Origin of the sequence: Paenibacillus sediminis (assembly GCF_017873765.1) — a bacterium.
GTDB classification, from domain to species: domain Bacteria; phylum Bacillota; class Bacilli; order Paenibacillales; family Paenibacillaceae; genus Paenibacillus_AG; species Paenibacillus_AG sediminis.
This window is the reverse complement of sequence record NZ_JAGGKP010000009.1, coordinates 1-83,053: the sequence shown is the minus strand read 5'-3', so window position 1 is coordinate 83,053 and position 83,053 is coordinate 1. Positions and strand designations below refer to the sequence as shown.

The window sequence follows — 83,053 nt, the reverse complement described above, 5'->3', positions numbered from 1 at the left end:
CGTGTAGAACTCCAAGCGATGTTCGCCAACAACAACTAACACAATTTTCTACAGGATAAGGATATTTTCATTTACACAAAATTATTGACGCTTCCGTATGGAAATTAAAGCTGCAATTAAAGTTCAAGTACAAAATAACGTGTCATATATATCCAGTAACAATTCAATATACACCCAATATGACATAAGCCGAGGTTAAATCAATAGTACTCTCTAGGAGGAGCATTAAATGAGAAATGCTTACTATAGCATTTTATGGGGACTTTTGCTTGTCGTTTTAGATTTTCGCTTCGGTACGTTCGATGTACTGCCCGATGTGCTTGGTTATGTCCTTATTATTATCGGATTATCCACACTCAAAACAATTGATCGTCACTTTACCATCTCATGGTGGGCAGCGGCGGCTATGATTGTGATCTCCATTGTAACTTTCTTTCAGCCTGTTTCTTCTTTGGAGATGTCCACCGCTGTACAGAGTATTTCTGTTGTCCAAATCGGCTGGGCTTTTCTATTAATCATTCTTGATATCGTGATGATTTATGGAATTTGTAAAGGGATTATCGGGCATGCCACTTTGTACAACAACCAAGATCTTGTACAATTTGCAAAGCGTAGTTTGAATACTTACGTAACTTTATCCGTAATTTCACTGATCGCCTTACCTTTCTATTTGGATCTTCCCCAGGGACTGACAATGATCATTTTCATTACTCTTTGGCTTATGTTATTTATCGCTATGATATTCATAATCAGGCTTCTGTATAGATCAGGCCGAGAGCTCGAATAAGCCCCTAGAAAATAAAAATCAATTTTGTTAAAATCAGACTCGTAGTGACATAATATGTATGGTTTGATGATGTCAGTCGCTATGGGTGGGTGAGGGATTTTTAAGAAAGATGGCTATCTATTGTATAGACTACTAGACAGGCTCTTTGGACTTGGTGTGAATCGCTCCACAGTACGGAAGGAACTGCTGGCAGGTGCGATTTCATATTTTACGATCGTTTACATTGTTGCGATCAACTCCACTATTCTCGCAGACGCAGGAATTCCCGTGGAAGCAGGAATTATAGCGACAATCCTTGCATCATTCGCTGGCTGTCTGATAATGGGCTTCGGCGCAAATGTTCCGATTCTGCTCGTTCCGGGTATGGGCATTAATGCATTGTTTGCTTACACGCTTGTTCATTCCATGGGATTAACATGGCAGGAAGCGTTAGCGGCTGTTGCCGTGTCAGGTGTATTATTTGCAATCGTTGCCTTTACTTCATTGTCCGACATGCTTATTCGTGCCATTCCGAATTCGTTAAAAGAAGCGATCACGGTAGGTATTGGTTTATTTCTAACCTTTATCGGACTGCAAAAGGGCGGCATCGTCGTAGCAAGTGAGCGAACGTTTGTAACACTTGGCGACATTGGAAGCCCAGAAGTATTGCTTACGCTTGCAACGCTGCTTATCACGTTATTGTTATTCATTCGGAATGTGCCCGGGGGCTTCCTCATTAGTGTGCTCTTAGGAACTTTGCTTGCAGGCATATTTGGTCAGTTGCATGCTGATAACGCAGGAGTATCGCACTTTTCGATCGCAAGCTATACTCACGTGTTCGGTCACTTGTCATTCGGAAATATGACGTCTGTCACGTTTTGGATAGCTGGCTTCTCGATGGCATTGGTTATGGTGTTTGAGAGTATTGGTCTCATTCACGGACATCTTCAGATGGCAAATCAGCCTGCGAAGTTCAGCCGTGCGATGCGGGCAAGCTCAATCTCCGTGATCACCTCGGGATTGTTCGGTACAAGCCCAACGGTTCCTGCCGTTGAATCAGCAGCAGGGATTACAGCTGGCGGCAAGACAGGGCTGACCGTCGTAACGACGGGGATTTTGTTTCTTGCATCTCTGATGTTTATCCCTTGGATTAAGTTGATTCCAGGCAGTGCGATTGCGCCTATTCTGATTATCATCGGTGGACTTATGATTCAAAGCGTGAAGAACATTGACCTGCAAGATTTCTCGGAAGGCTTTCCAGCTTTTCTCGTTATTGCGCTGATCCCGCTAACGTACAGCATTGTCGATGGTATGGCGTTTGGGTTTATCGTCTATCCGTTTATGAAAATCGTGCTCGGCAGGGCGAAAGAAGTATCTATTCCGCTCTACTGTATAGCAGCATTATTTTTAATGAACTTTATTTTGCATGCACTAGGTTAATAATATTGACTTCAAAGTCATGAATTGGTAAATTAGGTTTATCCGATCAGAAGGAGAGATTTTGATGTTGGTGAGCGTTCTTAACTAATCCAATTTCATACGGACTGTAAAAGAAATCAGGTTTTTTAAACTTGTTTTCAAATGAGGGTTCAAACTCTTATTTTGTTATACCCTTTTACGGTCATGAAATTAGTTAAGAACACGCGACATATGAAAATCTGAGCCAATCGTTGGTTGGTGATTTTTCTTACGTGACGTATATCCGTGCTCTTTGGAGCACGGTTTTTTGCGTTTATTTGAGATATCATCACCTCGGGATTTTAGGGCAAAGGAATGTCATTTGTGCATTCTTTTGCCCTTTTTATATTTGACTAAGGAGGGCTAAACGACAATGAATTTATTTAATGTACACATGCTTGAGTATGACAAAATGAAAGAACAGCTGCTAACTTACGCAGTCTCTTATGCGGGGAAAGAAAAGATTAATGAGCTCCTGCCATCTGATCAGCTTAACGTCATTGAACGAGCGCTAGCGGAAACAGCGGAAGCGAAGGCATTGCTCGAACGCGGTTCCAGTGTGCCGCTTCCTTCGCTAGAAGGCATTGACTTCGTCATATCGTTACTAGGAACGGGGTATATGTTCACGGAGCAGCATTTGATGTTCATCCACACGTTTCTGAACAGCTGCGATCAATTGCGAAAATATATGGCGAGCAAAGCGGATATCGCCCCGAGCATTAGCTCATATGCTGCTTCATTACAGGACGTAAGTAAGCTCAAAAGTGAAATTGAACGCTGCATTCGGTTTGGAAGCATCGACGATGCGGCGAGCAAATCATTAGAGAAGGTGCGCAAGAAAATTTCGGTCACGAAGGAGCGTTTGAATAAAAAAATCGACGCGATCATGTCGAAGCATCGCTCCATTTTACAAGAAAATATCGTGAGCATGCGGGGCGGTCGTTATGTAATACCGCTGAAGAGGGAGTACTACAAACAGCTCAAAGGCACTGTATTGGACCAATCTACTAGCGGACAGACCGTGTATGTGGAGCCGCAGGAGATCTCTTCGCTTCAAGCTGAGTTTGAGCTCTTGCATGCAGAAGAGGCTCGCGAGGAAGCGCTCGTATTAAGTTATTTGACTGGTCTCGTGGAGACGGACGCTACTGCACTAAGACTTAACATTGAAGTGACGGCGACGTATGATTTTATTTTTGCTAAAGCGAAATATGCGCAGGTTATCGGAGGACAGCTAGTCCAGCTGAATCATCGAGGGATTATTAACATGATTCAGGCGAAGCATCCCATGTTGCTGAAAACGATGATTCCAATCAACTTGCATGCAGGTGGTCCGTACAGATCACTTATCATTACCGGCCCGAACACTGGGGGCAAGACGGTTGTTCTCAAAACATTAGGCTTATTAACGCTAATGGTGCAGTCAGGCTTGCTTGTACCTGTAGAAGCGGGAAGCACGTTTGCCGTCTTCTCACAGGTGATGAGTGTGATTGGTGATGGACAGAGTATTGAACAATCACTCAGTACGTTCTCTGCGCAAATTCAGAGCATTAAGCACATGCTCGGTTCGGCACATGCATCCACACTCCTTCTCATTGATGAGCTAGCGGCAGGAACGGATCCAGGAGAGGGTATTGCGCTTTCGATCGCGGTACTGGAAGAGTTGAACCGCAAGGGAGCTAGTGTGATGGTGACGACGCACTTCAATGAACTGAAGACGTTCGCCAGTCGTACTCTAGGCTTTGAAAATGCGCGAATGGAGTTTGATCCGCATACACTGCAGCCGCTGTATCAGCTGACCATCGGAGAGGCAGGAAAAAGCTACGCCTTAGAAATTGCTAAGAAGCTCGGCATTACTTCCAGTGTGATTGAACGATCACAGCAAATTTTGAATGAGCAGAAGAAGGGAGATGTTATCGATTGGGATAAGGGAGCTTTAACTAAGGTGGACGAATTAATCTCAAATACGAATGCAACCTCGTCACAGAAGGATAACAATACGGGGCAAACTTCACTGGTGAATGTAGGAGATACAAAGACCAATTCGAAGTCATCTGACAGTGCGCAATTAGAGGAAGACCAAGCTCAAAAGCCGCGCAGTCTGCAAGTTGGAGATAGTGTGTATGTCACCTCACTCGGAAGAACAGGTATCGTATACGAAACAGCAGATAAGATGGGCATGGTAGGCGTTATGGTGCAAAAGCAGAAGTTTAAAGTGAATCAGAAACGACTAAAGTTGTTTATTGAGAAAAGTGAGCTGTATCCCGAAGACTATGACTTCGACATCATCTTTGAGACGAAAGAAGATCGCAAGAAGAAGAAACTAATGCAGCGTAAGCACGTCGAAGGGCTGACCATTGTGCGTAAATCAGAGGAGTAACGTGAATCAAAATAACCCTCACTATCGCTTTACTTAAGCGATAATGAGGGTTATTTGCATCAGCTTATTTCCAGTACTTATTAATAAATTCATCTCGGCCGGACTTTTCACGGTCCTCTTTGTAATGTGCCGCACTCTTTTTGTAGTAATCTTGGTGGTAATCTTCTGCAGGATAGAATGTTGAGGCAGGTAAAATCTTGGTCACGATCGGCTTGTCGAATCGTCCGCTGTTTGCTACCGCTTCTTTCGAAGCTTCTGCGAGTTTGCGCTGCTCTTCGGTATGCACAAAAATCGCTGTCCGATAGGAATCACCGCGGTCATGGAATTGTCCGCCGTCATCGGTTGGATCGATTTGCGCCCAAAAGATTTCAAGCAGCTTCTCATATGGAAACAGTTCAGGGTTGTACAAAATTTCGACAGCCTCATAATGCCCCGTCGTTTGAGTTTTAACTTGCTCATAAGTAGGGTTCTCGACATGGCCTCCAGTGTAACCGGACACTACTTTAATAATGCCGGGATACTGATCAAATGGCTTGACCATACACCAGAAGCATCCGCCTGCAAAGGTCGCTTTTTCGACGCGTAGATCGCTATGATTAACGTTTAAATTTTGTTCGCTCATCTGCTCAATCCTTCTTTCTTCTGCCGTTATGGTACGAATGGAATAATATCGCTAGAAGTAAGTGTACCTCGAACTTTGTCAGATTGGAAGATGTTTAATAAGTTCGTTATGATATGAATTAGGAAAAAGATGGGTAGGGCGGGGATAACGTTGTTAGATCATCAGCTTTATGTTAAGCGTGCTGAGCTTCTGCATGAACGCATTACTTCCTATAAGGATTATCCGTTTCATATACCAGCCGTTCGATATTTAGAGCAGCTTTCTTTTACCCGGCCTGTTACGTTTATCGTGGGTGAGAACGGCTCGGGTAAATCAACGCTGCTAGAAGCGATTGCAATAGCATGGGGGTTTAATGCGGAAGGAGGCACGCTCAATTACTCTTTTGAGACGCAGGCTTCGCATTCAAATTTGCATGAATACATACGACTTGCTCGTGGTGTGAAGCGTCCGAAGGATGGATTTTTCTTCAGGGCTGAAAGTTATTACAATGTGGCGTCTTATGTCGATCGTCTTGATGAGGAACCGGCAGGGGGGCGAAGGGTGATCGAATCATACGGCGGCAAATCACTGCATGCCCAGTCTCACGGAGAGTCCTTTTTCTCCACATTTTTAAACCGTTTTGGCGGGAAAGGTCTATATGTGATGGACGAACCTGAGGCTGCATTGTCACCCGTTCGGCAGTTATCGATGTTGAAGCGGATGCATGAACTCGTCCAGCGTGACTCTCAGTTTATTATTGCTACGCATTCCCCAATTCTCATGGCATATCCGAATGCGGAAATTTGGCAATTCTATTCAGATCGTGCTCCTGAGCTGGTGGAGTGGGAAGATACGGAACACTATATCGTTACTCGTAAAATGATGACGGAGCGCGAGCGGATGCTGCAGTATTTGTTCGACGATGAGTATGAGCCTTCAGATTCGATGTGAAGTTAGAAGTAATATATAAATGTCCTTGACTCTCACATTACGTGAGGGAGTATGCTAACGGATAGACGGGAGGTGACAGAGATGGCTTATACGGTAAAAGATGTTTCTAAGCTGTCAGGCGTTAGCGTGCGGACGCTTCATTACTATGATGAAATTGGGCTGCTTCCCCCGGCTTTTACGGGAGAGAATGGGTATCGCCACTATGAGGAGGAGCAGCTGCTCAGATTGCAGCAAATTATGTTTTATCGGGAACTAGATATGCCATTAGGAGAAATTGCGCAGCTTCTAAGAGGTGGCCCAGATGATATTATTAAGTCTCTGCACGCTCATAAACAGCAACTGCTGGAAAAGGCAGGACGTATTCAGACTCTCGTTCATACGATCGATCATACCGTTCATTATTTGAAGGGAGAGGTAAGCATGAAGAATGAGGAATTGTTTGAGGGGTTTGATCCTGTAAAGCAAGAGCAATATGAGCAGGAAATTGTGGAACGATACGGAGAAGGATCGAAAGCACTTATAGAGGAAAGTAAGCGTCGTACGAGAAATTGGAGTAAAGAGGACTACGTGAAAACGCAGCAACTTGTTGACAACATTCATCGGGAATTAACATCTGCTATTGAAGCTGGAGCATTGCCGGATAGTCCTAACGTACAAGCGATTATTAAGAAGCACTATGAGTGGGTCAATCAGTTCTATACCCCGACCAAAGAGGTTTACAGCGGACTTGGTGACCTGTATGTAGATCATCCTGATTTCCGTAAACTGTATGATGGTTACCATCCACAGCTCGCACAGTTTTTGCGGGATGGAATGAATATTTTTGCAGACGAGCAATTGTAAAAGTGAAAATGAAACAGAACGCCCTTTTCCCGTAAAACGGAAGGGCGTTCTGTCCTTATAAAGGAATTATTGTAAGCTGTGCGCTTGATATCCGCCGCTTATACCTTGACCACTAGACATACCAGTACTCATACCACCGCTCATGCCCTGACCACTGCTCATGCCCTGACCACCGGACATGCCGCCAGACATACCTGGATTCATATGAGACTGCTGTCCATACATTGACCCGGTGCCGTAGCTAGGTTGGAACGAAGAGCTGTATTGCATCGAGCTTTCGATCTGTCTACATATTTGAGAGACTTGCTGATATTGCTGCATAGCCGTCTGATGTCCTTGCACAGCATTCTGGATCATCTGAGCTGTATGCCGTTCGCGCTGAGCTATTTCCTCTAGCCGGGCAGCATTTTGCTGCTCCTGCTGCAACATCTGTTGATACATTGTTGTTGCTTGACGAGTCTGCTGCATAAGCTGCTGCATAATTTGTTCACATTGGTGAAGCTGCTGGGTAATATTGCTGTTATACATAGTATAGTCCTCCTTCAGTTTGTAACCTTGGGAAAATCCCTTGATTATTGTGCACAAGGACTACAACATTATTCATTTTTAGGAAGTCATTATAGCTGCTTCATTAGAATATCCACAAATTGCTCAAGGAAACGTTGTTCCTCATCGTCAAAACGACCTTTAAGCGGACTGTCAATATCGAGCACACCATACAGATTACCATCCTTAATCATTGGGACGACGATTTCACTGTTCGTTGCAGCATCACAAGCAATATGTCCTGGAAAAGCGTGCACGTCGTCAACGCGAACCGTCTCTCTTCTGGAAGCTGCAGCACCGCAGACCCCTTTATCGAGCGGAATACGGATACATGCCGGAAGACCTTGGAACGGTCCTAGTACAAGCTCTTTCCCATCGAATAAATAAAATCCTGCCCAGTTCGTATCAGGCAAGGTAAATTTAAGCAGCGCAGAAGCATTAGCTAAGTTAGCAACAGCACTTGGCTCGTCTGCGATTAACGATTTTAATTGTTCTAGAGCAGATGTAAATTGCTCTGTCTTATCTCCTTGAATAGAAGTCGTTTGAAACATTCGAATTCACCATCCTGCAGTTCGTTTTAATAATCAAATTTAGTACCAAAATGAGCTTAAAGTCAAGTAAATTGTTCAGGATTTAAACCTCAGGTGTAAGCATGTCGGGACTTAAATCGTAACTACGCTCCTCTTGAACACTCACCTGACTTGTTGGTTCATGTGATAGTGCTTCTTCGACAAAAGACCGCACTTCCTTAGCATATAGAACAGGATCTATGATGTAGGAGTTCGCGTGAACAGCACCGGGAATGATGACTAGCTTCTTGAAACCAGGCTTGGCCTCATATAATTGCTCACTCATCTCGGTAGGCACATAACGATCCTCGCCTCCATGAATGAACAGAATAGGCAGATGACTGTTCATTACCGTTTTTATTGGACTAACATCCTCTAGCCTGAATCCTGCTTTTCGGTAAATTTTCCGGTTAATGAAGTGGAGAAAAGGAGCAGCTGGAATTTTATGAAGAACTTTCATTTGGTATGTAATAAGCCCGTGCAAATCAGAATATGGGCAGTCAGCAATGACAAATTTCACGTTCGGATGCGCAATGCTTAAATATTCGAGCACTGTGCCTCCTCCTAGTGACTGACCGTGCAGCCCAATTACAATATCCGTACCTTTCTCCTGCAGCAGCCATCGTACCCAGGATTGTACGTCACGCTTTTCATAATATCCGTATGTAGTGTACATTCCTTCACTTTTTCCATGACGGCGCTGATCGACGAGCAGCAGGTTAAATCCCATGTTCTCGAACATATCAATAAATTGAGTCGATACGAGCAATGAACCCGTATATCCATGAACAATGATGACCCATTTGTTATCGTAAGGGTAATTTTCGATGACGATTCCGTTTAATTTGATGCCGTCCTCGCTTTGAATTTGTACTCTTTGCTTCGCAAGCGTATCGAATTTTTGTTTAGAGTAGAGGTTATTTTTCTCTAGCACGTCATATATCGTTTCGTCCTTTTGCAGCCGCATTTGGGTGATCTGGCGAACAGCATAATGGCTCATGCCCTGAATGGCAATAAGTATAAGCAGGAAAGTGGATCCAACTACGGTGTATAACATCAGTTTCCTCCTAAGCTGTATATTGTTAATTTGTATATTATCACCGAAAAACGACGATTAACATCCAAATTTATGTAAAAATTTTGTAATTTTTTAATAGCGAGAGCTGCGGAAGGGCAGCATACGTTTCGTGGTTGTTAATCAAAGTCGTTAAACAGACTTTCTTTTCCGGGATGATTCCTTTAGACTATCCATATCATACGAAATAGGGAAGGAACATTCTAAAGTGAGTTCTTCTAATCATTCGAAGCCTGTATTGAGGCGAAAATATATTATGGCAGGACTGCTGCTATCGACGTTCTTAGCGGCCATCGAAGGTACGGTTATTGGACCGGCAAATCCGGCAATCGTCAGTGAATTCGGTAGTGTCCAGCTGATGAGCTGGGTATTTACCGCATATTTGCTCACGATGGCGGCATCTACGCCAATCTTCGGCAAAATTTCAGATTTATACGGGCGAAAGCCGGTTTTTTTAATAGGTTCTATTTTATTTTTACTTGGGTCTGTCTTATGCGGGTTTGCGCAAAGCATGGAGCAGCTGATCCTTTTCCGCGCGCTGCAAGGGATTGGAGCCGGTGGGCTTATTCCTGTAACGTATACCATTATCGGTGATATCTACAAAATCGAAGAGCGTGCTAAAGTTCAAGGGCTGCTCAGCTCTGTCTGGGGCATTTCTTCATTACTCGGTCCGCTTATCGGAGGCTACTTTGTCGACTCGTTGTCTTGGCGGTGGATTTTTGGGTTCAACGTTCCTTTTGGGCTGCTGTCGATTGTCGTTATCATTAAATATTTACATGAAAATATAGAGCGAAGACGCGTTAAAATAGACTTTGCCGGAGCATTTACTTTAGTGATTGGAGTTATGGCTTTGCTGATAGGCCTTGCACTCGGGGGACAACATGCGTCTTGGAACTCGCCAATCGTTATTTCTATGTTTGCAGCTGCGGTTATTTTCATAGCATTATTCCTATTCATCGAACAGAGGGCGGAGGAACCGATGGTGCCTCTTAGACTGTTTCGAGTTTGGGACATCGCCGTTTCAGGCGCAGCGGCTTTATTCGTTAGTTCGCTACTCATTGGCCTCAGCTCGTACTTACCGCTCTGGGTGCAAGGTGTATTAGGAGAGAATGCAACGATGTCCGGACTTGTTATGGCCCCCATGTCCATTGGCTGGATGATTGGATCGATGTGGGGCGGGAGCCGAATCGTTACAGCAGGTTCTAGATACACAGCTGCAATTGGACTGTCAGCGATACTGCTAGGTACAATTGTCATGGCTATTGCTTCACACAGCACCCCGCAAATCGTTCTATTCGTTCTTACCTTTATTTACGGTATCGGTTTTGGCTTCTCGATCACCGTATTTACGATCATTGCGCAGTCGTCTGTAGGCTATCATTTAAGAGGAGCATCTACGGCCTTAAATACGTTCCTGCGATCACTTGGGCAGACGATAGGCGCGGCGGTGTTTGGTACATGGCTGAATGTGAGAATAAATCAATTGACTGCAAGCGAAAGCGCAGGCACAAGACGGCTCACAATGGACGATATTAATCATCTATTATCTGCGGAAAGCAACAAGGGACTTTCAGCAGACACTGTTAAAGCTCTCAGACAAGTACTTGAAGGCAGTCTGAACTCCCTGTTTATTCTCATGGTAGGCATCGCGCTCGCTGGACTTATAAGCGTATGGTTTCTTAGAAATCAAGCGCCGTCTCCTGTTGATGGAGCCGAGGGCATAACACAGCAGACAGAAAGAGCATAAAATAATTGAATGAAATAAGACCGAAATTAGAGCTTTCATCTAATTTCGGTCTTTGTGTTATCATGAACGTTTTATTTTCCTTCTTTAACAAACTGTTCTATCCGATTTCTAATCGCATCCCGAACAGCGCGGAATTGATTCATAATTTCTTCTTCTGTTCCTGTTGCTTTCGCTGGGTCGTCGAAACCCCAGTGCCATTTCGTTACGTTTGGGTTGGAGATAACTGGGCAGTGTTCATCTGCATGACCGCATAGCGTGATTACATAATCAGCACGATTTAAAATTTCTGGATCAATGACATCGGAGCTGTGTTTGCTAATATCGATGCCTGCTTCATTCATGACCTGCACCGCGCGAGGGTTTAAGCCATGGGCCTCAAGGCCAGCACTTTTCACTTCATATTTGTCGCCGCCTAGTTCTCTTAAAAAACCTTCAGCGATTTGACTTCTGCAAGAGTTTCCTGTGCACAAAAAATAAACAAGTGGTTTTCTTTCCATCTTTAATCTCTCCATTCGAAATTTGATTATGAAATGATGTTAAGCCATAGGTAGAGCCCGACAAGTGTAATTATTAAGGTTGGAACAGTTAATAGTATTCCAGTTTTAAAGTAGCTGCCCCAAGTGATTTTGACATCCTTTCGGGATAACACATGCAGCCAAAGTAAAGTCGCAAGGGAGCCAATGGGTGTTATTTTCGGACCTAAATCACTGCCGATTACATTTGAGTATATTAGTGCCTCACGAATCACACCTTCGGTATGCGTCCCCTTGATAGCTAGAGCATCAATCATAACTGTAGGCATGTTATTCATTATTGATGATAGAATTGCAGCAAGAAATCCCATGCCTACTGTAGTTACAAATAACCCTTGATCAGCGACCTTTTGAATTAATTCTCCCAGTGCGTCTGTAAGACCTACATTGCGAAGCCCGTACACAACTACGTACATCCCAATGGAAAATACAACAACAGCCCAAGGAGCTTCTTTAATGATCTTTTTCGTTTGAATAACATTACTTCTGCGAGCTGCGATAATGAACAGGATCGCGGCTGCTCCTGCGATGACGGATACAGGTACATGAATATATTGACTTCCTAAATATGCGACCAGTAAAACGGCTAAAATTACCCAGGATAATTTAAATAATCTTATATCCTTTATCGCTTCAACAGGTTTTTTAAGTTGGGCAAAATCGTAATGGCTAGGTATACTTTTTCGGAAGAATAAATAAAGGACGAGCAAACTTGCACCTAAAGAAAACAGGGTAGGTACAATCATTCGGCTTGCGTAATGGACAAATCCAATACCAAAGTAGTCCGCCGAAACAATATTAACTAAGTTACTGACAATGAGCGGTAGAGAAGTCGTATCCGCAATAAAACCACTAGCCATAATAAAAGGCAGAATCATTTTGTCATCAAATTTAAGTGCGCGTACCATAGCCAGTACAATGGGTGTCAAAATTAGAGCTGCACCATCGTTTGCGAAAAAAGTTGCAACAGCGGCACCGAGTAATATGATATAAACAAACATCAACTTGCCATTTCCTTTTGCTAAACGAGCCATATGAAGAGCCGCCCATTCAAAAAATCCAATTTCATCAAGAATTAAGGAAATGAGGATAACGGCTACAAACGCTAGCGTAGCGTTCCAAACCATGCCCGTAACGGTTTCAACGTCTTGAAAAGACACAACACCAAAGATGAGGGCTAGAATGGCACCGCCCATTGCTGACCAACCAATATTAAGCCCTTTCGGTTGCCAGATAACAAAAGTGATTGTAACGAGAAAAATGATAACAGCAATTAAAGTCATACTTCCTCCTGTATTTAGCAGCAACTTCCTTTTAGCGCGCTGATCTTTTCTTTCATGGATGGTAGATGCTCATAAATACATTCCATGTAAGGCTTATTTGTTGTATTAAGTGAATAGTATACCCATTGACCCCTTCGGCTCTCGTTAACAACCCCAGCAGCTTTTAATTTACGCAGATGCTGGCTGGCATTTGGTTGGGACATACCAGTAATCTCTGTAATGTCACAAACACACAGTTCCTGTTCCTTTAATAACGCAATGATGGTTAACCTCGTCTTGTCGGCCAGCAATTTAAGACTTTCAGCCATATCATAAATGTGATCATCCAATATGTAGTTCCCCCCCTCTTAAAACACGATATAAATATATAATTAATCAATTATATAATCAAGATCTAATATGCGAAAATAAATATAGCTTCTGCACTATTGCAGAAGCTAATCATCTAATACTATAAGGCCCACGACTGATCATTCATTGTTAACAGCTGCAGCATACATCTACATGAGTTTGTTTATGGAAGAATCGGGTTGTAATTTTATTTAAGAAGCCATCCTTGCACTTCTTTAAATGATTGAATTGCCAAGCATTCTTAGCGTAATTTTCAATTTCTTTTTGCTTCTGGAACATAAGTTTCTCTATACCATATACGTTCATGTCCATAGTCTAATCACTCCTCGGTTTTATTTTTGTTTTTGAGAATCACAGCAAGATGCCGGTTTGTCTTTTACTTCTTCAATTTTTACATCGCAGCAAGACGATTGTTTTTTGCTAAACAAGTGCCCAACCCATTTCATATGTTTCACCTCCTCACAGAATATAAAATAGCAGTCCTGATAATGTTGCCATGCTAAAGACGGAGACGATGAAAGCAGTGACTAGACGTTTTTGAAAAATCGAATTGAGCAGTGTTATTTCTGGCAAGCTCGCTCCGGCAGAACTGATCATCAGTGCCATAACTGGTGCAATAGCCATCCCTTTTGCAATTAAAATTTGTGATAGGGGAATCATCGTAGAAAGTCTGATGTATAAAGGAATTCCTATGATCGCAGCGACAGGAACTAACCACCATCGATCTCCCCCAAAATAAGTTGAAATCCACTCGGTTGGTACTAATCCATGTATTACCGAACCAATAGCAGCTCCTATAAGCAAATAAGGATAAACAGTTTTCATTAAAACTAAGGTTTCAATAGCCGCATTCTTAATGCTGAATTTCGCGTGACTCTCTTGATAGCCCGTCATCACCACGTTTTTTACAGCCGATTCAAGTCCCAACTTTTCTAAAAGAAACCCAATGATCAAAGAGAATATCGAGGTTATTATCGTATATGTCAAAGCAACTTTCATTCCAAGTGTTGCTGCCATGAGCGTAATGATCGTCGGGTCAAGAACCGGTGACGAAAACAGAAAGACCATAACGACGCCAAATCGAATTTTTTTATGAAGTAAATTCACAACTATAGGAATGGTCGAGCAGGAGCAAAACGGTGTAATAAATGCCAGTACCACAGCGGCAAGGGCTCCTAAGAATGCGTTTTTTCCGGATAAGACCTTTTGCATCTTTTCATAAGGAATAAAGCCTTGAATTAATGAGATTAAAAAGGATATCACGATAAACAAGAGTGTTAATTCGATTGCAATAGAGAGAAAGCTTTTAAATATGTCCATATCAAAAACTCCTTTTATTTGCATTTTGCAAATATATAATATAAAGAAAAAACGATGATCCTAGCGGGGTACAGCACATTTTAGACTTTGTCATACTTGTTTTAATAGCTTGATCGGATTGAATAATCATATCTTGTTCAAAATAGCTCCTTTTTTATTTACCATTTTTTATCATCTCTTGATTTAGTTATACAGTAATTATTTGCATTTTGCAAGTTAATATTAACGGGAAGATAACAAAGAAAACAAAGAAAACAAAGAAAACAAAGAAAACAAAGAAAACAAAGAACCCCCTAAAACATTAAAGTTTCAGGGGGGGTACAGCATAAGTTTCAGAGGCTATACCACTCTCTTCCCCAAGATGACCAAGTCACGCTCAATCCCGTCTAACTCTGCTACATTAGGAAAGTGAGCCCATTTCTCAAATCCGAATTTTTCAAACAAACGGAGACTCGGTTCGTTATGACCGAAAATAAATCCCAGCAATGTTTTGACATGCAGATCGGGGCAAGTCTCGATTGCTTTGTTCAATAAATAATGACCAAGACCTGCGCCGCGATAATCCGAATGGATGTAGATGCTTAGTTCAGCGGTTGCATTATAGGCAGGTCTTCCATAGAACGATTGAAAGCTGAGCCATCCACAAATATTACCCTCATGTTCTGCCACCCATAGCGGGCGAAAGTCAGGTGAATGGTCGTTAAACCAAGGTACTCGGCTCTGAACAGTGACTGGCTCGGTATCGGCCGTAACCATTCGACCTGGAATAGTGGAGTTGTATATGTCCACAATGGCAGGAAGATCATCTAAGGTCGCATCTCTCACGTTGATATCGTACTTCATCTGTTTCACTCACTCCTTATGCTTCATGATTATCTATTTCTATTAACCTCTTAATAAGCCGAAAAATCAACAAATTTCATATGAATCATAAACAAAAAATCATGCTTGAGCCGAGCATTGGATCCGTCGCAGGACGGATGAGGGAGGCACTTCCATTTGAATACAATAGTTTCAGATGATGAATGGAGAGTGAATGAAATGAATAAATCACGATCGGATAATAGTGGAGGTTCACTTCGTCAGAACCGTCCTTACATTTTATTAATGGGAGCTCAGCTCGTATCCAATTTAGGAGATTGGCTTTACTTGCTAGCACTGTTAACACTGTTAGGTTTGAAGTGGAATGCAACCCCGTGGGAAATAACGGCGGCTACACTTTGTGCAGCGGTACCTGTTCTTGTGGGTGGTCCGCTGGCAGGGATGATTGCCGATAAATTTGATCGCAAGAAGCTCATGATTTTGTCCGATATCGTTCGGGTGTTTATTGTACTTGGTTTTGTGTTCGTAGGGGAAATGTGGCAAGTGTATATGTTACTCATTGCAAAAGGGTTGTTTGATGTCCTGTTCGGACCTGCCAAGAACGGCAAACTGAAAGAAATTGTTCCTCATGACCAGATAGATAGGGCGGTATCAATCAGTTCGATGATTGAACAAAGTATGAAAATAGCCGGCCCTGCGATTGGCGGCATTTTAGTCGCTGCATTTGGAGTTACTATATGTTTTTACATTAATGGGGCTACATTTCTTAGTTCAGCTTTATTGCTGTTAGGACTTGCTGGACGGAGACTAGATGACTCCAGAAAGGATCGGTCCTTGGAAGAAGGATCATCTGTTGATGCTAAGCCGTCGTTTTGGAGTGAGCTCGCTGCAGGGATTCAAACGATGAAAAGTATACCGATTATCGCCTTCGGATCATTGCTATTGTCCGTCGTTATACTCGTTCTGCAAATTGCTGATTCTCAGACCATTGTGCTTTTCCGCGAAATTCCGAATGTACCTGACGGACTGCTTGGCTGGTGTATCGCGTCAAGCGGATTTGGTACACTGCTAGCGGCCATTATTCATTTGCGTATTAAATGGTCCGCTTTAGTTAAAATGGCTTCAGGTTCTGGGGTTATGGGCATTGTTCTTGCTATATCAGCGCTTTTTGCTTCTTACGGACCTTTTGGTGTAGTTGGAGATGTCATTATTATTACAGCTTTCTTCATTGTAGGCTTAGGGGCAGGCATGACCTTTATTCCGTTCCAAGTTGTTCTTCAGCAGAGGACACCCGAGCACCTCATTGGGCGAGTATTTGGCACGGTGGGCAGCTTAACGACGAGTGCATCGATTATCGGACCTGTGCTGGGCGGTTTTCTGGTGACGGTCTACGGTCCTGTTCCGGCCTTCTTATTATCAGGACTTCTCTTATTCATCCTCGGATGTATCGTTATTGTTCTTAAAAACACGATCGAGCAGAAGGATATTTCTGAGGCTCATCGAAATAGAGAGACGTATGAAATGACAACGATCTCTTAAGGAGAGAAATATGCTAGAGAGAAGGTTTTCTAAGAAAATGGACACGGCGGCTGAAGTTACTGTACTAGATGTGAAAATTAAAGAAGCGGGTTACGAGGCTGGACATTCTCGAATACGTGACGTGAGCCTTACTGTAAAGGCAGGTCAGCTTGTTGGACTCATCGGACCTAACGGTGCCGGTAAAAGTACGACGATCAAGACGATATTGAACTTGCTTACGCATGCTATCGCCACCGTGCAGTTTAGCGGGCCAAATCAGAAGTATGCTTACATACCAGAGCGCCCCGTGTTTTACGAAACGTTAACATTATGGGAACATTTAGAGCTGGCAGCTGCCTCTAGCGGAATGACCGGAGAACATTTTAAGACGAAAGCGGAGTTACTCTTAGCTAAGTTTCGAATGACGGAGGTTCGTGATGATTTGCCTGTCAGCTTCTCTAAAGGAATGCAGCAAAAGATGATGTTAATGATCGGATTCTTAATTGAGCCCGATATTTATATCGTTGATGAGCCCTTTATTGGTCTCGACCCTAGAGCCACGAAAGACTTTCTTACGCTGCTGGATGATGAGCGCAAGAGAGGAGCTGGAGTACTCATGTCCACCCATGTACTGGACACGGCTGAGAAAATTTGTGATACGTTCGTTCTGCTCTCCGAGGGCAAGGTTGTAGCTGAAGGGAATTTAGACCAAATTCGTCAGGCAAGCGGGCTGGAAGATGCCTCACTCTTCGATTGCTTCGATGCATTAACCTAGGGTGAGAGGAGGGGAGCTTGTGAATTCTATACATGCACATCATCTATTTTGGCGCCGGGTTAGAGATTATTTGCTCCAAGAATATAGCATTATTAAATCGTTAGTAGATTGGACGGTCTGGCTGTACATTCTCATTCCAGGGCTTTTGTTTGCTGGCAATTTGTATGATGGTCTGTGGACGAAAGTCTTGCCGCTTTGGTTAGACAAAATCCCACTCGTTTCTGCAGCTGTTTTACTCCAGCTCGTTATTTTTACTGGGGGAGTTATTCTGTTCGTTGAAGAGGCGGATGTTCTCTTTCTTAGACAGAAGCCGGATTGGATGAAAGGAATCATGGTCAGGGGGTTGCTTGTTTCAGCGGCATTTAAGGCGGTAATTACAGGTATCATCTTTGCTGTACTATCCCCAATACTATTCCGTCATTATGAACTAACGATGCTCGAAATGATGAGTCTATATGTTTTTGCGACTGCAGCTTACATTTTCCAGGCGATCATTTATCATTTCATTCGGATTCGTTTGACTGGGATTATAAGATGGCTTGTCCAGGTGCCAGTCGCGCTATTGATGAGCAGCGCATTTTTGATGGCATGGGCAACTTGGAGTAATAAACCTGATAGACTCTTCATATTAAGCTCAGGACTGGCTATTGTTATTACGTTATTCATACATAGGAGAATACATTTACGAGGCACGTTTTACAATGACGTCAGAGAGGATCAGGTTCAGCGAACCAAGCTAACCGCTTTAATTTTGCTGAACAGCGTAGATAAACCGAAGCGAATCCATAGAAAACCATGGATCTTTCGTAAATCCAATCAGCTGATACGTTCACAGAAGCCTGCTCATCGTTTGGCGGCTTCGGCTATTAAAGCATTCTATCGAAATTGGGGTCAAAGCAAGGCTTATTTTCAATTGACAGCGCTAAGTATCGCGGCAGTTCTCTTGCCACCTCCCCCAGCAAATCTAATTGTTTATTTAGCACTTCTATTCCTGCATTATTATTGGATGTCTAGCTTTTGGAAGGCTTACATTACGAGTGAATTTATCACGATTCTTCCTTTCCAAGATGAGGTGGTTATCGACGGATCTAAATTTGCCGTTCAAGGACTAATGCTGATCCCTAGTATCTGCTTAGGATTCGCAGCTGGTCTTGCTGTCTTCTCCGCTTGGTGGGGGCCTATCATTATGATTCCTGTTAGTTTATTTCTAACGATGTCTATATCACGTTTTGGTGTATTGTTTTGGAAACGAAGGGCATATTAGCATGTGAATGTATAGACGATCCATAACAGGAGGATAAGAGAGCTAATGCAAGAAACAGCCATTACTTTTCAATTTCCAGATCCGTATAGCGCAAACCAGGCTTTAGATACGCTTCAAGAGCTAGGATATCGACCCGTACACGCCAGCTATGGTAATGCGCTGCACGTTCATATGGACCATCAAGACATAACTTCGATGCTGGAAATTGCCCAGGCGCACGGCGGGGTCATTATGAATGCGCAAAGTTTATCACAAGACAACTTACTGTACGGAGAAATGGGCGTAGATGACATTCCGATCCCTGCTCATGTCGTCAACGAGGATTTTTCGGAATTGTACAGCAGTGATAAGGCTGAGCAGTCTCGCGGTTCCAACACAGATCATGATGAGAATAATCATTTTGGTGAATCCTATGGCGGATTTTCAGGCGACGTTAACGCATAAATGAAAGGCGTACATCCAAATTGGATCGTACGCCTTTCATCTATCACCCTTCTACTTGCTCTTGTACTCTTTCTGCCGCATGCTTCCCTGCCGTATACCCGGTCGAGAAAGCCGCAGTAATATTATATCCGCCAGTATAACCGTGAATATCGAGAATCTCACCGCAGAAGAATAAACCTGATTTGAGCTTAGATTCCATCGTTTTCGGTGAAATTTCTTTCAGGTTGACGCCTCCTCCAGTCACAAAGGCCTCCTCAAGAGAACGGGTCCCGTTTACTTTAAATGTAAAGTTTTTCAGTTCTTCTATGAACCGCATCCACGGTTCTTTAGGCAAATGGTCGAACGTCACGTCTTCGCGCAGTTGCGCTCTAGACAGAAGCAGAGGCAGCATCCGCTCGGGAATAATGCCTTTCAGCACATTTTTCAGCGCCTTCTTAGGTTCTTGTTTTAATTTGTTATAGAGCTCATCTTGTAATGAAGCCGCCGAATAACCAGGGAACAAATCGATGCTCATCGTTACTTCTCGAACATCGAATTTTTTCTGAACTTGTCGAATGAACTGGCTGCAGCGAAGGGCGATCGGTCCGGAAATGCCAAAATGGGTAAATATCATATCTCCGTAATGTTTAATTACCGTTTTTCCTTTTGGATTCAGGACAGACAGCTCGACATTTCGTAAAGACAGCCCTTGCAGCTCCTTGCTCTGTATCCATTTCTCTTGGGACGTGATGGGTACTTCTGTTGGGTAAAGCTCTGTAATCGTATGACCGGCTGCTTCGGCCCAAGGATATCCGTCACCAGTCGATCCGGTATGAGGGACAGATTTACCGCCCGTTGCTATAATAACGTTCTTCGCATCGATCGTTTTCCCTGACTCAAGTCTTACGCCAGTTACAGAATGTTCATTGTACAACACTTCCCGGACAGGTTGATTGACGAGAATGTCTACACCAAGAGATTGTACTTTACCAACGAGTGCATCGACGACCGTCTTTGCTTTATCGGATACCGGGAACATTCGTCCATTATCCTCTTCTTTTAACGCAATGCCTAATTTCTCGAAAAAAGCGATAATGTCGCGGTTGTTAAAATGCTGAAAAGCGCTGTATAAAAATCGGCCGTTACCCGGAATATGTGCAATCAGCTCCTCTGTTTCCTTCACATTCGTTACGTTGCACCGGCCACCGCCAGATATGCCCAGTTTACGGCCCAGCTTATTTCCTTTATCTATCAAGAGGACAGACGCCTTTCTTTCTGCCGCAGCGATACAGGCCATAAGTCCCGAAGGTCCTCCTCCGATGACGATGACATCATATGTTTTCATGGAAAACTCCTTTATATCATTCATATTTGCAAGCCATATTGTTGTATATCAAATCTTATTGTTATTGTAAACGACTTTGCTGAAGTTTAAAAACAACCTTTATCTATATTTATTTCAATGTCAAAAGTAGTTTGCTGGGTATATTGTAATTAATTACCTTATGTGTTTTAATCGAAATACATATCGAACAACGATTCGAACAGCTCAGTTAGGGGGGGACCTGCGATTATTCATTCCGCTGTTAAAGAAATATTACTGCAAGTACTCATAACAGCATCTTCTGTAGTATGTTTCTCTATAGTTATGGAAAGGTGGAATCGGTTAAGTCAGGGATCTAGTCATCATCTCAAGCAGAGCTTTCGAATGGTACTGTCCATTTGTTGCGGATTAAGCATACTGCTTTGTTTTTTGTTTTCCAGCAGTCTATTAGATTTTGTAACGATCAACCTAGGGTTGCTGCCGCTTTTTGTGGGCATATTGTACAGCAAGTACAGAAATGGCGTTTTGCTTGTCGTTTTCTATATTGTGCTCTATCTGTTATTTACGGACGACGTGAATCTTCCCAGCTTTTTGCTGGATACAGGGGTTCTCGTATATCCGCTTCTCTTTCTTTCTGTTACACACTTTAATAGAAAATGTCTCCTTATCAAATTACAAAAGATTTCAATTTATGTATTTATCGGCGCCTCTCTCTTGCTAGTTTCTCCCATTGTCGAGAGCAGGGCAGGCTGGACTATTTTCACGAGAGCAGACTCCGTGTTTTATTTAGTTGCTTATGTCGTGACAGGCTGCTTTATGATCTATCTTATTGAGATGACGCTTGAGAGAATTGAACTGCGCGAGCAGATTAGACGCATATCAGATAGTTATATTGTCGAAGTGGAGAAAATGCGCCAAATTACAGATCGAATTCCTTTTTGCATCACATCTATTGATCGCTTCGGACGAATTCAATCGGTAAATTTTCCGCTGCTGCAGTTTATTAGGGACAAGGGGAAGCTACAGGCGCTAGTTAAAGAGCAGTTGATAGGGCAAGAGTTGATTCGTGTATTGCAGATGGTGTTAACATCGATTCCGACAGGAATTGAAAAAGCGCTGGAAGGTACAGATACTGCCAATGAACTGGTATATGACGGTTCGCATACATATCTTATCAGTTCATATCCTTTGAAAAGTTACTCCGATGAAGTTACTGGAGCTGTTGTAATTGGCCAGGATATTACAGAGCTCGAACTATTGCGTTCTGAGCTTGGACATGCAGAAAGGCTTAGTTTAGTCGGACAAATGGCGGCTAGCATCACCCATGAAATTCGAAACCCTATGGCTGTAGTACGAGGGTTCATGCAGCTTATGCGTGAGAAGAGTCCAAGTTCCTTAGATCATTATTATAAAATCGTACTAGAAGAGCTTGACCGAGCCAACGGTATTATTAGTGACTTTTTGTCGCTTGCCCAAAATCGAATCGTGGAGAAGGAAGAATGTCATCTGCATGATATTATTCATGATTTAAGTCCGCTTCTATGGGCTGATGCGAATTTAAGAGGTCAAAGCATCGAACTCAAGCTTTCTGAGCATGTCCCAGACATGCAGCTCAATTCTAAAGAAATAAAGCAGCTTCTGCTCAATTTGTCGCGCAATGCGATGGAGGCGATGGAAGACAGAGGCGTGTTAACGATCGAGACGATCGCAGCTGCAGACAATGTGGAGCTTAGAGTCAGCGACACAGGTCCTGGAATTCCAAAGCCTGTGCAAGACAAGCTGTTCGAACCTTTCTACACGACAAAAGCGAAAGGGACAGGTCTTGGCTTGGCACTCTGTATTAGTATTGCGGAACGACATAACGGCACGATTGTGGTGGATTCGGAAGAGGGAAGAGGCACAACTTTTGCAGTCGTATTTAAGAACGCTCCTCATGGATAATTTGCCCTGTACGGAGTCATAATAGGTTAGATTGATTCCCGAAAGGAGGTGCCCTCCATGGATAATCGCTCCAAGGAGCAAGAACAGCAAGAACAGCAAAATAAAAATCGTCAAAACCAAACACAAGGGCAAAATAAAAAACTTACAGGACCTAACCGTCCTTCTACCTAATATCCGTGTGTCAGTTCCTTATTCGTTGCTTTCATTTCACATCACTTGAATGTATAATAAGAGGTAGATTAGTTACCTTTTGTAACATTCTAACGTTTGTAATAAGGAGTGAAAGTAAATGTCCATGTCTTTTGAACAATATATGAGAGATATGGTTCAACCGATGAGGGATGAACTGACAAATATCGGATTTAAGGAGCTTCGTACTCCTGAAGAAGTGGAAGCGAATCTTCCTAATGTGAAAGGAACAGCTCTAGTTGTTGTCAACTCCGTTTGCGGATGTGCGGCTGGCCTGGCAAGACCTGGTGTTGCCAAAGCTCTGCAGCATGATATCGTACCGGATCATCTATTTACGGTGTTTGCCGGACAAGATAAAGAAGCAACTGCGAAAGCACGTGAATATTTCGCTCCTTATCCGCCATCTTCACCTTCCATCGCTTTGATGAAAGACGGAGAACTCGTTCATTTCATTGAACGTCATCAAGTGGAGAACCGTTCAGCAGAAGAAATTGCTGCAGATTTAACTAGCGCTTTTGACCGTCTGTGCCGGTAAGAGGATATGACAGCATCGCCCCGCAGCTTCGGTAACCCGAGTAGTGGGGCTTTTTACTTGATTGATTCATACTATTAAGGCAGGTGTTTAGCAATGAGTTTACAAGAAGAGATCATTGCCCGTTTGGGTGTAAAACCGACAATTAATCCTGAGGAAGAAGTACGCAAACGTGTTGATTTTTTGAAAGAGTACATACGCAAATCAGGAACCAAAGGTCTGCTTATCGCCATTAGCGGCGGAATTGACAGTGCCGTGACAACAGGTCTCTGCAAGAAGGCAACAGATGAGTTAACGGAAGAAACAGGCGAAGAGTACATGACACTTGGTGTATTTCAGCCTTACGGGACGCAAGTCGATATCGAGGACAGCTATGCAGTAGCACGGGCGTTTCAGCTTAAATATACAGTAGAGACGAACATCGAAGATGCGGTGAACGAAGTGGTGCTTGAAGTTGAACAAGGCTTTAAGGACCTTGGAACGCCTCGCCATATAAGCTATCAAGGCAAAGGGAATGTGAAGGCGAGAATCCGCATGGTGACGCAGTATGCATTAGCTTTTGAACTAAAACTGCTTGTTGTCGGGACTGACCATGCTTCTGAAGCCATTACTGGGTTCTATACGAAGTGGGGTGACGGAGCTGTAGACATTACGCCGCTCAGTACGCTGAATAAGCGTCAAGTTCGTCAAATTGCCGCATACCTTGGTGTACCGCAAAGTGTGCTTGATAAAGCGCCGACGGCTGGTCTTTGGGAAGGGCAAACGGATGAGGGTGAGCTCGGTATTACTTATGACGAGAACAGTGACTATTTAGAAGGCAAAGAAATTCGTCCAGAAGCGAAGGAACGTCTGGAAAGCTATTATATGAGGTCCGAACATAAACGCAGCAGCATTCCAGGTATTTAATAGAATACTTAACAGCAAAGCCATCTTAGCAGGTTACGCTAAGATGGCTTTTTTGTGCTTTTGACTATTCCTTAACCTTGATCACAGGGATATAAATATCCATTTGCTGAGTATCGGGTCCAAGTGAACGGTGATCATACCATTCTAATTCAGGCGAGTGTGCATGTTCGTATCCTGAATGCGGGAACCATTCGGAGAAGATCGCATCCCATGTCTGATGAATGGAGGAGCTGAACTGCTCAGGGGCTGCCTTGGGCGTAGTGAAGACCGCATAAGTAGCAGCCGGCACTTCAATTTTCACAAGATCAGAGGATGTTTGGACGTGTTCATCTGCTTCGTAGCCAATAACATATTTGAACTTACCGTCATTCGTAAATTCGGTGCAAACGCCGAGCTCAACATGTTCATTTCTTTTGCCTGGGATGGTGCCAGCTAAATTATTCTTTAAATAATGTTGCCAAAATGCCGGAATATCTTCTCGATTTTTCCCATTCTCTACGGTTGATTCTACTGCATACCCGGTTACTTTCAATGGACCCAATTCGACGATTCTAGCTTCCATAATAATACCTCCAAAATTTTGATTTTGATATAGCATTAGTGCGTGAAGAGATGCTTTAGGAAACAGCTCTGGACATTGACCGCGCTTGCGGCATTCGGTAGGCATCATGCCGAATGTTTTTCGGAATGCGCGTGTAAATGTCTCATGTGATTGATACCCGTAATCAAAGGCGATATCAATCACTCTTTTATAAGAAGAGATCAAATCCTCAGCAGCACGGGAGAGGCGGCGCTTGCGCATGTAGCTCATGACAGGCTCGCCAACGAACTGCTGGAACATGCGGTGATAGTGATACTCTGAGTAAGAAGCAATTTTCGCTAAATCGGTTAACGATATGGATTCACTAAGATGATCCTCAATGTAATCGAGGGTTAGCTGAATACGCGCAATACTATTCATTCATTACCTCCAGACCGGTCTGTAGTTATTATTATATCGACTTCGATTCGGAAAATTTTGACGTTTCTTGCTCTCTTGCTATACATTTCATGCACTTATGAATGGCAATGTCCGTCATAGATTGTTACAATATGAACAGTATGTCTGAAAGAGGAGTAGGTGTACGGGATGATCTATGGTATCGGCCATGATGTGCTTGAGATTAAGCGAGTGGAACTATTAATGAACGGTCCGTACGGAGATAAATTTATGGAGCGTATATTAACAGGGGCAGAGCAGGAATTGGCTAAGCAAAGAGGCTCAAAAGTAGTGGAATTTCTAGCCGGCCGTTTCTCTGCCAAAGAAGCAGTAGCGAAAGCCTTTGGCTCTGGAATCGGTAAAATCATTGGCTTTAAAGATATTGAAATTTTACCTGATGATTCTGGAAAGCCGATTGTTAAGTTGTCAGAACACGCCTGGGAACGTCTTCGCTTGCCTGATGAACCTCAATATATTATTCATTTAAGCATTTCTCATCAGACGGAGCTTGCTTCCACATTTGTTGTTGTTGAGAAAAATGAAAGGAGAATCCATGCAAAAGAGTGAACAAAAACGATATTTTAGCAGTCATTTATTAGAATGGTACGAACAAAATAAACGGGATTTACCTTGGCGACGCCACCGAAATCCTTATTATATATGGGTGTCTGAAATTATGCTTCAACAAACACGTGTAGACACCGTCATCCCCTACTTTAACCGATTTATCGAACGTTTTCCAACCGTTGAATCTTTGGCTGACGCTCCTGAAGAGGATGTGCTCAAAAGTTGGGAAGGTCTCGGATATTATTCTCGGGCAAGAAATTTGCAGCATGCGGCAAAGCAAGTGAAAGAGCTGCACGGCGGTCAAATTCCGAATGATCGAGAGGCCGTATTTGCTTTAAAAGGAGTTGGGCCGTATACAGCGGGTGCGATTCTGAGCATTGCGTTTAATCGTTCTGAGCCGGCAGTGGATGGAAACGTGATGAGGGTGTTATCGCGATATTTTCTCATTGAAGAAGATATTATGAAAGGAAGCACACGCGCCCATATGGAAGACCTCGTAAGAGAGCTTATTCCTGAGGGCCGCGCTTCAGACTTTAATCAAGCTCTTATGGAGCTCGGAGCGCTCGTCTGCACGCCCAAGTCGCCTCATTGTCTTACTTGTCCAGTCATGGAGCATTGTGAAGGGCGGCTTGAAGGGAAAGAGGAGTCACTTCCGATGAAGACAAAGGCGAAGAAACCCAGACCCGAATATCGTCTCGCGGCTCTTATAGAGGGAGAAGGGGTGAATAAAGGTCGCGTCCTCATTCGTCAGCGGCCAAGCAGCGGCTTGCTTGCGCGGATGTGGGAATTGCCGCATGTGCTCGCATCTGCTTCGTCTCCAGATCAAGGAGCTGCGCTGCCGGAAGGTCCGGCCATGGACCGCTTAGCTGGGGCGCTCTCTGAGGAAGAAGGGTTATACGTAAGACCGATTATGCATTTCATGGATGCAGAGCATACGTTTAGTCATATTCATTGGAATATGCGAGTATTCAAGTCTAAGCTGCAAGACGCAGCAGCGGCCTTTGTCGCGGAGCAACGTACATCATATGATTCCAATCGAGAGGAAGATGAACGAGAATATCGCTGGATTCGTCAGGAAGATATGGAGGGGTACGCCTTTCCTAATGTATTTATTAAAATTTTGAACTCATACTTTGATTCCCATTAAAACAAGCTGACGCCTGATTCAACAGGCGCCAGCTTGTTTACTAAGCGGGAAAGTTGTATACTAGATAGCTTATTTCGCTGCTTCGTAACGTTTGCCCACTTCAGCCCAGTTTACTACATTCCAGAATGCAGCTATGTAGTCAGGACGTTTGTTTTGATATTTCAAGTAGTATGCATGCTCCCATACATCTAGACCAAGGATAGGAGTTTTGCCTTCCATGATTGGGCTGTCTTGGTTAGGAGTGCTTGTAATTGCAAGTTTGCCGTTATCTACAACGAGCCAAGCCCAGCCGCTTCCAAAACGAGTTGCAGCTGCTTTTGCGAAATCTTCTTTGAATTTATCGAATCCGCCAAGTTCATTGTCAATTGCTTGGGCCAAAGCGCCAGTAGGAGCACCGCCGCCATTAGGTCCGATAACTTCCCAGAACAAGCTGTGGTTATGATGTCCACCGCCGTTATTGCGAACAGCTGTACGAATGCTTTCTGGAACTGCATCAAGGTTGCCGATTAGTTCTTCCAAGCTTTTACCTTGCAGTTCAGGAGCGCTTTCTAGAGCTGCATTCAAGTTCGTTACATAAGTATTATGGTGACGATCATGGTGAATAATCATGGTTTGCTCGTCAATGTGAGGTTCAAGTGCATTTGCAGCGTAAGGTAGTGGTGGTAATTGAAATGCCATAGTTAAATTCCTCCTGATATTCATAATATCGAATCCATCCCGTCTAAAAACCTAGAAAATGGACCCGCTAAAAATATTAAACCTTAATTCTAGAAGTAAATCAACATTTATGTATAAAAAGTTCGCAAACCAGTTGTGAATCGTAAACGGGGTGTAACGGCTGATGAACATACATATAATTAACATTTTTGCTAAATATTATTCAACAAAAAATCACAATATATGTAAAATATCATTTTAATATAATGTAAACGCTTCAAATCAAGCGCTTTCATAAGAAAACAGGTGAATTCTCGAGATAAGTGTGGTTTAATTAACTATAAACAGTGTTATATTAACTTTTATTCTCGTAATAAGATTATGTTCTATGTAAATGAAAAGGGAGATTGAATTATGCATGTTCGTTCCTTTCAGTTAAGTGATGTCACTCAAGTGACAGAACTTTTACAAGTGGCTTTGTCGGAAGAATGTTATGAAAACACAATGAGACCATTCGCCAGACAACTTTCTTGGGATTCAGATCTCATTATCATCGCAGAGGATGAAGATGAGATTGTAGGCGTTCTGATCGGTACGATTGATCACAATTTTGGTTGTATTTATCGAATTGCTGTTCATCCTGATTATAGAAGGAAAGGTATCGGCAAGACGTTGGTCACTGCATTGGAACACAAATTCCAGAAACGCAATGTAAGCCAAATCTACATTGTAGGTGATGAACATAATCAGATGGCTATGCCGCTCTATGAAGCGATGGGATACGGGACCAACCGAATCTTAGCTGCTTTTCAAAAATTGAGCATCGTATCTATTTAATGTAACGAATCTCTATTAGATAGAAAGCGTATAGTCTTTATACAATATTTCTTATCGTTAGCATATCTTCTCAAACCATTGCAAATGGTGTGGAGATATGCTTTTCTATTATTATGTCATATTTAGAAAAGCGTAAAAATGGAGGAGCGAACGGTGAAACAAATTATGATATATACCGACGGTGCCTGCTCTGGGAACCCAGGACCTGGTGGATGGGGTGCAGTTCTTCTATTTGGAGAGCATCGGAAGGAACTGTCAGGTGGTGAACCGATGACGACGAACAATCGTATGGAAATTATGGCAGTTATTGGGGCGCTCAAACAACTAAAAGAGCCGTGCTCCGTGCAAGTATACAGCGATTCCGCTTATGTGGTGAACTGCTTCAAGCAAGGATGGATCTATAACTGGCTTAAGAACGGATGGCGTAACAGTAAAAATCAACCCGTAGAAAATCAGGAGCTGTGGCAAGAGTTGTGGCAGCTGATGCAAAAGCATAAAGTCGAGTATATCAAAGTAAAAGGTCATAGCGATAACGAACTTAACAACCATTGTGACTTTTTAGCAAGAGAAGCGATTAAACGGATAACGTCTTAACATATAAATCTACTGCAAGATTGGGGGTGAAGCAGATGGCGCAGTCATTTACAGCAAATGCAGATCAAGTGTCTGTGTGGGAGAAATTAAAACAAGACATTCAAGAAGCGGCGCCATCTTTAGGAATTGATCAGATTGGCTTTGCTTCGGCAGATCCGTTTACTTCATTAAAAGCAATCCTGCTCGAGCATCGGGCCAAAGGATATGAATCCGGATTTGAGGAGCCGGATATTGAGAAGCGGGTTCGTCCAGAGCTAACTTTGGCTGAACCTGCTTCTATTATTGCCATCGCCATTGCATATCCTTCGAAGATGAAGAACCCGCCGAAGTCAGAACCCGGTAATTACCGAGGGATTCTTGCGCGTTCCGCTTGGGGCAAAGATTATCATCATGTCCTTCGCGAAGCGATGGAACGTCTCGAGAATTTTATTCGTGAACGCGTACCTGATGCTCGGATTGAAAGCATGGTGGATACGGGGGCATTGTCAGACCGTGCGGTAGCCGAGAGGGCAGGTATTGGATTTGCAGGTAAAAATGGAATGATTATTTCACCAGAATGGGGTTCGTGGATTTATCTCGGCGAAATGATTACGAATATTCCTTTTCCGCCAGACTCTCCGGTAACAGAGAGTTGCGGCGATTGTACAATCTGCGTTAATGCTTGTCCGACAGGAGCGCTGATCGGAACGGGTGAGCTGAACGCACAGCGCTGCGTATCTTTTCTTACTCAGACCAAGGGACTTCTGGATGAGGAGTTTATGAAGGTCATTGGAAACAGATTGTACGGATGTGATACATGTCAAGTCGTCTGCCCGAAAAATAAAGGGAAGAACTGGACTCATCATGAGGAGCTTCAGCCGGATCCGGAAGTTGCGAAACCACTGCTGCTTCCTATACTGGATCTTAGCAATAAGGAGTTCAAGGAACGGTTCGGGGACAGCGCAGCAGCTTGGCGAGGAAAGAAACCAATCCAACGAAATGCAATAATTGCACTCGGGAACTTCAAAGATCAGGCTTCCGTGCCGAAATTAAAAGAAGTACTACTAAAAGATCCACGCCCTGAAATTCGAGGTACTGCAGCATGGGCTCTAAGCAGAATTGGAGGACCAGAAGCAGCAGAGGCAATTGAAATGGCGATCCAGCGTGAACAAGACAGTGAAGTGCTGGAGCGGCTGGAAAGAGCGAGAAATATACTGCGGGGTGACAGCCTAAAATGACCATTTGGTACGAAGAAATGGAAACTCCAATAGGCCTTTTAACAGTGTGCGCAACTAGTGTTGGCCTATGTCATATTGAGTTCGGCTCTTATGCGGACAATCTCCCTGTTCTTGAATTGTGGGCAAAGCGCTGGTTCAGAGAGGTGCATTTTATAAGATCTGCTGAACGACTAGAGAAAGTCATGGGCCAGCTTAATCAGTATTTTGCGGGCGAGCTTCTACACTTTGATATCCCTTTAGATATGCAAGGTACACCATTTCAGCTCAAAGTATGGGAGGCGCTAAGAACGATCCCTTACGGAGAAATTCGTTCTTATAAACAGCTTGCTGAAACGATTGGTAAGCCTAAGGCGGTGCGGGCAGTTGGAGGAGCCAACAATCGTAATCCGCTTCCGATCATCATTCCTTGTCACCGAGTAATCGGTGTTAATGGACAATTAGTAGGTTATGCTGGCGGGCTACAAGTCAAAGAAAAGTTGTTAGAGATAGAAGGCGTGAGATAAAAAGTAGAATTTAGGGTCTTGATGCGGAGGATGCACCAATGAGGTATGTAAACATTGAAAATGTAGAACCAGGGCAATATCTCGGTAAAACGGTTTATTCAAGCAACGGTACAGTTCTTTTATCATCAGGCGTTCAGCTGACCGTTTTTATGATCAACCAATTGAAGCGTATTGGCGTAACTATGCTGTACATTAAAGATCCTGATTTTGGAGACATAGAGATTGAAGAAGTTCTGAGTGATGCGACCAAGAAAACGGTTATTCGCGAGATGAGCGAGACACTTAAGGCGGTACGCTCAGGGAAAGAATGGAGTACGAAGAAGATCAGCGTTAGTGTTGATCAACTGCTTGAAGATGTACTTAGTAACAAAGAGCTGCTTATTCAGCTGACGGATATCCGTACAGGAGATAATGCTCAGTATGTTCATGCAATGAATGTATGCCTAATCGCTTCCATGATCGGAACGAATATGGGACTGAATTACTCCCAGCTGAAAGATCTTGCGATCGGTGCATTGCTGCATGATATCGGTAAGGTCAACCATTCAGAAGAGGAATCCGTTATTGCCGGTATCATTGCTGGTGTCAAAACGCATCATACTTGGCGCGGCTTTGAAATTCTCAAAGCGAAACGTGAATTTAATTTATTAATTGCTCACGTCGCTCTTCAGCATCATGAGCAAATTGACGGAAAGGGTATTCCCCGTGGATTATCTGAAGATGAAATCCATTTGTACGCCAAAATCGTCGCGGTAGCGAACACCTATGACAATTTGATTGGCTCTCTAGAGAACCCGGTGTTACCGCACGAGGCTTGCGAGAAAATAATGGCCATGTCTGAAATTGAACTGGACCATGATGTATTGTATCAATTCACAAGAATTATTTCCTTATATCCGAATGGTACTTCCGTGAGGCTTTCTACCAAAGAAATAGGGGTTGTCGTTCGTCAGCACCGCGGATTGCCAGGCCGCCCAGTCGTTCATATTGCCAGGGGTTCAGGTGATGACCTTGAAATTAAGGAAGTTGATCTAGCGAAAGAGACAACCGTCTTTATCGAGGCTGTGCTGGGTTAAAATACAATTTGCTGGCAGATTGATGAAATGCTATTATAATTCGTATGTATATTGATAAATAGAAAAACAATTGAATTATTGAGGTGGCAGAAGAATGAGTGTCGTAATTCCAATTATTACACTAATTGTAGGCTTAGTCGGGGGATTCTTTATCGGTGCTTTCTATCTGCGCAAGCAGCTTGAGAAGATGCAAAATGACCCGCAAATGCTGCAAAAAATGGCTAAACAAATGGGCTACAATTTGAACAGCAAACAAATGCAACGTGCTCAACAAATGATGAAAAATCAAAAAATGCCGGTTCCGGGCCAAAATCGTAAAAAGAAATGATGTAGTTAGGTAGGAGGAAGTGCTGTGGCGGGGGTCAATGACAATATTAATAAGACTGTCCAAAATAACCGTGCGAAAATTGAAGAACATATTCGGCAAATCTTAAGCTTGATCGGTGAAGATGTGGGGCGCGATGCGCTGAAGGATACGCCTGCTCGCGTCACGGATATGTTCGAAGAAATCTTTGCTGGCTATGAAGTCGATCCCCGTGAAGCGCTTGGCGAACCATTAGATGAAATACATAATGATTTGGTGATCGTTAAAGACATTGTCTATTACAGTCAGTGTGAACATCATATGGCTCCTTTCTTTGGCAAAGTGCATATCGGCTATATTCCGAGCGGTAAAATTGCTGGACTTGGCAAATTCGTTCGGTTAGTGGAAGCGGTAACTCGGCGTCTTCAAGTACAAGAACGTGTCACTTCACAAATTGCAGATGCTATTGAAGAGGTACTGCATCCAGAAGGCATTATGGTCGTTGTTGAAGGTGAACATCTATGTATGTGCGCCCGCGGAGTTAAGAAGCCGGGGAGCAAAGCAGTAACGTCTGCCGTACGCGGTTCATTCCGTACTGATGCTGCCCAAAGAGCTGAGTTTCTATCGTTAATATAAAATTAAAGCGTGAATAAGGGCCTTATTCCAACCGTTGGAGTAGGGCCCTTTTTTGCATTTTTGCATTATTAATAGGGGGTCCATTTTAATGTTTTAGCTTGCTGGTATCTAGATGCTGCATTCGGCCAGTAAACGACGTTCCACCAATCTTCAATATATTTTTTGCGGTTGTTCTGATGCTTTAAGTAGTATGCGTGTTCCCAGACGTCGAGCGGAAGGAGAGGGATGACATCCCACTGCGATAAATTCTGATGTTTCTCAGCCTGAAGAATTTCTAAATGTTGGCTGCGCGGACTCCATACGAGTATAGCCCAGCCGCCTCCTTCTACTTTTTCTGCTGCTTCGCTGAACTGCCTCTTGAATGCTTCGAAGCTTCCAAAGTCTTTAGTAATTTGTTCACTCAGCTCCCCAGTAGGTTTACCGCCGCCCTTCGGATTCATAATATCCCAAAAAATAGTGTGCAGATAATGTCCAGCTCCGTTGAATGCGAGCTCACGCGACCAATGCTTCACGAGATCGAAATTGCCTGTTTTACGTGCCTCTGCCAGCTTTTTCTCAGCATTGTTCAGCCCGTCGACATAGCTTTGGTGATGCTTATCATGATGAATCCGCATCGTTTGCTCATCAATGTACGGCTCGAGCGCGTTATATGGATAATTTAACGGCGGCAGCTGATGCTGACCGATTGGAACAGGACTGTTATGCACTTCGGGGTCTATATTCGCCTTTTCTTTTGGCAGTTTCAAATCCGATCTTGCCTCTAACGAAGGATTTGATGGCGCTCCTGAAATATTTTGAGCGATGGCGCCTGGTTGATTTAACCGTTCGAGCACATTTAGAAAATAATCGGATTCTCGTATGATATGAAGGATGACGGTCTTTGATAGTTCATTTTGTTTAATTGCTGCACTTTGGTCCATAAGTACATGCAAGTGCCGAATAAATTCTTGAGATTGGCGAAAAGAGGTTTGGAGAAGCTGCTCGATCTGTCTAAGCAGCGGATCTCCTGCCGAGTGAGGTGATTGCATAGCGGAATTCAGTAAATTTTGAGAGACCTGCTCGGTCTGAGTAAACACAATATGCCAACTGTCGAGCAGCTTAACATAATTCTGTTCAAGATTCGGTGCCATCGCCTTAATGACTTCTGTATGTTCTTTCTCTTGCTCTTTCCAGAATCTTATTTCCTCTAAAATACGCAGCGGTAATAGAGACCCGTAAATATACAACATAAAAAGATTAACCTCCCCCCTACAAACTGTTCATCTATATTATTTTATTCGGAGGAAGGGTTGGCCTATGAGTACAGAGCAAAAAAGCAGAATCCCTTAGATGGAATTCTGCTTTTGGCTTTCAAATAGTCTTACTTGGCTCAGAAATGTAGAGACGCGGCGCAAATATTGTTTAGGATGCTGACGGAAAATAAGCTCGTGCTTTCCGCCATTAACAATCCATTCACTAGAGAGAGGATTCGTCTGGTTCGCAGCAATTTTCTCTGCAATGTTATAAGGTGCCTTGTTATCATCCGTACCGTGAATGAATAGAATAGGGAAGTCGTAATGTTCATTTTTTACTTTATTGTAAGGAATCTGTTCGAGACTTGTTCCGTTCAGTACAGGGAATAACGTTTCTAGTATTTCGAGTGAAGGGTGACGCGGCAAATCGATTTGCTGCTTAATATTATGATAGAGAGTATCTGGTTCTAGTAGAAAAGTGCTGTCAAGAATCATAGCGTCAATATCCTTGCTAATGAGTCCAGCTTGCAGGGCTGTGCCAGCGCCCATGGAGAAGCCCCATACGACTATTTCTTTCGCTCCGCGCTGCTTTGCCACCTGGATCGCGCCGAGGAGCTGCTGAGCTTCAGTCTTGCCTCCTGTAGCTACGCCTTTACTGTCGTGGGATGCAAAACCATAGTCGAACATAATGACGTTGAAATTCAGCTTATGAGCAAAGTGGGCCAAATCATACATTGGCACCCATGTCTCCTCGCGATTAGCTCCGTACCCATGACTGAATACAATCGTTTTATCAGAATGTGCAGCGGGTATATACCAACCTTGCAGCATGCGGCTTCCATCGAGAGATGGGAAAGTAATATTGTCGTATTCCATCCCTTTGGCAAGCTTAGGATTGGAATATACGGGTGCAACGGTTGGGTTGGACAATACCCACGCAATATATGCATGAAGTGCAACAAAACAAAATATAACGAAGAAAATAAGAGAGAAAAGCAGTGCGATCATCACATGCTTCCACTTGATTATACCAGTAGATCGTGTAGAGGGAGTCTGCGTAACATCAGAAGGCAATGATGGCAGTGACGGCAGTGACGGTAATGTGACCTGGTTCTGGGTTATCATATCTTCTGCCTCCTATTCTCGCAGTCAAAAAATGTCGTAAAAATACATATCTTTCTTATAATCGTATGCACGCCTAGTACTTTAGTCAATGATTCTAGGACATTTGTAATGCGATTGTAATAGGATTGTAATGTAGAATATGGCATGCTTTACTCGCATAACATATTTCGTTATAATTTATGTAACTAAGTTTCATGTGATGAAACATGAAAGGAGCGATTGTTCATGGAAGACCGTAAATTAACGGTTCGTGCGGTGGAGCGAGCGCTTGATATTTTAATGTGTTTTACGAAAAATACAGATTTGAGCTTAACAGAAATTGCGGCACAAATTGATTTACATAAAAGTACAGTTCATCGATTGCTGAACACTTTAGAAGAACGAGGGTTCGTTATTCGTAATCATGCAACCGAGAAATATCGTCTTGGCATAAAAATATGGGAGCTTTCAAATCATTTGTCGCAAGACGACGATCCCGCTGTTCTCCTTCTTCCTGAAATGGAACGTCTTCGTGATCAGCTAGGAGAGACGGTAAGTCTCTATCTTCGAGATGGCAACGAAAGAATTCGCATTCAAGCTGTGCAAAGCAACCAGCCTATTCGCCGGGTTGCGCCAGTCGGAGCACGTCTTCCATTAACGGTAGGGGCATCGAGTAAAGTGCTCGTAGCCTTTGCGGAACCGGCAGATCAACAAGCGATACTTGACAGCCTGGAATGGTCTTCTGTCATTACGAGAGAAGAGTATATGAAACAGTTAGAACAAATTCGTGAAAACGGGTACGCAACGAGCTATGAGGAACGCGAACCAGGAGCGGCAGCGGTAGCTGCACCGATCTTTGACCGCACAGGTAAAGTAGCGGCTGCCTTATCGGTGTCGGGGCCTGTGAGCAGGTTGTCAGTAGATACGCTGCACCAATTCGCGCCAGTTCTGATTGAATCGGCGAAAGCGATGGGAATTATGATGAAATAGGTCAACAAGAACAAAAAAAGCCCTAGGGCATTAGGTTCATGAGAGAGAACCTATGTCCTAGGGCTTTTCATTAATAAATTAGTTGCTAGCGATCATTTGACGAAGTACCGTTTGCAGAATACCGCCGTTATGATAGTAATCTACATCTACCATACTGTCCAAACGAACGGTAACAGGGAATTCGAACGTTGTACCGTCTTCGCGAGTTACTTTAACGGAGAGAGTCTGACCTGGTTTAATATTGTTGCTTAGGCCGACAATGTCAATCGTTTCACGTCCAGTAAGGTTAAGTGATTTCCAATTTTGACCTGCTTGGAATTGAAGTGGAAGTACACCCATACCTACAAGGTTGCTGCGGTGAATCCGTTCAAAGCTTTCTGCAATGACAGCTTTGACGCCGAGGAGATACGTTCCTTTGGCTGCCCAGTCGCGGGAGCTTCCTGTACCGTACTCTTTACCTGCAATGACTACCAAATTACGACCTTGATCTTGATATTTCATAGAAGCGTCGTAAATGGACATCACTTCACCTGTTGGCAGATATGTGGTTACGCCGCCTTCTGTTCCTGGCGCTACTTGGTTGCGGATCCGGATGTTCGCAAATGTACCGCGCATCATCACTTCGTGATTACCGCGGCGGGAGCCGTAAGAGTTGAAATCTTTACGCTCAACGCCGTGCTCTTTCAAGTACAATCCAGCAGGGCTCGTTGGCGAAATGCTGCCAGCTGGCGAGATATGGTCAGTTGTAACAGAATCGCCGAGCAGTGCAAGGACATTCGCTTTACGAATATCTTCAATATCGTCTAGTCCATCACCAAGGTTGGCGAAGAACGGAGGATTTTGAATATATGTTGATTTCGGATCCCATTCATACAATTCGCCTTCTGGCACGTCAATCGCATTCCAGCGTGGATTCGCCGTGAACACATTTTCATATTTGCTGCGGAACATTTCTGGAGTGATGGACTTAGCAATCGCTTCTTTAATCTCCGCAGAAGTAGGCCAGATGTCTTTCAAGTAGACAGGCTCATTGTTCTGATCGTAACCGATTGGATCTTTTTGCAAGTCGATATTCACGGTTCCAGCCAGTGCGTAAGCGACAACTAACGGCGGAGAAGCCAGGTAGTTTGCTTTCACTTGAGCATGGACACGTCCTTCGAAGTTACGGTTACCAGACAGAACAGCTGCAACGGTCAAATCATTGTCAGTGATCGCTTTGCTCACTTCGTCTGGAAGAGGACCGGAGTTACCGATACAAGTCGCACATCCATAGCCAGCAACGTGGAATCCGAGCGCTTCAAGCGGCTCGATCAGACCAGCTTTTTGCAAATATTCCGTAACGACGAGCGATCCTGGTGTTAAGCTGCTCTTCACATAGCCTGGTTTAGTTAGACCGCGTTCTACAGCTTTCTTAGCAAGTAAGCCTGCGCCAACCATAACGCTTGGGTTAGACGTATTCGTACAACTTGTAATTGCGGCAATCACGACTGCACCTGCGCTAAGTTCACTTACTGAACCATCAGGATGTGTAACAGGCACTTTTTGCTCGATCTTCTCTTCAGTCAGACCGTATCCGCCTTTATCGATAGGGGTACGAATAATTTTGTTGAAGTTATCTTTTACTTGAGTAAGCTCAATACGGTCTTGCGGACGTTTAGGACCAGCTAAGCTTGGTACTACAGAAGCAAGATCGAGCTCGATAATATCTGTAAACTGAGGGTCTGCGGTCTCATTCGTACGGAACATACCTTGTGCTTTGTAGTATTCTTCTACAAGCTTGATTTGCTCTTCTGGACGACCTGTACTGCGCAGATAGTTCAGTGTCTCGTTATCGACAGGGAAGAAGCCGATTGTTGCGCCGTATTCTGGAGCCATGTTAGCTACCGTTGCACGGTCAGCAAGGCTGATGTTAGCAAGACCTGGACCGAAGAACTCAACGAATTTACCGACAACGCCTTTTTTACGAAGGATTTCTGTGACAGTAAGCGCAAGGTCCGTTGCAGTTGCGCCTTCACCGAGACTTCCTGTCAGCTTGAAGCCGATGACTTCAGGAGTGACAAAGTAGAGAGGTTGACCGAGCATGCCTGCTTCTGCTTCGATACCGCCTACGCCCCAACCGACAACGCCAAGGCCGTTGATCATCGTTGTATGAGAGTCCGTACCAACGAGGGAGTCAGGATAAACAAAAGTTTCGCCGTTTACAGATTTCGTAGCAGCGACGGAAGCCAAATATTCCAAGTTCACTTGGTGAACGATACCCGTTGCGGGAGGGACTGCACGGAAGTTGTTAAAAGCCGTTTGTGCCCAGCGAAGGAAGCGGTACCGCTCTTCATTGCGTTCAAATTCAACTTTCATATTATATTCAAGAGCATCTTTGGAACCGAAAGCATCGACCATAACAGAGTGGTCAATAACAAGGTCAACTGGAACAAGCGGATTAATTTGTTTTGGATCGCCGCCTGCTTTTTTCACCGTATCCCGCATTGCTGCGAGGTCGACAACAACAGGAACGCCTGTGAAGTCTTGAAGCACAATACGCGCTGGGATGAACGGAATTTCTTTGTCCTCTCTTTGCACGTTCCATGTTGCCAGTTGTTTGACATGTTCTTCCGTAATCGCTCTGCCATCAAATTGGCGAACAGCAGCTTCGAGTAGCACTCTAATAGAGAAAGGCAGTTTGGAGATTTGACCCAAACCTTGCTCTTCAAGCGCTTGCAAACTGTAATAGCGATAATTTTTGCCCCCAACTTGAAGGCTGCGGGCGATAGAAAAATGATCTTTTCCTGACATGACATATACCTCCCTTGATTGTACCCTTCCAATACCTCTTCATTTCACTGTTCAGCAACCACCAATTTCACTAGATGAAACTCAATTTCATAATTACTTATCGATTTCAGTATACCTTCAATCTAGCAGGGAGTAAAGATGTTTTTGCGGAAAAGGGCGGTAAATAATTTGTGACGGTTGGCTATAAATCAATGTCTACAAGTCATATATTGATTATAAATTGGACTGAATGTGTGCTTGTGCGAATGAATCATTTTAGAACTGAAATAAGAGGAGGACTAGCATGGAGCGAGATTGGAAAAATACGTTGTTCCTATATGTCAATCAATATAATCAGAGTGAAATTGATTTTCAGAAGCAGACCGAGATGAACATCGTCACTGATTTAAACTATTTGATGCAAAAGAGTGAACGGACACGCAGGCTTAACGTATGGTATAAAGAGCGGGGAGCGGTGCCGCTAAGGAGCGAGACACGTGCAAGAGTGCTCCGTTCGTTAGAGCAAAGGGATGGAGAAGTGATCGCAGATTTGCAGCTGCACAGTCATATTTTCTATGAGAAGGGCGGAATGACGCATCATGAGGAACAGATTAGGAAAGAACGGTTAACCCTAATTCGAGATGGAAATACATGGATTGTGGCGAAGGTCGAGCATATTGTTCCTGAGAAAAATCCAATTTATGATCAGGCTCCTAAGGAGTCTAATAGCGCCTATCTATCTCAGAAAGCAGAATCGTTACCTTTCTTGAACCAAGATATCCTTCGCTATCATACGAATAGAAATCCTAAGCAATATAGACGAGAAGAGGCGGTATCTTACGCAAATAGGTGGTGGAATTCTTCTAATCCCGAATTTATTGCTTTTGAAGTCGATTGCACGAGCTATATTTCCCAATGCCTCTTTGCAGGCGGCGCTCCAATAAACTATACTGGTAGAAGAGATTCGGGCTGGTGGTATAAGGGCTATATCGGTAAACAGGAAGCCTGGAGCTATAGCTGGGCTGTATCGAACAGCTTGCTTCACTATCTTACATCGAGTAAATGGGGCTTACGCGCAGATGAAGCAGAGCGAGCAGAGCAGCTCAGTCCTGGTGACGTCATCATTTACGATTGGGATGGGAACGGAGTGTACCAACACAGCACGGTGGTAACGGCTTTAGATGCCGGCGGGATGCCGCTTGTTAATGCGCATACGGTTAGCAGCCGCAGCCGCTATTGGGATTATCGTGATTCATATGCATGGACGGAATCGACGAAATACCGTTTCTTGCGTATTGTCGATCAGTTTTGATGTCCCGACAAATAGAAGAAAGAGAGAGGTTATTCATGGGTAAGGACAAAATGACCGTTGGACTCGTTTACGGCGGTAAATCAGGAGAACACGAAGTATCGCTGCAGACGGCGTTTGCGGTAATGAATGCTTTTGACTTCAATAAATATGAACTGTTGCCTTTCTATATAACGAAGCAAGGCCATTGGAAAGTCGGCCAGAAGCTGTCGGCGCCATTTACTTCTCAAGAGCAGCTTCTCCTGCAAGAGAACTCTGGTGATACAGCGGAAGCGATGAGCATTCTTTTTAGCAGACTTACATCAGAAGACAGTGACCTGGACGTCGTATTTCCGCTTCTGCACGGAACTTATGGAGAAGACGGCACGATCCAAGGCTTGTTCGAAATGGCGAATATCCCTTACGTAGGTGCAGGCGTGCTTGCTTCCTCAGCGGGAATGGATAAAGTAATCATGAAGAAATTGTTCGCAGAAGCAGGATTGCTGCAGTGTAAATATCAGTACTTTAACGTCAGCCAGTGGGAGCGCGAGTCTGATGAGCTTATCCACCAAATTGAACAAAATTTAGGTTATCCTTGCTTTGTGAAGCCAGCTAACCTAGGCTCCAGTGTAGGGATTTCCAAAGCAGGTAATCGTCAAGAGCTTGAACAAGCGATTGGGTTCGCGTTCCGCTTTGATTTGAAAGTAATCGTAGAAGAAAATGTCGATGCTCGCGAAGTGGAAGTAGGGGTGCTCGGCAATGAATTGCCGATGGCTTCCGTACCTGGTGAAATCGTAACTTCCAGCGAATATTACGATTATCAAGCTAAATATATTGATGGTAAATCTCAAATGATCATTCCGGCTATGATCGATCCGGACCTGGCAGATCGCCTTCGTGAATACGCAGTTCAAGCGTTCAAAGCGATTGAAGGTAGCGGACTGTGCCGGGCTGACTTTTTCGTTAGACGTGATGATGGGAAAATTCTTATTAATGAAGTGAATACGATGCCTGGTTTCACTCCGTACAGTATGTATCCGCTGCTGTGGCGAGAGACAGGCGTATCGTATGCAGAGCTTCTCGATCGTCTCATTGGCCTTGCTCTAGATCGTTTTGAAAAGCGTCAAAAGTTAGAATATGCGAACACAGATGTGTAAATGTGCTCGAATGTGCAGATGATGAGGAGAGAGAGATCTCTCCTTTTTTCATGAGTAAAAATGGATGAAGCCTCGAACCTATGTAGGAGGAACATCTGATGATTGTCCGTTTTGGTTATGTAGCGATGTCGATGGAAGTAAAGAACGCTTCACCATCGAAAACGATGACTTTGACTCATTTCAACAAACTGAATGATCGAGAAGCGGGAATAAGACGTTTGGAACGTATTGCTGCAGAGAACTTGCATAATACGCTTCGCCTGCTGAAATACAACCGTGCGAATGATATTCATGTGTACCGTTTTTCTTCGAAATTAATTCCGCTTGCAACCCATGAACAGCTGCGTGATTGGAATCCTTTTCCCGCACTGGCCGAAGATTTTGCAGCGGTAGGTGAATATGTGAGGAATCATGGGATGCGTGTATCTTTTCATCCGGATCATTTCACCGTATTAAGTACACCGAGAGAGGACGTACTGCAGTCTTCTATAAGGGATTTGGAACATCATGTGAAAATGCTGGATGCCATGGGGCTGGATGCGAGAGCGAAGAATAACATACATATTGGCGGCGCTTATGGGGATAAGCGGTCGGCTGCAGAACGATTTCAGCATAATTTCTATTCGCTAAATGACCGTATTAAAGAACGGATGACTTTAGAAAACGATGATAAAACATTCAATGCGCTTGAAACATTAACCGTTTGTGAAAATTTAGGTCTGCCTATGGTGCTGGACATTCATCATCAATGGGTGAACAATGAGGGCGAAGAAGCGTGGGAGCTATGGCCGCGCATACTGAAAACGTGGCAGTCCCCCTTCGCACAAGCGGATGCACCTGCATCAGACCCCTTACCCCCTAAAATTCACGTGTCTAGCCCAAAGAATGATAAGGATGTGCGCAGTCACGCTGATGGGGTTGATGTAGAGCCTGTGCTTTCCTTCTTTAGAGCCATTGCGCCGAGCACACTGCGTCTAGATGTGATGATTGAAGCCAAGATGAAAGATGTTGCCCTTTTTGGACTGATGAACGATTTAGCTAAATATGCAAATGAAGGGGTAACTGTAATTGATCAAGCAACGGTCGAAATAAAATAAACCTTGCTGCCCTTGAAATCACAAGTGAAATAAGGTACGTTGGACACAAGTAGTTTTCCCAAATAAAAGGAGGATTTTTTAAATGGGTGATTTATTAGCTGGTAAAAATTATGTAGTCATGGGTGTAGCGAACGAACGCAGCATCGCATGGGCAATTGCTCAAAGCTTGGCGGCTCAAGGAGCTAGACTTGCTTTTACGTATGAAAATGAACGGGTTGAAGGACGAGTACGCAAATTAGCGGATACGATTCCCGGCTCTCTCGTACTTCCTTGTAATGTAACGATCGATGAAGATATTGAAGCACTAGCAAGTAAGCTTCGCGAAGAGTTTGGTGTTCTGCACGGACTCGCTCACTGTATTGCTTATGCTAAGGGAGAAGACTTGTCTGGATTATTCGTAGATACTTCTCGTGATGGCTTTGCACTAGCGGGTGATATTAGCGCTTATTCCCTTGTTGCTGTTGCACAGCGTCTATATCCGTTAATGACGGAAGGCGGCAGCATTGTTACGATGACATATATGGGCTCGGAAAAAGTGATGCGCAATTACAACGTGATGGGGGTAGCGAAGGCAGCGCTCGAAGCTTCTGTTCGTTATTTAGCAGCGGATCTTGGTCCTCATAATATTCGCGTGAATGCCATTTCGGCAGGACCAATCCGAACACTTGCGGCAAAAGGAATTAGTGACTTCAACTCCATCCTTAAAGTCGTGGAAGAGAAAGCGCCGCTGCGCCGCGGAACAGATACAGCTGAAGTCGGCGATACAGCTATGTTCTTAATGAGTCATTTGTCCAGAGGTATTACTGGGGAGGTTATTTACGTAGACGGCGGGTATCATATCGTGGGCGCGTAACCCGCGTAAAATGGAATGATGATTACATCAATACTTGTACTTATTGCTATTGGTCTTGTGGCTTCAACGTTTGGAGCCATTGTCGGACTTGGCGGCGGTATTATTATCGTTCCGTCACTGGTCTATTTAGGACCTTTATTGCTGGATGCAAATATTTCTACATCACGTGCAGTCGGAACTTCCCTCACCGTGCTCATTTTTACAGCTCTTTCGTCGACACTATCGTTTATGAAGAAGAAGCGGGTCGATTTTAAGACTGGATGGCTGCTGTTTATAACAAGCGGACCTGCTTCCATGATTGGAGCGGCACTTACTTCGCATATGAAGAGCAGCTCATTTGAAATCATATTCGGTATATTTATGTTTCTTATGGCACTATTGATGATCCTGCGAGATAAGCTTAAGCCGGCAAAAATCAATTGGAAAATTAAGCGTACATTTACGGATGAGCAAGGGCAGCAAATGACATATGGATACAATTTATTGCCTGCGCTGTTGATCGGATTTTTTGTCGGCCTAGTTTCCGGGTTGTTCGGTATTGGAGGCGGGTCGTTATTTGTGCCGCTGATGGTACTATTATTTAGATTTCCGCCTCACGTAGCAACGGCAACATCGATGTTCGTTATTTTCCTTTCATCCATACTTGGCAGTTCAATCCATGGGTTTGAAGGTGACGTCGACGGGTACCTTGTCCTTGTGCTTGCTCCGTCGGCATGGATTGGCGGCAAGCTTGGAGCGATGATCGCTTCTCGGATGAGCGGTAAAGGTCTTCTCTGGCTCCTTCGCATTACGTTGGTCCTGTTCTCTATTAACATGATTATTAGCGGAGTAAGAAGTATGTAACTCTTTGATGAACTTAGAAGATTGAAATAGAAAGTTGAGTGAGTGTCTTGAATCCAGAGAATAAAGTGCCTTATGTTGTGAGCGGTAAAAGTTTCACAGCAGTAGCCATTAATTGCGCAGCCAAAGCGGGTGAATGGATTAAGAGTAAATTGGGAATGTATAAGGAACTGAATACCAAGTATTCACCACATGATCTAGTAACAGAAGTGGATAAAGGAGCGGAGCAAATGATCCGCAAATTAATCCATACCCACTTTCCTGATCATGCCTTTTTAGGAGAGGAAGGGGTAGAGCCGGGTCCTGCGGCTTCAGCTGAGGCGGTAGAAAGCGTCAAGGATGCAGAGTACGTATGGATTGTTGATCCTATTGATGGTACGACCAACTTCGTACATGGATTCCCTTTTTACTCTGTATCGATTGCTCTAGCTCATCACGGTGAAGTTATTGTCGGTGTCATATACGACCCGTCACGCGATGAGCTGTTCGTAGCCGAGAAGGGGAAAGGGGCCTATGTACACGGTAAACGTATGTCTGTTTCACATGAAACTTCGCTTGCAGACAGTTTAGTCGGAACAGGGCTGCCAGCTGATCGTGATTTTGCGCTACCGCTCAATCTAATGAGTATTCAGGCTGTTGCACCGCATGTCCGCAATATTCGTACGGCAGGGTCCGCAGCACTTCATATGGCTTATGTCGCAGCCGGCAGGCTGAGCGGATTCTGGGAAATTGGACTTAATGCATGGGATCTAGCAGCAGGCTCTCTGCTCATTACTGAATCAGGCGGAACGCTTACAGATATTCATGGAAATCCGTATCATTTAGCAGTTCGTCATCCTGTTGCGAGCAATGGCCGAATCCACAATGAACTGCTTGCAACGTTGAAAGCATCAGGTGCGGCCCAAAGTGTATAAGAAGTAGTTATGCGTTTGGAAAGGAGCTTGTAGCCATGAGTGATCCTCGTGAAGTAGAACGTCAATTAAATGAAATGTTGACTGAAGGAGATATAAAGCTAGAAGATCGTCATGCGCAGGAACGTGAGCGAATGTCACCTAAGTATGAAATTCGTATTCAAACGACGATGGATCCCATCGTAGAAGAAACTCGATTATATCGCAGTATAGCCAAAGAACTGGATGGACGATACGACGAATATTTGAAGAAGACGAAATTTAATCCGGATAAGACGGAAAGCGATAAGTGATCGTTAATAATATGCAAAAAAGAGCAGCCTCCTTTGACATGGAGCTGCTCTTTTTTGCTGGGCCAATAAATATAATATTATGATAATATAGGTCTAATTGTGTATTCATGGGAGGAATTAGATGGGGAACATTCAGGCGAAGAGAAGTTTTATAACACTAGCCCTACTACTGATGCTACTAACGGTGTTTACGCCAGCGAACAGAGCATTTGCAGCTGGAGAGAGTTTGCCAAGCATCTATCACATTGTAGCGCTCGGAGACTCGTTAACAGCAGGTTATGAACCGACGATGAAGGATCAGAAGAATCCAGTCCCGTACGGTTATGTAGAGCGGCTGTATGAACAAGGATTGTTTCACGGCCGAACAACGTTCGTTAACTATGGAATTCTCGGTCTAAAGACAGAAGGGCTCAAAAACTACATTCATGCCGTGAAAGAAGGCACCTCGATTACATCTGACGGCATACAGCCTGGGCTTCCTGATCCGCGTATTGCTCAGTTCGCTGGGGGAACAGCTCAGACGAAGGTGGATTTAGAGTCCGCGAGTGTCATTACGATCACGATTGGCGGCAATGATCTGAGCGAGATTGTGGAGGAAGCTGCTAATTTAACAGATGAACAGCTGCAGGCGCGTGTGGACGAATTGCTGATAGCATACACAAATAATGTGCAGTCAATTATTAACGACATCAAGGAGCTGAACGGAGAGGCGAATATCGTCATTGCCGATCAATATCAACCGGTTCCAGCCATCGCGAATAAAGCGCTCTATCCGAAGCTGATGAAGGTGAGCGATCGGTTTACTGAGACCGTTGACAAGGTTGCACTTGAAGCAGTGGCCAAAGGGATCCATGTTAAAGTTGCTCATATTGCCAAAGAGTTTGCTGGCAACGAAATTATGTATACGTACATTTTGCAGAAGGATATTCATCCAAGACAATCTGGTTATGAAGCAATGGCCAAAGTATTCGCGGGGGTCATTTGGGGAGAATATCGCCAGGTTGCTGTTCAAGGACCCAATAATACGATATCGGTAGTCGTCAAAGGCAAGGAATTAAATACCCCTTATAAGCCAGTTCTTCGTCAAAATACAACATATGTAGCTATAAAAGATATTGTTGATGCAATGGGAGCAACATCGAAGTGGGATAACCACACTTTAACAGCAACAATCACCTATGGAGATCGCGTCGTGTCCATTCCAATTGGTAAATCTTCGATTACAGTGAACGGACAGTCCGTACCTGTAGATGTGCCAGCATTCCTTAATATGGTAGGTAAGGAATCCAAAACATATGTACCTGTTGCACTGCTTGCGAAAGGGCTCGGATTTGATGTGCAATTCAGTAATCAATTAAAGACGGCATTTGTAAATCCATAAGTTGTGATCAGCTAAAAAAACCACTCCAATTGCCGAACAGGCGTAAATCGGAGTGGTTTTTGAATGTATATAGATTATTTATTTGCAGACATTCTTCGGAACGATTCTTCAGCAGCCGCAATCGTCTGCTCTACATCTTGCTCTGTATGCGCAGTCGTTATGAACCATGCTTCATATTTAGAAGGAGCTAGGTTAATGCCTTGGCTAAGCATGTGGCGGAAGAAGGCTGCAAATGCTTCACTATCTGTATCCTGCGCTTCATCGTAGTTTGTTACGGGATGATCGCAGAAGTGGGCCGAGAACGAGCCGCGAATACGATTAATCGTAAGCGGAATGCCATGGCGGTCAGCCGATGCTTGAATGCCTTCAGTGAGCAGAGCCGCCAGTCTATCCATCTCTTCGTATACACCAGGTTGCTGCAATACTTCTAAGCAAGCGATACCTGCAGAGATCGAAGCAGGGTTGCCTGCCATTGTCCCTGCTTGATAAGCGGGACCGAGCGGAGCGACTTGCTCCATAATATGTTTGCGTCCGCCGTAAGCGCCGATTGGCAGACCGCCGCCAATAATTTTACCGAGTGCCGTTAAATCAGGTTGAATTGCTTCATGGTTTGCTAGACCGCTGAAGGTCTGCGCAGACCCATAATGGAAGCGGAACGCAGTGATGACTTCGTCATAAATGACAAGCGCGCCGTAATCGTGAGCGAGCTTGCATAGGCCTTCGAGGAATCCTTCCTTAGGCATAACCATCCCGAAGTTACCGACGATGGGTTCTACCATAACCGCTGCAACGTCGTCGCCCCATTTCTCAAGAGCGGCTTTCAGTGTCTCGAGGTTGTTGAACGGTACTGTAATGACCTCATGTGCAATGCTCATCGGAATACCTGCACTGTCTGGAATACCAAGGGTAGAAGGGCCTGATCCTGCAGCAACAAGCACGAGATCAGAGTGGCCATGGTAGCAGCCGGCAAATTTAATAATTTTGTTGCGCTTTGTATAAGCGCGCGCTACACGAATCGTGGTCATAACCGCTTCTGTTCCGGAATTGACGAAGCGTACTTTATCCATGGAAGGAATGGCTTCTTTGAGCATACGTGCCAGCTGAATTTCAAGCTCTGTTGGTGTACCGTAGAGCGTACCGTTCTCAGCTGCTTTCGTAATAGCCTTCGTAATGTGTGGATGCGCATGTCCTGTAATAATGGGTCCGTAAGCTGCTAAATAGTCAATGTATTTATTGTCATCGACATCCCAGAAATAAGCGCCTTGTGCTCTCTTCATAAAGACGGGCGCCCCGCCGCCTACCGCCTTAAATGAGCGGGAGGGGCTGTTGACGCCGCCGACAATGTGCTGCAGTGCTTCTGTATATAATCGTTCCGAATTCGTGTGATTCATTCGTAAAACTTCCTTTCGTCATTGTAGTTCAGTGAGTAGCTGTCGCATACGGATTTCCGAACTTGCCCCATCAGTAACCAGTCTTGCCGTCACTTGATACAGGCACGGGCTCAGATTTATCAAAGATGTCCTGAACATACCGCTTGAGATCATTCGGATCGTTGACCGTTAGAACTGAAGCGCCTCCGATCTTTCTTTCAACGAGCAATTTCATCGGTGGAACCTGTTCACTGCCGCTCATTGTGCTGCCGTATGCAACATTGGCAAGCTTCCACATATCATTGACTGAAATATTTGTATCAATAAAAGGACTAACTTTCTGTAAAATTTGCGGAAGATTCATAATGCTTGTCGTTGATTTCATTTTATCGGCAACTGCCTTCAGAAATTCACGTTGTCTCTCCGTTCGAGAGAAATCTGACATTGCATCATGACGGAAACGGACGTATTGCAGCGCCGTTTTGCCATCCAGGTGCTGCATACCTTTTTTCAAATCAATATCATACTCATGGTTATCGGCTTTACTTACATAGTGCATATCTTTTTCAACATTAAAATCAATGCCGCCTATAGCATCAACGAGCGCTTCGAAACCTTGGAAATCGGTGTAGACATAATATTGTATTTTCAAACCAAGCAGATCGCCAGCGGCCTGCATCGCCGTGTTCGGACCATGTGTGATCGCTGTATTAATGCGGTCTTTACCGTATCCTGGAATGTCTACGTAAGTATCACGAAGGATGGAGAAAAGATACATTTTCTTTTTGACAGGATCAAGAGAAGCGACCATCATAGAGTCTGATCTAGGAATTTCGCCTTTCTTCAGTCCCCGACGATCTACCCCCATAATTAATATATTAACACGTTCAGATCCTTCCCATTTCGGCGGCTCTGACGCATTGGTATCTACCGTTTTTAGTTGATAGAAAGGGGAGTCTTCGCCCTTCTTTTGAATCCCTTCAATACCTTGATATAAAGAAGCAAAGTAATAGGCTGCATAGGCAATAACTGCAACTAGAATCGCAGCAAATCCCCACCATATCGTGAGTTTAGCTTTCTTCGACATTGTGTTCTTCCTTTCGCTATTATAAGAATGAGTGCTCCGAAGTTATGTTCATGTTGATGTCAATTACATTTGTCCATTATAATTTCTTTTTGTCGTACAATCAATTTTCAAGAAGGGAACAGCTATGTTAGCAATCGATGTGCAAGACTTACGCAAGACCTTTAAAGTCCAGAAAAACAGAGGAGGACTTAAGGGCGCTTTCCTTGATTTATTGTCGCGTGAATATACCGAAGTCGCGGCAGTGAAAGATATTTCGTTTCAGATTCCCCGAGGGGAAATTTGCGGATATATAGGAGAAAATGGCGCCGGTAAATCGACAACGATTAAGATGCTCACCGGCATTCTCGTCCCTACATCAGGTCATCTGAAGGTAAATGGCTATGTGCCATACAAGGAACGTGAACAATTTGTGAAAGGAATCGGTGTTGTCTTCGGTCAACGAAGCCAGCTGTGGTGGGATATTGGTGTTATTGAATCCTTTCATTTGCTGCGTAAAGTATATCAGGTTCCTGAACATGACTTTAAAGCAAGACTTGATGAATTGGTGGAAAGACTGGGGCTGCAAGATTTGCTGAGTCGCCCCGTTCGTAAGCTCAGCTTGGGTCAGCGAATGCGCTGTGAGTTAGTTGCCGCTTTGCTGCACAACCCGTCAATTTTATTTTTGGACGAGCCGACGATTGGTCTTGATATTGTGGTGAAGACGGAAATTCGCCAATTTCTTAAATCTTTAAACGAGCAATTTGGGACGACGATACTGTTAACGACGCATGATCTTCAAGATATCGAAGCACTATGCTCTCGGGTCATTATGCTTGACGACGGTAACATCATCTATGACGGCAGTCTTGATGAGCTTAAGAACCGGTGGAGCAGAGGCCGCGAAGTGCATTTTCAATTTGGTTCAAATCATTCGCTGACACGGCTAATGGAGCTGACACAAGGACTGCCGGTTGAATGGACGCCAGAAAATGATTTAGCTGCAAAAGTATGGATTCCTCTTGAAATTAACGTATCTGATGTGCTTGGGCGTATCGTCGGGTCTACGGATATTACAGATATTAAAATTGTAGAGACGAATACAGATGATATCGTTCGGCAAATATATCAATCGGGCTCGGCGAATGAACGTATAGAGCAGGAGAAAGCGAGTGAACGTCTCCTCCATGTTTAGCGCATATCTAGACTTTATTCGTATTCGGTTCCTTACGATGCTCGCTTACAGAGTTAATTACTATTCTGGTATTGCTATATATACGCTCAATATCGGCGTTTATTATTTTACTTGGCAAGCTATTTATGGCGGACAGGGGCAGCTGGGTGGTTTTACAGTCGCTCAGATGACTACTTATGTCGCAGTTTCTTGGATGGCGAGAGCTTTTTATTTTAACAATTTGGATCGGGAAATTGCCGCAGATGTTCGGGATGGGAGCATCGCGATTCAGTTTATTCGTCCTTATAACTATGTTGTTGTGAAGATGATGCAAGGACTGGGTGAAGGTCTGTTTCGCTTTATGCTCTTTATGATCCCAGGAATGGTTATTGCACTTCTCTTATTTCCAATTAAGCTTCCGACAAGCGGCACGTCTTGGGCTGTATTTCTAGTGATGCTGTTTCTCAGCTTTCTTATTAATTCCCAGCTCAATATTATTACAGGCTTGATGGCTTTCTTTGTCGAGAACATTGATGGGATGATTCGGATGAAGCGGGCGGTTGTCGATCTATTTTCCGGACTCATCATTCCGATTAGCTTCCTTCCGCTCTGGCTGCAAAGCACAATGAAAGTACTGCCCTTTCAAGCGATTACGTACTTGCCCAGCTCAGTGTTTACAGGCCGAATTCAAGGAACAACGACATGGAACGTACTCGGTATTCAGCTATTGTGGTTAGTCATTCTGCTCATTCCGATTGTGCTGCTCTACCGCAAGGCTCGCACTCGGTTGTTCGTGCAAGGAGGTTAAGGGGTATGTACTATATTGAATTAGTTTGGGAATATATGAAGAACTATATGAAATCACGCCTTACTTACCGCGCGGATTTCTGGGTAGAAGTAATATCGGACTTAATGTTTCAGTTTACGAATCTGATTTTTATATTTGTCGTATTCAGACATACGAATAGTCTCGGTGGATGGAGCGAGTCTGAAATTGTGTTTGTCTATGGATATTTTATGATTCCGTACGGACTGTTCAGCTGCTTTGTTAATTTGTGGGGCTTTAGTGAACGATATATTACAAAAGGCGAGATGGACCGGATTATGACTCGTCCGGCACACAGTCTGTTTCAAATCTTGTTGGAAAATCTAGACCCGCCGGCGCTTATGGGATCACTTATCGGGACCATTATTATGATCGTTAGCGGGGTCCAGTTAGGGATTCATATCGAGTGGTGGCATATTCCAGCGCTACTCATCATGGTTGTCAGCTCAGTGCTTATTTATACAGGTATTTATACTGCGCTGACATCGATATCCTTCTATTCAGACGCGCCGACAGGCATTTTACCGCTGATGTACAATTTGCAAGCTTATGGTCGTTATCCGGTAACGATTTATAACCGGTTCATTCAAATATTGCTCACGTGGATTATGCCATTTGCTTTCGTAGGCGTATATCCGGCTTCGCTCTTCTTGCAGCGTGAGGATATGACCCGGATGGCGCTTGTGACGCCGCTAATGGGTATCGCGATCTTTGCTGTCGGCTTAACATGCTGGAACATGGGTGTGAGAAAATACCGCGGAGCGGGGTCTTAAAATCGTTCGCACAAGACAACGTTTATCAAGGAGCTGATATTGATGGAACACGTTCAAATCGGACAACCTGTCCCTGATTTTACATTGCCTTCTTCGGGTGGCGGAGAAGTGTCGCTTAGCCAGTTTAAAGGCCGCAAAGTAGTTCTTTACTTTTATCCGAAAGACAGTACGCCAAGCTGCACGAATGAAGCATGTGATTTTCGAGATAGATATGATTTGTTTACCAAGCGTGGTGCAGTCGTTCTCGGCATTAGTCCGGACAGTCTGAAATCGCATGAGAAATTTATTCAAAAGCACGGCTTGCCGTTTCCACTTCTTTCAGATGAGGATCACAAGGTGGCCGAACTGTTTGGGGTATGGCAACTGAAAAAGATGTACGGGCGTGAGTATTATGGCATTGTTCGGTCTACATTTCTGATCGATGAGGAAGGTAAGCTTCTCAAGGAATGGCGCGGTGTTCGGGTGAAAGGGCATACCGAAGAAGTGCTCTCTGCATTATAAGAAATCATTAGAAGACGAGGTATATTGCAATGGTTTATTCCATTGTAGTATGCCTCTTTTTGTGTTGTTAGAGGAAGGGAATGATTTGAATCGAATACCATAAGTAGGAAATGTCTGACCTATAGGGAGGCTGTAATGAAATTATTGATTCTTGGAGGGAAAAGATTTCTAGGGCGTTATTTGGTTGAAGCTGCTCAAGAACTCGGGCATGAGGTTACCCTTTTCAATCGTGGAAGAGAAAACCCTAGTCTGTTCCCAAATATTGAGAATTTAATTGGTGACCGAAACGGTAATTTAGAGGCGCTTAAAGGAAGGGAGTGGGATGCAGTCATTGATACGTGCGGCTTTGTGCCGCGGGCAGTCAGAGAAACGACAGAGATTCTGTCTGGCGCGTCCCAGCATTATACGTTCATTTCGAGCGTTTCTGTATATGCGGATTTATCAAAAATAGGAATTGATGAGAATCATCCGGTTATCCCGATGTCTAAGGAAAAGGCGGAAGAAATAACAAAAGGAACAGCTGGTCCGATCTATAATGAATATTATGGTCCTTTAAAATATTTGTGCGAGCAGGCCGCTGAAGAAGTAATGCCAAATAAGACATTATCCATTCGCGCAGGTCTAATAGTGGGTCCGAACGATTATTCTGATCGTTTTTCTTATTGGGTGCAAAGGGTGGCAAAAGGGGGGGAAGTACTTACTCCTGGCAATCCAAATAAACAAATTCAATTCATTGATGTTAGAGATCTATCAGAGTGGTTAATTCGAATGATAGAGAATAAGAAAACAGGGGTATTCAATGCAACTGGACCGGACAATGAATTAACTATGGGTGATTTGCTAGAGACATGTAAATCAGCTCTTCAAAGTGATGCTAGGTTGACCTGGGTGAGTGAAGATTTTCTTACTGGTCATGAGGTCGCATTTTGGTCAGAGATGCCTTTGTGGATTCCAGATCATTTGAATGAACCTGGATTTCTATCGGTAAATATTCAAAAAGCGATCGATAACGGTTTAACATTCCGCCCACTTTCTCACACCATTCGTGATACTCTAGATTGGGAGCTTAGCCGACCTTTGGATATCGAACGTAAGGCAGGAATGCAGCCAAGTAAAGAGATGAATTTGTTACAACGTTGGCATAAAAGCATCTCATAATTCCGGATGCCATAGAATAACCTTACCGGTTTCTGTAAATAATTCTAATCATAAATTGATTAGAAAAAGGTGGAGACCGAAATGTTCGATTGGATCAAACGGATCAACTTGATTTGGGCATTTGCGATTTTGTTAATTGTTCATGGAATATTTTATTACTCCATGGGCACTCCGAATTGGCTCTTAGTAGCACTTTCCGCGGCGCTTGTTGAAACTGGTATTCTCGCTGCGCTGAAGGCATTTCTGCCTGGAACCCAGAAGTCCAAAAGATAAAGATAAAAAACTGACCAACTGATCGTTGGTCAGTTTTTTATATATCGACTAAGGAAATCAAAAGAAAAGACTGAGATCCCATGGAGAACTTCATAATGATGATCATCAAGCATGTTCAATTGATCCGGATTTAAGGCGTCAACATTATAATTTTGATAAAAACTTACTAAGTTTAAAGCGTGTCAAAGTTATAGAATCAGGGATTGTATTACACCAGAATGGATCTAAATGATTTTCCCGCTCATATTCTTCATAAAATGGGTGAAGAAGTATTCCGCGAACTCGGTTCTACTTTCCACTTCCTTTACTGGATACAGAACTGTGTAAAAACCAATATAGAACCTAATAACAGCCCCCAAGTAATATGCAAAGACAAGTGTGAGGACCAGTTCGAAACAGTTCTGTAGCAAGCAGTGTTGCTTGAAGCAGGGAAATCCTTCTTAATGTCGAATAAAATGGTATTAAGGAGGGGGACATATTGCAAGGTTGGACACTTACAAAGGATATTTTTCAAATACTCAGCAATATTGCGAGTATTGTGTTGATTGGTGGCTTGTTTCAGGGAATATATCAGGTAAAACTTTTAAAAAAAGACTTGAATGACAGAAATAGGCGATCCGCCGCTGAGAAGAGTATGGAGTATCTAGCTTACTTCGAGAAAGAAATAATAACATCCACCTCTGAATATGAGCAAAAATTGAAAGAAGAGATTAAGGATCCTGCTGATGACAACCATCTATTTAATGAGGATTTCAAAATTAATCCAGATCATCTTTCAAAAGAAATGATTGCTGATAGTATTGTGAAACAAAGACTTGGGATTGTCACTATACTAAATCAGTTGGAGTTCTATAGCGCTGTTATTGAGAGTAGAATTACAGATGAAGATTTGCTCTACACTCCCTCTGCAATGGTTTTCTGTGACTTCGTTAAATCCAATCATCTTTGGATATCAATACTAAGAGCTCAAGGAATTCCTTATAAAAATCTCGTTTCACTGTACAAAAAGTGGTCTAAAAGGTTAGAAGTTGAGAAATTACAGTTGCAAATGTTGGAAACAGCGCATAAGATTAAACAACAGGGTAAAGATTACGGAAGTTTACCACCGATTGGTTTATAAGGAGTTGGGGAATAATGAAAGAAGAACTAATGAAAAAATCCTATGAGGAATTGAAAAAGATGCTTCAAAAGGACGTACAAGAAGCAAAAATTGAGTTCCCAGTACTCGAGTTTTTCAAGCTGAAGGAAGTTGAACTTCGTACTTAAATATATCGTAAATACTATTGAAGAAGCACCCAACTCGGGTGTTTTTTCTTATGCCTATTTATGGAGCGATAGCAGCACATATAAGACACGTTATCTGAATGTAGCAGAATAATCATAGAATGTCAGGAGGCGTATCGATTAAGGAAATCAAAAGAAAAATCTGAGATCCTATGAAGTACTTCATGATGTTGTGTCCTTGTTTTCTTGTTCTATTTACTCTTTGTTCATCCCTCTGTTTTTGACTAAAGTTCCTTTACCTCCACCAACTGATTGTTGCTGTTTTGTGTTGGAGTTTTCGATTGCAGAATTTGTTCCTCCCGTGTTGACGTATTGATCTGATTATTTATGACGAATACAATTTCCTCGTCATGGCTCATAATACTATGCCGCTCGTGTGGCTCAGACTGCTCGCCTTTCATACCAATGTTTTTGGCTTTACCTTCAGCTCTTACACTTTGCTGCTGCTCAGTATTCGACGAATTGAGGGCAGCATTGTTACTAGCTGCGCTATTTCGGCCAGCTTCGCTTTATTTTCCAAAAAAAGAAGTGACAATCAGAAATTATTAGATTAATATCTAATTAGATAATTATCTAATAATAAAACAAGGTTAGGTATTGAACATGTTAATGGCAATGTCACTTTTGCGAAAAGAAAAACAATATGCACGTCTGTTCTTGTCAGGCACCGTGAACGGCATTGGAGATCGGTTCAGCCAGGTCGCCTTATTGTCGCTTGTCATATCATTGACGGGATCAGGTATGGCAGTAGGCATCACGATGGCGATTCGTGTGATACCTTTTCTGGTATTCGGACCTGCAGGCGGTATGCTGGCAAGCCGGATATCCCGTAAGAAACTGATGGTCGTTACAGACATCGTTCGTTCGGTCGTTGCGATCTCCTTGTTAGCCGTTCATTCGAAAGGGGATTTATGGATTCTTTACAGTGTGACATTTATTTTAGCGGCTTTAGAAGCGCTGTATGCCCCAGCTCGCAAGTCTTCTATACCACTGCTGGTAAGTACAGAGAGGCTGTTAACCGTTAACAGCTTAGAACAAGTAATGAATGGACTCATTCTCATTATTGGAGCCTTTGCGGGCGGAATTGTATCGTATTGGTTTGGCTCACAGTATGCTTTTGTAGTAAATAGCGTATCCTTTCTTATTGCCGGACTTACGATCTCGACGATTAAGTATCCGAAGCAGGAAATTGAGAGAGTAGAGGAGTGGGCAGAGTCTGATAGTCCGATCTATAGAGACCGTTCTTCCTTCATTTATTTGTTGAGACATTCCGCTGTGTTAAAGTGGATTATTGTGTTTGAAATATGTGTGTCTATTGTAAATGGGATCGATAATGTATTGATAAGTGTCTATGCTGTTCAGGAGTATGGAATGGGGGATTTAGGGATAGGATTCTTTTACGCATCACTTGGAGCAGGTCTAATGCTAAGCTTTACTTTGGTACGCTTTGTCAACACAAAGCTTATGCTTTGGGGAGTATGTGCTTTAATTGCAGAGGGTGTTCTTTTAATGTGCGTTAGTCAAAGTAATCATTTTATTTGGGCATGTATTCTGTATTTGGCTCTATCATTGATGTCAGGCCTTGGGAATGCCAGCCTGGATACACTGATTATGAATGAGACCCCGCAGCGGTATCATGGGATGCTGTTTGGTATGATGGCAACTATTGGAAATACGCTCATCGGCTGCTCGATGTTCGGGGCAGGGGTGGCTCTTGAGTACGTGGAGCCGAGGTCGCTCGGCTGGATTGGCGGTGCTGCTTTTATTATAATCGGCCTTAGCATGATGCTCGCGGGGAGACGTTTTCACTCTAATGAGCAGGCTGCGATGTAACTTTTTTACTTCGTCTCTTTCGATTTGATTTTATCTTCAGCTTTCGAATTCACTATCAATTTCCAAAGCTGATTTCGCATCCGGTATATGACGAAGATCGAGGCAAGTATAATAATACCAATCACGATCATCAGCGCATATTGCTCGGCGTATTTAAATGCGGACTCCCACTGTGGTCCGAACCATCTGCCGATACCAATGAACAGCGTGACCCACAGGATGGCTCCGCTATAGGCATAAATGGTGAACTTACGAAGCGGAAGAGAGATAACACCTGCAAAATAACCGGTAAAATGGCGTACGCCAGGAATGAAATATCCGATGAAGATGAAACCGAACCCGTATTTCTGGAACCACTTCTGCGTACGCTCCAATTTGGACGGATTTAATAGAAACCATTTGCCGTATTTCTGAATAAACGGAATGCCGAGTTTTTTACCAATAAAATAAGTAATCGTCATCCCGGTTACCGTGCCGAAAAATGCAAATATAATAAGCAGCTCCCAATTTAACAATCCTTCGTAGGATAAAAATCCCGCGTAAGCCATCGTCGTTTCTCCAGGAAACGGCAAAGCGATAAATTCAAGCAGCAGCCCTGCAAAAAGTACACTGTACCCGTATTGTTCAAATAGATATTGGATGATTTTAAATAAGTCCATCATAGTCACACTCCATAAATCCCTTATAACATAAGGATGCCCACGAAAGCAAAAAAGCAGATTTAATCAAAGTCTATTTTTTCATCTACCACCATATAATCTATCAGAACGATGAACTCATAGAAATGTGGAGGTAACAAAGATGAATAAGGGCGTTAGTAAACCTTTTTTTCGCAGAAGTTTAAAATGGATTTGGACAGTGGCAGTTATACTGTTCTATTTATTCAGCTATCATTCATCGGCTTTATCGACTTATTCCGCACTTGATATCGACCAGACTATTAATCATTCGTCAAGCAGTAAAATAGATGCAGCATCTTATGCTAGTAAGCCCGTTCATTTTCAAACGTTAAGCTCTGCCGCGCAAGATCAAAAACAACCAACCCCCAAACAGCCCAAAACCGTTTATTTAACCTTTGATGATGGTCCTAGTAAAAATACCCCGGAAGTTCTTAATATTTTGAAAGAAGAGAAAGTGCCTGCGACCTTTTTTGTGCTAGGAGAACAATCCAAGCAATCGCCAGAACTGATTAGCAGAATCGTGAATGAAGGACATGCGATTGGCAATCACACTTATAACCATGAGTACAGCCAGCTCTATCAAAATTTTGTTTCGTTCTGGAATCAAATTAAACAGACTGAAGAAGTCATCAATGATATTGTCGGCATTCGTCCGCAGCTTATTAGAGCGCCTGGAGGGACGTACGGTCATTTTGATCAAACTTATTTTGATTTGTTAGAAAAGGGTGGATATCATGTGGTCGACTGGAATGTCGACAGTGGTGACTCTACACGTAAGAATGTCCCTGCAAAAGAGATCATCAGCAATGTCGAAAAGGCGAAGCTGAATGATCGAATGATTGTATTGATGCATGATGGGGCTGGTCACAACGAAACGGTGAAAGCATTGCCGCAAATTATTTCGTTTTACCGTGATCATGGATATACATTCAAGACACTTACTCCAGAAGATGAACCGCTGCATTTCTCTGTTCACGTCGAATCAAAATGGAGTCATCGTATAGCACCAGGTACAGCGTGGATCGAGAGTCACGTGGACGTTAACGCTGAATTGTTCCATCCTGGAACGGTGCTGGCACTTGAAGTCGGACGTATGCAGACCGAACTTAAGTCAGGCGAGTATCGCATTGAAAATAACAAATATATGGTTCCGCTTAGGACGCTTATGGAGAAGCTGGGGGCCGAGGTGTATTGGCAGGGTCAAGAGAGGCAGGTGACTATTTCACAAGAGCCATATCTGCTGGTAGTCGATTTGAAGAAGAGCCTGCTACAAATTGTGAGACCTGAATCCAAAGCATCTTCTATCCAAATTTCAATCTCCATTCGGAATGATAAAGTTTGGGTGCCGCTGCGAGAAGTGCTTCAATCAACAGGTCACCCCATCCAAGAGGTTACAATGGACAACGACAAGCGCGGAATCAAAACATTGTAAAGTGATCACGTCTATTTCACGGGCAAAATGGCAAAACTAGCTGGTAGATTATAACAAATCGGACCAATCTATCAAATATTTGTTCATTACCAGTGAAATGGAGGTTATATCCTTGTCATTCTCATCACCTATCTTGCCTCATGATCAAGCGGCGATTTTACTAGACCGGCTTATAGACCGAGTTGAAAGTGTCATTATCGGAAAACGACAAGAAATTAAGATGACCATTATTGCGATGTTATGCGGCGGTCATGTGCTGCTTGAGGATGTTCCTGGAGTAGGGAAGACGATGCTTGTTAGAACAGTTGCGGCATGCCTTGGCTGTTCATTCGGTCGTATTCAATTTACGCCAGACCTCATGCCATCAGATATTACTGGCACTTCTGTGTACCATCCGCGTACCGCTGAATTTGAGTTTCGCCCAGGACCTATTCTATCGAATATTGTACTTGCCGATGAAATTAACCGAGCAACACCAAGAACACAATCTGCTTTGCTGGAAGCTATGGAAGAGCGAAAGGTGACCGTCGATGGAACGACGCACCAGGTCCCTCTGCCTTTCCTGCTGCTCGCAACGCAAAATCCGCTCCAATTCGAAGGCACCTATCGTTTGCCCGAGGCGCAGCTCGATCGCTTTCTGATGCGTCTTCGTATCGGATACCCAAGTCCAGCTCAAGAAGTTGAACTGCTTAACCGAATGCAGGTTCATAGTCCTCTGGACAAAATTAAACCTGTGCTGCTGGCAGAAGAATTATTAGCTATTCAGCGTCAAGTAAGAACGGTTTTTGTAGATGATTCTATTAAAAAGTACTTGGTAGAAGTCGCAGATGCTTCAAGGCGTCATCCTAAATGCGCACTCGGTATTAGTCCGCGCGGAACGTTAGCATGGATGAACGCGGCTCAAGCTGAAGCGTATTTACAAGGCAGAATGTATGTTATTCCTGACGACGCCAAGGCAGTTGCCACAGCAGTGCTGTCGCACCGAATTGCTCTAGTTCCGGAAGCGAAAATAGGCGGTCTATCGGGCGAAGATATCGTTAGCGAGTTGACAGCCAAAATTGCTGTCCCTATGCACCGAACTGCAGCGAGGACATCGTTATGATGCGGTTAATTGCGTCTTGGTTAACGATTGCTTTTATTTGGAGTATGCTGCTTCTGCTCTATATGTGGAGGGGCGGTCAGTCTCTTTGGTTTCTGTTAGCAGTTGTCGGTTTTATTGCAGTTCAAGGTATGTTTATTCAGTTTATGGGACTGCGAAGAGCGTATATTGAAAGATCGTTTACTCCTGCTCGTCCAACAGCAGGCGAAGAAGTAGTTGTTCATGTTCGGGTATCGATTCAGTCGACTATTCCGCTGGTCTGGCTAACGGTAAGCGACGCAATCAGCGGATCTGGGACGAGACATATTAAATTTCTAATGCCAGGAACGAAGCGGAGCTTCAGCTACACATACCGAATCATTGGACTTAGCCGAGGAATATATCATTTCCGTGACGCGGTCATCACTAGCGGCGATTTATTTGGATGGTTTAAGCGAAGTATAGCAGTGGCTTCAGAAGATAAGCTTATTGTTACACCTGCACTAGCCAATGTGCATGAGCGGGACAATTTGGGGGCAGCTAACGAAGGAGAATGGAGTCCGCAGCAGCAAGTGATCGTTACACATTTTCGCGGACCGGAAGTTCGAAATTATATCCCAGGTGACCCGTGGAAAAGTATCCACTGGAAAAGTTATGCCAAATATGGACGGCTGCACACCTTGTTACCGGATCAAGAAGAAGCTTCAGCTTGGGCTGTAGTGCTCGACACCGGTTCGTTTGATGAACAGCGTATAGTGCAGAACAAAACCTCGAAGGATAGAACGGGTAAACTGATGCGCAATGTTAATGAGCGATTTGAATACAGCTTGTCATATACGGCAGGTCTGCTTCAGCATGGGATAAATACGGGGTTACATCCGTATTTTTTATGTGCGGGCTATGAACATTGCAGAGAGGTTAATGATTTCACTGAGCTTTATAAGACGATGATGCTGCTCGCAGAAACTGAGCCAAATCCGCAATTTCATGCTGCTCATCTGATGCGTAAATCTCTGCCTGAGCATTTCCAATCAATGCAATTAACGATCGTTACCGGTAGAATTGACGATAAGCTCGTAGAAGAAGTTTCAAGCTCTATATCAAAAGGAACTGTCGTGGAACTCATTCTAATCCATGCCGGAACGGCTCAGAAGCTAGCCGCAACGCAAGATGAATTATATATATGGCTTGAACGCATAGGGGTAAAAATATTAAACGTACTCGTTCCTGTGAACAGACCGAATATAAGCAAGGGATGGTCTGGAAAGGAGAGTGCCAAGCATGTCATTGCGTAAATCAGACAAAAGCCCAGTTCACCGGGACTCTCATGTTTATTACGGTGAGCCCGGAGGTATAATATACCGATTATTGTTGTCCCTTCTTTTACTTGGACTTTTTGGCGAATGGTTGCACCCCTTACAGTCTGTGAATGCAGCAAATGAGCTGAATCAGTTAGGCGTCAATCTATTAACGGTGTTCTATACTGTAACGATTTTGCTGCTCGTTATTGGAATAAACCGTATCCCAATGGGAATCTTGGTTCCTCTGCAAGCCCTTCTTATTACAAGCACGATGATTTATCTATTTGCGGATTCTTCTTGGATGGATTGGCTGAAGTCCTTTGGAAGCATCGTTCAGACGGATATAAGAGCAATCGTTGAATCGAAGGGGATCGCTTCCATCAGTTTGGAAAGCCGGACATTGCTTCTTTTAATCGGATGGTGTCTGCTCGTTACTTCGGTGCAAGCTTTAGCTTTATTCCGCCAAAGTATACTGCTGTTTGCTTTGGCAACGATCGTTTATTTAATATGTTTAGAAACTTGGGCAGACATTCGAATCTACGAAGGATTAGTGCGTACGGTTGTCATTAGTTTGCTTCTTCAGGCACTGTTATTTTTGCCAAGATTAGAGTTGATGAGCAGCAGTAAACAAAGATCCGAAATAAAGGCGCGAGCTGTATGGGTGTCATCAAGCTTCATGCTTGCAGCCTTCTGTGGTGTCTTTTCTCTAATGCTAACTAAAGAATCGCATGCTATGGAGATCCGTCCTATTTCTTTGGAAAATACGATAAATCGCCTTCAGGCTTGGACTGACGCCTCGCCGGATGACCGCACTGCTATGAGCGCTTCAGTTTCCGGGTATGGGGATCAGGATCATGAATTGGGTGCGTCGCTGCAATTAAGGGACGAGCCTTATTTTGTCGGGATATCTCCTAAAGCAGTCTACTGGCGAGGTGAAAGTAAGAGTTACTACAACGGCAGAGGATGGAGTGAACCGAGTCCGGTTTATGAGGCAGTAGATATCCGGAGCGGAGCAGAAGGTATGCAAAGTTTGATGTCACAAGAGAAAGATGCAGTGATGGCAAATGGAGGCTCGGTCATTACTCAAAAGGTTTCGTTTGTAAGCCCGATTTCAGATGAGCTTATATTGTTTAACGGGGGGATACCAACCCGAATAGATGAGATCAATACACAGGATGATCACCAAATGGATTCCTCGGCCGAATCTAGTGTTGTGATGGTAGATCCGATTGCCAATACGACGAAATATGCTGCTCCCAACAGGCAGCTGACTATAGGGTATACACTCGAAGCGGCCATTCAGAACACTTCACCGGATCTGCTCAGAAATGGCTTAGGTTCTGATTCGAAAGAGATCATTGATCGTTATCTTCAACTTCCAAAGGGACTTCCGCAGCGGGTCATCGATTTAGCAGCGCAAATTACGAAGAACAGTACAAATCGTTATGATGCCGCCAAGGCGATTGAAGATTATTTGAAAAGCAATTACAAGTATAGGCTCAGCAGCCGGGTTCCGCCAGAAGGTCAGGATTTTGTAGATCATTTTCTTTTTGTACAGAAGGCAGGTTACTGCAATCATTTCTCGACAGCGATGGCAGTTATGCTGCGCAGCCAGGGCATTCCAGCGCGCTGGGTTAAAGGATTCACACCCGGTGAGCAGGATGCAAATGATCAGAGCCGGTTTACCGTTCGTTATGCGAATGCGCATGCTTGGGTAGAAGTATATTTTCCAAATGTTGGGTGGATTCCTTTTGAACCTACGCCAGGCTTTGAGGCACATTTATCTTCGAGTACAGCCTCATTGAAGATAGACCAGACCAATGTACAGCAGCCTGAGAAATTCGGCATCAATGATGTAGTGGACAGGGTAACGGCAGAGATTGCACGCGGGTATAACTTTGCAATCAAAAATATTCACATTTCTCCAATCGCGGCTTGTGGGTGGGGAGTAAGTTTTATATTACTCGTAATGGTTCTGAGATCGATGATTAAGGAACGGCATCGTATAGCGCTATGGCTACTCTTTCAAAGTTCGCGTTCATTTTTTTCAGATCGATCACAGTTGCTTGCTGCTTCGCATCTCGTGTGGAAAATGGTCTATAGCAAATATGGAGTGAAACCGCCGCAGCTTACTTTGAGAGAATACATTTCCACATTGAAAATGACAGATTCGCTCATTCGAGATGAACTGTTCGAATTTGTGTCGTTATGGGAAATGATCAGCTATAGTGAGCCCTCCCCTGACCGAGCGGTCACGAGCAGTTTCCTGCAGACATGCCGCAAAATGGCACAAAAACTGGCATAATTCAGCGATACAGCTTTTCTTGACGGTATGTTTTCACCTTGCGTATAATAAACTTCATGAATTGAGGGGGGCGCGTTAATGAAGAAGCCAAATGAGTTGATTGTTGTTCTCGATTTTGGAGGACAATATAACCAATTGATTGCAAGACGTATTCGAGATTTAGGTGTATTTAGTGAACTTATTCCTTTCAACACACCGGTGGAACGTATTCGTGAGCTTAATCCGAAAGGGATTGTATTCTCAGGCGGACCATCCAGCGTGTATGAAGAAGGTGCACCACATATTGATCCTGCGATTTACGATTTAGGACTTCCTATCTTCGGTATTTGCTATGGTATGCAGCTCATGGCTCACCAACTTAACGGTAAAGTTGAGCGTGCGTCCAAACGTGAATATGGGAAAGCGGATGTAGACTTTGCAGCGCATTCGGTATTAACGAAAGGGCTCGATCGCAAGCAAACGGTATGGATGAGTCATGGAGACCACGTTGTCCAGCTTCCAGATGGCTTTGAAGTAGATGCGAGCACGGAGAGTGCGCCAATTGCGGCGATGAGTAATAAAGCCCGCGGATTCTATGCCGTTCAATTCCATCCAGAAGTGCGTCATTCCGTATATGGAAATGACATGATTCGCAACTTCCTGTTTGAAGTGTGCGGGTGCGAGGGTAACTGGACAATGGAGACCTTCATCGAAGATGCGGTAGCGGATATTCGCGCTAAAGTCGGTGACAGCAAAGTGCTGTGTGCGCTTAGCGGCGGTGTAGATTCGTCTGTTGTAGCGATGCTCATTCATAAAGCAATTGGCGATCAGCTCACATGCATGTTCATTGACCATGGACTGCTGCGTAAAGGTGAAGCTGAGAGCGTAATGGATACGTTTGTCGGCAAATTCGATATGAAAGTTGTCAAAATCGATGCGCGCGAACGTTTCTTGTCTAAGCTTGCCGGCGTTTCTGATCCAGAGCAAAAACGTAAAATTATCGGCAACGAGTTCATTTACGTATTTGAAGAAGAAGCCGCTAAGTTTGATGATTTCGAATTTTTGGCTCAAGGTACGCTTTATACGGATATCGTTGAGAGTGGAACATCCACAGCGCAAACGATTAAATCGCACCACAACGTTGGCGGCTTGCCAGAAAACATGAAATTCAAGCTGATCGAACCGCTTAACACTTTGTTTAAAGACGAAGTGCGCAAAGTCGGTGAAGAATGCGGATTACCGAAAGAAATTGTATGGCGCCAGCCATTTCCAGGTCCTGGACTAGCTATTCGTGTACTGGGTGAAGTGACAGAAGAGAAACTGAAAATTGTGCGTGATTCCGACTTTATTTTGCGTGAAGAAATTGCGAAAGCAGGTCTGGACCGTGAAATTTGGCAATACTTCACAGCTTTGCCGAATATGAAGAGCGTTGGGGTAATGGGAGATGCACGCACGTATTCGTATACGGTCGGTATCCGTGCGGTAACGTCGATCGACGGCATGACTGCAGACTGGGCGCGTATCCCATGGGATGTGCTTGAGAAAATATCGGTACGCATCGTCAACGAAGTTGAGAATGTCAACCGAGTGGTGTACGATATTACGTCCAAACCGCCTGCAACGATTGAATGGGAATAAGTTGGGACAATTCAGTGTCGTCAATTGCTTGGAAGCCTTGATACATAAGGGTTCCGGAAGTTGAAGGCATTGCGATTCCAAGTACACCTGCAACAATAGAGTGCAAAAAATTACTCTCTTTTACTTGCGTTGTTTTAGCAAATAGAAGGGAGTATTTTTTATGACTAAAATCAATGAGTTAATTGAGGATTTCAAGCTAAACCAAGAAATATTGGGTAGGGAAAAGAAGTATGTTGATCTTTGTTTGTTTCGATTGTATAGATGGGAAAGGTTCACCGTTAAAGAGTTGGGTGTTACTGAGGCTGAGGAAGTGACACAGTTACACATCAAAAAATATATACAGGAGCGTCAGCGTGTCGGAAGAGAAGTAAATAGAACGATTAATAACAATATAGCCACGTTAAAAGTGTTTTTCCAATACTTGGTGAGTGAAGAGTTTATTGATGAGCAGAATAACCCAATGCGAAGGATTAAGAATCTGAAAGAAGAAAAGACGGTCATTGTCACGTTTAATGATGACGAGGTGTCACGTATCATCAATGACCTAAAAGAAGAAACATACTCCAATGTTAGGGACAAACTTATTCTAATCATGCTCTTTGACACGGGTATTAGGGTTTCTGAGCTTTGTAGTATCAAAAACGATGATATTGCTAGGCGACACATTCTCATTCATGGGAAAGGCTCTAAACAGCGTCTAGTGTATATTAGCAATATCATGCGAAAGTACATGGGAAGGTACGAAGCATTAAAACAGGAGCGATTCAAAAAAAGATTGCAGGATGAAATCGAGAACTACTATTTCCTTGACCAATCTGCTGTAAAATTATCCCGTTCCCGAATTAATAAGATTTTGAAAGAGCATTGCCTAAATGCGGGAGTGAGAAAAGAAGTAAGATGTTCGCCTCATGATTGTCGTCACTACTTTGCACAAAAACAATTGAGAAATGGAATTGATATTTACAGCTTGAGCAGGCTAATGGGGCATTTTGATACACAAATTACATCGAAATATTTAAGGGGATTAGAGCAGGAGGATATTTTACAGATTGGTCGTTTGCATAGCCCTTTAAACGGATTGAAAATAAAGCAAGGCTCAATGGAGGAGCGAAAATGACAAAGCTTCGCATTGATCTTGATGATACCACTACCAACTCCTTATAAAGATCGCTCAGCGCCCTTATAAGCTTGTTTTGGAACGTTCCAAAGAAAAAATATCTTGCCAGATCGTAGAGAAGCCATACGGGCCAAAATGGGTGTCTAAGAGCAGAGGGGGATTAATTGCTGAAATCCTCCGAACAGGAGGGCGTAAAGTGATCGAGAAATTTCAGAAATACGAACATCTTGTTTGCAAAGAAGATGATGATCTGATTTACAGTAGAAACATATCAAGTAGCATATTCAACGTTTACTGATGCTGGTTCATAGGCGCGGCGCGTCTAATCTTCACAACGCATAAAGCCAGAAGTGTAAGTATTAATCTTCTGGCTTTTTGTATATCCTCAATAAATGACTCATCCAAAATTACCACCTCGAAAATCATCATCGTTATTGCCTATGATCTTGTCGATCAGTTCCTTTAACTCTGGTTTGTAGAATGTAAGTGCCATAGCCAGATTCACTACTGAAATAACAATGGAAAGTGCTGATTGCCGTATTCCAACAATCATTTCCAAGAGAGTTTCCAGAATGCAAGCGAGACTTCCGCAAAGCATTATCATCCTCAATCGCTTAATATCCATATTGGTAAACCTCCATTTAGAGATTACTAATTTGGAAACAGTTCATTCAATAGCTTTTCGATCTTTCTGATTGCATCCATATCATCCATGTTGTAAAATTCCTCTGAGCAGTTGCTATTACTGCATCTTCCTCCACGTATCTTTAAGGATTTAATTCGCCTGTTGTTCGATTCCAGTTCACGTTCTATTTCAACGTTTTCTACATCTTCACAACCGCATATTGGACACTCTATTAGATTAATTTCACCTTCTGCATAATCTGGTTTAAGCAATCTCTTTTGGAGTAACTCTCTTTGTCTCTCCAACTCCTTTTTACCAAAAGCCATTTCAAATAGTTCCTCGAAGCATTTTTCCTCAATATGTTCTTTGTACTCCTCATTGTACTCATTGTTTTTATCTTCAAACAAGAAGTCGAAAGCAGTATCTTTTTTTTCAACGATTATATCAGCAATGGCTTCCCTTACGACAAATGACAACTCAAAGTCAACATTTTCATTTGTAATTGATCTAAGCGTTTTTTTCAGCATATCAGAGTACCGAAGCTGCAACCATGCCGCACTTAATTCCGAATCAGCACCAAAGGTTATTCGATTATCTTCACTTATATCTTCAATGCTTAGTTTTTCATCAAACCACCAATTAAAATGTTCCTTTGGTATTTGGCTTCGAATAGCTTCAAGAAGTTTTGTTTGCAATTTGCTAAGATATTCTGAATCGTCAAAGTCCTTAACCATAACCATTTGCCCCCAATAATTCATTTCAATGCTCGTCCAAATTGCTCCTTAAACCATTCGTGCAAGTCTTTCTTTACAGAATTGCGAGTATCGTTTAAGGCTAACTTTGTAACTGATGATACCTTTTTATGAGTGCCATAGGTATTACCGCCTTTTCCATTACTTGTTTTGTTGTTAGATGACTGTTCAAGAGATTATACCCTAACACTAACTAAAAGTAAATATATACATAAAAGTAAGTAAATGCCAAAGAAAGTACTCTCTACATAATACTTTTCAGCTGACTAAATTCTAAATGAAACTTGAATTTTATTGAGTAGTTGATAAGGGGGAGTAATCAAATATCTAAAATCCGTCCTTTATCCCCCTCATATAATAATTAGTAACGTACATATAGAACTAATTACATATATGTCGCGGATAACTTCAACGGGTAGTAATAATTCTCAAAGCAGTATGTCCGTTGCTGATGAACTTAGAAAGCTTGTTCAACTTAAAGACGAGGGAATAATCAGTAGAGATGAGTTTGAAACACAGAAAAAGAAGTTGATAGTATAATAATAACCCAGAAGGGATATCTTCTGGGTTATTATTATTATAATTTATTCGTCATTATCATCATCATACATTGCGTCAATAGTTGATTTCTGATATTCCTCCCTTAGTAATGTTCTAACATTGTGTTTATTCTTCGTACTACATCAATATCGTGGGACTAAGAAGTTGCTCATGACATTGACTGCATTGTCCTCCACGTAATACTATCGCTCGTGTGTGCAACTCTTTCGATTTTTTAGCTTATAGAGTTGTCAATCCAACATTCTTAACTCCAAAAATCAGTGTTTCCTCTTTGGTCTCGTTGCACATAAGAGATAACACGATAGGGAATTTCTTTTTGTATTTTTCTATAATTTTTGCATATCCAATTCCTTTTGTATCTGTTAAGCCGGAGAATCCAGCTTTATCTGGCTTTCCTTTAAACCAGACGCTCATGAAAATACAATCTTCTCTTTCAACGATATCAACTTCAATATTTCCTTTTAAAACTAAGATAGCGGTAGATTTTTTGCTTTGATTTGATAATCCGAGAAATTCTACTGCTTCCGTAATTTCCTTAGCAACTGACAAGTATTCAGTTTTGTTCACAAATAATTTACCCACAACAGGATAAGTTGATGTTTGTCCAATAAATAAATCATTTTCACTAACAGGGAAATAATCACCCATATCGAAATCATTCCTCTCTAAGTTAATAATATTGTTCACATCGTTTTATGTTAGTATTTTTAATTACATCCAAATCACCCCCCTAAGTGTGTATCGTACTTAAAAAAGTACTGGACTGATTTTTGCATATAAAAAAACAGAGTGGCTAGTAAGCCACTCTGTTAAGGTAAATTATATGATAATGTCGTAGTTCTTTGACAGGATTATTGCACATGCTTATCGCACCCCTTATATGTAAAAAGCTAAGCTGAATAACTTATAAGAACATAGCACGATTGGAAGTATATGTAAAGTACCTCTAATTTCGTTAGGTACTTTCTTTGGCGTTGATATCTGTTTCTAAGATAGTTATTATTAAGACCTTTGCGGGTAAGTAATAACTTGATATTATTGTGAAATACTATCAATTTTTTAGAAATGGGGGAAGTTTAATTTTTGAGGCTGAGGATGACATAATTGTAGCAGAAGACGAATTTGAAAACGATGAATATGCGGAGGTTTATGGTAGTCTCTATACAGATAAAATTAATGAATTAAAGCAAGTAATCAATTCACAGAATACTATAGAGAATGAGTATAAAGTATTTGCTCTTGAAGCTGGATTAGGGAAAAGTAGAGAGGTATTAAGAATAATCGATGAGAGCTTAGATGATTGGAATAATAAGCAATCGTATTTGGTAGTTAAGAGGTTTAAAACAGATATTGAGCGAAGTGAGAAGTATCTTCAAAGGCATAACTGCTCATTACAAATTAATGCATTAGGGATTACAAACGAAAATTGGAGTAAAGAGTGGCAATTCAAATTAGATAAGCTGAAAAATATTCGTGTATTGATAATCAGCCATCAACGCTACATTAACCTCTGTTTGGACGATGAAGTTAGACAAGCATTTATGGAGAACAGAAATGTGCTTATAATTGACGAAAAAGTGAATTTCCCTATCTACACATTTTCAAAAAATACATACGACGAAGTTCGTTCTCTACTCCATACAAGCATTCAGCCAGAATACGATAAAGTTTGCCAAAAGCTTCTCAAAGAACTTCAAAAACAGGAAGTCGAGAAGAACATGAACAAAGTAGTGCGTTGTGAACCAAAGATTCATCCTGCAACACTTAAAAATTTCCAGAGAGACATGGAATTAAACATTGAAAATGAGAAAGATATGAAGATCAGAAACACATTACTGCATTTTATGGCGGGGCTTGACCAGTGGTACAGTACCAAATGTGTTTATAATGGTGGAAATATCTCCACATATAATCGGAAACACAAGCTGTGGGGACTAAAAAATAATATCATTCTTGATGCAAGTGCAGGAATCGATGGAATTTATAATCTTGACAAATTCAAACTCATTGGTCAGGAGAGAATTGTTGACCACAGCAACTCAATTTTCACAATTATAAACTTCAATTCAAGTAAAAGTCACTTACGACAAAATCAAAGTAAATTCTATCCTGAAATTTGTGAGAAGATTAAAGCTAATCATAAGTCTGATGACAAGACGCTAATCATCTGCCACAAGGATAATCACAAATCTATACTGGATTCATTATATAAATCGGAAATATATAAAATAGGGGTTGGTGACGAATACAATGGCGAAAATTTCGCAATCAATTGGTTTGGCAACTTAATTGGAAAAAATGAATATTCTAATTTCACCCAATGTTGGATTATTGGAACACCCAACATTCCATACGATCAGTATCTAGTCCAATACATGATGTACAGACAGAGTGATTTGGGGAGGAAGTCAATTGATATTGAACGTGGTAGATTCAAAAACAATGACTTTAAGGCTGTACAGATAGGCTATATTGCTTCTGAAATTTATCAAAGTATCAAGCGCATCCAACGAAATAAGATGCCACAGGGTAGGTTCTATATCGTTAATGGAGATAAACAAATTGTGTCAATGGTGTTAAGCCAAATCAAGGGTACTGACATTGTTAAAACCATTGAGATGGGCTTTCAACAGGAGAAAAAGGGGGGGGAAGAGAAGAGATAATATTGACAGATTTATTGATCATGTATCTAGATTGTCAAAGGGAGTGCATCAAAAAAAGGATGTATTTCAAGCAATAGGCATAACAACGAACTACAATAGAATCTTGACGGATGCAAGGGTAAAAGCATTACTTCCTACGGATACAGGTCTAGGCATCATAAATGTAAATAACAAGTCCATTGAGAAGCTGACTGACCCTATCGACCTGCCTGACGAATAATGAGAGGTTCATGTGTTTGATTTAGGAAATAAGCAATCAAAGTAATCAGTTCTATTTATTATATAGATGTAATGATGACTTGGTTGGAAAACCTATATATATCAAGGGATTTAAAAAACGATTTTCGAAAAAGTTATAGCATAGTTTTGAGCAAAATGGGCTTATCCTGCAAGACTTGATGATTAGGTGATGACTTACAAGATTATTGATGCAACACGAAATCACGGAGCGAAGCGAAGTATAGATTTACTATTAAGATGTAATCATATTGTTTCGCTTCGCTCAACAATAGTGGGGGTGCTGGACCAACTCCTTATTATTTCGCTTCGCTCCATAACAAGGACCTAACCGCACCACCCCCACACCCCCTCACGGTCTGGATTATAATCGCTGATGATAATAGAATAGATGCACGAAACGGGTTAACTTAAAGCTAATGAAAATAATGTTTTTAGTAATAGATATCAGTCTCGTATCGTCGAATTTCTTCATCGGAATTGTGGATGGGTGTGTTGGGTCGAATATTCATGGGTATCGCTTTTTCTAAACTGTAAACTACTTCCCCACAACAAGTATGCAAATCTCTATTCACAAAATAACCCAATAATGATATGGTTACTTTGTTCGGAAAGAATCCGACACAAAAAGCCCCTGAGGAAGCACCTCGGGGGCTTTTATTTATCAAATAGTTTTTCTTGGTTTCCATTTCTGCCCATCGTCATTTTCCTGATAATCAACATGTTATTCCGCAGTGTCACTTAGATACTCAAACGGCCATCTACCTACATGAGTGATTCTTCCATTAAGTACACAAGAGATAGAGGACGATCTTGCTTGAAGCTGAGCATTTGTTCTCTGTCGTATCGCCGTTAAATTGTGCTGTGTTTCTGCATGTAAGTGTTCGGGCGAACTAATTTGTCTCAGTATCAATTCAGACTATTAACCACCCTCGGTACGGCGCATCTCTATCGTACATCGTTCTCGGCTTAAATGTAGTGAAACGCAAGCATGTCATTCCACTTCCTTTTTGTAAGGCGATATTAAACTTTGTTGTTGATATTGCTTGTTAATATAACGGTCAGATTTAAATTTAGAGTAAATAATAAAAGCCACAGAATTTTCTGTGGCAAAATTGCTTTCAGGTACTATTAATAATAGGCTTCGATTTTTTCTTTTAGTACATCTCTGTCCCAAAGTACCACATTATTCGATAATGCCAATTCAGTCGCCGATGAATTAAAATAGCGATTGGTAACAACAATGGCTTTATCTAATCTATAATGGCTGATACCCGCAACAACTTCTTGGATTGCTTTATTATTAACTGCATTTGATAAGCACTTTGCTTGGATTCCATATTTTCTTCCATTTTTTTCGACTATCACATCTACTCCTTGATCGCCTGACCCTTTTGTGACTGTTGCGGAGTAACCCATTCTGACAAATAACTTTGCTACAAAACGTTCGAACTCATGACCATCCATCATATCTACGTCTTCAATTGATAATTTTGAAACATCCTCATTTAGAGTCAATAATTTTTTCTCGAAGCTATCTAATTCCTTCGACTCCTTCGCTTTATCTAAAATATCAGAGAGAACTTCTATACATTCAATAAAATTATCATTGTTGATAAACTTTTGATGATACATCAAGAAGTAAGTAAAAGGAGATGCGTTCATCACAATATCTGGGTTTATTGAGTCAATTGATATATATTCAAATATTAATTCATCGAGAGAAGAACTTTCAACGTCATTGAAGTATTCTCCATATTGTTCCTTCCAGTTCAATGCAAAGTACCTAATCACTCTTTCACGCAATATAGAATAAGTAAGGTAATATGCAATTTCCCGATTATCGATTTCAAACTTTCTTGCAATTAACTTAACAAGCAACGAAAAATCATTGTCAAAATAATCAGAAACTTCTTTTTCATTCCCTAATTTAGAGTTCGCAAACACTTCTCGCAATATAGAGGAAGAACTGAAGTATAACTTACCAATATCACTTATTTGTTCAAGTTTATATTCTATCCCAACTTGAATAATAAACTCAAAAAAAACTACATTTGAGACTTGTGAGATAAATTTATCTATTATCCTAAAGAGTTCAACATTACTTTTTAAACGAGTGTGAAGCACGTCAACTTCATTCTTAAACATAATTCGTTTTTCATAAAAGGGTTTATTCATTAGTTCTGCATGATTTTCTACTATCTTAGCGTTTTCTAATTCCATAGAAAAAACGCAATCCTTGTACCTAATAATAAATTTTCCCTCATAATTTTCAGAAGGTGTAATCTCAATAAATATTTCTGCTTCATCATAGGCTCTATTCTTAAATTGCTTCCAATGCTCCCCATTCTCATGGTATGTATTTACATGAAACGAATATCCATACAGATATAAATCAGCTAAAACTAACCCTTCTTCTTCATCATCTAAGAAGTAAATATTTTCGATTTTAATGTTCTCTAATTTTCGGTCTTTTTGGAACTGTGGGTACTGAGAATCAATCCTATATTCCTCTTGTAGTTGATTCACGTAATTATTTAAGCCTTTAAAGGCTTCCTCCAAGTCGTTACGAGCCATTGTTTTGCATCCTTTCATCTAGTTGTTATTTGTTATTTAATAGTATAAACCAAATATTTACTTTATGCGAAGTGAACATGAGTTTTGTTTAACGGGATTAAGATTGTGGAGAACGATATAATGGTTTGTTTGGTTGCTCTGCTCGTCCGTAAAGGTACACCATTTTGGAAGCAATAATCAGTGTCCATAAAGCATTGGCTTCTTATTTAATGAACGTCCATAAAAGGTTTTAATATACATAGAGCTTTATGGAATATGTTGGTATAATAGACTTACAGACAACAAGAAATGGAGCGATGGACATTGGCAAATAAAACTTATGCGTACGTCAGAGTAAGTAGCAAGTCTCAGAAGCTAGATCGGCAAATGGATGAGATGCTCAAGCAAGGTATCGACTCCAACAACATCTACTCCGATGAAGCATCTGGTAAAGATTTTGATCGCACAGGTTATCAGTATATGAGAAGAATCCTTGAAGCAACTGATACACTTGTCATAAAGTCACTAGACCGTCTAGGACGCAACAAGAACGACATTAAGGCTGAATGGAATGGGCTTACTATAAAGGATATGGGTGTTCGTATGCTGATGCTTGATAAGTTCTACAGTGAGCAGGGTGCTAACAAAGAGTTAATGGACATTAAATGAACGTGGAGGATTTCAGAAAATGATCTTACTGATTTCGACAGACTAGTTCATTACATAGCTGCATTATGGTTACAAGTTCAACGCACGAGTATGGATAGTAAAAGAGAGACTCTAACAACTGAAAAGGTTGTCATTACAGATGCGTTCGTTAAATGATTTATAGTAGGTGATAATGTGCAAAATATAAAAAAGCAACGATTTCAAAGTTACATCATATTGTTCGTCGGGATAGTTGCTGTTTTTTCTCTGTTTTCTCTATTGCTACATAGCTGTCATGTTCAAGAGGAAAATCGATTAATAAATGACGCTAAAAAACGGCATGCTTTGCATCAAGAACTCATTGCGAGAGACTTGCATAAACTTCTAGGAACAACCGCTGACTATCATGATGTTATTAAAAAGTATCAATTCATGTTTACAGATGACCATTTGACAATCGAAAAACGCGATAACTTTCTTGAAGTTTTCGACTATATCGACTACTTTGACTGGAATGTGATGACCAAAGAAGAAAAATCCGAAATACTCTATATGTATTTAATAGCTTTTTACAAAGCGAGTTGGAATGAAAAGACTTTGCCACAGCCAGATTCTTTTTTATATCAAATAGAACATAAGGAAATTGATTCCCAAATTAATTGCTTAATTGATCGGATCAATGAAGAAATGAATAGACGAGATTCAAAAAGTTATGGTACTTCTGTATATGATTATATAAGTGAGGAGTTTGGTCCATCGGGAAAGTACTTATTATTTAAGAATGCCTGTGAGGAACACTAGACAATTAAAGAACTCAAATTAAACATATGACGAAAAGAAGAGTTCAATCCAAATGGAAAAAGATTTTAGTCATTCTTTGGGGAATGATTGATTTTTAGTTGACTCTGCTATTCGAAATGAAGCACGTGACTTTGTTGAGGTAGGAAACCCCTATCTTGCATTGTTGTGTGCTTTTATGATTTAAAGGAGTACGTATAGAATGAGGAAGATCGTAATCAGCTCAGTACAGATGAGCAATTACGAAACTGTGTAGCCACACAGGTAGATGTTGAGGTTTGGATTAATGGGGAGTATGACCGTACTGTTAGGGTTGTGGATATTTCAATGAGGGAAGATTAAGGTCGAGACTGGATATTACATCCGAGAAAACTGCGAATTGATAACGTTTGGAAATTACTTACGATTATCATGATCTCATTTGATTCTTATGGTCAATAACAACCCTATCGTGGAAACGATAACGAAACACAGTTCACTTGATTTTCATCAAATTTCCAGTAGTTTGTATCGTATCGTAGGAATTCATATAGGAATGTTCGTTTGGGTGTGTACTTAGCTCAATATAGTTTAATATGTCATCCGCTCACTGTAAACCATCCCCGCGGCTCGAACGTCATGACACATCCCGCTCCTGTCTGTATATAAAAACTTCTATGGAGTCCCACGATGCTATACCATAATTGCATTGCAAAAAGCACACCTTTTGACATAGTGAGAAGTACCCACGGATGAAGTGTTTCAAAAAGTATTTAATAGAGATATGAAATGTTTCATAAATATGGTATACTTTTTGAAAAGACTCTCGTGTCAGAGGTGCTGATATGAAAATTGGATATGTTCGTGTTTCAACAAAGGAACAAAACACAGATCGCCAGATTAAGAAAATGCGTGAACTTGGGATTGAAGAGAGATACATTTTCGTTGATAAGCAATCGGGAAAAGATTTTAACCGTCCTCAATATCAAGCTATGCGGCTTGTCATTAGAGAAGGGGATTTACTCTACCTTGACTCCCTTGACCGTCTTGGACGTGACTATGACGGTATCATAACTGAATGGAAGTACATAACGAGGGGAGTCAATGCAGATATAGTGGTATTAGAAAATGAATCATTGTTTGATAGCCGTAAATTCAAGACAATGGGGGACTTAGGTAAGTTACTTGAAGACCAGTTCCTTAGTATGCTTTCTTATGTAGCGGAGCAAGAACGAAAGAAGACAAAGAAACGTCAAGCAGAGGGAATTGAGGTCGCCCGAAAGAAAGGTGTCAAATTCGGACGCCCTAAGAGGGAAATAACCAGAGAGTTCATATCAGTCTATGCTGAATGGAAAAATGGAAAACTTACTGCGGTTCAAGCAATGCAGAAAGTTGGGATGAAGCCTAACACTTTTTATCGTAGGGTAAATGAATATGAGAGTGATGATGTATTCTGCTAGATTAGGATATATGTATCCTTTGAAATTGCGAGAAGGGTAGCCAGCGCTTTTATTAGTCTTATGCAATTATCTACTATAGTAAAGTTGGATTTGTTAAGCTGTTACAGCCAACTGGCTAAAGTAGACTTGCGATTATAAGAAAAGGAGCATCCTTTTATGGGGAGAATATTAACTGAAACAAACAAAGTGAAATTTGAGATAGAAAATAAAAAAGATTGTATCCTATATCTAGGACATATTATAGAATATGTAGTAAAGAAGCATGATATTTATTGGCGGTTATGTCTAGAACCGCTTCGATATTTGGCACATGAATTAGCTGTAAAGAGAGATATCACTCTTAATGGTGATGCTGATGTATTAGAGTTTATTAGAGAACAAGCAGATGACAATTTTGAATTTGATTTGGATTTCTATAGATACAAGCTGTTTAACTCAGCTGTTAATTTAATTAAAAATGAGATAATAAATGTGATTGGTGATTATAGTGTAGATAAACTTGCTGTATCATATAACAACTATTTAGATATAGTAAAGAAAAATAACATAGAAGGGGTAAGGCATAAAAGCAGTAAAGAGAAAAGGGAATTAATTGCTTTCTTCAACACTAAAAGAAATTTTCTGTATCATTTCACTAGTGATAAACTTTGTGAATGGATTAGTTATAGGGAGGAACAAGCTAAAAATTATGAAGATGTAAACTTCGAATTTGGAACAGACTTCAACATTTACGTATCAGAAACAGTGCCATTTAATTTGTTTGTTGAAGAAATAAACACTAATATAGTCTTCAAAAAGAAGATAAAAGATGCAATTGCTTTTATGAAAAGTGATTTTGAAGATTTAATTGGCGACAAGGTAACATTAAATATAAAGAAAGGTTATCTTGATAATTCTCCAAAAGATATTACTTATAATGGGTTTGAAAGTCATGAACTTAGCAAGAAGAAAAAAATAAGTGATCTTTTATATACAAAAACTCCACTGTTTTGCTGACAGTAGAGTTTTTTTGTATCAATTATCATCTGTTCTCATATTTCTCCAATCCAGTGTGAATAGAAGTTTACTATTGTCCAGTTGAATAACTTTTTTCTTCTGCAATAAGAGTTGTGTTTCCTCGCTAAAAATATGGATAGAATCGATAGCGATAAAGACTTGTTTTTTATTATTTGAATCGTAGAGATTTAATATTTTTTCCATAGCAGGTTGTTCAATGTTTTTGAATAAGAATGAATCGTGCGTAATAATCGGTAACTCAGTCAATTGGAAGATTGCTATATCAAAAATAATTAAGTTTGCATAAGCCTTACCTGTACCCGTATTATCAAAAAATTGATATTCATAATCTTTTGATTTTAGTAGTAATTCGGGAGCCATCCTTTGCCCCATATATATGTGTTCGTTAATTTCTACAAGCTTTGAGTTGATATTTTTTGATATATTCTCGATAATGCTTTCTTTCAATTTATTTAAACTTTCCTTTAGTGTATCCACGTTAGCATTTATTTTATTCGATTTTATATAATAGTTATTTTCAATCTCTAAATTTTTAAGCTTTACTGATGCGTCTAATAGGTTATCGATGAAGATATTCGGTTTCTGCTCTGGATTTAGTAGTTTCTCCATTTTGTTATTTATTTCAGCGATTTCATTATCCAACACATCAATACGTTGCCGCAGGTTCTTTTTTGCTTGCTCTAACTCTACACTTAAAATATTTGAAATTCCATTATGGAACCTTTCAATCTCATCCAACTTCTGAATATTTACTTGTGGGAAGAACTCTAAGAGGTTTTCAAACTCAACACTTATTGTTTTGGAAAACCCTTTGTTCGATCTAATTAATCTGGATTTTAAGTGCTCTCTTTCACTTAATAATATTCTCTTTCTTTCTCGTAATTCAATAAGTTCATCAGAAATTATATCTGAGACATTAATAAATGGACTGTAAGGGCTCATTGCTAATTTTGCTATTTCCTTTTTGATTTCTTCAATCTGCTTCAAATTTTTTTGGTACTTGGTTTTGGTTATTTTCGGAATGTATTCAAGATCACTTGCCTTCTTGAATATCTTTTTTTCTTCATTGGCTCTTTTTAATTCAGTGTCCTGTATTTCAATTTTATGATATTCATTGAACATTTTAATCAATTTATTTACTGTTTCTAAGTACGCCTCTGAATGGTGAGCATGTAAAGGTCGCTTAACGTCATAATTATTCTTACCCCATACACGACTGAACGGACTTACCGCCGCTCTAAATGTTAACTTTTCTGATTGGAAACCGTAGTTAATTTGTAAAAACTTATAATACTCTTCTAAATCGATTGGGTTGATTTTCCTGAAAGTGGTGTCACAGGTAAAAACTTTGTCTGGATTTAAAGTTCCGCGTGAGAAATAGAAATCAATTTTATTAAATTCAAAGTGGTAAAAAAATTCATGATGTCCCAGTCTAGTAACGACATCTTTATTATGTGTAATATAAGTGTTTCCACCAAAAACAAAATCAATAATCATCAAAAGCGTTGATTTACCAATTGAATTAGAACCAAGGTTATCACCTAATACTACATTTAAACCTTCATGAAAAATGATACCCTTCTCTCGAAATATTTCACAGTTAATTTGTTTTAACATATTTTATTACCCCTTTTTCGAAATCCACCTCAATACTATCAAGTAAATATAAGACATCTAGTGAGTATAGAAAGTCTTCTATTTCATCAAAATAGTTATCTGTTTGATGGAATAAGCTTTGAATACTTATACCCTCGGAATTAAGTTCCTTTAAGATGAAGACTATTTTTCCGATGATTGATTCATTGAAACGTATAATTTTATTAGGAGTTAACATCGAACACCTCGCAATTTTGTACAAAAAAGGAAGTTATTATTTCACATGCAGTTTTAGAAGTATTTTGGGTCTTTTTCGATAACCACTCTGTAACTATTTCGTAAATTTTCTCTTGCGATTCCTCTATTGAATCGATTTGAGTAAAGAATGACCGCACCTGAGAAGCAATTTTTGCAAAAGACTTCGGGTGCTCTTTATCGAGTTGCTTAAATTCCTCTTTTATAAACAAATAATAATCGGTAATGTCATTTCTTATTTTTCTTTTAGTGAAGTTGGTCAAAGACTCATTTGCTTTGTCATCAAGTTTATGAGCTTCTAATTGTAATTTTGTGAGATTCGTTTCATTGGTCTCTCCAATTAGTTTAAGGAGAACTTCTCTAATTTCATATTCCATAGGGTATTCATGGAATTTCTCCTTAGTCATGTTCCTCGAGATAATATTCTTTTTTATGTTGTATAATAATCTGTATTCCTCAACGGTTCTGGGGTGATCGAAAACTTTATGGCATTCTCTACACAGGGCAATAAAGTTGTCTAGATCATTTACATCTAATGTTAGACGTTCCTCATTTTTTAGTAACTCAATCTCCTCATTAGTAGGATTTAATGGGTAGATATGTGCCGCTTCAAAAATTTTAACTTTTGCTTTATTTTTACTTCGCATGAGACTTTTGTTACATAAAGGACATAGTCCATCAACTTCGTTAAAAAGCACAATGCTTTCATTTGGAGTTGGTTCACGTCTAGCAGTTTTAGCCATAGAAACACCTCGATTGGGAACAGATACAGTCACCTGTAGCATTTGTTAAATACTACCTTTCGACATGAAGAGGCAAATTCCTTCGCTATATTTACTTTTTGTAACGGTCTGCATTTAGGTAATTGGATGTATACTGAGTCAAGGAGGGACTGAACATATATCCGTATTAATCAGTTGAAATCCATGTCAGTACCCGCTACAATTGATATACGAAAATAACGCGTTAATTGAATAGTAATTTACTCTATTGAAGCACGTATTCCTATACGGTCGGTATCCGTGCGGTAACGTCGATCGACGGCATGACTGCGGACTGGGCACGTATCCCATGGGATGTGCTTGAGAAAATATCAGTGCGCATTGTCAACGAGGTTGAGAATGTCAACCGAGTGGTGTACGATATTACGTCCAAACCGCCTGCAACGATTGAATGGGAATAGGAACCGTAATGTGACGTTATAACACTATACAATAAAATGAAACCCGTTCTTAGCCTGGGTGGCTGAGAGCGGGTTTCTATTAAATTACGAATATTACATAAAATTTTCAAGTATAATATTCGTATATTTGTGTTGACAAACTGAGTACTACGACCTAGAATGAGGTGTGTAAGAAGTCATATTCGACACTTATTGATGGGACATTTCGACAACAACAGAACGCTTTTCGTATAATCTCGGGAATTGGCCCGAGAGTCTCTACGAGATCACCGTAAATGATCTGGCTACGAAAAGAAAAGACGTGACGTCTATATAGACATCGCAATAGAGGGTTTGTTTTACCTTTTTTTGGTGAATCCACATCCTATTGCGTGTTGTTTCACGTACTTTCTTTACACATAGCCTAAGTAGAGGACAACCTTTACTTAGGCTTTTTTGTCGTTCCCGACAACATTATAAGGAGGAGTTTTACCTAATGGAACGTTTCTTTAAGCTAAAGGAACACGGAACAAATGTGAGAACAGAGATTATTGCAGGATTTACTACTTTTATGACGATGGCTTATATTCTGTTTGTTAATAATCTCTTTCTTGGGCCGAATGGTGCAGGAATTCCTTCTGAGGGAGTATTTTTCGCCACTGCTGTAGGTGCTGGTCTAATTACTATTTTGATGGGATTGTTTGTGAACATTCCAATTGCTCTTGCTCCAGGCATGGGACTTAATGCATATTTTATGACGGTTGTTCTAAGTTCTAACGGAACAATTACTTGGCAGGCAGCTCTTGGTGCAGTATTTATTTCAGGTATTATTTTTATTATATTAACAGTTACGAAAGTACGCCAAATGCTGCTTACAGCAGTACCGCATAACCTCAAGATGGCGATTACCGTAGGTATTGGGTTATTCATTACAATTATCGGGTTCAAACTCGCGAATTTGGTTCGGGTAGCTATCGTTCCAGGTACCGATGTATCAGCTCCGGTTGGAGGCAACGGCTTTAATCTTACGCTTGGTGATTTTGTTCATAATCATGATACACTTCTTGCTCTTATTGGATTGTTAATTATTGCAGTATTAATGTCGCTTCGCGTGAAAGGTGCACTCCTAATTGGGATCGTTGCAACAACAATTATCGGTATTCCAATGGGGGTTACGAACCTGAACGGATTGTCTGGAGCGCACTGGATTCCAACCTTTGATCACCTTGCTGTTGGACATCTTGATTTAAAAGGCGCATTCAAGCTTGGTTTGCTTGAAATTATCTTTATCTTTACCTTCGTTGAACTGTTCGATACGTTTGGCACATTGGTAGGTACAGCAGGACGCGCTGGTCTGCTTAAGGATAAAGAAAAAGGCGAGAAAATGATTGGAAAAGCGATGCTCGTTGATGCTGTAGGTGTTAGTACAGGTGCTGTTCTCGGTACAAGTACACTTACTTCCTTCGTTGAAAGTGCTGCTGGCGTAGCAGAAGGCGGACGTACAGGCTTGACCGCTGTAACAACAGGCGTATTGTTCTTGCTTTCTCTCTTTATTGCACCGCTTGCGCTCGTTGTTCCATCTGCAGCTACGGCTCCAGCGTTGGTCATCGTTGGGGTTCTTATGATGAACCAAGTTCGCGAAATTGAATGGGATGATTTCTTTCAAGCGTTTCCTGCGTTTCTAACGATTGTACTTATGCCTTTCACTGGCGGGATTGCGAACGGGATTTCCATTGGTATTGTTGCTTACGTCATTCTTGGTGCCTTCAACAACATCTTTACAGATCGTAAAGTGAAAGTGCACTGGTTAATGTGGCTGCTCGCGATTATCGTCGTTTGCAGGTATTTGTTTTTAGGTTCAGAGTAATAGTTAATAGTTTCTCCTCTATAATAATAGTAGTTAATGATTTCAAATTATCTCACCGTATATGGATCCTCATCATAAATGAGGGTCTTTTTTTGTCGTATAAAAAATAGCTTCCTATTTATATATAGCGAAAATGTTCGGATGTCATATTTTACAATTTGTAATTGAAGCCTATATTTGATATATTACTACTTGTCGCTTCGTTAGAAGTTGCTAGCTTAAGAAATTCGATTTAAAAGATTTGAAAATAAATCATTAAAAAAAAGCTTGCACTTCCTAGTTGAATGTGATATATTATAAAAGTCGCCGCTGAAACACAGCGAAGACCAAAAGCGAGTTTGATCTTTGAAAACTGAACAACGAGTGAGTGAATTTCACTTTGGTGAAATTCAAAAAATAGAGAACGAAATGTTCTCGTCAGTTTGATTCAAAATGAGCTAATCGCTCTTCTAATTTAATGGAGAGTTTGATCCTGGCTCAGGACGAACGCTGGCGGCGTGCCTAATACATGCAAGTCGAGCGGAGCTGATGAGGTGCTTGCACCTC

78 protein-coding genes, 1 rRNA gene, 2 pseudogenes and 1 riboswitch are annotated in these 83,053 nt (G+C 42.0%); of the genes and pseudogenes, 56 read left to right on the top strand and 25 right to left on the bottom strand.

Annotated elements, in window-relative coordinates; all coding sequences use genetic code 11:
- Positions 1 to 229 precede the first annotated feature (229 nt).
- The 3 genes from J2Z20_RS14565 (at position 230) to J2Z20_RS14555 (ending at position 4,601) form a co-directional block, all read left to right on the top strand.
- Complete coding sequence (locus tag J2Z20_RS14565) at positions 230 to 787, top strand: hypothetical protein (protein WP_209851815.1); 558 nt, start codon at positions 230 to 232, stop codon at positions 785 to 787.
- 120 nt (positions 788 to 907) lie between these two features.
- Complete coding sequence (locus J2Z20_RS14560; RefSeq protein ID WP_209851812.1) at positions 908 to 2,206, top strand: NCS2 family permease; 1,299 nt, start codon at positions 908 to 910, stop codon at positions 2,204 to 2,206.
- 391 nt (positions 2,207 to 2,597) lie between these two features.
- Positions 2,598 to 4,601 carry an endonuclease MutS2 gene (locus tag J2Z20_RS14555; RefSeq protein WP_209851810.1) on the top strand — a complete coding sequence of 668 codons (2,004 nt, stop codon included), beginning with the start codon at positions 2,598 to 2,600 and terminating at the stop codon, positions 4,599 to 4,601.
- A 64-nt stretch (positions 4,602 to 4,665) separates the two neighbouring features.
- Here the strand turns inward: J2Z20_RS14555 and msrA are convergent, their stop codons facing one another.
- The gene (gene msrA / locus J2Z20_RS14550; protein ID WP_209851807.1) at positions 4,666 to 5,223 is read right to left on the bottom strand and encodes a peptide-methionine (S)-S-oxide reductase MsrA; all 558 of its coding nucleotides are present in this window, start codon (positions 5,221 to 5,223) and stop codon (positions 4,666 to 4,668) included.
- A gap of 144 nt (positions 5,224 to 5,367) precedes the next feature.
- Between msrA and J2Z20_RS14545 the strand changes: the two genes are divergently transcribed.
- Positions 5,368 to 6,153, top strand: a complete 786-nt coding sequence (locus J2Z20_RS14545) for an AAA family ATPase (protein ID WP_209851833.1) — start codon at positions 5,368 to 5,370, stop codon at positions 6,151 to 6,153.
- 81 nt (positions 6,154 to 6,234) lie between these two features.
- A complete protein-coding gene (locus tag J2Z20_RS14540) occupies positions 6,235 to 6,996 on the top strand; it encodes a MerR family transcriptional regulator (RefSeq protein ID WP_209851804.1) in 762 nt (253 codons plus the stop codon).
- Between the two features lie 66 nt (positions 6,997 to 7,062).
- Here J2Z20_RS14540 and J2Z20_RS18060 read toward each other — a convergent pair whose 3' ends face one another.
- The 3 genes from J2Z20_RS18060 to J2Z20_RS14525 form a co-directional block, all read right to left on the bottom strand.
- Positions 7,063 to 7,524 (bottom strand): hypothetical protein, encoded by a 462-nt coding sequence (locus J2Z20_RS18060; RefSeq protein ID WP_245252403.1) that lies wholly within the window; start codon positions 7,522 to 7,524, stop codon positions 7,063 to 7,065.
- A gap of 89 nt (positions 7,525 to 7,613) precedes the next feature.
- Positions 7,614 to 8,093, bottom strand: a complete 480-nt coding sequence (locus tag J2Z20_RS14530) for a GAF domain-containing protein (RefSeq protein WP_209851801.1) — start codon at positions 8,091 to 8,093, stop codon at positions 7,614 to 7,616.
- Between the two features lie 82 nt (positions 8,094 to 8,175).
- On the bottom strand, positions 8,176 to 9,168 hold the full coding sequence (locus tag J2Z20_RS14525) for an alpha/beta hydrolase (protein ID WP_209851799.1): 993 nt from the start codon (positions 9,166 to 9,168) through the stop codon (positions 8,176 to 8,178).
- A gap of 274 nt (positions 9,169 to 9,442) precedes the next feature.
- Here J2Z20_RS14525 and J2Z20_RS14520 point away from each other — a divergent pair, with 274 nt between their 5' ends.
- Positions 9,443 to 10,933 carry an MDR family MFS transporter gene (locus tag J2Z20_RS14520; protein WP_245252401.1) on the top strand — a complete coding sequence of 497 codons (1,491 nt, stop codon included), beginning with the start codon at positions 9,443 to 9,445 and terminating at the stop codon, positions 10,931 to 10,933.
- A 71-nt stretch (positions 10,934 to 11,004) separates the two neighbouring features.
- Here the strand turns inward: J2Z20_RS14520 and arsC are convergent, their stop codons facing one another.
- From arsC to J2Z20_RS14495, 5 genes are all read right to left on the bottom strand, one after another.
- The gene (gene arsC, locus J2Z20_RS14515) at positions 11,005 to 11,430 is read right to left on the bottom strand and encodes an arsenate reductase (thioredoxin) (protein ID WP_209851797.1); all 426 of its coding nucleotides are present in this window, start codon (positions 11,428 to 11,430) and stop codon (positions 11,005 to 11,007) included.
- Positions 11,431 to 11,456: 26 nt separating this feature from the next.
- Complete coding sequence (locus J2Z20_RS14510; protein WP_209851795.1) at positions 11,457 to 12,749, bottom strand: arsenic transporter; 1,293 nt, start codon at positions 12,747 to 12,749, stop codon at positions 11,457 to 11,459.
- A gap of 14 nt (positions 12,750 to 12,763) precedes the next feature.
- Entirely contained in the window at positions 12,764 to 13,057 is a 294-nt protein-coding gene (locus J2Z20_RS14505; protein ID WP_209851828.1) for an ArsR/SmtB family transcription factor, read from the bottom strand.
- A gap of 502 nt (positions 13,058 to 13,559) precedes the next feature.
- Positions 13,560 to 14,420 carry a permease gene (locus J2Z20_RS14500; protein ID WP_209851793.1) on the bottom strand — a complete coding sequence of 287 codons (861 nt, stop codon included), beginning with the start codon at positions 14,418 to 14,420 and terminating at the stop codon, positions 13,560 to 13,562.
- A gap of 339 nt (positions 14,421 to 14,759) precedes the next feature.
- The gene (locus tag J2Z20_RS14495; RefSeq protein WP_209851792.1) at positions 14,760 to 15,263 is read right to left on the bottom strand and encodes a GNAT family N-acetyltransferase; all 504 of its coding nucleotides are present in this window, start codon (positions 15,261 to 15,263) and stop codon (positions 14,760 to 14,762) included.
- 156 nt (positions 15,264 to 15,419) lie between these two features.
- On the opposite strand from J2Z20_RS14495, the gene J2Z20_RS14490 reads away from it, so the two are divergent.
- The 4 genes from J2Z20_RS14490 to J2Z20_RS14475 are packed head-to-tail and all read left to right on the top strand — an operon-like array spanning position 15,420 to position 19,243.
- Positions 15,420 to 16,781 (top strand): MFS transporter, encoded by a 1,362-nt coding sequence (locus J2Z20_RS14490; RefSeq protein WP_245252398.1) that lies wholly within the window; start codon positions 15,420 to 15,422, stop codon positions 16,779 to 16,781.
- A gap of 10 nt (positions 16,782 to 16,791) precedes the next feature.
- Complete coding sequence (locus J2Z20_RS14485; RefSeq protein ID WP_245252396.1) at positions 16,792 to 17,535, top strand: ABC transporter ATP-binding protein; 744 nt, start codon at positions 16,792 to 16,794, stop codon at positions 17,533 to 17,535.
- Positions 17,536 to 17,554: 19 nt separating this feature from the next.
- A complete protein-coding gene (locus tag J2Z20_RS14480; protein WP_209851791.1) occupies positions 17,555 to 18,799 on the top strand; it encodes an ABC transporter permease in 1,245 nt (414 codons plus the stop codon).
- A gap of 45 nt (positions 18,800 to 18,844) precedes the next feature.
- Positions 18,845 to 19,243, top strand: coding sequence for a DNA/RNA helicase (locus J2Z20_RS14475; protein WP_209851789.1), 399 nt, complete (start codon positions 18,845 to 18,847; stop codon positions 19,241 to 19,243).
- Positions 19,244 to 19,286: 43 nt separating this feature from the next.
- Here the strand turns inward: J2Z20_RS14475 and J2Z20_RS14470 are convergent, their stop codons facing one another.
- Positions 19,287 to 20,567: a BaiN/RdsA family NAD(P)/FAD-dependent oxidoreductase gene (locus tag J2Z20_RS14470; protein ID WP_209851781.1), complete on the bottom strand. Its 1,281-nt coding sequence runs from the start codon at positions 20,565 to 20,567 to the stop codon at positions 19,287 to 19,289.
- Between the two features lie 363 nt (positions 20,568 to 20,930).
- Between J2Z20_RS14470 and J2Z20_RS14465 the strand changes: the two genes are divergently transcribed.
- From J2Z20_RS14465 to nadE, 4 genes are all read left to right on the top strand, one after another.
- Positions 20,931 to 22,487 carry an ATP-binding protein gene (locus tag J2Z20_RS14465; protein ID WP_209851780.1) on the top strand — a complete coding sequence of 519 codons (1,557 nt, stop codon included), beginning with the start codon at positions 20,931 to 20,933 and terminating at the stop codon, positions 22,485 to 22,487.
- Positions 22,488 to 22,544: 57 nt separating this feature from the next.
- Positions 22,545 to 22,658, top strand: a complete 114-nt coding sequence (locus J2Z20_RS18380; protein ID WP_415640035.1) for a spore protein — start codon at positions 22,545 to 22,547, stop codon at positions 22,656 to 22,658.
- Between the two features lie 118 nt (positions 22,659 to 22,776).
- Positions 22,777 to 23,211, top strand: coding sequence for a BrxA/BrxB family bacilliredoxin (locus tag J2Z20_RS14460; RefSeq protein WP_209851778.1), 435 nt, complete (start codon positions 22,777 to 22,779; stop codon positions 23,209 to 23,211).
- Positions 23,212 to 23,304: 93 nt separating this feature from the next.
- Positions 23,305 to 24,114 (top strand): ammonia-dependent NAD(+) synthetase, encoded by an 810-nt coding sequence (gene nadE, locus J2Z20_RS14455; RefSeq protein WP_209851772.1) that lies wholly within the window; start codon positions 23,305 to 23,307, stop codon positions 24,112 to 24,114.
- A gap of 64 nt (positions 24,115 to 24,178) precedes the next feature.
- On the opposite strand, the gene J2Z20_RS14450 is transcribed toward nadE, so the two are convergent.
- Complete coding sequence (locus J2Z20_RS14450) at positions 24,179 to 25,075, bottom strand: AraC family transcriptional regulator (protein ID WP_209851764.1); 897 nt, start codon at positions 25,073 to 25,075, stop codon at positions 24,179 to 24,181.
- A gap of 168 nt (positions 25,076 to 25,243) precedes the next feature.
- Between J2Z20_RS14450 and acpS the strand changes: the two genes are divergently transcribed.
- Together acpS and mutY are read left to right on the top strand one after the other, a co-directional pair.
- Complete coding sequence (gene acpS / locus J2Z20_RS14445; RefSeq protein WP_209851761.1) at positions 25,244 to 25,660, top strand: holo-ACP synthase; 417 nt, start codon at positions 25,244 to 25,246, stop codon at positions 25,658 to 25,660.
- Positions 25,647 to 26,807 (top strand): A/G-specific adenine glycosylase, encoded by a 1,161-nt coding sequence (gene mutY / locus J2Z20_RS14440; protein ID WP_209851758.1) that lies wholly within the window; start codon positions 25,647 to 25,649, stop codon positions 26,805 to 26,807. The genes acpS and mutY overlap by 14 nt, the downstream gene beginning before the upstream one ends.
- Before the next feature lie 69 nt (positions 26,808 to 26,876).
- Here the strand turns inward: mutY and J2Z20_RS14435 are convergent, their stop codons facing one another.
- Entirely contained in the window at positions 26,877 to 27,485 is a 609-nt protein-coding gene (locus J2Z20_RS14435; protein ID WP_209851756.1) for a superoxide dismutase, read from the bottom strand.
- Between the two features lie 393 nt (positions 27,486 to 27,878).
- Between J2Z20_RS14435 and J2Z20_RS14430 the strand changes: the two genes are divergently transcribed.
- From J2Z20_RS14430 to folE, 6 genes and pseudogenes are all read left to right on the top strand, one after another.
- Entirely contained in the window at positions 27,879 to 28,301 is a 423-nt protein-coding gene (locus tag J2Z20_RS14430) for a GNAT family N-acetyltransferase (RefSeq protein ID WP_209851753.1), read from the top strand.
- 153 nt (positions 28,302 to 28,454) lie between these two features.
- Positions 28,455 to 28,895, top strand: a complete 441-nt coding sequence (gene rnhA / locus J2Z20_RS14425) for a ribonuclease HI (protein ID WP_209851750.1) — start codon at positions 28,455 to 28,457, stop codon at positions 28,893 to 28,895.
- A 35-nt stretch (positions 28,896 to 28,930) separates the two neighbouring features.
- Positions 28,931 to 30,615, top strand: a pseudogene (gene queG / locus J2Z20_RS14420) (tRNA epoxyqueuosine(34) reductase QueG).
- Between the two features lie 38 nt (positions 30,616 to 30,653).
- Positions 30,654 to 31,691 (top strand): HD-GYP domain-containing protein, encoded by a 1,038-nt coding sequence (locus J2Z20_RS14410; RefSeq protein ID WP_209851744.1) that lies wholly within the window; start codon positions 30,654 to 30,656, stop codon positions 31,689 to 31,691.
- Between the two features lie 94 nt (positions 31,692 to 31,785).
- On the top strand, positions 31,786 to 32,019 hold the full coding sequence (locus J2Z20_RS14405) for a YneF family protein (protein ID WP_209851741.1): 234 nt from the start codon (positions 31,786 to 31,788) through the stop codon (positions 32,017 to 32,019).
- A 24-nt stretch (positions 32,020 to 32,043) separates the two neighbouring features.
- Positions 32,044 to 32,631 carry a GTP cyclohydrolase I FolE gene (folE, locus tag J2Z20_RS14400; RefSeq protein ID WP_209851738.1) on the top strand — a complete coding sequence of 196 codons (588 nt, stop codon included), beginning with the start codon at positions 32,044 to 32,046 and terminating at the stop codon, positions 32,629 to 32,631.
- A 68-nt stretch (positions 32,632 to 32,699) separates the two neighbouring features.
- Here folE and J2Z20_RS14395 read toward each other — a convergent pair whose 3' ends face one another.
- Together J2Z20_RS14395 and J2Z20_RS14390 are read right to left on the bottom strand one after the other, a co-directional pair.
- Positions 32,700 to 33,860 (bottom strand): Fe-Mn family superoxide dismutase, encoded by a 1,161-nt coding sequence (locus tag J2Z20_RS14395; protein WP_209851735.1) that lies wholly within the window; start codon positions 33,858 to 33,860, stop codon positions 32,700 to 32,702.
- A gap of 96 nt (positions 33,861 to 33,956) precedes the next feature.
- Positions 33,957 to 34,988 carry an alpha/beta hydrolase gene (locus J2Z20_RS14390; protein ID WP_209851732.1) on the bottom strand — a complete coding sequence of 344 codons (1,032 nt, stop codon included), beginning with the start codon at positions 34,986 to 34,988 and terminating at the stop codon, positions 33,957 to 33,959.
- Between the two features lie 225 nt (positions 34,989 to 35,213).
- Between J2Z20_RS14390 and J2Z20_RS14385 the strand changes: the two genes are divergently transcribed.
- A complete protein-coding gene (locus J2Z20_RS14385; RefSeq protein WP_209851729.1) occupies positions 35,214 to 35,957 on the top strand; it encodes an IclR family transcriptional regulator in 744 nt (247 codons plus the stop codon).
- A gap of 78 nt (positions 35,958 to 36,035) precedes the next feature.
- On the opposite strand, the gene acnA is transcribed toward J2Z20_RS14385, so the two are convergent.
- A complete protein-coding gene (acnA, locus tag J2Z20_RS14380) occupies positions 36,036 to 38,747 on the bottom strand; it encodes an aconitate hydratase AcnA (RefSeq protein ID WP_209851726.1) in 2,712 nt (903 codons plus the stop codon).
- A gap of 283 nt (positions 38,748 to 39,030) precedes the next feature.
- On the opposite strand from acnA, the gene J2Z20_RS14375 reads away from it, so the two are divergent.
- The 8 genes from J2Z20_RS14375 (at position 39,031) to J2Z20_RS14340 (ending at position 46,546) form a co-directional block, all read left to right on the top strand.
- On the top strand, positions 39,031 to 40,038 hold the full coding sequence (locus J2Z20_RS14375; RefSeq protein WP_209851722.1) for an amidase domain-containing protein: 1,008 nt from the start codon (positions 39,031 to 39,033) through the stop codon (positions 40,036 to 40,038).
- Between the two features lie 35 nt (positions 40,039 to 40,073).
- The gene (locus J2Z20_RS14370; RefSeq protein ID WP_209851719.1) at positions 40,074 to 41,171 is read left to right on the top strand and encodes a D-alanine--D-alanine ligase; all 1,098 of its coding nucleotides are present in this window, start codon (positions 40,074 to 40,076) and stop codon (positions 41,169 to 41,171) included.
- A gap of 98 nt (positions 41,172 to 41,269) precedes the next feature.
- On the top strand, positions 41,270 to 42,268 hold the full coding sequence (gene uvsE / locus J2Z20_RS14365; protein ID WP_209851715.1) for a UV DNA damage repair endonuclease UvsE: 999 nt from the start codon (positions 41,270 to 41,272) through the stop codon (positions 42,266 to 42,268).
- An 82-nt stretch (positions 42,269 to 42,350) separates the two neighbouring features.
- Entirely contained in the window at positions 42,351 to 43,121 is a 771-nt protein-coding gene (gene fabI, locus J2Z20_RS14360) for an enoyl-ACP reductase FabI (protein ID WP_209851713.1), read from the top strand.
- A gap of 18 nt (positions 43,122 to 43,139) precedes the next feature.
- Positions 43,140 to 43,964, top strand: a complete 825-nt coding sequence (locus J2Z20_RS14355) for a sulfite exporter TauE/SafE family protein (RefSeq protein ID WP_209851710.1) — start codon at positions 43,140 to 43,142, stop codon at positions 43,962 to 43,964.
- A 47-nt stretch (positions 43,965 to 44,011) separates the two neighbouring features.
- Positions 44,012 to 44,875 (top strand): inositol monophosphatase family protein, encoded by an 864-nt coding sequence (locus J2Z20_RS14350; protein WP_209851707.1) that lies wholly within the window; start codon positions 44,012 to 44,014, stop codon positions 44,873 to 44,875.
- Between the two features lie 35 nt (positions 44,876 to 44,910).
- Positions 44,911 to 45,165: a hypothetical protein gene (locus J2Z20_RS14345; RefSeq protein ID WP_209851703.1), complete on the top strand. Its 255-nt coding sequence runs from the start codon at positions 44,911 to 44,913 to the stop codon at positions 45,163 to 45,165.
- Between the two features lie 121 nt (positions 45,166 to 45,286).
- The gene (locus J2Z20_RS14340; protein WP_209851700.1) at positions 45,287 to 46,546 is read left to right on the top strand and encodes a stalk domain-containing protein; all 1,260 of its coding nucleotides are present in this window, start codon (positions 45,287 to 45,289) and stop codon (positions 46,544 to 46,546) included.
- Positions 46,547 to 46,620: 74 nt separating this feature from the next.
- Here J2Z20_RS14340 and J2Z20_RS14335 read toward each other — a convergent pair whose 3' ends face one another.
- On the bottom strand, positions 46,621 to 47,937 hold the full coding sequence (locus J2Z20_RS14335) for a glutamate-1-semialdehyde 2,1-aminomutase (protein ID WP_209851698.1): 1,317 nt from the start codon (positions 47,935 to 47,937) through the stop codon (positions 46,621 to 46,623).
- 70 nt (positions 47,938 to 48,007) lie between these two features.
- Positions 48,008 to 49,003 (bottom strand): LCP family protein, encoded by a 996-nt coding sequence (locus J2Z20_RS14330; RefSeq protein ID WP_209851695.1) that lies wholly within the window; start codon positions 49,001 to 49,003, stop codon positions 48,008 to 48,010.
- A gap of 124 nt (positions 49,004 to 49,127) precedes the next feature.
- On the opposite strand from J2Z20_RS14330, the gene J2Z20_RS14325 reads away from it, so the two are divergent.
- The 9 genes from J2Z20_RS14325 to J2Z20_RS14290 all read left to right on the top strand — a co-directional run bounded on the left by J2Z20_RS14325 (position 49,128) and on the right by J2Z20_RS14290 (position 56,801).
- Positions 49,128 to 50,174 carry an ABC transporter ATP-binding protein gene (locus J2Z20_RS14325; RefSeq protein ID WP_209851692.1) on the top strand — a complete coding sequence of 349 codons (1,047 nt, stop codon included), beginning with the start codon at positions 49,128 to 49,130 and terminating at the stop codon, positions 50,172 to 50,174.
- A complete protein-coding gene (locus J2Z20_RS14320) occupies positions 50,167 to 50,961 on the top strand; it encodes an ABC transporter permease (RefSeq protein WP_209851818.1) in 795 nt (264 codons plus the stop codon). Before J2Z20_RS14325 ends, J2Z20_RS14320 begins: the two co-directional genes overlap by 8 nt.
- 5 nt (positions 50,962 to 50,966) lie before the next feature.
- Positions 50,967 to 51,752 carry an ABC transporter permease gene (locus J2Z20_RS14315; protein WP_209851689.1) on the top strand — a complete coding sequence of 262 codons (786 nt, stop codon included), beginning with the start codon at positions 50,967 to 50,969 and terminating at the stop codon, positions 51,750 to 51,752.
- 42 nt (positions 51,753 to 51,794) lie between these two features.
- Positions 51,795 to 52,253, top strand: coding sequence for a thioredoxin-dependent thiol peroxidase (bcp, locus tag J2Z20_RS14310; protein ID WP_209851686.1), 459 nt, complete (start codon positions 51,795 to 51,797; stop codon positions 52,251 to 52,253).
- A 135-nt stretch (positions 52,254 to 52,388) separates the two neighbouring features.
- A complete protein-coding gene (locus J2Z20_RS14305; protein ID WP_209851683.1) occupies positions 52,389 to 53,411 on the top strand; it encodes an SDR family oxidoreductase in 1,023 nt (340 codons plus the stop codon).
- An 81-nt stretch (positions 53,412 to 53,492) separates the two neighbouring features.
- Positions 53,493 to 53,684: a hypothetical protein gene (locus J2Z20_RS14300; protein ID WP_209851680.1), complete on the top strand. Its 192-nt coding sequence runs from the start codon at positions 53,493 to 53,495 to the stop codon at positions 53,682 to 53,684.
- A 478-nt stretch (positions 53,685 to 54,162) separates the two neighbouring features.
- Positions 54,163 to 54,804, top strand: a complete 642-nt coding sequence (locus J2Z20_RS14295; protein WP_209851677.1) for a DUF4760 domain-containing protein — start codon at positions 54,163 to 54,165, stop codon at positions 54,802 to 54,804.
- A 14-nt stretch (positions 54,805 to 54,818) separates the two neighbouring features.
- The gene (locus J2Z20_RS18160) at positions 54,819 to 54,950 is read left to right on the top strand and encodes a hypothetical protein (RefSeq protein WP_280921769.1); all 132 of its coding nucleotides are present in this window, start codon (positions 54,819 to 54,821) and stop codon (positions 54,948 to 54,950) included.
- Positions 54,951 to 55,577: 627 nt separating this feature from the next.
- A complete protein-coding gene (locus J2Z20_RS14290; RefSeq protein WP_245252393.1) occupies positions 55,578 to 56,801 on the top strand; it encodes an MFS transporter in 1,224 nt (407 codons plus the stop codon).
- Between the two features lie 5 nt (positions 56,802 to 56,806).
- Here the strand turns inward: J2Z20_RS14290 and J2Z20_RS14285 are convergent, their stop codons facing one another.
- Positions 56,807 to 57,460, bottom strand: coding sequence for a DedA family protein (locus tag J2Z20_RS14285; protein WP_209851672.1), 654 nt, complete (start codon positions 57,458 to 57,460; stop codon positions 56,807 to 56,809).
- Positions 57,461 to 57,602: 142 nt separating this feature from the next.
- Here J2Z20_RS14285 and J2Z20_RS14280 point away from each other — a divergent pair, with 142 nt between their 5' ends.
- From J2Z20_RS14280 to J2Z20_RS14255, 6 genes are all read left to right on the top strand, one after another.
- Positions 57,603 to 58,913, top strand: coding sequence for a polysaccharide deacetylase family protein (locus J2Z20_RS14280; protein WP_209851670.1), 1,311 nt, complete (start codon positions 57,603 to 57,605; stop codon positions 58,911 to 58,913).
- A gap of 112 nt (positions 58,914 to 59,025) precedes the next feature.
- On the top strand, positions 59,026 to 60,015 hold the full coding sequence (locus J2Z20_RS14275) for an AAA family ATPase (RefSeq protein ID WP_245252391.1): 990 nt from the start codon (positions 59,026 to 59,028) through the stop codon (positions 60,013 to 60,015).
- Entirely contained in the window at positions 60,012 to 61,286 is a 1,275-nt protein-coding gene (locus tag J2Z20_RS14270; protein WP_209851664.1) for a DUF58 domain-containing protein, read from the top strand. The genes J2Z20_RS14275 and J2Z20_RS14270 overlap by 4 nt, the downstream gene beginning before the upstream one ends.
- Positions 61,273 to 63,597, top strand: coding sequence for a transglutaminase-like domain-containing protein (locus tag J2Z20_RS14265; RefSeq protein WP_209851661.1), 2,325 nt, complete (start codon positions 61,273 to 61,275; stop codon positions 63,595 to 63,597). Before J2Z20_RS14270 ends, J2Z20_RS14265 begins: the two co-directional genes overlap by 14 nt.
- A gap of 78 nt (positions 63,598 to 63,675) precedes the next feature.
- Positions 63,676 to 65,214, top strand: coding sequence for a glutamine-hydrolyzing GMP synthase (guaA, locus tag J2Z20_RS14260; RefSeq protein WP_209851658.1), 1,539 nt, complete (start codon positions 63,676 to 63,678; stop codon positions 65,212 to 65,214).
- Positions 65,215 to 65,374: 160 nt separating this feature from the next.
- Positions 65,375 to 66,331, top strand: coding sequence for a tyrosine-type recombinase/integrase (locus J2Z20_RS14255; protein ID WP_209851655.1), 957 nt, complete (start codon positions 65,375 to 65,377; stop codon positions 66,329 to 66,331).
- A gap of 397 nt (positions 66,332 to 66,728) precedes the next feature.
- Here the strand turns inward: J2Z20_RS14255 and J2Z20_RS14250 are convergent, their stop codons facing one another.
- Both J2Z20_RS14250 and J2Z20_RS14245 read right to left on the bottom strand, forming a co-directional pair.
- A complete protein-coding gene (locus J2Z20_RS14250; protein WP_209851652.1) occupies positions 66,729 to 66,956 on the bottom strand; it encodes a hypothetical protein in 228 nt (75 codons plus the stop codon).
- A gap of 26 nt (positions 66,957 to 66,982) precedes the next feature.
- Entirely contained in the window at positions 66,983 to 67,690 is a 708-nt protein-coding gene (locus J2Z20_RS14245; protein ID WP_209851648.1) for a DnaA N-terminal domain-containing protein, read from the bottom strand.
- Between the two features lie 411 nt (positions 67,691 to 68,101).
- Between J2Z20_RS14245 and J2Z20_RS18155 the strand changes: the two genes are divergently transcribed.
- A complete protein-coding gene (locus tag J2Z20_RS18155) occupies positions 68,102 to 68,248 on the top strand; it encodes an SHOCT domain-containing protein (RefSeq protein ID WP_209851645.1) in 147 nt (48 codons plus the stop codon).
- A 240-nt stretch (positions 68,249 to 68,488) separates the two neighbouring features.
- Here J2Z20_RS18155 and J2Z20_RS14235 read toward each other — a convergent pair whose 3' ends face one another.
- Positions 68,489 to 68,917 carry a hypothetical protein gene (locus tag J2Z20_RS14235; protein WP_209851642.1) on the bottom strand — a complete coding sequence of 143 codons (429 nt, stop codon included), beginning with the start codon at positions 68,915 to 68,917 and terminating at the stop codon, positions 68,489 to 68,491.
- A 392-nt stretch (positions 68,918 to 69,309) separates the two neighbouring features.
- Here J2Z20_RS14235 and J2Z20_RS14230 point away from each other — a divergent pair, with 392 nt between their 5' ends.
- Together J2Z20_RS14230 and J2Z20_RS14225 are read left to right on the top strand one after the other, a co-directional pair.
- Complete coding sequence (locus tag J2Z20_RS14230) at positions 69,310 to 70,932, top strand: hypothetical protein (RefSeq protein WP_209851639.1); 1,623 nt, start codon at positions 69,310 to 69,312, stop codon at positions 70,930 to 70,932.
- 43 nt (positions 70,933 to 70,975) lie between these two features.
- On the top strand, positions 70,976 to 71,152 hold the full coding sequence (locus tag J2Z20_RS14225; protein ID WP_209851636.1) for a hypothetical protein: 177 nt from the start codon (positions 70,976 to 70,978) through the stop codon (positions 71,150 to 71,152).
- A gap of 1,148 nt (positions 71,153 to 72,300) precedes the next feature.
- Here J2Z20_RS14225 and J2Z20_RS14220 read toward each other — a convergent pair.
- The gene (locus tag J2Z20_RS14220; RefSeq protein ID WP_209851633.1) at positions 72,301 to 73,746 is read right to left on the bottom strand and encodes a restriction endonuclease; all 1,446 of its coding nucleotides are present in this window, start codon (positions 73,744 to 73,746) and stop codon (positions 72,301 to 72,303) included.
- 303 nt (positions 73,747 to 74,049) lie between these two features.
- Between J2Z20_RS14220 and J2Z20_RS14215 the strand changes: the two genes are divergently transcribed.
- The 4 genes from J2Z20_RS14215 (at position 74,050) to J2Z20_RS14200 (ending at position 77,606) form a co-directional block, all read left to right on the top strand.
- Positions 74,050 to 74,394: a recombinase family protein gene (locus tag J2Z20_RS14215; RefSeq protein WP_209851620.1), complete on the top strand. Its 345-nt coding sequence runs from the start codon at positions 74,050 to 74,052 to the stop codon at positions 74,392 to 74,394.
- Positions 74,395 to 74,568: 174 nt separating this feature from the next.
- Positions 74,569 to 75,174 carry a hypothetical protein gene (locus J2Z20_RS14210; protein WP_209851617.1) on the top strand — a complete coding sequence of 202 codons (606 nt, stop codon included), beginning with the start codon at positions 74,569 to 74,571 and terminating at the stop codon, positions 75,172 to 75,174.
- An 821-nt stretch (positions 75,175 to 75,995) separates the two neighbouring features.
- Complete coding sequence (locus J2Z20_RS14205) at positions 75,996 to 76,610, top strand: recombinase family protein (RefSeq protein ID WP_209851614.1); 615 nt, start codon at positions 75,996 to 75,998, stop codon at positions 76,608 to 76,610.
- Positions 76,611 to 76,766: 156 nt separating this feature from the next.
- Entirely contained in the window at positions 76,767 to 77,606 is an 840-nt protein-coding gene (locus J2Z20_RS14200; protein ID WP_209851611.1) for a hypothetical protein, read from the top strand.
- A gap of 18 nt (positions 77,607 to 77,624) precedes the next feature.
- On the opposite strand, the gene J2Z20_RS14195 is transcribed toward J2Z20_RS14200, so the two are convergent.
- The 3 genes from J2Z20_RS14195 to J2Z20_RS14190 are packed head-to-tail and all read right to left on the bottom strand — an operon-like array spanning position 77,625 to position 80,221.
- Positions 77,625 to 79,244 carry a DUF2326 domain-containing protein gene (locus tag J2Z20_RS14195; protein ID WP_209851608.1) on the bottom strand — a complete coding sequence of 540 codons (1,620 nt, stop codon included), beginning with the start codon at positions 79,242 to 79,244 and terminating at the stop codon, positions 77,625 to 77,627.
- A complete protein-coding gene (locus J2Z20_RS18270) occupies positions 79,228 to 79,461 on the bottom strand; it encodes an ABC-three component system middle component 7 (RefSeq protein ID WP_342454318.1) in 234 nt (77 codons plus the stop codon). Before J2Z20_RS18270 ends, J2Z20_RS14195 begins: the two co-directional genes overlap by 17 nt.
- Positions 79,448 to 80,221, bottom strand: coding sequence for an ABC-three component system protein (locus J2Z20_RS14190; protein WP_209851605.1), 774 nt, complete (start codon positions 80,219 to 80,221; stop codon positions 79,448 to 79,450). The genes J2Z20_RS18270 and J2Z20_RS14190 overlap by 14 nt, the downstream gene beginning before the upstream one ends.
- A 254-nt stretch (positions 80,222 to 80,475) precedes the next feature.
- Here J2Z20_RS14190 and J2Z20_RS14185 point away from each other — a divergent pair.
- The 3 genes and pseudogenes from J2Z20_RS14185 to J2Z20_RS14175 all read left to right on the top strand — a co-directional run.
- Positions 80,476 to 80,661 (top strand): annotated as a pseudogene (locus J2Z20_RS14185) (GMP synthase (glutamine-hydrolyzing)); the annotation flags it as partial.
- A gap of 206 nt (positions 80,662 to 80,867) precedes the next feature.
- A riboswitch (purine riboswitch) is annotated at positions 80,868 to 80,968 on the top strand.
- A 168-nt stretch (positions 80,969 to 81,136) separates the two neighbouring features.
- Positions 81,137 to 82,507, top strand: coding sequence for an NCS2 family permease (locus J2Z20_RS14180; RefSeq protein WP_209851602.1), 1,371 nt, complete (start codon positions 81,137 to 81,139; stop codon positions 82,505 to 82,507).
- A 454-nt stretch (positions 82,508 to 82,961) separates the two neighbouring features.
- Positions 82,962 to 83,053 (top strand): 16S ribosomal RNA (locus J2Z20_RS14175); the annotation flags it as partial.

Excerpts from the sequence above, each read along its gene's own strand:
- J2Z20_RS14375 (WP_209851722.1), top strand. The coding sequence starts at position 39,031 with ATGGAGCGAGATTGGAAAAATACGTTGTTCCTATATGTCAATCAATAT.
- acpS (WP_209851761.1), top strand. The coding sequence starts at position 25,244 with ATGATCTATGGTATCGGCCATGATGTGCTTGAGATTAAGCGAGTGGAA.
- J2Z20_RS14430 (WP_209851753.1), top strand. The coding sequence starts at position 27,879 with ATGCATGTTCGTTCCTTTCAGTTAAGTGATGTCACTCAAGTGACAGAA.
- J2Z20_RS14200 (WP_209851611.1), top strand. The coding sequence starts at position 76,767 with ATGGGGAGAATATTAACTGAAACAAACAAAGTGAAATTTGAGATAGAA.
- J2Z20_RS14320 (WP_209851818.1), top strand. The coding sequence starts at position 50,167 with ATGTTTAGCGCATATCTAGACTTTATTCGTATTCGGTTCCTTACGATG.
- J2Z20_RS14270 (WP_209851664.1), top strand. The coding sequence starts at position 60,012 with ATGATGCGGTTAATTGCGTCTTGGTTAACGATTGCTTTTATTTGGAGT.
- J2Z20_RS14250 (WP_209851652.1), bottom strand. The coding sequence starts at position 66,956 with ATGGATATTAAGCGATTGAGGATGATAATGCTTTGCGGAAGTCTCGCT.
- uvsE (WP_209851715.1), top strand. The coding sequence starts at position 41,270 with ATGATTGTCCGTTTTGGTTATGTAGCGATGTCGATGGAAGTAAAGAAC.
- J2Z20_RS14505 (WP_209851828.1), bottom strand. The coding sequence starts at position 13,057 with ATGGCTGAAAGTCTTAAATTGCTGGCCGACAAGACGAGGTTAACCATC.
- J2Z20_RS14405 (WP_209851741.1), top strand. The coding sequence starts at position 31,786 with ATGAGTGTCGTAATTCCAATTATTACACTAATTGTAGGCTTAGTCGGG.
- J2Z20_RS14220 (WP_209851633.1), bottom strand. The coding sequence starts at position 73,746 with ATGGCTCGTAACGACTTGGAGGAAGCCTTTAAAGGCTTAAATAATTAC.
- guaA (WP_209851658.1), top strand. The coding sequence starts at position 63,676 with ATGAAGAAGCCAAATGAGTTGATTGTTGTTCTCGATTTTGGAGGACAA.
- J2Z20_RS14285 (WP_209851672.1), bottom strand. The coding sequence starts at position 57,460 with ATGGACTTATTTAAAATCATCCAATATCTATTTGAACAATACGGGTAC.
- J2Z20_RS14530 (WP_209851801.1), bottom strand. The coding sequence starts at position 8,093 with ATGTTTCAAACGACTTCTATTCAAGGAGATAAGACAGAGCAATTTACA.
- msrA (WP_209851807.1), bottom strand. The coding sequence starts at position 5,223 with ATGAGCGAACAAAATTTAAACGTTAATCATAGCGATCTACGCGTCGAA.
- J2Z20_RS14330 (WP_209851695.1), bottom strand. The coding sequence starts at position 49,003 with ATGTCGAAGAAAGCTAAACTCACGATATGGTGGGGATTTGCTGCGATT.
- bcp (WP_209851686.1), top strand. The coding sequence starts at position 51,795 with ATGGAACACGTTCAAATCGGACAACCTGTCCCTGATTTTACATTGCCT.
- J2Z20_RS14495 (WP_209851792.1), bottom strand. The coding sequence starts at position 15,263 with ATGAAGTACGATATCAACGTGAGAGATGCGACCTTAGATGATCTTCCT.
- J2Z20_RS14465 (WP_209851780.1), top strand. The coding sequence starts at position 20,931 with ATGGTACTGTCCATTTGTTGCGGATTAAGCATACTGCTTTGTTTTTTG.
- J2Z20_RS14195 (WP_209851608.1), bottom strand. The coding sequence starts at position 79,244 with ATGTTAAAACAAATTAACTGTGAAATATTTCGAGAGAAGGGTATCATT.
- J2Z20_RS14485 (WP_245252396.1), top strand. The coding sequence starts at position 16,792 with ATGCTAGAGAGAAGGTTTTCTAAGAAAATGGACACGGCGGCTGAAGTT.
- J2Z20_RS18060 (WP_245252403.1), bottom strand. The coding sequence starts at position 7,524 with ATGTATAACAGCAATATTACCCAGCAGCTTCACCAATGTGAACAAATT.
- J2Z20_RS14520 (WP_245252401.1), top strand. The coding sequence starts at position 9,443 with ATGGCAGGACTGCTGCTATCGACGTTCTTAGCGGCCATCGAAGGTACG.
- J2Z20_RS14335 (WP_209851698.1), bottom strand. The coding sequence starts at position 47,937 with ATGAATCACACGAATTCGGAACGATTATATACAGAAGCACTGCAGCAC.
- J2Z20_RS14235 (WP_209851642.1), bottom strand. The coding sequence starts at position 68,917 with ATGGGTGATTATTTCCCTGTTAGTGAAAATGATTTATTTATTGGACAA.
- J2Z20_RS14555 (WP_209851810.1), top strand. The coding sequence starts at position 2,598 with ATGAATTTATTTAATGTACACATGCTTGAGTATGACAAAATGAAAGAA.
- J2Z20_RS18380 (WP_415640035.1), top strand. The coding sequence starts at position 22,545 with ATGGATAATCGCTCCAAGGAGCAAGAACAGCAAGAACAGCAAAATAAA.
- J2Z20_RS18160 (WP_280921769.1), top strand. The coding sequence starts at position 54,819 with ATGAAAGAAGAACTAATGAAAAAATCCTATGAGGAATTGAAAAAGATG.
- J2Z20_RS14475 (WP_209851789.1), top strand. The coding sequence starts at position 18,845 with ATGCAAGAAACAGCCATTACTTTTCAATTTCCAGATCCGTATAGCGCA.
- J2Z20_RS14470 (WP_209851781.1), bottom strand. The coding sequence starts at position 20,567 with ATGAAAACATATGATGTCATCGTCATCGGAGGAGGACCTTCGGGACTT.
- J2Z20_RS14450 (WP_209851764.1), bottom strand. The coding sequence starts at position 25,075 with ATGAATAGTATTGCGCGTATTCAGCTAACCCTCGATTACATTGAGGAT.
- J2Z20_RS14325 (WP_209851692.1), top strand. The coding sequence starts at position 49,128 with ATGTTAGCAATCGATGTGCAAGACTTACGCAAGACCTTTAAAGTCCAG.
- arsC (WP_209851797.1), bottom strand. The coding sequence starts at position 11,430 with ATGGAAAGAAAACCACTTGTTTATTTTTTGTGCACAGGAAACTCTTGC.
- J2Z20_RS14180 (WP_209851602.1), top strand. The coding sequence starts at position 81,137 with ATGGAACGTTTCTTTAAGCTAAAGGAACACGGAACAAATGTGAGAACA.
- J2Z20_RS14340 (WP_209851700.1), top strand. The coding sequence starts at position 45,287 with ATGGGGAACATTCAGGCGAAGAGAAGTTTTATAACACTAGCCCTACTA.
- J2Z20_RS14255 (WP_209851655.1), top strand. The coding sequence starts at position 65,375 with ATGACTAAAATCAATGAGTTAATTGAGGATTTCAAGCTAAACCAAGAA.
- J2Z20_RS14305 (WP_209851683.1), top strand. The coding sequence starts at position 52,389 with ATGAAATTATTGATTCTTGGAGGGAAAAGATTTCTAGGGCGTTATTTG.
- J2Z20_RS14385 (WP_209851729.1), top strand. The coding sequence starts at position 35,214 with ATGGAAGACCGTAAATTAACGGTTCGTGCGGTGGAGCGAGCGCTTGAT.
- J2Z20_RS14395 (WP_209851735.1), bottom strand. The coding sequence starts at position 33,860 with ATGTTGTATATTTACGGGTCTCTATTACCGCTGCGTATTTTAGAGGAA.
- J2Z20_RS14345 (WP_209851703.1), top strand. The coding sequence starts at position 44,911 with ATGAGTGATCCTCGTGAAGTAGAACGTCAATTAAATGAAATGTTGACT.
- J2Z20_RS14460 (WP_209851778.1), top strand. The coding sequence starts at position 22,777 with ATGTCCATGTCTTTTGAACAATATATGAGAGATATGGTTCAACCGATG.
- J2Z20_RS14435 (WP_209851756.1), bottom strand. The coding sequence starts at position 27,485 with ATGGCATTTCAATTACCACCACTACCTTACGCTGCAAATGCACTTGAA.
- J2Z20_RS14390 (WP_209851732.1), bottom strand. The coding sequence starts at position 34,988 with ATGATAACCCAGAACCAGGTCACATTACCGTCACTGCCGTCACTGCCA.
- mutY (WP_209851758.1), top strand. The coding sequence starts at position 25,647 with ATGCAAAAGAGTGAACAAAAACGATATTTTAGCAGTCATTTATTAGAA.
- nadE (WP_209851772.1), top strand. The coding sequence starts at position 23,305 with ATGAGTTTACAAGAAGAGATCATTGCCCGTTTGGGTGTAAAACCGACA.
- J2Z20_RS14565 (WP_209851815.1), top strand. The coding sequence starts at position 230 with ATGAGAAATGCTTACTATAGCATTTTATGGGGACTTTTGCTTGTCGTT.
- acnA (WP_209851726.1), bottom strand. The coding sequence starts at position 38,747 with ATGTCAGGAAAAGATCATTTTTCTATCGCCCGCAGCCTTCAAGTTGGG.
- J2Z20_RS14265 (WP_209851661.1), top strand. The coding sequence starts at position 61,273 with ATGTCATTGCGTAAATCAGACAAAAGCCCAGTTCACCGGGACTCTCAT.
- J2Z20_RS14245 (WP_209851648.1), bottom strand. The coding sequence starts at position 67,690 with ATGGTTAAGGACTTTGACGATTCAGAATATCTTAGCAAATTGCAAACA.
- J2Z20_RS14355 (WP_209851710.1), top strand. The coding sequence starts at position 43,140 with ATGATTACATCAATACTTGTACTTATTGCTATTGGTCTTGTGGCTTCA.
- J2Z20_RS14300 (WP_209851680.1), top strand. The coding sequence starts at position 53,493 with ATGTTCGATTGGATCAAACGGATCAACTTGATTTGGGCATTTGCGATT.
- J2Z20_RS14410 (WP_209851744.1), top strand. The coding sequence starts at position 30,654 with ATGAGGTATGTAAACATTGAAAATGTAGAACCAGGGCAATATCTCGGT.
- J2Z20_RS14290 (WP_245252393.1), top strand. The coding sequence starts at position 55,578 with ATGGCAATGTCACTTTTGCGAAAAGAAAAACAATATGCACGTCTGTTC.
- fabI (WP_209851713.1), top strand. The coding sequence starts at position 42,351 with ATGGGTGATTTATTAGCTGGTAAAAATTATGTAGTCATGGGTGTAGCG.
- J2Z20_RS14500 (WP_209851793.1), bottom strand. The coding sequence starts at position 14,420 with ATGGACATATTTAAAAGCTTTCTCTCTATTGCAATCGAATTAACACTC.
- J2Z20_RS14510 (WP_209851795.1), bottom strand. The coding sequence starts at position 12,749 with ATGACTTTAATTGCTGTTATCATTTTTCTCGTTACAATCACTTTTGTT.
- J2Z20_RS18270 (WP_342454318.1), bottom strand. The coding sequence starts at position 79,461 with ATGTTAACTCCTAATAAAATTATACGTTTCAATGAATCAATCATCGGA.
- J2Z20_RS18155 (WP_209851645.1), top strand. The coding sequence starts at position 68,102 with ATGTCGCGGATAACTTCAACGGGTAGTAATAATTCTCAAAGCAGTATG.
- J2Z20_RS14280 (WP_209851670.1), top strand. The coding sequence starts at position 57,603 with ATGAATAAGGGCGTTAGTAAACCTTTTTTTCGCAGAAGTTTAAAATGG.
- J2Z20_RS14205 (WP_209851614.1), top strand. The coding sequence starts at position 75,996 with ATGAAAATTGGATATGTTCGTGTTTCAACAAAGGAACAAAACACAGAT.
- J2Z20_RS14190 (WP_209851605.1), bottom strand. The coding sequence starts at position 80,221 with ATGGCTAAAACTGCTAGACGTGAACCAACTCCAAATGAAAGCATTGTG.
- J2Z20_RS14370 (WP_209851719.1), top strand. The coding sequence starts at position 40,074 with ATGGGTAAGGACAAAATGACCGTTGGACTCGTTTACGGCGGTAAATCA.
- J2Z20_RS14540 (WP_209851804.1), top strand. The coding sequence starts at position 6,235 with ATGGCTTATACGGTAAAAGATGTTTCTAAGCTGTCAGGCGTTAGCGTG.
- J2Z20_RS14525 (WP_209851799.1), bottom strand. The coding sequence starts at position 9,168 with ATGTTATACACCGTAGTTGGATCCACTTTCCTGCTTATACTTATTGCC.
- J2Z20_RS14315 (WP_209851689.1), top strand. The coding sequence starts at position 50,967 with ATGTACTATATTGAATTAGTTTGGGAATATATGAAGAACTATATGAAA.